Origin of the sequence: Streptococcus sp. CF8_St5-11, from assembly GCF_024295625.1 — a bacterium.
Lineage (GTDB): Bacteria > Bacillota > Bacilli > Lactobacillales > Streptococcaceae > Streptococcus.
Map to the genome: position 1 here is coordinate 1 of NZ_JANCOJ010000004.1, position 115,343 is coordinate 115,343.

A 115,343-nucleotide genomic window follows, 5' to 3' on the forward strand; every position below is an offset into this window, starting at 1 on the left:
TATGGCGGTGTAGCTCAGCTGGCTAGAGCGTCCGGTTCATACCCGGGAGGTCGGGGGTTCGATCCCCTTCGCCGCTATATTGTTGATCTTGTTGGACCTTTAGCTCAGCTGGTTAGAGCTCTCGGCTCATAACCGAGTGGTCGTAGGTTCAAGTCCTACAAGGTCCATTGTTATCTTGGAGGATTACCCAAGTCCGGCTGAAGGGAACGGTCTTGAAAACCGTCAGGCGTGTAAAAGCGTGCGTGGGTTCGAATCCCACATCCTCCTTAATATTAACGCGGGATGGAGCAGCTCGGTAGCTCGTCGGGCTCATAACCCGAAGGTCGTAGGTTCAAATCCTGCTCCCGCAATTTGGCTCGGTAGCTCAGTTGGTAGAGCAATGGATTGAAGCTCCATGTGTCGGCGGTTCGATTCCGTCTCGCGCCATTTCTTTTAATAATAAGCGGGTGTAGTTTAGTGGTAAAACTACAGCCTTCCAAGCTGTTGTCGCGAGTTCGATTCTCGTCACCCGCTTTGAACATAGGTTCTTTACCAAGTTTTTAACTTGGGCGCGTAGCTCAGGTGGTTAGAGCGCACGCCTGATAAGCGTGAGGTCGGTGGTTCGAGTCCACTCGTGCCCATTTTGGAGAATTACTCAAGAGGCTGAAGAGGACGGTTTGCTAAATCGTTAGGTCGGGTAACCGGCGCGGGGGTTCGAATCCCCCATTCTCCGTATAATTTCCAAGTTTGAGATGTCATCTCAAACTATTTTTTATATTTTTGAAGGTTTTGTCTATGTTCTTGAATCGATTCTTTAAAATTTTTAGTTTTGTGTTTGTTTTAACTGTTTCAGGAATTTTATTTCTTTTTCCATCTGTTAGAACTTCAATTGTTTTAAAATCTTCTGATATATTAGCTATTGTTGATGAGGCAGTATCGGTACCATTTGTTGTTGTGGAATCTAAGGCAAAGGATTTAAAGAATTTATCTGAATTAAATGAAGAAAACCGTTCGTTAAAATCACGTCTTTATCAAAAGGATATTGACCAGTCAAAACTTAACCGTTTGGAATCAGAAAATAGAGAATTAAAGGATTTGATGTCAATCAAGAATTCTGTATCGGGTTCTAAACAAGTCGTTAGTGAGATTATTGACCGTAATTATGGTTCGTGGGATCAGGAATTTGTTATTGATAAAGGTAGTTCAGATGGAATTTCTGATTCTATGTTTGTTCTTTCGTCTGGTGGCGTCATTGGTGTGGTAGAAAGTATAGAGAAAAATTCTAGCAAAGTGAAATTATTAGTCGAAGATACTATTTCTTCACAACACCTGACGTTTAAAATTGAGAGTCAAGGTCAATCTATTTTTGCTTTATTAAATGGTTATGACGAGAAGACAGGTGAGTTTCGGTTGTTGCAAATTGGAGATCCAGTTGAAATTAAAAAAGGATCTCTGGTTTCAACAAGTGGTTTAGGAAAATATAAGAGTAGTGACTTACCTCTTGGTACAGTGACTTCTACTCAAAAGGCATCTGATCAGTTAGGGCAAGAAATTCGTGTGAAACCAAAGGCTAATTTAGATGTCAATCGTTATGTACTATTGATTGGAGAGTAGTGTGAAAGTCATACGTAAGTACCATTTTTTCCCTTTAATCTTATTCTTATCTTTATTTGTTGACGGACAGATCTCTTTTCTTATTTCTCGTTTTTGTCCAAACTCCTTTGAACCTACTTCATTTTTATTTCTATATGGTTTTATGTTATTGAGTCTCTATTTCTCTGAGATAGCTAGTATTTGGTGGGGAGTCTTCTTTGGTTTTTGTTTTGATGTGTATTTTTTACACACTCTAGGAATTACCTTCATAGTATTTCCTATACTACAGATGATTTTTTATCGGTGTAATCAGATTATTTTGGTCAATCGATTGACTCGTTTTTTTACATTTTTATTAACGATTCTATTATTTCAGATTTTAACAAATCTTCTTTTGATTCTTTTTATCAGCATAAAATTTAACTGGATTACACTAATTATTTACCAAATTTTTCCAAGTTTAATTTTGAATGTGCTTCTATTAATAGTATTACAGCCTTTACTTGAAAAGATTTATTTATAAACTCGAAATAAAAATGTAACAATAGCGTAATATAAATTTTTAAAAAATTTGTTATACTAGTTAGTGTCTTATTAGAAAGGGAAAATTTATCTAATGAAGAAAAAATTATTTGCCACAATCTTATTGAGTACAGTTGCTTTATCACAAGGTGCTGTCGTAGCTGGTGTATCAGCTGATTCAACAGATGATAAGATTGCTGCTCAAGATAACAAAATCAATAGTATTAATCAACAACAACAAAGTGCACAAGCTCAGGTAGATCAAATTCAAGGTCAAGTATCTGAAATTAAAAAACAACAAGAAAATCTTCAAGCTGAAAATGACCGTTTGAATGAAGAATCTGAACGATTGTCAGCTGAGATCGATGAGTTGTCAAAAAATATTGTTGCTCGTCAAGAATCACTTGCAAATCAAGCACGTAGTGCTCAAACAACTGGGACTGCAACAAGCTATATTAATGCGATTGTTAGCTCTGGATCTTTGACAGAAGCTATCTCACGTATTTCTGCTATGAACGAAATTGCAGATGCTAACAACAAAATGTTGCAAGAGCAAAAACGTGATAAAGAAGAGATTGCACAAAAACAAAAAGAAAACAACGATGCTATCAATACTGTCATTGCAAACAAACAGCAATTAGAAGATGATGCGCAAGCTTTGTCAACAAAAGAAGCTGAGTTGAAAGTAGCACAATTGAACTTGGCTGCTGAAAAATCAACTGCTGAAAACGAAAAGAATGCTTTGTTGCAACAAAAAGCGGAAGCTGAAAAAGCAGCAGCAGCAGCGGCAGCAGCAGAAGCAGCTTACCGTGCAAAACAAAAAGAACAACAAGCAGCTGTTAAAGCTTCAGCTAATACAACTCTTCAAGCACAAGTTCAAGCGGCAGCTCAAACACCTGCTGCAACACCAGCGGCAGCACAAACTCAAGCAGCACCTCAACCTGCTGTTCAAACTCAAGCAGCGGCTGCACCAGTAGCAACTACTTCTCGTCCAACTTATAGTACATCTGCATCATCTTATCCAGTTGGTGAATGTACATGGGGTGCGAAGACATTGGCTCCATGGGCTGGTGATTACTGGGGTAATGGTGGACAATGGGCAGCAAGTGCAGCGGCAGCAGGATTCCGTACAGGATCTCAACCACAAGTTGGTGCCATTGCATGTTGGAATGATGGTGGATATGGACACGTAGCAGTTGTTACAGCCGTTCAATCTACAACAAGCATCCAAGTTTCTGAGTCTAACTATAATGGTATCCGTAGCATTGGTAACTACCGTGGTTGGTTTAACCCAACAACAGCACAAGGTACTGTTACTTATATCTATCCAAACTAAGAATTACACTGAAGCAGGACATTTGTTCTGCTTCTTTTTTGATAGAATTTAGGTAGTGATAGATTTTGTAATTTCCATAAATTAATATTTGAATATTTGCTTAAAAAGCGATAAAATGATTACAGGAGAAATTTGTGCTGACTGTACAATATGGTTTTAGATTTTACTGGAGGAAATCATGTCATTTTCTGATTTAATGCTCTTTGCTTTGTCGTCAAATCAAGAATTGGCTCAACGTGTGTCTCGTGAAATGGGACTACCGCTTGGAAAGTCAACGGTTCGTCAATTTTCTGATGGAGAAATTCAGGTTAATATTGAAGAATCAATCCGTGGGAAAGATGTTTATATTTTGCAATCCACTAGCTCGCCGGTTAACGATAATCTAATGGAAATTTTGATTATGGTAGATGCGTTGAAACGTGCTAGTGCGCAATCCATTAATGTGGTGATGCCATATTACGGCTATGCTCGTCAAGACCGGAAAGCTCGAGCTCGTGAACCAATCACTTCTAAGTTGGTAGCTAATATGCTTGAGGTTGCTGGAGTTGATCGCCTCTTGACAATTGATTTGCATGCCGCTCAGATTCAAGGTTTCTTTGATATTCCTGTTGACCACTTGATGGGTGCGCCTTTGATCGCCGACTTTTTTGAACGTCGCGGGATGATTGGAAAAGACTATGTTGTTGTCAGTCCAGACCATGGTGGTGTGACTCGTGCTCGGAAATTAGCTGAATTTTTGAAGACACCGATTGCGATTATTGATAAACGTCGAAGTGTCGATAAGATGAATACGAGTGAAGTGATGAATATCATTGGGAGTGTTGAAGGCAAGACTTGTATTTTGATTGATGATATGATTGATACAGCTGGTACAATCTGTCATGCGGCGGATGCCCTTGCAGAAGCAGGTGCTGTTGAAGTTTATGCAAGCTGTACTCACCCTGTTTTATCAGGACCAGCGATGGACAACATCCAAAAATCAGCCATTAAGAAGTTGGTGGTGTTGGATACGATTTATCTACCGGAAGATCGATTGATTGATAAGATTGAGCAAATTTCGATTGCGAAACTCCTTGCAGAGGCCATTGTTCGCATTCACGAAAATCGACCTCTGTCCCCTCTATTTGAAATCGGAAATGCCAAAAAATGTTAACAATAAGGAGGCTGGGTAACTGGCCTCTTTTATTTAGGAGGATATACAAATGGAAATCAGAAAATGGTTGGAAAATCTAAAAAAAGAAAAGAAACGGAAAAAACTGGTTCAAGCAGCTAAAGAACTAGAAGCAAAGGCTGATCCTAGTTTGCCCAAGAAACGATTGCCAAAAAATGGGGTGGTAAAATAGTTTGAAGAAAAAGAAGAAGTTTTATCATTTCTTTTTCTTTTTGTAGAATTATCTCAATATCGTAATTTTTGGTATCAAATAGACCATGATTTAAAATTAATTTCTTGATATTACAGTGTTTTGTTGAAAAAACACTTGACAAACCCAACATATATGTATAAAATGTTCACTGTAGAGCAATCTATATTAAATATGAAAAAGGAGATAAAACTATTATGAAAAAAGTTTTATTATCAAGTGCAGTCGTTCTCTCAGCTGTAGCAGCAACTTCAGTTGTTTTTGCTTCAACATTGGCAAATAGCAAAGATAATCCAAATAACCGTTTTGGATCATACTACGCTCAAACTTATCTTGGACTTGGAAACAAGGTAGAAGCTCCTTCAAAACCAACTCAAGTTACACCAGCTACACCAGAAAAACCGGCTACACCAGAAAAACCAGCTACACCAGCTACACCTAAAAAACCAGTTGCAGTGGTACAAGTTCAACAACCAAAAGGTGATAAAAAAGATGGTGTTCTTCAAGAAGTATCTACTCCAGCTGCACCTAAAAAACCAGTTGCAGTTACAGCTAAAAAAGACCTTCCTTCAGAAGAAAATGTAACTGGAACAACTAACTCTCGTTACGGTTCTGCTTCACAAACAGAAAAAACAGCTAAAGATGGTCAAAAATATGAAACATTCAAAGCTGTAGAAACATACGGAAACACTAACTATTCTTATAATGGTTCATATGACGATGGTAAACGTCTTGTGACTGTTGATCCAAATTCTCGTTATGGTTCTGCTTCACAAAAAGAAGAAACTGCTAAAGATGGTCAACAATACGAAACATTCAAGACTGTTGAAACATTTGTTAGCACAAACTACTCTTCAGTAGTAAACCAATAATAGATTGGATATAATTTTTAGAGGGCAACTGCCCTCTTTTTTATACATTCGATAACATAAACTAAGATATAAATTGAGCAATTCAATTTGCTATATGAAAAAAATAGTTATTTGAAATAGAAAAAAAATTGATAGTTTTTTTAAAAAAACTAAGAAAAGTCTTGACATAGGCAGAATATCCTAGTATACTAGTCATAGTTACGAAGTAACGAATAATTTTTGAAAAGAAAAAAAGGAGATAAAACAATGAAAAAAGTTTTATTATCATCAGTAGCAGCTCTTGCAGTATTTGCTGCAGCAGCTCCAGCATTTGCATCTGACAATTCATATAGCTCAAATGCATTGATTCAAAAACACTACGTTTCAGAACGCGATATCGCTGACGAAGCAAACACACAAGTAGCAGCACACGAAGCTGAAATCAACGCAGAAGCTGAAAACTATCCAACAGTTGTAGCAGCAAGACAAGCTCTTGAAGCATACGGATCAGGTCACCTTTACGGCGATTACGTTGCTAAACTTGAAGCAGCTCGCACTGAAGCACGTAATGTTGTACGCAACAAATATGTAGCTAACCTTCAAGATCAATACCGTGCAGCAGCTCAACGTGAAGGTAAATACTGGAACGACCCAACTGGCGTTCAAGACAACAAAACAAAAGACATGCGTGATCAAGAAGATAAAGCTCTTAACCATGGTGGTTCTGCTGATGCAGCTGATGCTAACGGTCAAGCTACAAACGAAGCTAAATCTAGCGAAAACAAAGGTGGAGACGCAGCTAAAGCTGGTAAAGCTGGTTCAAAACAAGCTGGTAAAGCTCTTCCAAAAACAAGCGCAGTTAAATAATTTGATTATTAATTAGCTCGTAAAATATCACTGGACCTTCGGGTTCAGTGTTATTTTTTAGAAAAAATCATCAAGAGGAGATCGATCAATGAAAAGAGCTGGGGAAAAAAGTTCAAATAAATTGGGTCTTGTAATTGCTGCTCTTGTTGCAGTTGTTGTTCTTGTTGCTGGATTTATTTTCTTTAATCCATTTGGAGGAACTAAGTCATCTAGCACGGCTAAAAAAACAACTGGAACAAGCTCAACCAAGCAAGAAACTAAATATGAACCAAGCCAAGAAGAAAAAGATTACTTGAAAAATCGTTTTGCTCAGTTAACAGCTGTTAACCCTGAGACAATTGCTTATGTCTATGCACCGGGTACTGAGTTGGATGAACCTGTTGTACAAACCACTGACAATGAAACTTATTTGAATAAGACGTTTGATGGTGGAAATGAACCATACATGGGGACAGTCTTCATGGATATGGACAACAAGAAAGACTTCAGTGATCGTTTGACTTGGTTGTTTGGTCATGCTCGTGGTAGTAAGGTCGGCGATCATCGCATGTTTAATGATGTCAACTACTATGACAAACAAGAGTATTTAGACCAACATCCGTATGTTGTGATTGAGACACCAGAGCGGAAATATTATTATGAAGTAATGGGATTGGTCATTGTCCCAGAGGACACCGCTTTCTACCGTACAAGCTTTACTGATGACAATGATTTTACGACACAATTGAAGAATATCTATGAGTCAGCTCGTACGAAGAATCCTAATATCAAGATCAAAGCATCTGATAAGTATTTAGTATTGTCCACTTGTCGTGAAGAGGATGAAACCATTCGTTCTAACCTCTACCTTCGTCAAATTCCTGATTCAGAAATGAAGGATTTTGTGGCAAAACATGCGGATCAATTGAAATATGTGGCAACACGTGGCCAACAATAATGACTTGAAAGACTTAGCATTGCTAAGTCTTTTTTGCATGGAAGGATTTTTGCAATGTCCATTGGTGGTAAGCAAAAGGTGGGGATCTGGCTTGTTCTTTTGCGATGGGGTCCTATTTATAGTATAATGAATATAAGTGTTTTTGGAGGTGTTCTATGGATTTAACGAAACGTTTTAATAAAAATCTGAATCGGATTGAAGTATCTTTGATTCGTCAGTTCGATCAATCAATTTCTTCCATTCCTGGTGTCTTGCGTTTGACGTTGGGGGAACCGGATTTTACGACTCCTGAACATGTAAAAGAAGCAGGAAAGGCTGCCATTGATGCGAATTTTAGCCATTACACTGGGATGAGTGGTTTGCTGGCTTTGCGTGAGGCTGCGAGTCAGTTTGTGGCTGATAAATATGGTATTCACTATCGTCCTGAAAATGAAATATTGGTGACGATCGGTGCAACAGAAGCCCTGTCTGCAACCTTGACAGCAATCTTGGAACCTGGAGATGTAGTACTTCTTCCAGCACCGGCCTACCCTGGTTATGAACCCATTGTGAATTTGGTTGGGGCTGAGATTATCGAAATTGATACGACAGCAGATCGTTTTGTTTTGACTCCTGAAAAGTTGGAAAAGGCGATTCTAGAGCAGGGTGAAAAATTGAAGGCTGTTATTCTCAATTATCCAGCTAATCCAACGGGTGTCACTTATTCGCGCGAACAGATGGCAGAATTAGCTGCTGTCTTAAAAAAATATGAAGTCTTTGTGATTTGTGATGAAGTCTATTCAGAGCTGACTTATACTGGAGAAGCGCATGTCTCTATGGCCTCCTTCATTCCTGAACAGACTATTGTCATTAATGGCTTATCTAAGTCTCATGCTATGACAGGCTGGCGGCTTGGCTTTATCTTTGCGCCTGCTGCATTGACGGCCCAACTCATCAAGAGCCATCAGTATTTGGTAACGGCTGCTGGAACTATGAACCAGTATGCTGCGATCGAAGCTTTGACGGAAGGTCGGGATGATGCGGAGCCAATGAAGAAGGAATATGTGAAGCGTCGGGATTATATTATCGAACAGATGTCCGCGCTTGGGTTTGAGATTATTAAGCCAGATGGAGCTTTCTATATTTTTGCTAAAATCCCAGCTGGTTATAATCAAGATTCCTTCGCTTTCTTACAGGATTTTGCGCGTGAAAAAGCAGTTGCTTTTATTCCTGGTGCTGCTTTTGGTCAATATGGTGAAGGCTATGTGCGTTTGTCGTATGCAGCCAGCATGGAGGTTATCAAGGAAGCAATGAAACGCTTGAAGGAGTATATGGAAGAACATGCTGGAGTCAATTGAGACCCGGGGAATTGTCCTGTATAATCGGGAGTTTCGTGAGGATGACAAGCTGGTCAAAATCTTCACAGAGAAGTCAGGGAAGCGGATGTTTTTTGTGAAACATGCGGGAAAATCACGGTTGAATCCCATGTTGCAACCTTTGGTAACGGCAGATATGTTGTTGAAAATCAATGATGATGGGTTGAGTTATATTGATGATTTTCAAGATGTGCAGGTTTATAAGAAAATCAATGCAGATCTTTTTGCCCTTTCTTATGCGACCTATGTTCTGGCGCTTGCAGATGCAAGTATTCAGGATAATCAGGTGGATCCAGCCCTGTTTGCTTTTTTAGAAAAGACCTTGTCTTTGATGGAAGAGGGACTGGATTATGAGGTTTTAACCAATATTTTTGAGATTCAGATTCTATCACGATTTGGAGTTATCTTGAATTTTCATGAATGTTGTTTCTGTCATCGGGTTGGACTTCCTTTTGATTACTCTTTTCGGTATAGTGGGGTCCTTTGTCCGGATCATTATGATCAGGATGAGAGACGAGCTCACTGGCATCCGAATGTTCTCTATTTATTGGATCAATTCCAAGCAGTACGATTCAGTGAGTTAGAGTCGATTTCTCTACAAGCGGAGATGAAAGCAGCTCTGCGTCAGACAATTGATCAGTTGTATGAGGAGTATGTAGGGATCCATTTAAAAGCTAAAAAGTTTATCGATTCCTTGAGTGATTGGGGAGCGATTATGAAAGATTCATCTGGAGGTGAAACATGAAAAAAATTGCAGTAGATGCAATGGGGGGGGATAATGCACCTCAAGCCTTGGTAGAAGGTGTGAATCAAGCCATTCGTGATTTTGATGATATTGAGATTGTCTTGTATGGCGATGAGGCAAAAATCAAAGACTATTTAACCGCAACAGAACGTGTATCGATTGTGCATACGGAAGAAAAAATCGATTCAGATGATGAGCCAACGCGGGCCATTCGTCGGAAAAAACAGGCTTCGATGGTCTTAGCTGCCAAGGATGTGAAGGCTGGTGAGGTCGATGCCATGCTATCTGCGGGAAATACAGGTGCGCTATTGGCGGCTGGTTTCTTTATTGTTGGGCGCATCAAGGGCGTGGAACGTCCAGGTTTGATGTCGACACTTCCGACGGTTGATGGTCGTGGCTATGATATGCTAGACTTAGGGGCCAATGCGGAAAATACACCAGAGCACTTGCATCAGTATGCTGTGATGGGATCCTACTATGCTGAAAATGTTCGTGGGATTCAAAAACCTCGCGTGGGTTTATTGAACAATGGGACAGAAGCTAGTAAGGGAGATCCTTTGCGCAAGGAAACCTACCAATTGTTATCTGAGGATGAGTCGATTCATTTTGTTGGAAACGTGGAAGCGCGTGACTTGATGGATGGCGTTGCTGATGTCGTTGTGGCGGATGGTTTCACGGGAAACGCTGTCTTGAAAACGATGGAAGGAACGGCTTTTGGGATCTTGAAGCAATTGAAACAAGCAATTGCCACAGGAAACTGGAAGGCGAAATTGGGAGCTTTTCTGCTCAAGGACCGTTTGAAATCATTGAAGCAAACCTTGGATTTCTCAGATGTTGGAGGAGCGGTCTTGTTTGGTCTTCAAGCACCTGTTGTTAAAACGCATGGTTCGAGCGATGCCAAAGCTGTCTATAGCACGATTCGTCAGATTCGGACCATGTTAGAGACAGATGTTGTTGGAAAATCAGTGAAGGAATTATCGAAGGAAGGGTAATGTATGAGTAAACAAAACGAAATTTTAGTTACAATTGAGGAATTTCTCAAAGATCGCAAGGGTCCAGACTTTCAAGTATCTTTGGAATCTGACTTACGTAAGGATTTACAAGCTGACTCTGTTGAATTGATGGAATTTATTATCAATCTTGAGGATGAATACCAAATTGAGATTCCGGACAAGGCTATTGATGAATTTAACACAGTAGGAGATGTCGTCGACTATATCGAAAAACGAACTGCTGGTCACTAATGAAAAAGGGATCGTTCAGAGATTATTCTGGATGATCTTTTTTTCTGTCCTTTTTATTCGGATTCTGCTTATATTGTACGGAATTTTATTGAAAATACACTTTGTATGTGATAGAATGAAGGTGATAAAATACGAAAGGCGAACAAAGTCATGACCAATCAACTGATTTATACTGGAAAAGCTAAGGATATCTATACTACTGAGGACGAAAATGTGATTAAGTCGGTCTATAAAGACCAAGCCACTATGCTTAATGGGGCTCGTAAGGAGACTATTAAGGGAAAAGGTGTGCTAAATAATCAGATTTCGTCTCTTATTTTTGAAAAATTGAATGCTGCGGGTGTAGCTACTCACTTTATCGAACGTATTTCTGATACAGAACAATTGAATAAGAAGGTTAAAATTATTCCTTTGGAGGTTGTTCTTCGTAATGTGACTGCGGGTTCTTTCTCTAAACGTTTTGGCGTTGAAGAAGGTTTGGACTTGAAAACTCCAATCGTTGAATTTTACTACAAGAACGATGAGTTGGACGATCCATTCATCAATGATGAGCATGTGAAGTTTTTGGATATTGCCAATGATGAACAAATTGCTTATATCAAGGAAGAAACACGTCGTATCAATGAATTGCTGAAAGATTGGTTTGCACAAATTGGTCTTCGTTTGATTGATTTCAAATTGGAATTTGGTTTTGATAAGGATGGCAAGATCATCTTGGCAGACGAATTCTCTCCAGATAACTGCCGCCTTTGGGATGCTGAAGGGCACCACATGGATAAGGATGTTTTCCGTAGAGATTTGGGCAGTTTAACGGATGTTTATAAGGTTGTGTTAGAGAAGTTGCAGGGATTGAAGTAAAGTTTTACTTGGTCGTCACTACAATCTTTAAGTAGAAATAGATAAAGGAAATAAAATGGATAAACGTATTTTCGTTGAGAAAAAAGCTGATTTTCGTGTAAAATCGGACTCTTTAGTAAAAGAATTACAGCATAATCTTCAGTTAAAAACGTTGAATGATCTTCGGATTGTTCAGGTTTACGATGTCTTTGGTTTGGCAAAGGACTTGTTTGCGCGTGCGGAAAAACATATCTTCTCTGAGCAGGTGACCGATACTGTTTTGGATGAAGCTGCGGTTCAGGCTGATCTTGAGAAATATGCTTTCTTTGCTATTGAAAGTTTGCCTGGTCAATTTGACCAACGTGCGGCATCTTCACAAGAAGCTTTGCTTTTGCTTGGTAGTTCAAATGATGTAACAGTGAACACAGCACAACTTTACTTGGTTAACAAGGATATTGATGCGAATGAGTTGGAAGCTGTCAAAAACTACCTCTTGAACCCAGTAGACTCTCGTTTCAAAGATATCACTGTTGGTATTGCGAAACAGGATTTCTCTGAGTCTGACAAGACCATTCCAAGCTTGGATTTCTTTGAAACTTATACGGCAGAAGATTTTGCACAGTATAAGGCTGAGCAAGGATTGGCAATGGAAGTGGACGACCTTCTCTTCATTCAAGATTACTTCAAATCCATTGGACGTGTACCAACTGAGACTGAGCTTAAGGTTTTGGATACTTATTGGTCTGACCACTGCCGTCACACAACTTTCGAAACTGAGTTGAAAAACATCGACTTCTCAGCTTCTAAATTTGAAAAACAATTGCAAGCGACTTATGATAAGTATATTGCCATGCGTGATGAGTTGGGACGTACGGAAAAACCTCAAACCTTGATGGATATGGCGACTATTTTTGGCCGTTATGAGCGTGCTAATGGTCGTTTGGATGACATGGAAGTGTCTGATGAAATCAATGCCTGCTCTGTTGAAATTGAAGTGGATGTCAATGGTGTCAAAGAACCATGGCTTCTCATGTTCAAGAACGAAACGCACAACCACCCAACGGAGATCGAACCATTTGGTGGAGCGGCTACTTGTATCGGTGGTGCCATTCGTGACCCATTGTCAGGTCGTTCATACGTTTACCAAGCCATGCGTATCTCAGGTGCTGGTGATATTACAACACCAATTGCTGAAACTCGCGCTGGTAAATTGCCACAACAAGTGATTTCTAAAACAGCGGCTCACGGTTATTCTTCATACGGTAACCAAATTGGTTTGGCGACAACTTATGTTCGTGAATACTTCCACCCAGGTTTTGTTGCTAAGCGTATGGAGCTAGGTGCAGTTGTCGGTGCGGCTCCTAAGGAAAATGTGGTTCGTGAAAAACCTGAAGCAGGTGATGTGATTATCTTGCTTGGTGGTAAGACTGGACGTGACGGTGTCGGTGGTGCGACAGGTTCTTCTAAAGTTCAAACGGTTGAATCTGTTGAAACAGCTGGTGCTGAGGTTCAAAAAGGGAATGCCATCGAAGAACGTAAGATTCAACGTCTTTTCCGTAATGGGGAAGTGACCCGTCTGATCAAGAAATCAAATGACTTTGGTGCCGGTGGTGTCTGTGTGGCGATCGGTGAATTGGCAGATGGTCTTGAAATTGATCTAGACAAAGTGCCATTGAAATACCAAGGTTTGAACGGTACAGAAATTGCTATCTCAGAATCTCAAGAACGGATGGCTGTAGTGGTTCGTCCAGAAGATGTAGATGCTTTCGTTGCTGAATGTAACAAAGAAAATATTGATGCTGTTGTCGTTGCGACAGTGACGGAGAAACCAAATCTTGTCATGCACTGGAATGGTGAAACCATCGTTGATTTGGAACGTCGTTTCCTTGATACAAACGGTGTACGTGTGGTTGTAGATGCTAAGGTGGTTGACAAGGATGTCAAGCTTCCAGAAGAACGTCAAACATCTGCTGAAACACTTGAAGCGGATACTCTTGAAGTCTTGGCTGATCTGAACCATACCAGTCAAAAAGGGTTACAAACCATCTTTGATAGCTCAGTGGGTCGTTCAACAGTTAATCACCCACTCGGTGGTCGCTACCAAATCACACCAACGGAAGCTTCTGTACAGAAATTGCCAGTCCAACATGGCGTGACAACAACTGCTTCTGTTATGGCGCAAGGATTCAACCCTTATGTAGCAGAATGGTCTCCATATCATGGTGCTGCCTATGCAGTCATCGAAGCAACAGCTCGTTTGGTTGCTACTGGTGCAAACTGGTCTAAGGCTCGCTTCTCTTATCAAGAATACTTCGAGCGTATGGATAAACAAGCAGAGCGTTTTGGTCAACCAGTAGCTGCTCTTCTTGGATCAATCGAAGCTCAGATTCAACTTGGTTTGCCATCTATCGGAGGGAAAGACTCGATGTCTGGTACCTTTGAAGAATTGACAGTACCACCAACCTTGGTTGCTTTTGGGGTGACGACTGCAGATAGCCGTAAGGTTCTTTCTCCAGAATTCAAAGCTGTTGGTGAAAATATTTACTACATCCCAGGTCAAGCTTTGGCACAAGAAATTGACTTCGATCTTATTAAATCTAACTTCACTCAATTTGAAGCCATCCAAGCTGACCACAGAGTGACAGCAGCATCAGCTGTTAAATATGGTGGTGTGGTTGAAGCTCTTGCACTTGCAACATTTGGGAACCATATCGGAGCTAACGTCGAATTAGCTGACCTTGACACTAGCTTGACAGCCCAATTGGGTGGATTCATCTTCACATCGCCTGAAGACATTGCAGGTGTTGCCAAGATCGGACAAACAGTGACTGACTTTACACTCACTGTCAACGGTGTAACGCTTGATGGACACAAACTTGACAGTGCCTTCCAAGGTAAATTGGAAGAGGTTTACCCAACGGAATTTGTACAAGCAACTGAGTTGGAAGAAGTACCTGCAGTGGCATCAGATGCTGTGATCAAAGCTAAAGAAACAGTTGAGACACCAGTGGTTTACATCCCGGTATTCCCAGGTACCAACTCAGAATATGACTCCGCTAAGGCCTTCGAAAAAGAAGGAGCAAAAGTCAACTTGGTACCATTTGTCACGCTGAATGAAGAAGCGATTGTCAAGTCTGTTGACACCATGGTTGACAACATCGAAAAAGCTAACATTATCTTCTTTGCAGGTGGCTTCTCAGCAGCGGATGAACCTGATGGATCAGCTAAATTCATCGTGAACATCTTGCTCAATGAAAAAGTGCGTGCAGCCATTGACAGCTTCATCGAACGTGGTGGTTTGATCATCGGTATCTGTAATGGATTCCAAGCTCTTGTTAAATCAGGTCTTCTTCCATATGGTAACTTTGAAGATGCGAGCAGCACGAGTCCAACTCTCTTCTACAATGATGCCAACCAACACGTGGCTAAGATGGTTGAAACACGGATTGCCAACACGAACTCACCATGGCTTGCCGGAGTAGAAGTTGGTGACATCCATGCCATCCCAGTATCACACGGTGAAGGTAAATTTGTCGTGACAGCTGAGGAATTCGCAGAGCTTCGTGACAATGGTCAAATCTTTACCCAATATGTTGACTTCGAAGGGAAACCAAGCATGGATTCTAAATATAATCCTAACGGATCTGTAAATGCTATCGAAGGTATCACAAGTAAGAACGGTCAAATTATTGGTAAGATGGGTCACTCAGAACGTTTCGAAGATGGTCTCTTCCAAAATATTCCAGGAAATAAAGACCAACATCTCTTTGCATCAGCGGTTAAATACTTTACTGGAAAATAAAAGGTATACAAAATGACATACGAAGTTAAATCTCTTAATGAAGAATGTGGTATTTTTGGGATCTGGGGACACCCAGATGCTGCAAAACTGACTTATTTCGGATTACACAGTCTTCAACACCGTGGTCAAGAAGGGGCGGGGATCCTTTCGAATGATGCGGGTCAACTAAAACGGTATCGTGATACGGGTCTTCTCTCAGAAGTATTTCGAAATCCTGCTAACTTGGATAAGTTAACAGGAACGGGAGCGATTGGCCATGTTCGCTATGCGACAGCTGGGGAAGCTTCGGTGGATAACATCCAGCCCTTCCTCTTTCGCTTTCATGATACCCAGTTTGGACTAGCCCACAACGGGAATTTGACCAATGCTAAGTCCCTCAAACGGGAGTTGGAAAATAACGGAGCGATCTTTAGCTCAACTTCTGATTCAGAAATCTTGGCCCACTTGATTCGTCGGAGCCACAACCCTTCTTTCATGGGTAAGGTGAAAGAAGCCTTGAATACGGTGAAAGGTGGATTTGCTTACCTTCTCATGCTGGAAGATAAGCTGATTGCCGCCTTGGATCCAAATGGTTTCCGTCCTCTTTCGATTGGGAAAATGGCCAACGGAGCTATCGTGGTTTCATCTGAAACCTGTGCCTTTGAAGTGGTTGGAGCAGAGTGGATTCGGGATGTAAATCCGGGTGAAGTCGTGATCATCGATGATAACGGCATCACTTACGATAACTATACAACGGACACCCAATTGGCTGTTTGCTCAATGGAGTATATCTACTTTGCCCGCCCAGACTCCAATATCCAAGGGGTCAATGTCCATACAGCCCGTAAACGTATGGGGGCTCAATTGGCACGTGAATTCAAACATGAAGCAGATATTGTGGTCGGTGTACCTAATTCATCACTTAGCGCAGCCATGGGATTTGCGGAAGAATCTGGCCTACCAAATGAAATGGGCTTGATTAAAAACCAATATACCCAACGGACCTTTATTCAACCAACACAAGAACTACGGGAGCAAGGGGTTCGGATGAAGCTCTCTGCCGTATCCGGTGTCGTGAAAGGCAAACGGGTTGTCATGATTGATGATTCTATCGTACGTGGGACAACATCACGTCGAATTGTGAAGTTATTGAAAGAAGCAGGAGCTACAGAGGTCCACGTAGCAATCGGTAGCCCAGCCCTTGCCTACCCATGTTTCTACGGGATCGATATTCAAACACGTAAGGAATTGATTGCTGCCAATCATACAGTAGAGGAAACACGCGATATCATTGGTGCAGATAGCTTGACGTATTTGTCAATCGATGGCTTGATTGATTCTATTGGAATCGATACAGATGCCCCCAATGGCGGTCTTTGTGTGGCTTACTTTGATGGAAAATATCCAACGCCTTTGTATGACTACGAAGAACGCTATGTGGAAAGTTTGAAAGAACATACTTCTTTCTATTAAGAGCAGTGCAAAAGAAAAGGAATGAAACAAATGACAAATAAAAATGCGTATGCACAGTCTGGTGTGGATGTTGAAGCGGGTTATGAAGTTGTTGAACGGATCAAAAAACACGTTGCTCGTACGGAACGTGCTGGTGTCATGGGAGCTCTTGGTGGTTTCGGTGGCATGTTTGATCTTTCAAAAACAGGTGTCAAAGAGCCTGTTTTGATCTCAGGTACAGATGGTGTTGGTACTAAGCTGATGCTTGCCATCAAGTACGACAAACACGATACGATCGGTCAAGACTGTGTGGCCATGTGTGTTAACGATATCATCGCTGCAGGTGCGGAGCCCCTTTACTTCCTTGACTATATCGCAACTGGTAAAAATGAACCTGCTAAATTAGAGCAAGTCGTTGCTGGTGTTGCAGAAGGTTGTGTGCAGGCTGGTGCAGCCCTTATCGGTGGAGAAACGGCTGAAATGCCTGGTATGTATGGTGAAGATGACTATGATTTGGCTGGGTTTGCTGTCGGTGTTGCAGAAAAATCTCAAATCATTGACGGTTCAAAAGTAGCTGAAGGGGATGTGATTCTTGGACTTGCTTCAAGCGGTATCCACTCAAATGGTTACTCACTTGTTCGTCGTGTCTTTGCGGATTACACAGGTGAAGAAGTTCTCCCAGAATTGGAAGGGAAGAAACTTAAAGACGTTCTTTTGGAGCCAACTCGTATCTACGTCAAAGCAGCATTGCCACTCATCAAAGAAGAATTGGTCAACGGAATTGCCCACATCACAGGTGGTGGTTTCATCGAAAATGTACCACGTATGTTCTCAGATGACTTAGCTGCTGAAATTGACGAAAGCAAAGTCCCAGTTCTTCCAATTTTCAAAGCCCTTGAAAAATATGGCCAAATCAAACATGAAGAAATGTTTGAAATCTTCAACATGGGAATTGGTCTCATGCTTGCAGTGAAGCCAGAAAATGTCGAACGTGTCAAAGAACTTCTTGACGAACCTGTTTATGAAATTGGTCGTATTGTGAAGAAAGATGGCGCAAGTGTGGTGATTAAATAATGGTGAGGTCACCATTTTGTGCGGAGAAATTGTAGAAAGGAGTGTTTAGTTAGCAAGCCTAACTGAACACGGGACTCATTTTCTAGGAAAAAAGAGAAATCATTTTGTGGGCAAGCACCCAGCAATGATTTCCTATTTTTCTACGAAACTGTTCGGCTAGCCGAAACGTCCCTTTGTATCGAATATGAAAATTGCTGTTTTTGCCTCTGGCAACGGCTCAAACTTTCAGGTGATTGCGGAACAATTTCCAGTAGAATTTGTCTTTTCAGATCACCGGGATGCCTATGTCTTAGAACGTGCCAAAAATCTTGGTGTGGTGAGTCATGCCTTTGAACTCAAGGAATTTGACAATAAAGCATCTTATGAAGAAGCTATCGTCAAACTTTTGGATGAGCACCAGATTGACCTAGTTTGTTTGGCGGGTTATATGAAAATCGTTGGTCCAACCTTGCTAGCAGCTTATGAAGGCCGTATCATCAATATTCATCCGGCTTATCTCCCTGAATTTCCAGGTGCTCATGGTATTGAGGATGCTTGGAATGCAGGTGTTGCTGAGAGCGGTGTGACTATCCATTGGGTGGATTCTGGTGTTGATACCGGTAAGGTTATTCAGCAAGTCCGTGTGCCACGCCTTGAAGGGGATACCCTTGATACTTTTGAAACTCGAATCCACGAAACAGAGTACAAACTCTATCCAGAAGTCTTGGAACGTTTGGGAGTAGCACGAAAATAAGGAAGCCATTGATCGGAAAAAACATTTTCGACTGTAGCTGATAAAGAACTTTTTTAAAAAAGGAAAAGAAAGAAAATGACTAAACGCGCACTAATTAGTGTTTCAGACAAAGCGGGCATTGTTGAATTTGCCCAAGAACTCAAAAAACTCGGTTGGGACATTATCTCAACAGGTGGTACTAAAGTTGCCCTTGATAATGCTGGAGTAGACACTATTGCCATTGACGATGTGACTGGTTTCCCAGAAATGATGGACGGTCGTGTGAAGACTCTCCACCCAAATATCCACGGTGGTCTCCTCGCTCGTCGTGACCTCGATAGCCACCTAGAGGCTGCTAAGGACAACAAGATTGAATTGATCGACCTTGTGGTGGTAAACCTTTACCCATTCAAGGAAACCATTCTTAAACCAGACGTGACTTACGCGGATGCGGTTGAAAATATCGATATTGGTGGGCCATCTATGCTTCGTTCAGCAGCTAAAAACCACGCTAGCGTAACAGTTGTGGTAGACCCTGCTGACTATGTTGTGGTTTTGGACGAATTGGCAGCCAACGGCGAAACAAGTTACGAAACTCGCCAACGTTTGGCAGCGAAAGTCTTCCGCCACACAGCAGCCTATGATGCTTTGATCGCAGAATACTTCACTGCTCAAGTGGGTGAAGAAAAACCTGAAAAACTCACATTGACTTATGATCTTAAGCAACCAATGCGTTACGGTGAAAACCCTCAACAAGACGCAGACTTCTATCAAAAAGCTTTGCCAACGGATTACTCCATCGCTTCAGCGAAACAGTTGAACGGGAAAGAATTGTCCTTCAACAATATCCGTGACGCTGATGCGGCTATCCGGATCATCCGTGATTTCAAAGACCGTCCAACTGTTGTGGCTCTTAAACACATGAACCCATGTGGGATCGGTCAAGCTGACGACATCGAGACTGCCTGGGACTACGCTTATGAGTCTGACCCAGTATCCATCTTTGGTGGTATTGTCGTTCTCAACCGTGAAGTAGACGCTGCGACAGCTAAGAAAATGCACGGTGTCTTCCTTGAAATCATCATTGCACCAAGCTACACAGACGAAGCGCTTGAAATCTTGACAACTAAGAAGAAAAACTTGCGGATCCTTGAGCTGCCATTTGACGCTCAAGATGCTAGTGAAGTGGAAGCAGAATACACTGGTGTTGTTGGTGGTCTCCTCGTTCAAAACCAAGACGTGGTGAAAGAAAGTCCAGCTGACTGGCAAGTGGTGACGAAACGCCAACCAACTGAGACAGAAGCGACAGCTCTTGAGTTTGCTTGGAAGGCGATCAAGTACGTCAAATCAAATGGGATCATCGTGACCAATGACCACATGACCCTTGGGGTTGGCCCAGGTCAAACCAATCGTGTGGCATCTGTCCGCATCGCTATTGACCAAGCCAAAGACCGTCTTGATGGTGCTGTTCTTGCTTCAGATGCCTTCTTCCCATTTGCAGATAATGTGGAAGAAATCGCTAAAGCAGGGATTAATGCGATCATCCAGCCAGGTGGATCAGTTCGTGACCAAGAGTCAATCGAAGCGGCTGATAAATACGGCTTGACCATGATCTTCACAGGAGTGAGACATTTTAGACATTAATCAAAAAAGGCACGCATCAATGGATGGTGCCTTTTTTGTTGGTTAAGAAGACCTTAATCTGGGTAGATGTAGGTGACGGTTCCCCAGATAGGGTTGGTCGGATCGAACCAACCGCGGAAGTTGTCGATATAGCGATGGCCGTTGTAGTTAGCCTCTTGGATCTGAATTTTTTGGTCATGTTCGACGTCCGTAACCAAGGCGACATGGCCATATCCTCCATTGTCCCAACAGGCGATAGCGCCGACCTCTGGAGTGTCTCCTGTCCGGAATCCAGCAGCGCGTGCACTAGTTGCCCACATGCCACCGTCTCCCCACCAGTTGTGGGCCCAAGGGGCTAATTCTTTGGCTCCCCAGGTGCACTCACCAATGGGATAGGTGTTTCCCGGATGTGTTGCGAGTGGAGTGAGCTTTAGCTTTGCCTTTTCTACTTGAAATGTAGTGGGGAATAGCCCCTTTAATTGTCCCTGGCTTTTCTGGTATACGTGGAGATGAAATAGACCACTTCCCTTGTGTTTTTGAGCCTGAAAGCGAAGTTGGAAATGTCCAGGTGCAATCTTCTTTGCGGGATACCAGACCAGATCATCCTGCCCATTTTCTTCAGACCAGATGGGGAAGACAATTTCGTCAACGTCTTCGAATAACTTCAGGTCTACCTCAAATTCTTGTGAGGAGATGGGTGTAATCGTGATTTTGGGCTGGGAAGAAGCCAGGTCTTTTTGCTGGACGCTGGTCGTGAGAGGGTAAAGACCGGTTAACTGTTCATTTGCCTCCACCCCATAGACATGGACATGATAAAGTCCGGCTTGATCAGAATGGTTGGTCAATGGCACTTGTAGGTCAAATCCCTTGTCACTGCGTTGCACAGGATACCAAATCAGGTCATCTTGACCATTTTGGTCAGACCAGACGGGAACTTGGATCTTTTGATATTTATCCGGGACGTTTCCAAGATGAATCATCAGCTGCCCTTTTTCGGCATAGATAGCATTGGTCGCTTGATCTGCATGAGCAATAGAGGCTTGCATCCCCCATGTCGCACAAGTCAGTACGACAAATTTTTTGATTGTTTGCATAATACTCCTTTTCGTCAATTAGTAGGTCTCACCTATACTATTCGGAAAAAAATGAGAAATAGGAGAAAATAGCAAAAAATGTTTGGATTCTACTGAAAATAGGAGACTTTTGCTGAAATCATTAGAATAAAACGAACGATTATGATATAATTTAATAAAATAATTCGCAAAAGAGGTTCGAGATGAAACTTTTGGTTGTTGGATCTGGCGGTCGTGAGCATGCGATTGCTAAGAAATTGTTGGAGTCTACAGACGTTGAGCAGGTTTTTGTGGCTCCTGGTAATGACGGGATGCGATTAGATGGTCTGGATTTGATCAATATCGGAATTTCCGAACATTCTAAGCTGATTGACTTCGCAAAAGTCAACGATATTGCTTGGACCTTTATCGGTCCAGATGATGCCCTTGCGGCGGGGATCGTGGATGACTTCAATGCAGCTGGTCTCAAGGCTTTTGGTCCGACCAAGGCTGCAGCTGAGCTGGAGTGGTCTAAGGATTTTGCTAAGGAAATCATGGTCAAATATGACGTTCCGACAGCAGCCTATGGAACCTTTTCAGATTTCGAGGAAGCCAAGGCCTACATCGAGGGAAAAGGTGCTCCAATCGTCGTCAAGGCAGACGGCTTGGCCCTTGGGAAAGGTGTCGTCGTTGCGGAGACAGTTGAGCAAGCAGTTGAAGCTGCTCACGAGATGCTTTTGGACAATAAATTCGGTGATTCAGGTGCGCGTGTGGTCATCGAGGAATTCCTTGACGGGGAAGAGTTCTCTCTCTTTGCCTTTGTTAATGGGGACAAGTTCTACATCATGCCAACGGCTCAGGACCACAAACGTGCCTACGATGGTGACAAGGGTCCTAACACTGGTGGGATGGGTGCCTATGCGCCAGTTCCTCACTTACCACAGAGCGTGGTTGACACAGCGGTTGACACCATTGTCAAGCCAGTTCTTGAAGGCATGATTAAAGAAGGTCGTCCGTACCTTGGTGTCCTTTACGCGGGACTTATCTTGACAGCTGACGGCCCTAAAGTCATCGAGTTCAACTCACGTTTTGGCGATCCTGAAACGCAAATCATCTTGCCTCGTTTGACATCTGACTTTGCGCAAAACATCACTGACATTTTGGATGGCAAAGAGCCAGCCATCACTTGGACGGACAAGGGTGTGACATTGGGCGTAGTTGTAGCCTCAAACGGTTACCCACTGGCTTATGAGAAGGGTGTCAAACTTCCAGCCAAGACAGAGGGCGACATCATCACTTACTATGCTGGTGCTAAATTCGCTGAAAATGGCCAAGACCTCCTCTCAAACGGCGGACGTGTCTACATGCTGGTTACCACAGCAGACACCGTCAAAGACGGCCAAAACATTATCTACAAGGAACTCGATAAACAAAACACAGAAGGCCTGTTCTATCGTACGGATATCGGTAGCAAGGCGATAAAAGATTAACAGATACTAACTTTGTCATGGCGAGCGAAAGCGAGCCGAACTAAGATAATGGTCGCCGTGGTGAAAAGACCAGAACAGCATCTGTTCTGGTCGGGGGAAACTTTGAGACCTTAGGCTCAAAGTTTAGGAATGAAACCGAAGGTTTGCTTCCGTCCCCACCACCTAAGACCATTATCAAAAAAAGAAAAAGGATTAAAAATGAAACCAGTAATTTCCATAATCATGGGCTCAAAATCCGACTGGGCAACCATGCAAAAAGCTGCTGAAGTCCTCGACAACTTCGGCGTCGCTTACGAAAAGAAAGTTGTTTCCGCCCATCGGACGCCTGACCTCATGTTCAAACACGCCGAAGAAGCACGTAGCCGTGGCATCAAGGTCATCATCGCGGGTGCGGGTGGCGCAGCTCACTTGCCAGGGATGGTCGCAGCTAAAACGACCCTTCCGGTTATCGGTGTACCCGTCAAGTCTCGTGCCCTTAGCGGTGTGGATTCACTTTATTCCATCGTTCAGATGCCAGGTGGGGTACCTGTCGCAACCATGGCGATCGGTGAAGCTGGAGCGACTAACGCGGCCCTCTTTGCCCTTCGTCTTCTTTCAGTAGAGGACCAGGTTATTGCGACAGCGTTAGCGGATTTCGCAGAAGAACAAGGAAAAATCGCAGAGGAGTCTACAAATGAGCTCAACTAAAACCATTGGGATCATCGGTGGTGGCCAGCTCGGTCAGATGATGGCGATCTCAGCTATCTACATGGGACACAAGGTTATCGCCTTGGATCCAGCAGCGGATTGCCCAGCCTCCCGTGTGGCGGAAATCGTCATGGCTCCTTACGACGACGTGGATGCTCTTCGTCAGTTGGCAGATCGCTGTGATGTTCTCACTTATGAATTTGAAAATGTCGATGCTGACGGTTTGGATGCTGTTATCAAAGATGGTCAGCTTCCTCAAGGGACCGACCTGCTTCGCATCTCCCAAAATCGCATTTTTGAGAAGGACTTTCTTTCCAACAAGGCCCAAGTCACTGTAGCACCATATAAGGTCGTGACCTCTAGCAAAGACTTGTCAGATATCGACCTCTCGAAAAACTATGTCCTCAAGACAGCGACTGGTGGTTACGATGGTCATGGACAAAAGGTTATTCGTTCAGAAGCAGACTTGGAAGAAGCCTATGCGCTAGCTGATTCAGCAGACTGTGTCTTGGAAGAATTTGTCAACTTCGACCTTGAAATCTCCATTATCGTGTCTGGAAATGGCAAGGACGTGACAGTCTTCCCCGTTCAGGAAAATATCCACCGCAACAACATTCTTTCAAAAACCATTGTGCCCGCTCGCATTTCAGAAAGTCTAGCTGAAAAAGCCAGAGCTATGGCAGTGCGAATTGCTGAACAACTCAACCTTTCTGGAACGCTATGTGTAGAAATGTTTGCAACCGCTGATGACATCATTGTCAACGAAATCGCGCCACGTCCCCACAATTCAGGGCACTACTCGATTGAAGCCTGCGACTTCTCCCAGTTTGATACTCATATCTTGGGCGTTCTCGGAGCACCACTCCCAGCAATCCACCTTCATGCGCCTGCTGTCATGCTTAATGTACTCGGCCAACACGTCGAAGCTGCTGAAACATATGTGACAGAAAATCCAAGCGCTCACCTCCACTTATATGGTAAACTAGAAGCAAAGCACAACCGCAAAATGGGGCATGTGACCTTGTTTAGTGATGAACCAGATAATGTGGTTGAATTTGGGAAAGGGATTGATTTTTAAGTGAAAATAGCGATTCTAGGACTTGGAGTCATCGGGACCACTTATGCCTACGCCTTTCAAAAAGCAGGCCATCAAGTGGAACACGTACTGAGAGATAGTAAGAAAAGCACTGCTCCGAAGGAGTTGTCGGTTGATCTACTAGATGGTCGCTATCATTCCAAAGGTGAAAACAAACACGACACCTATGAGGTTCGTGTGGCAGAAGCTGATTCAGAATATGATTTTATTCTTCTGAGTGTGCGTCATGGGCTTGTCAAAGAAGCTGTGGAGACCTTGCGAAAAAATAATATCAAAGGCACTCTTGTTTTCTTCTGTAATTTCTGGGATACTCGAAAAGAGGTCCAAGAGTGGGCAGGGGATTATGACTATATTCTGGCCTTTCCGACAGCGGGCGGTCACATGCAAGAGGGCCATTTGAATGGTGTCTTGTTCGACCATTTAATGCTAGAAGGTGAGCAAAAAGCACACATTTCTAACTATGCTGATCTGACGACTTTGCTGGCTTCTGCAGATTTGAAGTGGGAAGTGCCTCATGATATGGTTGAGTGGATTTGGATTCACATGGCGATTAATGCGGGTGTCACTTCGACAGCTGCGCGTTCGGGAAATTTGGAAAACCCAGAAGAATTGGCTTTAAACTTGATGAATAGTTCATCGGAATTGTCATTGGCCATCAAGGCCATTCGAGAAGCCTTGAAAGTCGTAGAAGCGCGTGGCGTGAATTTGAAGCTTTATAAGGCAGAACTCTTACCCTACAAAATTCCGGCTTGGATAGCCGGCAAAGCCATGAAAGTCATGTTTGCGAAAAATGAGCTGACTCGAAAAATTATGACTTTGCACAATGATAAACAGGACATCTTCTATTGTTGTCAAAGCGTTTATCATACTGGTCAAGAGTTAGGTGTCAAGATGCCTATTCTGGAAGCAAACATGAAGGGCATTTCGCTTTAGGAGGTTTTATGATTCAACTCATTGTCAATGCTTTTGTTGAGAAGGACAAGACAGGAGCAGTCGTCGAAGTCTTGTATGCTAGTAGCGATCACGAAAAAGTGAAAGCTAAGTATGAAGAGCTGACTGCTCAATATCCTGAAAACTATTTAGCTGTCTATGATGTCCCACTGGATACGGATTTGAATACATTCGATCACTATCCATCTGTGTGGATCGGGAAAGAAGAATTTGAGTAAAGCGCCAGTCGGTTGCTAACTGATGTGAAACATCAAAAAATAGAAATTAATAACAAGAAAGAAAAGGACTCCAGGTTCCGCCAATTTGAATTTGGATGTCCAATCTTTGATAAAATAATAGAACCAAAGTAACCAGAGCACTCGTATTCAAGCTGATTGTCGGGAATACATTTATCCCCAATATCGCATCTGATAGATGCTATGTTACTGAAAACTCAAGTAATATGTTTATTTCTATGATAAACTAGGATATGCTACAATAACAAGATGTGTTATGTGACTTTGTTTAGTGGTGAACCGGATAAGATTAAGGAATTATAGAGAGTTATACAAAGGTATAAGTTAATGGATAGAGCTAGACTTAGCAAAGATATTGAAGTGTTATTTGAACAATTTGCATCGACTAAATTGCCACCTGTTTTAAATAATTTTAAACATGCTAGAAAAGTTTTGTACAGAATGTACAAGAATAGGATTGATATATTTGAAGTACAAAATGATTTAGTAACAATAAATTTTAATAGAATAAAAAAACCGAACTATATATTTCATAAAGGGTCTGAGCCAATTAAATATTTTGCTTTTAAAAATGATATGAGCAAAAGAGGAATGGCTATTCCGAATCCAATTTTATATTTTTCTTTTGTTTACAATATAATAACAATTGATAGAATTTGGTTAGAAGATTTTTACTCTGATAATCAAAATAAGGTTATTTTATTTCATTCTAATTCGCCAATACTTGGGAGAGAACACATATTATCCTTTGAATATGATGAACAAGGATTTGGAAGAGATATAGAAAAGCTGGCAGGTTTTACAAATGAAATAGATCCAAATAAAAATAGGTCATATAAAATCAATGAAGAGAAGACAATTAGTCTGGAAGGAAGTAATCCTATTTTTTTAAAGACGGATATCGAAAATTATTTTGATAATATTTATACTCATTATTTAGATTTATCTCAAAAAAAACCGTATGTAGATTATTGTGATGCAGAACCTAGATTAAAAAATTTTTTTACATTTTTAGATTCTTATAATATGTCTCAAAACGAAAACCACACGAAGGGAATTTTACAAGGTCCAATATCTTCTACAATTAGTTCAGAATTTTTAGGGATAGCTATTGATAGTATGTTATCGGATAAGCATAAAGATTTTGTGAGATATGTTGATGACTTTACATTTTTTGGTAAAGATAGATCAAAAGTGGAAGAAATCTTAGAAGATTTTGATAAGATACTTAGGGTTTTTAGTTTGCGAAGAAAACAGGAAAAAACTAAGGTTGAGAAAGGTTTTCCTTCTAGTAGTGGTGCTAATATAAATGAATTGTTTTTAAATGTGAAATTTTTAAAAGGGAAAGCTGATTTAAAACGCAAAGATATAATAGAATTAAGAGAATATCTAAGTAAACTATCAAATGAAGGAAATATTCCTCAAATCAGGGCTTCATTAACGATGTGCAAAAAATATATAGATAAAGTTTATAAAAATTGTAAGATCAATCAAAAACAATCTATATTTATAATTCCTATGTTGTTAAAAGTAGCTTATACTGCTCCAGTTGTTACCACTCATGTTTATCGATTAATAGATACAATTTTATCAATGTCGGAAGACAAGGAGACAGAAGCAATAGTCGGTATTCTAATTGACAATATAGATTACGTTGATAAATATTTTTCGGAAACAGATTTGCAAATATGGCATTATTATATAATTTCTAAATATGCAAAAAGCTCAATCAGGAGTTGCGTTTTAAGAAGGGTTATAGCTAATGTTGAGCGACAAACTTCCACCATTGATTCTTTAGTACTATCATTCTTTATAAAAAATAATTTTTCAGAAAATAAAAAAGTGTATGATTTGATGAAAAAAATATATTCAGAAGAAAATGGTACAGACTTTAGTCGTAGATTTTGTATGACAGGAATAGGGTGCTCTCGATGGTGGATACTTTTTATAGAATTAATTAAATATTTTAGGAATCCATCCATATATCAAAAATTTATGAATGATCCAAATCGAAGACAAGAATTTTTAAATTATAGAAATGATATCACAGACTACATTGGGACAAGGTGTAATCCTAAGTATGGAGAACTTGGAATAGTTTTTAATTTAGTTAGTGATATTAGATGATTCGTTTATAAGGAGAAACAAAATGATCGAACGTTACTCTCGCCCAGAAATGGCGAACATTTGGACTGAAGAAAATAAATACCGTGCTTGGCTTGAGGTGGAAATCTTGGCTGATGAAGCATGGGCTGAATTGGGAGAAATCCCTAAGGAAGATGTGGCTTTGATTCGCGAAAAAGCGGACTTTGACATCGACCGTATTTTGGAAATCGAGCAGCAAACTCGTCACGATGTGGTGGCCTTCACACGTGCGGTTTCTGAAACGCTTGGTGAAGAGCGCAAGTGGGTTCATTATGGTTTGACTTCTACTGACGTGGTAGACACGGCCTATGGTTACCTATACAAACAAGCCAACGACATCATCCGCAAGGACCTTGAAAACTTCCTCAACATCATCGCTGACAAAGCCAAAGAACACAAGTTCACTATCATGATGGGTCGTACCCACGGTGTGCACGCTGAGCCGACAACATTTGGTTTGAAATTGGCGACTTGGTACAGCGAAATGAAGCGCAACATCGAGCGTTTCGAGCATGCGGCTGCTGGCGTGGAAGCTGGTAAGATTTCTGGTGCGGTTGGGAACTTTGCCAACATCCCACCATTCGTTGAAAAATACGTCTGCGATAAATTGGGTATCCGTGCTCAAGAAATCTCTACACAGGTCCTTCCTCGTGACCTTCATGCTGAGTACTTTGCAGTTCTTGCGAGCATCGCAACTTCTATCGAGCGGATGGCAACTGAAATCCGTGGTCTTCAAAAATCTGAACAACGTGAAGTGGAAGAATTCTTTGCCAAAGGTCAAAAAGGATCTTCAGCAATGCCTCACAAACGGAATCCTATCGGTTCTGAAAACATGACCGGTCTTGCGCGTGTGATCCGTGGTCACATGGTCACAGCTTATGAAAACGTAGCCCTTTGGCATGAACGTGATATCTCTCACTCATCAGCTGAGCGTATCATTGCACCAGACACAACCATCTTGATTGACTACATGCTCAACCGTTTCGGAAATATCGTTAAGAACTTGACGGTCTTCCCAGAAAACATGATCCGCAACATGAACTCTACATTTGGTTTGATCTTCAGCCAACGTGCGATGTTGACTTTGATTGAAAAAGGCATGACACGTGAGCAAGCTTACGACCTTGTTCAACCGAAGACTGCTCAATCATGGGATAACCAAGTAGACTTCAAACCACTTCTTGAAGCAGATCCAGAAGTGACTTCTCGTCTCACTCAAGAAGAAATCGACGAAATCTTCAACCCAACTTACTACACCAAACGGGTGGATGAAATCTTCGAACGCATCGGTTTGGGTGACTAATCGCAACGAAAAAGGGAATTTGAAAAATAGACGAAAGAGGCTGGGCAAAAACTGTCCAGCCTTTGATGTTTGATAAGACTAACTGCAAGACGCAGTGGTTGATTGGTATCTTTGTTCGCTTATGAAGCTCCAAAGATGACCTAATCAACTGTGCGGGGGTGGGGAAGACGAACTCTTTTTAACTAGTCGGAGTTCTTTCCCACTCCCTTTTTAAACTTTTTATAGCTAAACTATCACTAATTATATATATTTTTAAAGAGGTCTTTAGAAATCGTTTTCAACATGCTATACTGGAGCTATAAAAAAGACCGAGATGTCTCAGTCTTTTTGGTTCTTAGTGATCGCGGTCACAGGAGATGAACTTGATCTTGTAGTAGTCACCGCGTTTATAGGTTTCCGTGTATTCAAGGATTTGGCCAGTCGCTTCTAGCTTGGTCGTCTTCACTTGTTTGACCGTTGGGAAATTTTCGTCGATCTTCAATACTTTAGCAACCTTGCTTGGTGTAGGAAAGACGATTTCGTTGACTTCTTCGAAGTGCTCATCATTCATATGAATGTGATAGTCTTCTTTGAAGCGATCATAGATAGAGCTGTAGTATTCCAAATTTGGATAGTTTGGATTGATGTATTGTTCAGGAATATAGGTTTGGTGGAAGATATAGGTATCATCCCCTGTCTGGCGAGTCCGTTCGATCTTATAGTAGAACTGCGTTGGGTTGAGGCCTAGTTTGTCTAGGATGCTCAAGGTATTTCCACGTTTAATAGAGAGAACTTTGACTTTGGCCTTTTGGATTGGGAAGGTTTCAACATCTGAAAATTCTACCAGTTTGTGTTTTCGAGCACGAGAAACAAAGGTTCCCTTTCCTTGCTGACGGACAATGTAGCCATCGGCGGCGAGGTCGTTCAAAGCACGGACAACGGTGATAGAGCTGACATCATAAATTTTGATGAGTTCAGCTTCCGTATAAAATTTATCTCCATTTTCAAATTTTCCGGAGATAATTTGCTGCTTCAATTCATCTTTGATGTGTTGGTACTTTGGAATTGCCATAGTGCTACCTCTCTTTAGATTTCTCTTATTTAACCCTATTTTAACATATTTTTTATAAAAGTGTTGACATTTTTTAAATAATTTATTATATTAATAAATGAAAAGGGTTACATATAAGAAAGGGGGGCGTTTATGGGAGTTTTTGAGATTCGCGATGCTTTCTATTTAAAAGGTCAACCCTTCAAGATTTTGTCCGGAGCGATCCATTATTTCCGAATTGACCCAGCAGACTGGTATCATTCCTTGTATAATCTAAAGGCTTTGGGGTTTAACACGGTTGAGACCTATGTCCCTTGGAATGCGCATGAACCCCGCAAAGGGCAGTTTGACTTTAGTGGTCGATTGGATCTAGAGCGTTTCATTCAAACCGCCCAATCCCTTGGACTTTACATGATTGTAAGGCCGTCGCCCTTTATCTGTGCAGAGTGGGAATTTGGTGGATTACCAGCCTGGCTCTTAGAAGAAGACCTGCGAATCCGCTCATCAGACCCAGCCTTTATCGAAGCAGTGGATCGTTATTATGATCGCTTGCTTGGCTTGTTGACACCCTACCAAGTGGATCAGGGTGGTCCAATCCTCATGATGCAGGTGGAAAATGAGTACGGCTCTTATGGAGAGGATAAGGATTATCTTCGTGCCATTCGGGATTTGATGAAGGAAAAAGGCGTGACCTGTCCTCTCTTTACATCAGATGGACCATGGCGAGCAACGCTAAGAACAGGAACCTTGATCGAAGAAGACCTCTTTGTGACGGGAAACTTCGGTTCCAAAGCAGCCTATAACTTCGGTCAGATGAAAGAATTCTTTGACGAATACGGCAAGAAATGGCCCTTGATGTGTATGGAATTCTGGGATGGCTGGTTTACCCGCTGGAAGGAACCCGTGATTCAAAGGGACCCAGAGGAGTTGGCAGAAGCTGTCCATGAGGTCTTGGAGCTTGGTTCCATCAACCTCTATATGTTTCATGGCGGAACCAATTTTGGCTTCATGAATGGTTGCTCAGCTCGGGGAACGCTAGACTTGCCACAGGTAACTTCCTATGACTATGGGGCTTTGCTCAATGAACAGGGCAATCCGACGGAGAAGTATTATGTCATTCAAAAAATGATGGCGACCTATTATCCGGAATACCCACAGCAAGAACCACTCATCAAAGAGTGTTTGCCAGAACAAACCTTGCAATTGGCAGCCAAGACTAGTCTTTTTGGGAATCTGGACAATCTGGCTCAGGTTGAGACCAGCCTTTATCCTGAAAAGATGGAAGAGTTGGGGCAAACCACAGGTTATCTCCTATATGAGACAGACCTTGAGTTGGATGCGGAAGAAGAAAAACTGCGCATCATTGATGGCCGGGATCGGGTACAGATTTACCTAGATGATCAACATGTAGCAACGCAATACCAAACAGAGATCGGTGAAGATCTTTTTATCAAAGGAAAAAAGAAAGCGGTTACGAATTTAAAAATCTTGCTTGAGAATATGGGCCGTGTCAACTATGGGCACAAGCTCTTGGCTGATAGCCAGCACAAGGGCATTCGCACAGGTGTCTGTGTGGATTTGCATTTCCACCTTCATTGGAAGCAGTACCCACTGGATTTACAAGATCTCAGTCAGCTCGATTTTTCAAAGGAATGGCAGGCAGGTGCTCCAGCATTTTACCGATATGATTTTCAGCTGGACCACACCCTTGACACTTATCTGGATATGACAGGATTTGGGAAAGGGGTCGTCTTTGTCAATGGCCATAACCTTGGCCGCTTCTGGGAGGTCGGACCGACCACTTCACTTTATGTGCCTCATGGTTTCCTCAAAGAAGGAGCCAATAGCCTGATCGTCTTTGAGACAGAAGGGCGTTACCAAGAGACACTTCAACTTGTTCAACAACCTACATTCAAAGAAGTAAAGGGGGAAAACTTATGACTATTGTAGGATGCCGTATCGATGGACGTTTGATCCACGGGCAGGTAGCCAATCTTTGGACTACCAAACTAAATGTTTCACGTATCATGGTGATCGATGATGAAGTCGCTCAAAATGATATTGAAAAAAGTGGCTTGAAACTAGCGACACCACCTGGTGTTAAGCTCAGTATCTTGCCAGTCGCAAAGGCTGCGGAAAATATCTTGGCTGGAAAATATGATAGCCAACGACTCTTTATCGTAGCTCGCAAACCTGATCGTTTCCTTCGTTTGATCGAAGCAGGCGTTCAGCTTGAAACGCTGAATGTCGGCAATATGTCTCAATCTGATGAGACACGTGCGATTACCCGCTCGATCAATGTGGTGGACGCGGACGTGGAAGACTTCAACAAGATCCACGAAAAAGGTGTAAAGATTACGTCTCAGATGGTGCCAAACGACACTGCAGAAGACTTTATGAAGTTATTAAAGTAAAAGAAAATTTTTAGGAGGAAATTGTCATGATACAATGGTGGCAAATTTTACTACTTACTTTGTACTCAGCTTATCAAATCTGTGATGAGTTGACGATTGTTTCATCAGCAGGATCACCAGTCTTTGCTGGTTTCATTACAGGACTTGTCATGGGGGATTTAAAGACAGGTCTATTTATCGGAGCTTCTCTTCAATTGACAGTGCTCGGTGTAGGTACTTTCGGTGGAGCTTCTCGTATTGACGCAACATCTGGTGCCGTTCTTGCGACTGCCTTCTCAGTAGCAAAAGGGATTGATCCAGAGATTGCTATTGCTACAATCGCTGTGCCGGTAGCAACTTTGTTGACCTACTTTGATATTCTTGGTCGTATGACTACAACTTACTTCGCTCACCGTGTAGATGCTGCGATCGAACGTTACGACTATAAAGGAATTGAACGCAACTACCTTCTTGGTGCTGTTCCTTGGGCTCTTTCTCGTGCCCTTCCAGTCTTCTTCGCGCTTGCCTTTGGTGGTTCTTTCGTAGAAACTGTTGTTACAGGTCTTGCTAATGTACAATGGTTGGCAAACGGTCTGAAACTTGCAGGTCAAATGCTTCCAGGTCTTGGATTTGCGATCTTGCTTCGTTACCTTCCTGTTCGTCGTAACCTTCACTACTTAGCACTTGGCTTTGGCTTAACAGCAATGTTGACAGTGCTTTATAGCAATGTTCAAAGCCTTGGTGCTGCAGTGTCTAGCATTGTTGGTTCTGATGTGTTCGCTAAACTTCCAAAAGAACAAGCTATTACTTTTGTTAACAACTTCAAGAGTGTATCTATGATTGGTATTGCCATTATCGGTATCTTCCTTGCAGTACAACACTTCAAAAACAGTCAACGTACAGTCGTAGCTGCTCCAGCAAGCAATGTAGAAAGCGGGGAAATTGAAGATGACGAATTCTAATTACAAACTAACAAAAGAAGATTTTAAACAAATCAACAAACGTAGCCTCTTCACCTTCCAATTGGGTTGGAACTACGAACGGATGCAGGCTTCTGGTTACCTTTATATGCTTTTACCTCAGTTGCGTAAAATGTATGGTGATGGCACTCCAGAATTGAAAGAAATGATGAAATTGCATACGCAATTCTTCAATACTTCACCATTCTTCCACACCATTATCACTGGTTTTGACCTTGCTCTGGAAGAAAAAGATGGTGTCAAATCAAAAGATGCGGTGAACGGGATCAAGACAGGTCTCATGGGACCATTCGCTCCTCTTGGGGACTCAATCTTTGGATCATTGGTACCAGCTATTATGGGTTCAATCGCAGCAACTTTGGCTATTGCAGGAAACCCAGCCGGTATCTTCTTGTGGATCGCTGTGGCAGTTGCTTATGACATTTTCCGTTGGAAACAGTTGGAATTTGCCTATAAAGAAGGGGTTAACCTCATCAACAATATGCAAAGTACCTTGACAGCTTTGATCGACGCAGCTGCCGTTCTGGGTATCTTCATGGTTGGTGCCTTGATTGCCAGCATGATTGGTGTTGAAGTTTCTTGGACTCCACACATTGGGGACAAAGCGATTGAAATTCAAGATATGCTCAACCTTATCTTCCCACGTTTGGTACCAGCTATCATCACAGGTGTAATCTACTGGTTGCTTGGACGTAAGGGTATGAACTCTACAAAAGCTATCTTGCTCATCATCCTTGCAGCAATCGCATTCTCAGCATTTGGCCACTTCTTCTTTGGAATGGCATAATGGAGTAAGGTATGGCAAAAGAGTTAGTATTGGTCAGCCATGGTCGCTTTTGTGAAGAGCTCAAAGCGAGCACAGAGATGATTATGGGACCACAAGAATCCATCCATACGGTTGCACTCTTACCAGAAGAAGGACCAGAAGACTTTACTGCTAAATTAGAAGCAACAGTCCAAGGTCTAGAAGACTATATTGTATTTGCCGATCTCTTGGGAGGAACTCCTTGCAACACCGTGAGCCGCTTGATCCTTGAAGGACGTGCGATTGACTTATACGCAGGGATGAATCTTCCGATGGTTATCGAATTCATCAATAGTAGCCTGACTGGTAATGAAGGGGACTACCCTGAACGTGCAAAAGAAAGTATTGTCAAGGTCAATGACCTCTTGTCAAACCTTGATGATGATGAAGATGAGTAGGTTGGTATGGGAGTCTGGGAGCATCATCTCAGGCTCCTTTCCCATTTATCAACGTTAGATTGTAGAAAGGAACAACAGTTTCTATGTTAGACTATACAAAAGAAGACTTGCAGGAGCTAGGAGCAGAGATCACAACACGTGAGATTTACCAACAACCAAGTGTTTGGAAAAAAACGGCTCGCTTGTACCAAGAAAGAAAAGCGGAAATCAAAGCTTTCTTAGAAAAGATTGGGCAAGAGCATGACTATATCAAGGTCATCTTGACAGGGGCAGGAACCTCAGCATATGTGGGGGATACCTTGGTTCCTTACTTGCAGGAAGTGCACGATGAACGCCACTGGAATTTTCAATCCATTGCGACGACGGATATCGTAGCTCATCCTCAAACCTATTTGAAAAAAGAGGTTCCGACGGTTTTAGTATCTTTTGCCCGGAGTGGCAATTCGCCAGAAAGTGTCGCAACCGTGCAGTTGGCCCAAGGCTTGGTCGATGAACTTTATCAGATCACCATTACCTGTGCCGAAGAAGGAAAACTGGCCCAGCAAGCCCACGGAGATGAGCGCAATCTCTTGCTCTTACAGCCGAAAGAAACCAACGATGCTGGTTTTGCCATGACCTCTAGCTTTACCTCCATGCTCTTGACAGCTCTCTTGGTCTTTGATCCAAGCGAGGAAGAGATGAAAGAAAAACGAGTAGAAGAACTGATTCATCTGTCAGAGCAAATCTTGGAGAAGGACCGTGCGGTCAAGGAAGTGGTCGATCTAGACTTTGAGCGCGTGATCTATCTGGGGGCAGGACCTTTCTTTGGTCTAGCTCATGAAGCCCAGCTCAAGATTTTGGAATTAACAGCAGGCAAAATCGCAACTATGTATGAGAGTCCTGTCGGTTTCCGTCATGGTCCAAAATCCCTCATCAATGATAAGACCCTCGTCTTGGTCTTTGGATCCATTGATCCTTATACCCGTCAGTATGATCTGGACTTGGTTCGAGAAGTTGCAGGGGATCGGATTGCCCGTCAAGTTGTCCTCTTGACCGATCAAGCTACAGGGATCGAGCATGTACGGGAAGTGTTAGTGGAATCTTCTGCAGACTCACTAGATATCTACCGTGCCTTCCCATACATTATCTATGGTCAATTGATTTCTCTCTTGACCTCACTCAAGGTGCAAAATCGCCCAGATACGCCTTCACCGACTGGTACCGTCAATCGGGTTGTGCAAGGGGTGATCATTCATCCATTTCATAAAGAATAGCCACTAATTTTCTATAAAAAGTGGAGTGTTTCTTCTTGTGAAACTGATACAATGGAGAAAAACAGTGAGAGGAGAAGGTTTGTGAAACAGTATCAAGAAAGCGTGTTTGGGGAATGGCAGAATCAAGAGGTTCGGGCTTATTGCCTCGAAAATGACAAGGGTTACCAATTATCTGTCATGACCTATGGGGCGACGATCTTAGAATACGTGACGCCTGATAAAGAAGACCAGTTTACGAATATTATTCTAGGCTTTGATCGCTTTGAGGACTATGTAGGCAATAGCCCTAAATATGGGGCTAGTATTGGTCCAGTAGCAGGTCGGATTGCAGGGGCCAGTTTTGAACTCAATGGTCAAACCTATCACTTGGAAGCTAATAACGGTGCCAACTGCAACCACAGTGGACCAACGGGTTGGGACAGTGCCTTGTTTAGCGTGGAGTCGGTAACGGATCAGGAAATCACTCTCTATACAGAACGGGCGGATGGAACCGGTGGTTTCCCTGGAAATCTCAAGATCTGGGTAACCTATGGTTTGATGGAAGATGGTGAACTCGAGATTGCTTATCGGGTAGAAACGGATCAAGATACCTTGGTCAACCCGACCAACCACAGCTATTTCAACCTATCTGGGGACTTCACCCAACCGATCAATGACCATGTCTTTCAGATCAACCATCAAGGGCTTTACCCTATCCATCCAGACGGTGTTCCTCTTCAGACCGTGGATAGAGAAAGTCCGGTTGTTCAGCATCTCTACCAAGCTATGCTCTTGGAGGATCTTTTTAAGGACTCTGATCCGCAAATCCGCCTGGTAGAAGGATTAGATCATCCATTCGCTCTTCCAGAAGGGCATGAAAATGCTGGCTTCCTTTACCATCAGCCATCTGGACGTTTCTTGACCTTCAAGTCAGAAGCCCCAGCCTTGGTGGTGTATTCAGCCAATTTCGTAGACGAAACGGTTCATCTGCAAGGCCAACCAATGGTTCAGCACAATGGCTTGGCTCTAGAATTCCAAACAGTGCCAGATGCCATTCACAGTGACCAGGCTGAAAAGGTCATCTTGAGAGCAGGTCAAGTCTTTACCAGCAAGACTAGCTACCATGCCATCGCTAAGAAATAAGGAGGAAAGGGGTGACCCAAACAAGGATGTGAAATCCTTGCTTGGGACCTCCTCTTTTTCTCGAAAAAAATTTTTTAGAAAAACTATAAGAAAAGTTTAAGCTTCCTATCGTATACTAATACCATCATCAAAGACCTCCTAACTTTGAATGATAAAACTCCTAAAACTTTTTCATAATAATCTCCCTATAAGAGCCACCAAAGCCGGTGGCTTTTTCTATGTACCTTAGCGAACGTTAGTGAGCTTAGGTACATTGATGCAGTTTGAGCGGAGCGAAAACTACGTTCCATATTCTTTACGAGCATTAGCGAGTTTAGGTACATTGACGCAGTTCGAACGCTAGTGAGAACTACGATCTTTAAAAATTTAATGAGGTGAACTCAGAGAGTTCAACCGAACCAAAGGTACCGAAGTATTTTAATAGAGCGTAAGCTCTTTATTTTTTTGCACACAAAAAAGCCCCCTTGAGAAATTCTCAAGGGGTAGTGGAATGACTACTTGCTCGTTGCATCAGACACTTTTTTGAATTTTGCTGAAATAATCGTATTTAGATTATTCCGTCCATCGCGTTGCTCAATCGTCAACGTTAAAATATCTCCATCAATAGAGTATTTATACGTAGTTTCTTTAGCGACAGGTCCAATGGACATGGTTGCAAGTTGCACAATATTGATAGCTTCTGGGAAGATAATCGTTTGGTTTGCTGTATCTAATTTACCGTTCTTCAATACAGAATGAATTTTAGCATTACCTCTATCAAATTCATAAGTTGTATTGGGCAAGTCTTTAGCGCCATCCTGTAGATTGACTGATAATTTGGTAAATTGATTTTTAATATATTCGTCTTTCGTTTGAGTCACTTTAGACGCATCTTTTTGTTTTAAGTAATCGTAGAACCTTCCAAAACCATCTGCTAGAGATACAGTATAGTCGAATTCAACAGATGTATCTGTAATGTTCAACGTTGGTTTTAAATCTTTCCATGCCTCAGGATAGATAAGCTTGATAGCCGAATCATCATTGTCAAAATCTTTAAAGGCTAAGCTACGTTCAAGAGCTGGTCGGAAGTCGATGGCTTGCCATTTTCCTTCAATTGGAACGGGGTCTTTTTGAGTAGTGCTTCCTTTACGTTTGAAGTGTAGTTCATAGTGAACTGGAAGATTATCTTTCTTCGCTTTTCCGTCAATCGTGACATAAAGCATGTCGTCTTTTAATTTGTAGTGATATGTGTTTGGCGAAACGCGATTTTCACCGAATGAGAAGAAGAATGAGTTTGCTACTGAAAGTCCTTCATCAAAGGTCATTGTTTTGGCACCTTGATCAATAGAACCCGTTGCTTCGTAGCTAAACACGCCAGTATCTTTATTCATGCTGACTTTGTATTTCTTAAAGTCGCCTGCAAATCCTTCATGAGAGTCATACATGATTTTTTTGAATTCTTCTTCAGTCTTGCCTCTAGCGTCTGTTGTGACAGTGGAGAAAGCTTTAATAAAGTTATCAATGTTATAGTCGTATTTAATCGTTGCCGTATTGTTTTCAATCTTCATGTCCATTTTGAAGTCTTTAATAGATTCAAGCAAGTGTGCAAAGTGGATTCCATGGAGGGTATAGGCTCCGATGGATTCCGTTAAAGCATCGAGAGTATCGACTAATTCCCATTCGCCATCAATCGTTTCGACTTTTGCTGTTTCTGTTTTAGCGGCATTTTTAGAGCCACTTTGTTTTTGAGAACAAGAAGCTAGTAGGAAGACTGAGAGCAGAGCAACGAATGCTAAAAATAATTTTTTATAACGTCTAATCATCGCTAGACCTCCTTAAAATAGATAATTGTATTACGCTTATATTATACGTGCAACATAATTGTTTTGCAAGGGCTTTCAAACGAATCACAATTTTGTTTTGTAACTTGACCGATTATTCAACATAAGAAACGGGAAAATTGTATGTAGCAGAGTACCCAATAGATGAGATTCTCAAGGTTTCCTAAATTATTTTTTTGCACACAAAAGAGGCTGGGACAAAAGTCCTAGCCTCTCAATTATTTTGGATTGTCGAGCAAGACGCAGTGGTTGAGTGGGCTCTACTACGCTGATTTCATCAGCTTTTACAGCCCTACTCAACTGTGCGGAGGTGGGACGACGAAATCGAATTCTAACGAATTACCGATTTCTGTCCCACTCTCAGTGAGTTATTTAATTAGTTTTAGGATCTGAAACTTTCTTGAATTTCATTGGATAAACGAGATGTGCTCCTGTTTCTTCGATTGTTTTTTCAGCGTAAATTGTAAGGATGTCACCATTCAATTCGTAGTGATAAGTAATTGGTACGTCTGTAGAATTAATATAAAGAGGTAGAACTCCAAAGATGTTTGGGACTTCAGGGAATACGATCGTTTTTGCATTCTCGTTTAAAACCCCATCATTTAATGTTGCAGTTAACACTTTTGTATTGTTATCAAACGTTCCAGTTTGATGTTTAAAAGTTCCAAATTTCTTTTCTCTTACGCCTAGAAGAATGGCAGTAGCTTCTTCTTTTGTAGGGTATTTATCTTTATTCTGTTCAGCATAAAAATCAATATACTTATTCATATCGGCACTATAAGAATAAGTTACATCTGTTCCTGTAATTTTTAGAGTCGGAACGATATCTTGGAAGGCTTCAGTAACCTTTAATCGACTATTAGCATCACCATAATAAATTAAGAAAGTACGTTCCACTGTATCTCTAAAATCTACAGCTTTCCAGTCTCCTTCGAGTGAGACTGGGGCCGGTGCTACTGTGGTAGTTTCTGCAACTGTTGTAGTCTCAGCGGTTGTTTGTTGTTTCTGCTGCTGTTGTTTCTGTTGTTGTTGCCCACATCCTGATACAAATAGAAGAGCAAGAAGGGAAAACATCCATAGGGAACTTTTTTTCATATTGTTCATGATTGATCACTCCTTCTAATGATTGTCTCCTACGTAATTGAAACGAAGACGTATTACTCTAAAATGACTTTGTTCATCCTTACCTTCAGCATAAAGTGTTAGTTGGTTACCTTCAACGGTGTAAGTATAAGTAATTGGTACAAGTGAGTTATACGTGGTTCCCATAACAATTCTACTTAAAAATGTAGGTGTTTCAGGGAACGTAATAGTATGTTTCTGCGTATCGATTTCTCCAGTTAGAGAGTAATCATAGGCATAATTAGGTTCGTCAAGAGTAATCTTTGTATGTTTCAAATTTGGAATATAATTCTTAAATTCAGCAGTTTTATTTTTTAAATACGATTCATAATTCGCTTTGTTCTCTCCTGTTGCAAATGCTTGATCCTCATACAATTCTCTGTAATCAAAATGGTACTTCAATTCAACGGTTTTATCTTTAATAGTCATCGTCATCTTAACCTTATCGAAGTCATCAAGCATTAGAACAGCGGCAAGTTTTTTGATATTAGAAGCTAGGAATACTTTTTGAATGGTCATTTGTTGGTCAGTCCATTTCCAAGTTCCTTGTTGATCCTTTGTAAGATCTTGTGGTGCTTTTATTGTTTGAGGAGATTTATCTGTTTGAGAAGACTTAGTTGTTTTAGAAGACTGCGATGGAGAAGACTGACATCCCGCAATAAGGAGCACTGCAAAGAATGCCAAGAAACCGAAAAGGATCTTCTTTGTTTTAGTAAACATAAATTTACCTCCTAAACGTTGTTGCTTTAATTTTATCATTAAAGAAAATAATTATAAAGTGAAATGGTGAGCGATAGATGAAGAAGAAGGGACTGTATAATAAAAAGAAAGGTTGGCGATGAGGGCAACTGTTCAATTTTTTCTAACGAACGACGGTGTGAACTAGGATCTTTAAAAAACACATTCTATTTATGGTACCGAAGGTATCATTTTTTTGCTATAATAGACTGTATGAGTAGAATTTTAGACAATGAAATCATGGGCGATGAAGAGGCCGTTGAACGGACGCTGCGCCCGCAATATTTACATGAATATATTGGTCAAGATAAGGTCAAGGACCAGCTGAAAATTTTTATTGAGGCGGCTAAGCTTCGGGATGAAGCGCTGGATCATGTCCTTCTTTTTGGCCCTCCGGGGCTTGGGAAAACCACCATGGCCTTTGTCATTGCCAATGAACTGGGTGTCAATCTCAAGCAGACTTCCGGTCCTGTCATTGAAAAGGCCGGTGACTTGGTAGCTATCCTTAATGACTTAGAGCCGGGGGATGTCCTCTTTATCGATGAGATCCACCGGCTGCCTATGTCAGTCGAAGAAGTGCTATACAGCGCCATGGAAGATTTTTACATCGATATCATGATTGGCGCTGGGGAGAGCAGCCGGAGTGTCCATCTGGACCTTCCTCCTTTCACTTTGATTGGGGCAACGACGCGAGCTGGTATGCTGTCCAATCCCTTGCGCGCTCGCTTTGGGATTACGGGGCACATGGAATACTATGAGCAAGATGATTTGACAGAGATTGTCGAGCGGACCGCCGAGATCTTTGAGATGGAAATTACCCACGAAGCTGCCGAAGAGCTTTCTCTTCGTAGTCGGGGGACTCCTCGGATTGCCAACCGTTTGCTGAAGCGGGTGCGCGATTTTGCCCAGATTATGGGCGATGGCTTGATTGACGATACCATTACCGACAAGGCCCTCTCTATGCTAGATGTGGACCATGAAGGGCTAGACTATGTCGATCAAAAGATCTTGCGCACCATGATTGAAATGTACGGCGGTGGCCCGGTCGGCCTTGGGACTCTATCGGTCAATATTGCCGAAGAGCGAGAGACCGTAGAAGATATGTATGAGCCTTACTTGATTCAAAAAGGCTTTATCATGCGGACCCGGACAGGGCGTGTGGCGACCCGCAAGGCCTATGAACATCTGGGTTATCCCTACAATGGAGACTAGAAGAAGATGCTGACGGAAGAAGCAATCGTAGAACAGATCCAAGCGGATCCGGAGATGATGACTGTCTTGGCTATTATTCGAGATCTAGACTTGGCAGATGCCTGGTTAGCGGCGGGCGCGGTGCGCAATTTCGTCTGGAACCAGCTTTCTGGCAGACCAGGGTTTGATGCGACGACAGATCTGGATCTGGTCTTTTATGACCCTACGATCAGCTATGAGGAGACTCAGCAGATCGAGCAGGACTTAAAGAAGACCTATCCCCAGTACGCTTGGGAAGTGAAGAATCAAGTCTACATGCACCAGCATAGTCCGGGGACGGATCCTTATCGCAGTACTTGTGACGCGGTTTCTAAATACCCCGAGCAGTGTACGGCACTTGCAGTTCGCTTAAGGAAAGATGGTCAGCTAGAGCTCTTTCTCCCTTATGGGACAAAGGATATCGAAGACTTCATCGTTCAGCCGACTCCGCATTTTTTAGCCAGTCCCGAGCGTTTGGCGGTTTATACAGAGCGGATGAAAAAGAAGGATTGGCAGAGTAAATGGCCTCCATTAGAGGTTCGTTTTCCAAAATAGAGAAACAGATCAGATTTGAAAAAGGAATCTGATTTTTCTTTAAAATGATGGAGCCACTTTGTCATCTTTCTGTCACATTTTTGTTATAATGGTAATAGTATGCTGGTTTTCCATAGTGGAAAGCCAAGAGCTCAGCTAGGTTGGGCAGTCCGAACAAGGAGTTAGGTGGAATCATGAAAAAAATCGTCTTTGTCTGCTTAGGAAATATTTGTCGGAGCCCCATGGCGGAGTTTGTCATGAAGGACTTGACGGATCAGTATGAGATTGAAAGTCGGGCCACCTCGAGCTGGGAACATGGCAATCCCATCCATCAGGGAACCCAGAAAATCTTTCAACAACACCAAGTCCCGTATGATCCAGCCAAGACATCCTTACAGATCAAGGAAGAGGATTTTTACAACTTTGATTTGATCCTAGGGATGGACGAAAACAATGTAGCAGATCTGAAGCGAATGGCTCCTGCAGGAACAGAACACAAGATTCATCTTTTTGCTTCTGAAAGTGTGCCAGATCCGTGGTATACCGGTGATTTTGAGGAGACCTATTCCAGAGTCCTGAGTGGCTGTAAGGCTTGGTTAGATCAGCTAGCAACTTCTTAAGAGTTTGATATGTGAGAGAATGAATATGAAAGAATTTTATGAGACTTATAAGGTCTATCTGACGCGAAAAAATTTAGAAATAGCAGCATTAGTCGTGATTGTTCTATCTGCTTTGCTGGTTTTCCTTTCAGCCATTCCAGGTCAGGGCGTCTTGACCTTGGATAAGGGGGCGATCCGTTACGACGGAAGTTTGGTCCGTGGCAAGATGAATGGCAAGGGAACCGTCACCTTTAAAAATGGGGATACCTATACAGGTAACCTCGTCAACGGCTCTTTTAGCGGCTATGGTAAGTTTAAGTCCAAGGATGGTTGGACCTATGAAGGGCAGTTTGTTAACGGCCAGCCGGAGGGCAAAGGCACCTTAACCACAGAAGCCAACGTCGTATACAAAGGAACATTCAAGCAGGGGATTTATCAAAATGCGCATTAAATGGTTTTCACTAGTCCGTGTTACAGGACTCTTATTGGTATTGCTTTACCATTTCTTCCAAAAAGCCTTTCCTGGAGGCTTCATTGGGGTAGATATTTTCTTCACCTTCTCAGGATTTTTGATTACAGCGCTCTTGATCGATGAATTTGCGCGCAAGCAAGGAATCGACTACCTGGCATTCTTGAAACGGCGCTTTTACCGGATCGTACCACCCCTTGTCTTTATGGTCTTGGTCGTGATGCCCTTTACCTTTATGGTCCAACGGGACTACGTGGCTGGTATTGGGACTCAGATTGCGGCGGTCTTCGGTTTTGTGACCAATTTCTTTGAGATGGCAACGGGTGGTAGTTACGAAAGTAACTTCATTCCACATCTCTTCCTTCATACCTGGAGTTTGGCCCTAGAAGTGCATTACTATGTGCTCTGGGCACTTTTGGCATGGTTCTTGGCTAAGCGGGCTAAGACTGTTGGGAAATACCGAGGTATGCTCTTCCTGGCATCCAGCGGGCTCTTTCTCTTCACCTTCTTGTCCATGTTCATCCGTGCCTTTCTGACAGCCAATTTCTCTACCATCTATTTTTCTAGCTTCACTCACATCTTCCCCTTCTTTGCAGGATCATGCCTAGCAACGGTGACAGGGATTGCCAATGTCAGCCCGAACTTTACAAAGCTGGTGCAGTCTTGGAGCATGAAAAAGACCTTATCGGTCTTGGGTGGAAGCTTTGCCTTCTTGTTTGTGCTCAGTCTTTTCTTGCCATTTGATAGCTTGTGGACCTATCTGTTTGGCTTTTTAGCAGCGACAATCGCAGCTTGTGCCATGATTCTGTCGGCCCGCATTCTCCATGAGAAGACGCCAGATAAAAAAGAACCAGCCATCCTCAATTTCTTGGCAGATACCAGTTATGGTGTCTATCTTTTCCACTGGCCTTTCTTTATCATCTTCTCTCAACATTTGGGAAATATGATGGCAGCCCTTGTGACGACGATCGTTTCCTTGATTCTAACGGCTCTGTCTTTCTATATTTTGGAGCCAACCATTGCAGGCAAAGAGCCTCGTGTCTTTGGTATGAAGATGGATCTCAGTTTTTTGACCAAACCGATCTTTTACCTCATGATTCCTCTGGCTCTCTTGATGGTTGGAATCTCCGCCTTTGCACCTACCGTTGGAGCTTTTGATGAGAGTTTGGTAGTGAGTGGGCTCAATCAAGCAGACAGCAAAATGCAGGTCACACGGACGCAGGTGGACAATGCGACTGCAACAGACTATAACGTCTCAAATGGTGTGACCATGATCGGTGATTCGGTTAACTTGCGAGCACAGGACTACCTGACTAAAGCCATCCCGGGCATCCAGATCGATGCAGTGGTAAGCCGTCAGTTGGAAAATGGAATGAAGATCTTTGAGACCGATATCTCCAATAAAGTTCTCCTAAAAAATGTGGTCATTGCCCTAGGAACCAATACTGTAAGCAACTATAAAGAATTGCTGGATCAGTATGTTGAGAAACTTCCAAAAGGCCGTCGCTTGATCCTTGTGACACCATATGATGGTCGCTATGCCAACGATCAGTCCAGTGAATCGGTTCAAACCCGTCTTTATGAGTTGGAACTGGCTAAGAAATACGACTTTATCACCATTGCGGACTGGTACCAAGTAGCAATTGAAAATCCAAACATTTGGGTGGGAACAGACTCTGTTCACTTCAATATGGAAACCAATGGTGGGGAACTCTATGCTCAAACCGTCAAAGAAGCCCTTGATAAGGCCGAAAAGGGTCCGGTCAAGAAGTAACAATGCTTCTCTGAAACTGAAACAAAACAAATCCTAACAAAATAAAACAAAAAGCAACTTTTTACTTGTAAAAAGCTGCTTTTTTTAGTAAGATTGAGAAAACGCTTACAAAAATCAATTGAAAATATCACTTTGTGAAGAAAAAAATTTTTTAATTATTTTTTCACAATTTTGCTAGATAATTGCTTTCACAGCAATAGGATTGATAAAACTTTCACAAACTTCAAAAAAATCTTTGTGAAAGTTGCTTGGAAGTGTTTACAAAAATCTCAAAATAGAGTACAATTATATTGTGAAATAATTAACAAATCGAAATTTCTTACACTATTCTTGAAAATTTCCGAAAACATGAAAAAGTTCTAGAAAAGGATAAGGGTTTCAAACATTGGAGGAAAGCATCAAATGGCTGATAAAAAAACTCTCTCACCTGAAGAAAAGAAACTCGCTGCTGAAAAACACGTAGACGAGTTGGTGCAAAAAGCGCTGGTGGCGCTTGAAGAAATGCGCAAATTGAACCAGGAGCAAGTGGACTACATTGTAGCGAAAGCATCTGTAGCTGCTCTTGACGCACACGGTGAGCTCGCTCTTCATGCTTATGAAGAAACTGGTCGTGGGGTCTTTGAAGATAAGGCGACGAAGAACTTGTTCGCTTGTGAACACGTAGTAAATAACATGCGTCACACCAAGACAGTTGGTGTCATTTCAGAAGATGACGTCACTGGTTTAACGCTGATTGCAGAGCCAGTCGGAGTTGTCTGCGGGATCACTCCTACAACCAACCCTACTTCAACAGCAATCTTTAAAGCATTGATTTCCTTGAAGACACGGAACCCTATCGTCTTTGCCTTCCACCCATCTGCTCAAGAATCATCTGCTCATGCGGCACAAATCGTACGCGATGCGGCAATTGCAGCTGGAGCACCTGAGAACTGTGTGCAATGGATTACCCAACCTTCTATGGAAGCAACCAGTGCCCTTATGAACCATGAAGGAGTTGCTACGATCCTTGCGACCGGTGGTAACGCCATGGTGAAAGCTGCTTATTCTTGTGGAAAACCAGCTCTTGGGGTTGGTGCCGGAAACGTGCCTGCTTACGTTGAAAAATCAGCCAACATCCGCCAAGCAGCACACGATATCGTCATGTCTAAATCATTTGACAACGGTATGGTCTGTGCGTCTGAACAAGCGGTCATCATCGATAAAGAAATCTACGATGAGTTTGTTGAAGAATTCAAATCTTACCACACTTACTTTGTTAACAAAAAAGAAAAAGCCCTTCTTGAAGAGTTCTGCTTCGGTGTGAAAGCGAACAGCAAAAACTGTGCGGGTGCGAAATTGAATGCGGACATCGTTGGGAAACCAGCAGCATGGATCGCAGAACAAGCTGGCTTCTCAGTTCCAGAAGGAACCAATATCCTTGCGGCAGAATGTAAAGAAGTTGGTGAAAAAGAGCCTTTGACTCGTGAAAAATTGTCACCAGTCATTGCAGTCTTGAAATCTGAAAGCCGTGAAGACGGAATTAACAAAGCTCGCCAAATGGTTGAATTCAACGGTCTTGGTCACTCAGCTGCCATCCATACAGCTGACGAAGAATTGACCAAAGAATTTGGTAAAGCAGTTAAAGCCATTCGTGTTATCTGCAACTCTCCTTCGACTTTCGGTGGTATCGGGGATGTATACAATGCCTTCTTGCCATCATTAACACTTGGATGTGGTTCTTACGGACGCAACTCTGTTGGGGACAACGTTAGTGCCATCAACCTCTTGAATATTAAAAAAGTCGGACGCCGGAGAAATAACATGCAATGGATGAAACTTCCTTCAAAAACATACTTTGAACGTGATTCAATTGAATACTTACAAAAATGTCGTGACGTTGAACGTGTCATGATCGTTACAGACCACGCTATGGTAGAGCTTGGTTTCCTTGATCGTATCATCGAACAGCTTGACCTTCGTCGCAACAAGGTGGTTTACCAAATCTTTGCAGACGTAGAACCAGATCCAGATATCACAACTGTTGAACGTGGTACAGAGATCATGCGTGCCTTCAAACCAGATACGATCATTGCTCTCGGTGGTGGGTCACCAATGGATGCGGCCAAAGTTATGTGGCTCTTCTACGAACAACCAGAAGTGGACTTCCGTGACTTGGTTCAAAAATTCATGGATATCCGTAAACGTGCCTTCAAGTTCCCATTGCTTGGTAAGAAGACTAAATTCATCGCCATCCCAACAACATCTGGTACAGGATCTGAAGTAACTCCATTTGCCGTTATTTCTGATAAAGCAAACAACCGTAAATACCCAATCGCAGACTACTCATTGACTCCAACAGTAGCCATCGTAGACCCTGCCTTGGTATTGACAGTTCCAGGATCTGTTGCAGCAGACACTGGTATGGACGTCTTGACGCACGCGACAGAAGCTTACGTATCACAAATGGCTAGCGACTTCACAGATGGTCTTGCTCTTCAAGCTATTAAACTTGTCTTTGAAAACTTGGAAAGCTCAGTCAAGAATGCGGACTTCCATTCACGCGAAAAGATGCACAATGCGTCAACCATCGCAGGTATGGCCTTCGCCAATGCCTTCCTCGGTATTTCTCACTCAATGGCCCACAAGATCGGTGCGCAATTCCACACCATCCACGGACGGACCAATGCCATCTTGCTTCCATACGTTATCCGCTACAACGGTACACGCCCAGCTAAGACAGCTACATGGCCTAAGTACAACTACTACCGTGCAGATGAAAAATACCAAGATATCGCTCGTATGCTAGGACTTCCATGCTCTACTCCAGAAGAAGCCGTTGAAGCTTACGCAAAAGCTGTATACGAACTCGGTGAACGCTGTGGTATCGAAATGAACTTCAAAGCACAAGGCATCGATGAAAAAGAATGGAAGAAACATTCTCGTGAATTGGCCTTCCTTGCTTATGAAGATCAATGTTCACCAGCTAACCCACGTCTTCCAATGGTAGACCATATGCAAGAAATCATCGAAGATGCTTACTATGGTTACAAGGAACGTCCAGGACGTCGTAAATAAGACGCCAAGGAACAACTGATGTTTATCAGCTACCCCCACTCGAAAGAGCGGGGGATTTTTGCTATTTGGGTCCAAAACTCGTTTTTTCATAAAAAATTAGACTTTTTTTCAGAAATTGTGTTATTTTTATAGCATTCCGAGCTATTTTATGTTACCCTATAGTGTGTGAATCTGCCTGTAGCTGAAGGGTTATGATCCTTTTTCAGTTATAGGAAACGAAAAAACAAATCCAAGAAAGGAGGCCATCTCAAATGGAGTTAGAAGGTGACGTGCAAGGAAGACAAGATCAGGCACAGAAAATTATTGAAATGCCCCAACGAGATCGGGAAACTTCCACTTCAGAAAATCAGCCATCATCTGCTTCGGTGGTCTCCATGTATGGGCAGGAAAATCCAAGCATTTCTAGCCTACATCAGCAACTGGCAGGCGCATCTGGAACCCAGACCATTCAATTGCGGGAGGAATTGGTGCTGGCGGTAGCGCAGAATGCTTCAGCGCAAGCAACTGTCTTTGAGGCAGAAGTCAAGGATAAGCTGGAAGAGGCTAAGGAGACGGTTTCTCATAAGGTCGCTGAGGTGTCTCAAATGGCCCACAGCATGGCCCAATTTTTAACAGATGCAGAAGTGGAGCAACTATTAGGAGAGTTCTCCATGGATACTTGTTGGGACCAAGCAGTAGAGGCGGAAAACCTTGCCCAAGCAAAGGCCTACTCTACTCGCTTGTCAGATTTGGCAGGTCAGTTGGAGGCTGCATCAGCTCAATTGGTGGACTTGGACAAGGGACAAGCGACGGCCTTTGATTTTTCATAAGTAGGAGAAAAAGATGTTAGAGATCCTGGGAGAGGACAGAGAACGAATTGAGGAGCTCCATCGAGAGATTAAAAAGGAGCAAGAGCGGATTGCGATCAGAAGTTTGATTGCAACGCAGAAAGCCTTGATGATGTTGGAAGGGATGAGTTTGCAGGTAACCTTGGGCGGTCAATCCGAAAAGATGCGCTCTTTTGCTACAACGACCCTCGTTAGTGATTTGAAAGATGGATTTACAGGAGGAGCAGCGGACGCGGTAGAAACAGCACTGAAAGCAGTGAAGAAGCCTATTTTATTGAGTCCGATTAAAGGAGGTATGTGATGTACCATTCAGGAAATAGTGAATTAGAACAACTAGAAGATCGACATTACCGCTTCAATCAAAAGCTTAGTGAGTTGGAGTGGGATTATGCGGATATGCGTATGGATGTCCGCCAACATACAGAAAATTTAGTGGACTGGCTAAGTGCCCTTCATTTTCAAGCGCCAAGTGCGGAGGCTCAAAGTGGCCTGGAGCGTTTATTTGCCTTGCAAGAAGAGTTTGAGGCAGAACTCAAGCGCTATGAAGAGCGTTTAGAAGAAGAACGCGAGCGCGAGCAGCAAGAGTACTACAAGCAGCGTCAACAATTAGAACAAGGTGATTGAAACATTCCTCTGGTATAGATAAGGGGAATGTTTTTGTTTGCTCAAAAAACTTTTAAAAATGTGCCTATAAAATCTTGCAAGCGCTTACTTAGTATGTTATAATATTCACAAAGAAACGAAAATAAAATGGTTTTATCAAACCAACAAAAAAGGAGTCGCTTATGAAAGCTGCAACCTATGTATCTGCAGGCAATCTGCAACTGCTGGATCAACCAAAACCAGTGATCAAAAATCCAACGGATGCCATTGTGCGTGTCTTGAAGACAACCATCTGTGGGACAGACCTTCACATCCTAGGAGGAGATGTGCCAGCTTGTAAAGAAGGCACGATTTTAGGCCACGAAGGAATCGGGATCGTCGAAGAAGTCGGCGATGCAGTGAATAACTTCAAGGTAGGCGACAAGGTCATCATCTCTTGTGTCACAGCTTGTAATACCTGCTACTACTGTAAACGTAGTTTGCCTTCTCACTGTGAAGATGGTGGTTGGATTTTAGGTCACTTGATCAACGGAACCCAAGCAGAGTATGTCCACATTCCACATGCGGATGGAAGTCTTTATCATGCGCCTGAAACTGTGGATGACGAAGCCTTGGTCATGCTCTCAGATATTCTCCCAACCTCTTATGAAATTGGGGTGCTTCCATCTCATGTAAAACCAGGTGATAATGTCTGTATCGTTGGAGCTGGTCCGATTGGTCTTGCAGCACTTTTGACCGTTCAATTCTTCTCACCAGCTACGATTATCATGGTGGACTTGTCTGAATCTCGTCTTGAAGCAGCTAAGAAATTTGGGGCAACTCACACCATCTGCTCCAGCGATATCGCTGAAATCAAGGCCTTTATCAATGAAGTGACCGAAGGTCGTGGGGTCGATATCTCTATGGAATGTGTGGGTTATCCTGCTACTTTTGATGTCTGCCAAAACGTCATCTCTGTCGGTGGTCATATTGCCAATGTCGGTGTCCACGGAAAACCGGTTAGCTTCAATTTGGATGATTTGTGGATCAAGAACATTACTCTTAACACCGGTCTTGTCAATGCCAATACCACTGAAATGTTGCTCAATGTCTTGAAATCAGGCAAGATCGATGCAACCAAGCTCATCACCCACCACTTCAAACTCTCAGAAGTTGAAAAAGCCTATGATGTCTTTAAACATGCGGGTGAAAACCATGCTCTCAAGGTGATTATCGAAAATGATATCAGTGAATGAAGTGGCAACTAATGTTTGTTCATAGTTTTTTTAGACGGACCAGAGATATTCTGGTCCTATTTTCAACCCCAAAAAGCCAATGATTCCTTGCAAAATAAATTTGTTGTCTTATAATAGAAGTACAGAAAACGATTACATAAAGAGAAAGGTGTGATCTTATGAAACGGCTTCGTTATCATCGTGAATTCTGGATGGACTTTCATTTCTGGATCTTGGTCTTGCTTTTAGCGGCTGTAGCTTTGACGATGCGGGATCCTCTTTCGGTAGTTAGCCTCGCTTATCTTGCTTTTGTTGGGATTTTGATCCTTCTTCAGGTCTTTCAACCGCCTGTATCGACACGTCAGTACCCAGAAGGTAGCTACCATTTCAATTGGACCTTCTATCGCGATACCCGACTGTATATCAATCTCTTTTTACTAGCAGGTCTCTTGGCAGGCCCAATGGCTTCATCGGATATGGTCTATTGGATCTTGCTTGGAGCCGTCGTCGGCTCTATCGGTTTTGTATTTGTCGTAAAGGAAAAAGCGACTCAAAAGATGGCCTAGGGAATCATCATGTCCTAGATCTCTGAAACTAGTTTCAGAGATCTTTTTGTTTTGCCCTAAAATGTGAAACTATAATCCAATTGCACGATTAACATTGTAAGCGCTTCAAAAATAGATTATAATCATTTTACAAGTACTCGAGTTGCCTTATTATCAAAGGAGAAGGAGTTATGTCAAAGATTACAAAAGATGAACTGATTGAACAAATCAAAGATGGCATCATTGTTTCTTGTCAAGCCCTCCCTCATGAACCGCTCTATACAGAAGCAGGAGGAGTCATTCCTCTCTTGGTCAAAGCGGCTGAGCAGGGTGGAGCTGTCGGAATCCGAGCCAATAGTGTCCGGGATATCAAGGAAATCAAGGAAGTGACCAAGTTGCCGATCATTGGGATTATTAAACGCGATTACCCACCTGAAGAACCCTTTATCACGGCTACTATGAAAGAAGTCGATGAGTTGGCAGCTTTGGATATCGCGGTCATTGCGCTTGATTGTACTAAACGTCCGCGTCATGATGGGTTTTTGATTAGTGACTTTATCCATCAAGTCAAAGAGAAATATCCAGACCAACTCTTGATGGCTGATATCTCTACTCTGGAAGAAGGATTGACAGCTGTCGAAGCGGGAGTGGACTTTGTCGGAACGACCCTTTCGGGCTATACGGACTACAGTCCAAAGGTTGATGGTCCAGATTTTGAACTGATCCATCGCCTCTGCCAAGCAGGAGTGGATGTCATCGCAGAAGGTAAGATCCACTATCCGGATCAGGCCAAGAAAATCCATGATCTCGGGGTTCGCGGCATCGTTGTAGGTGGTGCCATTACCCGACCAAAAGAGATTACAGAGCGCTTCGTCGCAGCCTTAAAATGAGTAAACAAAACAGTAGATTGAAGGAGGAGGAGACCGAATAGAGAGTAGTCGAATCTGAAACATGAACAAGAATAGGCGTCCTCATTGAGGATAACCCCCTGTAAGAGTAATCTTACCGTAAATTGTGAGGAGAAATCACATGAAAATGAAAAAAGTATTGTGCTCGTTGGTAGCTGGTGCAGCTCTTCTAGCACTCGCAGCTTGTGGCTCTGGCGGAGGATCAAAATCAGAATCTTCTGGTGGAAATTCTGGTAAAACAGAAATCACTTGGTGGGCCTTCCCAGTCTTTACTCAAGAAAAAGCAGAAGATGGTGTCGGAACCTACGAAAAATCAATTATTGCAGCTTTTGAAAAAGCAAATCCAGATATCCACGTGAATTTGGAAACCATTGACTTCAAGTCAGGTCCTGAAAAGATCACAACGGCTATTGAAGCAGGAACTGCTCCAGATGTGCTCTTTGATGCACCTGGACGGATCATTCAGTATGGTAAAAATGGAAAATTGGCTGATTTGAACGATCTCTTTACCGAAGATTTTGTCAAAGATGTCAATAATGAAAATATCATTCAAGCCAGCAAGGCAGGCGACACAGCTTACATGTATCCAATTAGTTCAGCACCATTCTACATGGCGATGAATAAGAAGATGCTCAAAGATGCAGGCGTCTTGGATCTTGTCAAAGAAGGCTGGACAACAGACGACTTTGAAAAAGTATTGAAAGCTTTGAAAGACAAAGGTTATACACCAGGATCACTCTTCAGTAATGGTCAAGGTGGAGACCAAGGAACTCGTGCCTTCATTGCTAACCTTTATGGCGGTTCTGTTACTGATGAAAAAGTAACCAAGTATACAACAGATGATCCAAAATTTGTCAAAGGTTTGGAAAAAGCTTCTAAATGGATCGATGACGGCTTGATGATGAATGGTTCTCAATTCGATGGTGGAGCAGACATCCAAAACTTTGCGAATGGTCAAACTTCTTACACCATCTTGTGGGCGCCTTCACAAAACGGTATCCAAGCTAAATTGTTGGATGCAAGTAAGGTAGAAGTAGTAGAAGTGCCATTCCCATCTGACTCAGGCAAGCCAAAATTGGAATACCTTGTCAATGGATTTGCTGTCTTCAATAATAAAGATGAAAAGAAAATTGCTGCTGCTAAGAAATTTGTACAGTTCATCGCAGACGACAAAGAATGGGGTCCAAAAGATGTTGTGCGTACAGGAGCTTTCCCAGTTCGTAGTTCATTTGGTAAGTTGTACGATGACAAACGGATGGAAACCATCAGCACTTGGACAAAATACTACTCACCATACTACAACACAATCGACGGTTTTGCAGAAATGCGGACCCTATGGTTCCCAATGTTGCAATCTGTTTCAAACGGGGATGAAAAAGCAGAACCAGCTTTGAAGACCTTTACTGAAAAAGCAAACGAAACCATTACGAAAAAATAATCAGTCTATGAAGCAAATCTAAGTCTTTCATAGAAATGAGAATATGCAGGCCCCTTCGAATCCGTATCTCTCTATTTGGAATGGAACGAAGGGGTCTTCATTCTTTCTGGATCTTCTTTTCTTAAGTCGGAAGATATGTTTAGAAAAGAAAATAGAAAAAGAACACTAGGAGGTGCCTTACTGTGAAGGTAAACAAAATCCGAATGAGGGAGACGCTCGTTTCCTACGCATTCCTAGCACCCATTTTAATCTTCTTTACGGTCTTTGTCCTAGCCCCCATGATCATGGGCTTTGTGACAAGTTTCTTCAACTATTCTATGACATCCTTTAAGTTTGTCGGTTTAGAAAATTATTCCCGCATGTTTGCGGATAAGGTCTTTGTGAAGTCCTTGATCAATACTGTCATCATCGTTATCGGATCCGTTCCGATCGTAGTATTGTTCTCCTTGTTTGTGGCTTCTCAGACCTACCATCAAAATGCGATTGCGCGTTCCTTCTATCGTTTCGTCTTCTTCCTTCCAGTTGTTACAGGGAGTGTAGCGGTAACGGTTGTATGGAAATGGATCTATGATCCGCTATCAGGGATTTTGAACTTTGTATTGAAATCTGGACATGTCATCAACCAAAACATTTCTTGGTTGGGGGACAAGCACTGGGCTTTGATGGCCATCATTATCATCTTGTTGACCACCTCTGTTGGTCAACCAATCATCCTCTACATCGCTGCTATGGGAAATATTGATAATTCCCTCGTAGAAGCCGCGCGTGTGGATGGTGCGACAGAATTTCAAGTTTTCTGGAAGATCAAATGGCCAAGCTTGTTGCCAACAACTTTGTACATTGCCATCATTACGACCATTAACTCTTTCCAATGTTTCGCCTTGATCCAATTGTTGACATCCGGTGGTCCTAACTACTCAACGAGTACCCTTATGTACTACCTCTATGAAAAAGCCTTTAAACTCTCTGAATACGGTTATGCCAACACCATGGGTGTCTTCCTTGCGGTGATGATTGCCATTATCAGTTTTGCGCAATTCAAGATCCTCGGAAACGACGTAGAATACTAAAGAAAGGAGCCTCAGATGAAACCAACACAAAAGAAACCCATCACTGCCTTTACAGTGATTTCAACGATCATTTTGCTCCTTTTGACTGTCTTGTTCATTTTCCCATTTTATTGGATTTTGACAGGGGCCTTTAAGTCTCAGCCAGATACCATTATGATCCCACCTCAATGGTGGCCAAAGACACCAACCATGGAAAACTTCCAACAGTTGATGGTACAAAACCCAGCCCTACAATGGTTGTGGAATAGTGTCTTCATCTCCCTTGCAACCATGCTTTTGGTGTGTATGACCTCTTCCTTGGCAGGATATGTCTTGGCTAAGAAACGCTTCTATGGGCAACGAATTCTCTTTGCCGTCTTCATTGCAGCCATGGCCCTTCCAAAACAAGTTGTCTTAGTTCCATTGGTACGGATTATTAACTTTATGGGGATTCATGATACCCTTGCAGCGGTTATTCTACCATTGGTTGGATGGCCATTCGGGGTCTTCTTGATGAAGCAATTTAGTGAAAACATCCCAACAGAACTCTTAGAATCTGCTAAGATCGATGGTTGTGGAGAGTTGCGGACTTTCTGGAGCGTTGCCTTCCCAATTGTCAAGCCGGGATTTGCAGCCCTTGCCATCTTTACCTTTATCAACACCTGGAACGACTACTTTATGCAATTGGTAATGCTGACCTCTCGTCAAAACTTGACTATTTCACTAGGGGTAGCAACCATGCAGGCTGAAATGGCCACCAACTATGGCTTGATCATGGCTGGGGCAGCCCTAGCTGCAGTGCCAATCGTTACGGTCTTCCTCGTGTTCCAAAAATCCTTTACACAAGGGATTACCATGGGAGCGGTCAAAGGATAAGTCCTCTGCTTGGACAAACGATAGTTGTGTACAGATCGGTTTTCTAGGCTGAGAAGTATCGAAAGGATGAGAATATGATATTTGATGATTTAAAAAACATCACCTTTTACAAAGGAATCCACCCCAATCTAGATCAGGCCATTGACTTTCTCTATGAGCATCGGAAGGATTCTTTTGAATTGGGGAGATACGATATTGATGGGGATAAGGTCTTTCTCGTCGTTCAAGAAAATACCCTCAACAAAGCAGAAAATGATCGCTTTGAACACCACAAAAGATATGCCGATTTGCATTTATTGGTAGAAGGGCATGAGTTTTCGAGTTATGGATTTCGTGTGACAGGTGAGGCTATCGCATTTGATGAAGTATCGGACATCGGTTTTGTCCATTGCCAGGAGTCTTATCCGCTTCATCTAGGCTATCATAATTTTGCGATTTTCTTTCCAGGGGAGCCTCACCAACCCAATGGCTATGCAGGGCAAGAAGATATCGTGAAAAAATATCTATTTAAAATTGCGATCGATTGATCACGTTAGAAAGGAGTGCCTATGTCATCTAAGGGGGCAGGATTGATCAAAACCGTTTTTAACACGGACAATGTAGTGATGCGTATCAGTGAGAAGATCCTCGACTTGGTAACTGTTAATCTTTTATTTGTGCTAAGTTGTTTACCAGTTCTCACGATTGGAATTGCGAAAATTAGTTTGTATCAGACCTTATTTGCCATTAAGCACCAGCGTCGTGTTCCGGTGATTCGTAGTTATGCGAAGGCTTTTCGGGACAATTGGAAAATAGGCTTGCAACTAGGAAGTTTAGAACTGATTGTTGCAGGTATTTGTCTCTTTGATTTATTCTTATTTTGGGGGCAAACTTCCCTAGCTTTCCAAGCTTTGAAAACCATTTGTTTAGGCCTCTTTCTCTTTCTTGTGTTGATCTTATTGGCTGCTTATCCTATTGCGGCCCGCTACCAATTGGATTGGAAAGAGTGTTTGCAAAAAGCCATGATTGTGACAGGCTTACATTTTCCTTGGTTCTTCGTCATGGGAAGTGCTCTCTTACTTCTATGTATGGCTCTTGCAAGCTCGGTTTTAGCTTTCCTATTGGGACTCATGATCTTTTTCTTGTTCGGCTTTTCAAGCTTGGTTTTTGCACAAGTTGGATTAATGGAAAAGATTTTTGCCCAGTACCAAGAATAAAATGAATTTATTAGTGACAAAAGGAGAAAAAATGTCAGATTTAAAAAAATATGAAGGAGTCATCCCCGCTTTTTACGCCTGCTATGATGACCAAGGAGAAATTAGCCCGGAGCGGGTACGTGCGCTGGTAGAATATTTTATCGCGAAAGGTGTGCAGGGCTTGTATGTCAACGGATCCTCTGGCGAATGTATTTACCAGAGCGTGGCCGATCGCAAGCTGATTCTAGAAGAAGTGATGGCGGTAGCTAAAGGGAAATTGACCATCATTGCTCACGTAGCCTGCAACAACACCAAGGATAGCGTGGAATTGGCACGACATGCAGAAGAACTAGGAGTGGATGCCATTGCGGCCATTCCGCCGATCTATTTCCGCTTACCAGAATACAGTGTGGCCCACTACTGGAATGAAATCAGTGCAGCCGCACCCAATACAGACTTTGTCATCTACAATATCCCGCAATTGGCTGGGGTTGCTTTGACACCGAGCCTTTACAAGGAAATGTTGAAAAACCCACGGGTGATTGGGGTCAAGAATTCTTCGATGCCTGTTCAGGACATTCAAACCTTTGCTTCTTTAGGAGGCGACGACCACATCGTCTTTAATGGTCCGGATGAACAATTCTTAGGTGGCCGTCTCATGGGAGCGCATGCTGGGATCGGTGGCACCTATGGTGCGATGCCAGAGCTCTTCTTGAAGCTCAATCAGCTGATTGCTGAGAAAGACTTAGAGACTGCGCGTGCCTTGCAGTTTGCCATCAATGACATTATCGGAGTCTTGACGTCTGCTCATGGAAATATGTATGCGGTCATCAAAGCGGTTTTGCGCATCAATGAAGGTTTGGACTTGGGATCTGTTCGCTCCCCTTTGACGCCAGTAGTAGAAGCGGATCAAGAAGTGATTCAACGTGCTGCTCAACTCATTCAGGACACAAAAGACAGATTCCTTTGATCAAAGGAGGTCTAGATGAATCCATATGTTGTAATTGATATCGGAGGGACCAGTATCAAGTATGGTCTAGCCGATGCAAAAGGGCAACTCCTAGAGACCCATGAAATGCCAACGGAGGCCCAAAAAGGAGGACCTCATATACTTAAAACAACAAAGGAAATAGTAGCCCGTTATTTGAAGAAGCATGCCTTGGCAGGGGTTGCGATTTCTTCGGCCGGGATGGTGGATCCTGATAAGGGAGAAATCTTTTATGCTGGGCCACAAATTCCCAACTATGCTGGAACTCAGTTCAAAAAGGAAATCGAAGAGACTTTTCAGATCCCTTGCGAGATTGAAAATGATGTTAACTGTGCCGGTCTTGCAGAAGTCACAACAGGTCATGCAAAAGGCTCGAACAATGCTGTTTGCTTGACGATTGGAACAGGGATCGGTGGTTGTCTCTTGCTTGGTGGTCAGGTTTTTCATGGCTTTAGCAATTCAGCCTGTGAGGTTGGCTATCTTCATTTGCCAGACGGTGCCTTTCAGGATCTGGCTTCAACGACGGCTTTAGTCGAGTATGTGGCAGAACATCATGGTGATCCTGTGGAACAGTGGAATGGTCGCCGAATCTTCAAGCAGGCAACTGAAGGAGATAAAATCTGTATGGCTGGAATTGATCGGATGGTGACCTATCTTGGAAAAGGACTGGCCAATATCGTTTATGTGGTCAATCCGGAAGTCATCGTTCTTGGAGGGGGAATTATGGCTCAGGAAGCGATCCTGAAACCTAAAATCTATCAAGCTCTGTGTGCGGAACTGGTTCCTAGCCTAGCAGATAAGATCCGTTTAGAATTTGCTCACCATCAAAATGCTGCGGGTATGCTGGGGGCCTACTACCACTTTAGACAAAAACATGAAACATAAAACAAGTCGCACTGACGACTTGTTTTTGCTTCATCACAAAAAGCATGAAAGACGAAGAAAACCTGATCTTTCATGCTTTTTAAATAGGGAGACTATATTATGATTTTCGAGAACGTTGACTAGAGAGCTTTTTGTTTTCCCAGTAGCTATTAAAGACAATTTCCTTTTGTTCTCGGCTTTTATTAAGGAAATGGGCATAGATTAAATCGACCACGATGAGGAGTGGTAAAATCGCAGAGATACGATCGATATAGGTACTACTAGGAAGGGGTGCGGCTGGTAACACTTCTGTGAATCCTTGATGGATAGCAGCGGGGTTAGCGGTCACAAGAACCGTTTTAGCCCCTTTTTCTTTCGCATTCAGAAGACTGTCTGTAATGGAGTTTGTGCCTCCTGACAATGAGAAGCCGATGACTAAACAAGAGGAATCGAGAATACTGGTCGTCCAAGCAAAGCCGTCTTGATCAGTCAGGGCTTCACAAACAACGCCTAGTCGCATAAAGCGCAATTTCATTTCTCGAGCGACTAAACCGGAACTACCAATCCCGAAGAAATAGACTCGGTCCGCTTGATTGATCAGTTCAGCTACCCGATCCAATTGGGAATCTTTTACCAGACTTTCAGTGACGTTGCTGATATGGTGGTAGCGTTGCAAGACGCTGAGAGTGAGTTCGTCATGTTCTTGCACTTGTTTTTGATTCTTTGTTTCCTCATTAAAATGATAGACAAACTCCCGATAGCCGGAAAAGCCACATTTTTGAGAGAAACGTGTTAAAGCTGCCTTTGAGACGTGGAGTAACTCCGTTACACGAGAAGAGGACAGGGAGTGCTGTCGTGCTTCTGACGATAAAAAATATTGGGCAATGTCGCGTTCCATATCCGTTAACTCAGCTTCATGCCTGGCGATAATGGCGCGTAAATCTTGATCTTGTTTCACAGCAATCCTCCTTTCTCACGAGATGAAATAACAGGATGCTCCTATAATATATTACACATTATAACATGGGTAACCGCTTTATTCAAGTAAAAGAAATCAAGAAATATTGAAACTAGGAACAGGATATGGGAAAAGAAGAGAACGCTACCAATCCTGGCAGTAGTGGCTTGTTGGTTGTCCGCAATTTTCTGAAAATTTCCGGTTGGGTCTGAACAAACGATATGAATTGTGGTATAATTTAAGATAATTGTACTGTTGTTGGAAGAACAATGGTTGAATAAGGAGGTGTGACGATGTCGAATGCAACACTCGAGATGATGCAAGAGATCGAGCAAGCTGCTCAGGGCGTGATCGTAGGTTATGAAGCTCAAGTTGAACAAATCCGAACGGATTCGCGCGATCGCCTTGCAACAGTGGCACAGCATTACGATGAGGAAACCAAGCAATTGGTCACAGAGGCAGAAAAAAACGCCCAGGAAAGACTCGTCCGTTTAACGAAAGATCTGGAAGAAACGGTTGTGCGCAATGATGCCAGGGTACAAGAGGCGATGACCGATAAACGAGTTGGGCTAGTTGAAGCCATTGTAGAAAAGGTGGTAGCAAGCTATGGCCGTTAGTCAGATGCAAAAACTGTCCCTCATCTTGCCCAAAGATGACTTGGACAGTCTCCTACTAGCGCTACAGTCTGAGGCAAAAATTCAGATTTATGACCTCAGTGAACAGGAAGAATGGCAGGCTGCCTTTGAGGCAAATACCTTGTCTCAACCCGTAACAGAGGACAATCGTCAAGCCTTGGTAGAGCTGCAAAAACGTCAAGAACAAGTTGAAAAAATGATTCAGACTCTGGAGCCCTACATGCCAGAGAAGAAGGCTCTGCAAGCTCTAAAGGAAGAACCCTTAAGCTTGTCTTTTGATGACTTGCAGGCCCACGGGATGATTCGAGATGAGGCTCTTCTATTGACCAAGTTGAAACGCCAATTGCGCGTGTTAGACAAGGCTCGCCAGAAGATTGCGGATGCAAAGGGAGAGATAGAGCGCTTAGAAAAATGGCGACCGTTAGAGGTGACGCCAGCTGCCCTCGCTACTTTTCACTATGTGCATGGCTTGATCGGGACCATTCCCAATAGTGATACAGACGCTGTTCGTTCTTCCTTAAAAGCTCATCCAGAGCTGGAGTTAGAAGAAGTCTTTACGTCTGAAACCGAACACGGTTATGTCATCTTGTATCGCTCGGGAGATCGTGTAGCTGTTCAGGAGCTTCTGGAAGACCATGGGTTCAAAGAATTGGACTATGAAGAAGAGCAGGTCCCGGCCGCCTACTTGGATCGCCTAGAAGGGGAAATCAAAGAGCAAGAAGCTGTAGTTGCAGCAACCCTAGCCGAGTTGCAAAACTCCCAGAAGGAGTTGGACCAGCTTAAGTATCAGATGGATTACTTGCTGAGTTCGGGAGCTCGTGAGGAAGCCAAGTCGCTTCTTGCCAGCACGCAAAGCTTGGTAGCCCTAGAGGGTTGGATTGAAACCTCCCAAGTGGCCTCATTGCGAGACTTCTTGCAAGAAGGTTTTGGTTCTCGGGTCTTACTAGAGACGCGCGATGTGACGGAAAAAGATTGGGATGACGTTCCGATCCAGTTGCGAAATAATGCCTTGGTAGAGCCTTTTGAATTAGTCACAGAGATGTACGCCCTGCCTAAGTATTACGAGAAAGATCCGACACCGATCGTTTCTCTCTTCTACTTTGTTTTCTTTGGCATGATGGTCGCAGATATCGGTTATGGACTGTTGCTAACGGTAGCGACAGGCTTTGCCCTTAAAGCCTTCAAGCTCAAGCCTAGTACAGCCAAGAACCTTCGTTTCTTCAGTCTTCTCGGAATTTCAGTTGCCCTTTGGGGTGTGGTCTATGGCTCTTTCTTTGGATTTGAGATGCCTTTTGCCCTGATCAGTACGACCAGTAACGCCATGACCATCCTGATCCTCTCAGTGGTCTTTGGTTTTGTCACTGTCTTAGTGGGCCTCTTCCTAGGGGGAATGAAAAATGTTCGCCTCAAAGACTACACGGAAGCCTATAATGCGGGCTTTGCTTGGGTCTTGATCCTACTTGGTTTAATGCTTCTAGCTGTAGGCAATATCTTGCCAGGAATGAGCATTTTAGTCCCGATTGGCAAGTGGTTAGCTATTTTGAATGCCATTGGGATCTTGATTGTTTCCATTGTCAGTGCCAAGAAGCTGTCCGGCCTAGCCTCTGGTCTCTTTAACCTCTACAATGTTAGTGGCTATGTCGGAGACTTGGTCAGCTTCACCCGTTTGATGGCCTTGGGCTTGTCTGGAGCGAGTATCGGTTCGGCCTTCAACCTTATTGTCAATCTCTTTCCATCGCTTGGACGGTTTACGGTAGGGCTTGTGCTCTTTATCGTCCTACATGCCATTAATATGTTCCTGTCCTTCTTGTCAGGATATGTGCATGGAGCCCGTTTGATCTTTGTGGAGTTCTTCGGTAAGTTCTACGAAGGAGGAGGCAAGCCATTTCGTCCTCTCAAACCTTCTGAACGCTACATTAAAACAAAAAAATAAGTATTATCTTTAATAAATAGGAGTATATTCATGGAATCTTTAGCATCATATTTTTCAGCCCATGGGGGCGCCTTCTTTGCAGCATTTGGTGTGGCGATCGCCGTTGCACTTAGTGGGATGGGATCTGCCCTTGGGGTTGGTAAAACGGGTCAAGCAGCAGCAGCGCTCTTGAAAGAACAACCTGAAAAATTTGCCCAAGCCTTGATTTTGCAATTGTTGCCAGGTACACAAGGTTTGTACGGTTTCGTTATCGGGATCTTGATCTGGTTGCAAATTAAGCCAGATATGCCACTTGAAACAGGAGTCGCTTACTTCTTTACAGCTCTTCCAGTTGCGATCGTTGGTTATTTCTCAGCCAAACACCAAGGAAATGTTGCGACAGCAGGGATGCAAATCTTGGCCAAACGCCCTGAAGACATGATGAAAGGGGTTATCCTTGCGGCCATGGTTGAAACCTACGCCATCTTGGCCTTCGTTGTGTCCTTCCTATTGACCCTACGCGTCGGCTAAGAGCTAGCTTTGATGGATTCGCCTTACGAGGCGAAAAACACAAGACGCATGCAATAGGAGAAAAAACGATATGGATGAACAAACCCAATTAAAGGATTCGATCTTGGCCCAAGCCCACGAAAAAGGGCGTAAACTCTTAGAAGAGGCCAAGGAAACCATCCTAAAAGAGGAGACTGCACAAGAAGAGCGTTTGATTCAAGATAAACTCAATCAACGCTCCGAGCAGCTCAAGCGGGTTCAACGTCAATTGCAACGTGAAACCCAACAAATCGAAAATAAAAAACGCCAATCAACCCTTGTCACCAAGCAACGAGTCTTAAAGGATCTCTTTGCAGATGCTTATGAAGCGATGGTGGCTTGGCCCCTTGAAAAGGAAATGCAGTTTGTAGATGCGGTCTTAGATCGCTATCAGGGACAAGTTTTGACCCTGACCTTCGGGGCGGTGAGTGCTGCTAAATTTGATTCAGCAGCTCTTGAGAGATTGAAGCAGACGCATCAGAATGTGACAGTTGCAGATGCAACAATCCCAGCTCAAGCAGGCTTTGTCTTGTCAGTTGGGAAGATTGATGACAACTATCTCTACCGTGATTTGGTGGATTCCATTTGGGAGCAGGAAAGCTACCAGATGGCAGCCAGCATTTTCACAGATGAAGAGAACTAGGAGGTTGCAATGAGCGAACGGACCTATTCTCAAGTCAATACAGGAATCAGCGTACGTGAGGCTAGTTTTATCAGTCCTAGTCAGTTCGAGCAGTTGCTCGCAAGTCCCTCAAGCGAGAGTCGAGAAGGTTTGTTGCAGGGGACGCCTTATGCTCTAGATAGCCAGGAGATCAAGGATTTATCAGCCCTTGAAGCCCGTCTGATGGCAGCCTTGTTGGCAGAATACCAATGGGCTTTTGAGGTAAGCCCTCAGTCAGACTTGGTTAGCCTGTTTACCTTGAAATACACCTATCATAATCTCAAGGTTTATCTAAAACACAAGGCGACAGAGCGCAAGTTGGGGCACTTATTGATCCCTATCGGTCCTTATTCTCTCGATGTGCTCGAGCATTTGGTGGCGACCTTTTCTGCAGAGCATTGCCCAGCCTTTATGGCGGAAGAAGTGGCTGCAACCTGGCAAGAATTCCAAGACTATCAGGACTTGCGGGTTCTCGAAATCGGGATGGACTTAGCTTATTTTAAACACCTGAGATACTTAGGGGACAGTCTAGATCATCCGATTCTGAAGCAGTTGGTGGACGTGACCATTGACTTTTACAATGCGATTACGGTCAAGCGGGCCTTGGATCAGCAAAAACCGCATAGCTTTATGCACCAATTACTTTCAGATGAAGGGAGCCTCAGTGCCCATCAGGTGATCGACCTGCTAGAATCCGGTCAGTGGTTGACCTGGTTTTATCAAGTCAATCCGCTGGAGTACGATCTCGCCTTAGAGACTTATGAAGAAAAGATGCGCACCGGTCAACTAAAGACCGTAGAGTTGGAGTATCTAGAAAGTTTGGTGAAATTCAGTCTTCTAGACGCTGGCCGTTTTGAAGTTGATGGACCACTCCCTCTTGTTCGTTATCTTTACGGGAAAGAGTTAGAGGTGACCAACCTTCGTTTGGTCCTCTCTGGTTTGGACAATGGTTTTCCGCTAGCAGACATCAAAGAAAGGATGAGACCGATTTATGGACAAACAGACCTATAAGATCGCAGTTGTGGGCAATCGGGACGCCATCCTTCCTTTTCGCCTGATTGGCTTTCAAACCTATCCGGTCACAGAGCCACAAGAAGCGATCAATACCCTGCGAAAACTCAGTCGGGAAAACTTCGGGATTATCTACCTGACAGAGGATATTGCTCAGGCTATTCCAGATACAGTGGCTTTTTACGACCAGCAGCTGACTCCGGCTCTGATCCTTATCCCGACCCATAGAGGAACTACGGGACTGGGCCAACAGCGGATTCGTGATAATGTCGAAAAAGCAGTAGGACAGGATATTTTATGAGAACAAATGAATTTGGCCAAGCGATTGGCGATGCACTGCCGGATTTTACACCGGGGCGTTTGCCAGCTATTGAGCGGATCGAAGGTCGCTATACCGTGATCGAGCGCCTCTCAAAAGAAAAACATGGAGCAGATCTTTATCAGGTCTACGGGCCGGACTCTCCAGCAGCGATGTGGACCTTTCTGTTCAAAGGCCCTGCCCGCAATGAGGAGGAGTGGGACCACTTATTAGATGATCTCATGACAGCCCAAGGTCGCTTTTACTATGCGATTGTAGACAAAGATTCAGGCAAGGCTTTGGGGACTTTCTCTCTTATGCGGATCGATCAAGCCAACCGGGTGATCGAAGTTGGAGCAGTGACCTATTCACCAGCGCTCCAAAAGACACGCATGGCTACGGAAGCTCAGTATCTGTTAGCGCGCTACGTGTTTGAAGATTTAGGCTACCGCCGCTATGAGTGGAAATGTGATGCCTTAAACCAAGCATCTCGCAAAGCAGCTGAGCGCTTAGGGTTCACCTATGAAGGCTGTTTCCGTCAGGCTGTTGTTTATAAAGGTCGGACCCGTGATACAGACTGGTTGTCCATCATTGATCAAGAATGGCCAGCTATCAAACAGCGCTTCGAAGCCTGGTTGGATCCAAGCAATTTCGATGCCAATGGCCAACAAAAGCAAGCTCTAAGAGAGATAGCGCAAAAGTAAAACAAAGAAACAAAGGATTCCCAGGAGGAATACATGACTCAAGGAAAAATTATCAAAGTTTCCGGTCCCTTGGTGGTTGCATCAGGGATGCAGGAGGCCAATATCCAAGACATTTGCCGGGTCGGCGATCTTGGTTTGATTGGCGAAATTATTGAGATGCGGCGTGACGAAGCCTCTATCCAAGTATATGAAGAAACGTCTGGAGTCGGTCCAGGAGAACCAGTGGTCACAACCGGAGCTCCCCTTTCTGTTGAATTGGGACCAGGTTTGATCTCTCAGATGTTTGACGGGATCCAACGCCCCTTGGAACGCTTCCAAGAAGTGACTGCCAGTGACTTTTTGGTTCGTGGGGTGCAAGTTCCAAATCTAGATCGGGACACCAAATGGGCCTTCGAACCAAGTGTGACTGAAGGGACAGAAGTGGTCGCTGGAGACATCGTCGGTACCGTTCAAGAGACCAATATGGTGGAACACCGCATCATGGTACCCTTTGGTGTCAGTGGACGTGTGACCAAGATCGCAGCAGGTTCTTACACAGTAGAAGAGCCGGTTTATGAGATCGAGCAGGCTGATGGTAGCCTCTTTACTGGGACCCTGATGCAAAAATGGCCGGTTCGTCGAGGCCGTCCCTTTGCACAAAAACTCATTCCAGTAGAGCCTTTGGTTACCGGTCAACGGGTCATCGATACCTTCTTCCCTGTGACTAAGGGTGGAGCTGCAGCTGTTCCTGGTCCTTTCGGAGCTGGAAAGACAGTTGTGCAACACCAGGTGGCTAAGTTTGCCAATGTAGACATCGTAATTTACGTTGGTTGTGGAGAACGTGGAAATGAAATGACGGACGTTCTGAATGAATTTCCAGAATTGATCGATCCAACGACTGGTCAATCCATTATGCAACGGACTGTTCTGATCGCGAACACTTCGAACATGCCAGTAGCGGCGCGTGAAGCTTCCATCTACACAGGGATTACTATTGCCGAATACTTCCGTGATATGGGCTACTCCGTTGCCATCATGGCGGACTCTACTTCTCGTTGGGCAGAAGCTCTCCGTGAAATGTCTGGTCGTCTAGAAGAAATGCCAGGGGATGAAGGTTACCCAGCCTATCTCGGTAGCCGGATCGCCGAATATTACGAGCGGGCAGGTCGGGTCAAGACACTTGGAACCACTGCGCGCGAAGGTTCGATTACCGCTATCGGTGCCGTTTCCCCTCCAGGTGGAGACATTTCAGAGCCCGTAACGCAAAATACCTTGCGAATTGTTAAGGTCTTCTGGGGCTTAGATGCTCAATTGGCCCAACGCCGCCACTTCCCAGCCATCAACTGGTTGAGTTCTTATTCGCTTTACCAAGATGAAGTTGGTCGCTATATCGATTTACATGAACAAATCAGCTGGTCTGAAAAAGTGACCCGCGCTATGAATTTGCTTCAAAAGGAAAGTGAATTGCAAGAAATCGTGCGCTTGGTTGGTCTAGATTCCTTGTCTGAAAAAGACCGCTTGACCATGAATGCGGCCAAGATGATCCGTGAAGACTACCTGCAACAAAATGCCTTTGATGAGGTCGATACCTATACCTCTTTCAGCAAGCAGGTGGCCTTGTTGACCAACATTTTGACCTTTGATCAAGAAAGTCAAAAAGCTCTAGAATTAGGGGCTTACTTCACAGAAATCATGGAAGGAACCGTGGCTCTTCGAGACCGCATTGCCCGTAGCAAGTTCATCCATGAGGATCAATTGGCAACCATCCAAGCCTTGAAAGAAGAAATCGTAGAAACCCTACACCAAATCGTCGCAAAAGGAGGAGTAGACAATGAGCGTGATTAAAGAATACCGTACTGTCAGCGAAGTTGTTGGCCCCTTGATGATTGTCGATCAGGTCGAAGGGGTTCACTACAATGAACTCGTAGAAATCAAGCTTCATGATGGAACGACCCGTCAGGGACAAGTCCTCGAAGTCCAAGAAGACAAGGCCATGGTCCAGCTCTTTGAAGGATCTAGCGGGATCAACTTAGAAAAAGCCAAAGTCCGCTTTACCGGACGTCCCCTAGAACTTCCTGTGTCTGAAGACATGGTCGGACGCATCTTTAACGGGATGGGAAAACCCATCGATGGCGGTCCGGAGATTATCCCAGAGAAATACTTGGACATTGATGGACAAGCCATCAACCCTGTTTCGCGGGACTATCCAGATGAATTTATCCAGACAGGGATCTCAGCCATTGACCATTTGAATACCTTGGTTCGGGGCCAAAAACTCCCAGTGTTCTCAGGTTCTGGTCTTCCTCACAAGGAGTTGGCGGCTCAGATTGCTCGTCAAGCGACGGTTCTTAATTCTGAAGAAAACTTCGCCGTGGTCTTTGCGGCTATGGGAATCACCTTTGAAGAAGCCGAGTTCTTTATGAACGACCTTCGGGAAACCGGTGCGATTGACCGCTCTGTCCTCTTTATCAACCTAGCCAATGACCCAGCTATCGAGCGGATTGCCACTCCTCGGATCGCCTTGACCGCCGCCGAATATTTGGCTTATGAAAAAGATATGCACGTCTTGGTTATCATGACGGATATGACCAACTACTGTGAAGCCCTTCGGGAAGTCTCCGCTGCCCGCCGGGAAGTTCCAGGTCGTCGGGGCTATCCAGGTTACCTTTATACCAACCTCTCAACCCTCTACGAACGTGCAGGACGCTTGGTTGGAAAGAAAGGATCTGTGACCCAAATTCCGATCCTCTCCATGCCGGAAGATGATATCACCCACCCCATCCCTGACTTGACAGGCTACATCACCGAAGGTCAGATTATTCTGTCCCGCGATCTCTACAATAGTGGTTACCGCCCACCGATCAATGTTCTTCCATCCCTTTCTCGTTTGAAGGACAAGGGTTCTGGTGAGGGGAAGACTCGAGAAGACCATGCGGCGACCATGAACCAGCTCTTTGCGGCTTACGCCCAAGGAAAGCAAGCCAAAGAACTGGCTGTAGTGCTTGGGGAGTCTGCCTTGTCAGATACCGACAAGCTCTATGTTAAATTTACGGACCGCTTTGAGCAAGAATACATCAATCAAGGTTTCACCACCAATCGGACGATTGAGGAAAGTTTGGATCTCGGTTGGGAACTCTTATCCATCCTTCCAAGAACAGAGCTTAAACGGATCAAGGATGAGATGATTGACAAGTATCTGCCAAACAAAGAGGATTAGCCTATGGCACGATTAAATGTAAAACCAACTCGGATGGAGCTTAATATTCTCAAAGAGCGCCTCAAGACAGCAACCCGAGGGCACAAGTTGCTCAAGGATAAGCGGGATGAACTTATGCGTCGCTTTATTGAAGCTGTGCGTGAGAATAATCGTCTGCGCCAAAAGGTGGAGGCAGCGCTTGTGGGCAATATGCAAGATTTCGTGATGGCTAAGTCCTTAGAGAGTGACCTCATGGTAGAAGAAATCTTTGCCGTTCCTACGCGAGAAGTGATGCTTCATATTGAGGAAGAAAATGTCATGAGTGTGCGCGTGCCCAAGCTCCATGCCCGTATCGATAATCCATACGGAGATGATGAAGGGGACGTGGTTTATAGCTACTTAGCCTCCAACAGTCAAATGGATAGCACCATCCAAGAAATGGGGGATCTACTCCCAGATTTGCTCAAGTTAGCGGAAATCGAAAAAAGCTGCCAACTCATGGCAGATGAAATCGAGAAAACCCGCCGTCGAGTGAACGGACTCGAGTATGCGACCATCCCAGACCTCAAAGAGACTATCTATTATATCGAAATGAAACTCGAAGAAGCCGAGCGCGCCAACCTCGTCAGAATCATGAAGGTAAAATAAGATACATCAAGATACAAAGCCGTTCAGCAACTCAAAGGAAAATAGGGAGCAGGACAGAAGCACTGTTGTATAGAATGCTTCGTTGTCCTGCCCCCACAAGGCTGATTAGGATTTTTCCGAGCTCTTAAAGCGAGAGAAAAATCCAATCAGCTACTGTGCCTTTGAAGTTAGTACTATTACAGTTTGCGTTTTTCACACAGCATTTAGGGTGTGTTCAGTTATAAGATACTAAGGCTGTAAAAAACAAAGTGAAAATAGGAAATTCTTGCAGTGAGCGATGCTCACAAGAGAATTTATCTTTTTCACACAGCTTTTCAGCCGGCCTCAATTACTTAAAAAAGACAAGAACCTCATCGAGGAACCGCTCCTTGATGAGGCTTTTTTACGCCCTCGCCCTCTTCTTCCACCACCCTCTTTTTATGTTACTAGTTTGTAACAATGTGACAAGAAAGACGAAATGTTACAAGAAAAATACAGTTTTGTTAAATAGCCAAAAAGGCCTTTTATTATTTTTAAATTGTGATAAGATAGTATGGTAGTTAATTTGTCCAAGAAAATCTTGAGCAAAAAAACAAAGAAAAAAGAGGATAAAAGATGAAATTAAAAGTTAATACGAAAGCCTTGATCGCTTCAACAGTAGCTCTTGCAGTGATTCCCTTTACAAAAGCCACTGCAGAAACACTTGAAGATTGGGTAGCTCGCTCAGTAGATGAAATCAAACATGATATCCAACAAAGCGGTGAAAACCAACAAACTTATACCATCAAATATGGTGATACATTGAGTTCGATCGCAGAGGCGCTTGGAATCGATGTACATGTGTTGGCAAACTTGAACAACATCAGCAACATGGATTTGATCTACCCAGGTACTGTTTTGAAAACAACAGTAAATGATCAAAAAGAAGTAACTTCAGTTGAAATCCAAACTCCTCAAGCAGGTTCGACAGATGCAACCGTTGCAAGTGCTGACTTGACAACAAACCAAGTGACAGTTGATGACCAAACAGTCGCTGTCAACGATTTGTCTAAACCAGTAAACGAAGATAACAAAGCGGTTCCAGTTGCTCCAGCAGCGGAAGCTCCAGTAGTTGAAGTACCAGCAGCTGAAACACCAGCACAACCAGCTGTTCCAGAAACACCAAACTACGGTGCTCCAGCTGTAAATGTTGAAGTTCAAAATCCAGAAACAGCCCCAGCTGCTGCTCCTGAAGCTCCAGCAACTCCTGAAGCTCCAGCTGCTCCTCAATCTGCTCCAGTAGCAGAAGAAGCTCCAGCACAACCAGCAGCAGTAGAAACTGCTGCAGCACCTGAAGTGCAACCAGTAGCATCAACTCCAACAACTGGTAATGCTATTCCAACTGATCCAAATCTTCAACCGCAAGCGGAAGCTTTCCGTCAAGAAATTGCAGCGAAATTCGGTATCACAAACATTGGTGGTTACCGTGAAGGGGATCCAGACGATCATGGTCAAGGACTTGCAGTGGACGTAATGGTCCCAACCAGTTCACAACTCGGGGATCAAGTTGCCCAATATGCGATTGACAACATGGACCGTGCAGGTATTTCATATGTTATCTGGAAACAACAATTCTACATGCCAGTAGACAACATTTACGGACCAGCTAACACTTGGAACCAAATGCCAGACCGCGGTGGAGATACAGCAAACCACTATGATCACGTGCATATTTCATTTAACGGATAATAAAACTTCGAACTAGGACTAGCTCCTAGTTCTTTTTTGTGTACAAAAAAGCCGGAAGACGAATCTTCCAGCCGGACGATGCTTATAAAATATGATCGACTTTTTCCACCTGATAAAGGGCAATCGCCATGATAATGGTTAAGACCAGTAGCATAAGAATGGCAGGTGTCCAAGAGTGGAAGAGAGATTTACTGTAGCCGAAGAGGATGGGACCAAAGGCTGCAAAGACGTAGCCACCTGTTTGGGCAAGACCGGAAAGTTGAGCTGTTTTTTCAGGTGTGCTGGATTTCATAGAGAAAGCGACCATGAGGTAAGGGAAAAGCGAACTAACGGAACTTCCAATCAGGGCATTTAATACCAACCAGTAGAAGAAGTTGCTGGTCGGGATTAAGAGCATGGCTACCCCCAGAATCCCTGCTCCGACAACAATCGTAAGCATCAAGCGTCGATTGCGATCGGATAACCGTGTGGTCAAACTTGGGATCGTCAGGGAGAATGGGAGACTGATCAGGGTGAACACGGAGGCCAGTAGTCCAGATTCAACCTTTGAAAGGCCAGCTTGAACAGCCATGGTCGGAAGCCAAGTCATACTTGTGTAAAAAAGCAGTGACTGCAAGCCCCCAAAAATCATGATAGCCCAGACATATTTATTGGTATACCACTTGCTACTAGATTCTGTAGTAGCCGTCTTTTTTAGATGGTGGTTGTAGTGAAGGTTAGGAATCCAGATGACCAAAGCAAGAGCACACAAGGCTGTCAAGATGTTGACCAAACCTTGCCAAGAAGTGGCTTTGGTGATCGGAACAGCGACAGAAGAGGCGATCGCTGTGGACATCCCCATAGAAGTGATGTACAAAGTGGTCAGAATGCCTAGTTGGCGGGGTCTGTTCGCTTGAATCAGGCTTGGAAGCAGCACATTGAGAAAGGCGATGCCAGCTCCAATCAAGATGGTTCCCAGATAGAGGAAGGGGAGGTTGATAATCCGAATGGCAGATCCGATCGTAATCGCGATCAAAACTAGGAAAAAGAGGCGCTCAATCCCCAACCTTTTAGCAAATTGAATCGCAAAAGGTGAGAAAATGGCAAAGGTGAGAAGTGGTAAGCTAGTCAATAGTCCCAGAGAGCTCACATCTACCCCCAAACCAGCAGCGATGTCAGACAAGACCGTCGGAAGCGTAGTAAATGGTGTTCGTAAAACAATCCCAAGCATAATGATGCCCGGGATGAATAGCGTAGAATGTGTTTTTTTCATAAATCCTCCTCAGACAAAAATTCTCTTCATTATAACATAGATCGAGCATAAATTGGAGTATTAGTACAAATGAAGGAGAAGGATCGTAGTTCTCACTGTCGTTCGAACTGCGTCAACGTACCTAAGTTCGCTAACGTTGCTAAAGGAATAAGGACCGTAGTTCTCACTATCGTTCGAACTGCGTCAATGTACCTAAGTTCGTCTGCGTCTCTATTGGACTTGACTCACTAAGGTACATAGAAAAAAGCCACCGGTTTTGGTGGCTCTTATAGGGAGATTATTATGAAAAAGTTTAGGATTTTCTATCAAACAAAGTTAGGAGGTCTTCATTTGATGGTTTTATTATAAGGCGGTTTGCTTAAAGAAAACTTAAGAAAAGGCGCTGACCGAAAGAATCGGTCTAAAGTCTGAGACGTCTTTATTCACTGAAGAAATCAATACCGGTTTTGTTGAGTTCATTGACCCGTAACATGAATTTTGTCTTGATTTGAACAAGCGGGCTTCCGAAATTTTCGAGGGCAATCAAGCCTTCCAAGGCTTTTAGGACCTGTTTGGCACGGTAAACCCCTTCCTTGTCATTTAAGCCAAGGAGGGCATAGACCTGCATAAATTCTAACTGCATGGAAATACTGGTATTTAAAATCGGTTTGCGCTTGCGAAGCTGGTTAATCGATTGAAGAAAATTTAGAGCTTCTAAGTAGAGTTCTTTTTTTATAAGATAGTTGGCTAGATTTAACAGCAAAGAGGCCAATGCATTGGCAGAGTAGGCAGAATAACTGCTTTCAAAAAGTTCCAAGGATTCCTTTCGAATCTTAGCGACGACTTCATAGGGCAAGACAGATAAAAGGGCAATGGTGAAGTCTTGCTCAATTTCATTTTGATAGGCAAACGGCACTTCTTGAGCGATTCGTTGAATCGACACAGGTGCGTCTTCCAGGTGGATTTCTTTTCCCATCGCGTTATTGACATTGATTTCAAGCGAGCGCAAATAGAGTTGCCAGAGCTCTTTGTTCTCCTCGGCAACAGGCGATTTTTCGTGTTTTAAGCGCTCAATGATAGACAGAAAATCCATATTTTCTTGATTGATATGTTTCATCAAAATGGGGCTGAAATTTTGAATGGTTAAGCCAGGATAATGGGACAAAAAGGTGTCCCAATCCACCCCCATAGACAGCAAGAGGCGAGAGAAGGTCTCGATGGTTACCCCTTTTTGAGAACGCTCAAATTGGCTGAGGAACTGAGGAGAGACAATATCTGAAGCGACTTCTTTTAGAGAAAGACCGCGTGCTTCACGAATCTTACGAAATGTTGGACCAAATGGCGAAGATGAGGACATAGGGGGGGCTTCCTTTCAATTATCATACTATTAGTATACCTCAAAAAGGGATGTAATTAAACTCAGAGTTTAATTTTTGACAAAAAAACTAGAAATTCTTCGATTTTTAAGAAAAATGAAACTATAGTTTACATGGCCCTTTTTTAGGGAGGGATTTTTGATAAAATAAGGTCAATTCTAGAAGATACGCTTATAACAAAAGGAGATTTACAATGACGACACAAGAAATTTTACAGCTATTAGATGAAAAGCGCGTGCTAACAGCCCCTGCAGCAGTTGCTTGGGATGAAGTTCAGCGCCAACAAAACCGATTAAATAAAGCAGCGAAGAGACTCAATGGGCCAATCACGGTCACACTGGCCCTCAATCTTCTTTTTGCCTTTACGATTTTTCTCTTAGAACAAAGTCACCTGATGCACGGTTTTCTACTGATGCTCGGATTGATGGGTGGGTTGATTGCGATCAAATATTTTGTATTTGTAGCCCCAGCCAAGCAGGCTCTTGCCAATGCCCGGGCTCTTTATAACCAGGAAATCAGCCAACCAGCCTACCAACAAGGGATGCAAGGTTTCCCACAAAAATTTTATAATTACCACGACCTCTTCCGACTATATAACTTAATTGCAGAAGGCCGTGCCTCTACCTTGCCAGAAGCCTATAATCTGCTTGAAATGCAACAATTCCAAGAAACGCAAGTGAATCTGCAAGAGGAAGCCAATGCCCTACAAGCTGATATCGCACGTAGCTCAAGGGTCAGCGCCGTTGCTAATGTAGTCACTGCTTACAATACTTATCGCATCCACAAAGATATGTAATGTCAAAAAGATAAAAGATGAAAAACCTCCCAAGAGTCATGATCAAAAATCAGAGCTCTCGTGGAGGTTATTTTATTGTTTTGTAAAAAGTAGTTTCAAACTGCATCCATGTACCTAAGTTCGTCTAAGCCCCTATTGGACTTGACTCACTAAAATAGTAAGGACCGTAGTTTTCGCTTCGCTCAAACTGCATCAATATCTCTAAATTCAGTTGAACTCTCTGAGTTCACCTCATTAAGCATTATAAGGACCGTAGTTCTCACTAGAGTTCGAACTGCATCAACGTACCTAAGCTCACTAACGTTTGCTAAGGGAATAAGGACCGTAGTTTTCGCTTCGCTCAAACTGCATCAATATCTCTAAATTCGGTTGAACTCTCTGAGTTCACCTCATTAAGAGATATAGAAAAGCCACCGGTTTTGGTGACTCTTATAGGGAGATTATTATGAAAAAGTTTAGGATTTTCTATCAAACAAAGTTAGGAGGTCTTCATTTGATGGTTTTATTATAAGGCTCATTTCTTAAAGAAAACTTAAGAAAAGACACGGTCTATAAGAATCGGTCTTAGGTCTGATAATTTTTTTACAACAGACTCTATTTAGATTTTTTTCTAAATAGAGTTGACAAAATGATATGGAAGGTTTACAATCTATTTAGAAAGATATCTAAATAGATTAGAGGAGATAGAGAATGAATTTTGCGCAAACATTTAAAGCTTTATCAAATCCGATAAGAAGAAGTATCTTAGAACTGCTAAAGGCGGGGAAATTATCTGCTGGAGATATCGCTAGCCACTTTGATGTGGCAGGGGCGACCATTTCCCATCATTTAAGCCTCCTCAAGCAGGCAGATTTAATTCGAGAGGAAAAAGAAAAGAATTTTATCTACTATGAACTCAATACTTCTGTCTTGGAGGATTTAATGGTCTGGCTCGTTGATTTGAAAGGAGACTCTACTGATGAAAACGAATAAAAAACTATTGCTATTAACTTCTATGGTGATCCTTTTCCCCATGCTTTGGGGGCTGATGATTTGGTCGCAATTACCTAACCAAATCCCGATTCACTTCAATTTTGCTGGCCAGCCCAATAACTTCCAATCGAAACCCCTGGTTGTGTTTGGTCTTCCTATTTTCGATCTCATGGTGCATCTGTTTATGATCTTTATGATCGGTCGCGATTCTAAGAATAGCGCTATGAATGAAAAAATGATCAGAGCGATTTACTGGTTGACCCCAATCGTTTCCTTAAGTATCTCCTATCTCATCTATAGCAAGGCGCTTGGATCTACTACCAATCCATCTGTTTTTGTTTCGGTGTTGCTGGGTCTTATCTTTGTGATCATGGGCAATTACATGCCTAAGTTGAAAGTGAATCACACGGTTGGAATCCGTCTGCCTTGGACTTTACAGAGTGAAGATAACTGGCACAAAACCCATCGCTTGGCAGGGAAGTTGTGGGTCCTCGGAGGTTTGATCCTTCTACTTGAAGCTGGTCTTCAGTTCGCCGTCCCTTATGTACTGGGGATCGTCATCCTCACCATTGTTCTCATTCCGATCCTGTATTCTTATCAATTAAGTCGGAAAAATCGTTAGCATGAAAAAAACCAGAGAAGAACTAGTTGGGAACTGTTTCTTTTCCGGTTGTTTTTGCTTGTTTTCATAAAAATAGATTAGGTTACATCTAAACATACGCTCTTAATAAATATGAAGCAGTTGACATTTTTCTTGATAAAATTAACCAAATTCGAGAAGAAAAAAGTAGTGAAAAAGGTAGTGATTCGATTGATTTATATTGCAATGTACTCAAATGAACAAAAAGAAAAAAGCCTTTGAAATCAACGTTTCAAAGGCTTTTAGCTTAATTATTTCACTTCTATATAGATATCAACCGATATCAACTTTCTATTTTGAAATACCAAAATACTTGATATTATATGTTTTTGAAACTAGTTTCAAAGTGCTAATATTGACATGCAACAATTAAGTGGTAGAATAGAAATAGAACATGAATTGTTAACTAGAAAGGAATAATCTCGGAAACAATATTGTTAACATTTTCATGTAAAACAGGAAAAATGATGTGCAATGAACTTAGTTTTATTGTATTTCAATAGTTGCTTAAAGTAAAGATGGAGTCCATTATATGTCCTGTTGTTATTTCCTCCACAAAAATGTAAGCGCATACACAACAGGGCATGTTTTCGGTTGTATCACTCAGACTTTACAGGATATATTAGAGAGGTGTAATTTATGAAACGCTTTAAGAATGTAATTGTTCGTATTCCTGGAAGAGGAATTAGTGAAGGTATTACTTCTAATCCAGAACTTGGAAAACCTGTTTATGAAAGTGCATTAGTTCAACATGAACATTATGTTGAAGCTTTAACTAAATGTGGAGTCAAAATTAATGTGTTACCACCAAATGACGATTTTCCAGATTCATGTTTTATGGAAGATACTGCACTCTGTACGGATAAATGTGCTATAATTTCCAGACCAGGTGCGGATACTCGTCGAAATGAGACTCAACTAGAAGACTTCCGTAAACTGCTGTCTAGTTTTTATTCAAATGTTCATGAAATTAAAGCTCCAGGAATGGTTGAACCTGGCGATATTATGATGGTTGGCGATACCTTCTATGTTGGGAAATCAGCCCGTACAAATGATGAAGGTTTTGCACAGATGAAGGAAATATTAGAGGGATATGGTAAAACGGTCATTCAAGTCCCGTTGGAAGAAGTATTGCATCTTAAGACAGGAGTAAATTATTTAGAGGATAATAATTTATTGGTTGCTGGTGAATTTGTTGATAATCCTTTATTTGAATCATTTAATAAGATAGTTGTTGATTCTGATGAAGCATATGCCGCAAACTGTATATGGGTTAATGGAACTGTTATTGTTCCGGCCGGATATCCTAAGGTTCAATCTGCTGTTGAACATTTAGGATATGATGTTCTTGTTGTCGATACCTCTGAATATCGTAAAATTGATGGTGGTTTGAGCTGTCTTTCATTACGTTTTTAATAAAACAATATATATGATGGGATAAAGATTTTCTTTTTCCCATCATATTTAAAAAAATAATTTAAATTTTTATGGGGAGGATAGTTATATGACTGAGAAAAATACTGTCCAACAAAATGTTAGTCTACTCGGCTTGGTTGCTTTAACAGTTACTACGGTAATAGGTGCAGGGGTTTTTAATTTACCACGTGATTTAGCAAAATCTGTAGCTCCAGGTCCTGCTTTAATTGCACTAGTATTTGCAAGTATTGCCTTTGCTGTTTTCGTTTACTGTTTGAAATATCTACAAGATCACTATCCAGATTTAGACGCAGGAATTTTTAGTTTTCCAGAACAAGGATTTGGAAAGTTTATTGGATTTTTATCTTGTGTAGGATATTGGCTATCTATTGTTGTAGGTAATATTTCATTAGGAGTACTTTCGGTAAGTTCTCTTGGATATTTTATTCCAATGTTTCGTGGGGGAAATAATATCCCTTCTTTAATTCTGTTATCAGTTATTTTATGGGTCTTCTACTATATATGTGCGTCAGGAGCGAGAAACGCTTCATTAGTTAATACTGTTATTTGGTTTGCAAAAATGATTCCAATTATAGTATTTATTATAGCTTTATTGATGGCATTTAAGGTAGATGTATTTAACTCTGGACTGTGGGAAAACGCTTTTGCTTCAAATGATTTACCTTCATCTATAAATGGTCAAATTGGAACAGCTATGAGTTCAACTATTTGGGTGTATGTTGGTATTGAAGGGGCATTAATCTATTCTGCACGTGCGAAATCGAAATCAGATGCATCAAAAGCAATTGTGATTTCTTATATTGTAATTGCAGTGACGTATCTCTTGCTGACCTTCTTAACCTTTGGAGTACTTTCACAAGTACAAGTTTCAAAAATGGAAGTACCTGCATTAGGTGGCATATTAGAGGCAGTCGTAGGCAAATGGGGAGCAATTCTAATGAACCTAGGTATTGCACTTTCAGCAATGGGATGTTGGTTCGGATGTTGTTTATTTGCTGGTGAAATTTTAGATGTTGCAGCGAAGCATGAAATTGTTCCTAAATTCTTTGGTGTTGAAAATACTGTTGGGCAACCAACAAATTCATTACTGGTATCCACAATTATTCAACAAGCATTTTTCATTACCATCATAATCAATGAATCAATTTATAATGTTATGGCTTTATTTGCTTCAAGTACAATGTTGGTTCCATATTTCACAGTTAGTTTGACTATGATTAAAAAATCAATCAAGTTTGATAACGGTTTTAAATTGAATGCTTTGCTTGGTTGTATTTCAACTATTGCAATGGGATATTTGATGTATTCAACAGGCTGGAAGTATATTATTATTACAGCACTTCTTTTCGCCCCTTGTATGATTGTTTACTATTTGGCTCGTAAAGAAAATAATAAGAAATTCCTCACTAATATCGAAAAAATTATTGCCCTAGTAATAGTAGCCTTGGCAATTATCAGTCTAGTCCTGATTTTTAACGGTACAATTGATTTATCTACCATGTAAAAAATAAATAATAATAGATTTGAGGTGAACAACGTGGGTTATCCAAAGTTTGTTATTGATAAGAAAAAGTTAAAACTTAATGCCAAAAATGTATTAGACATGTGTAATGATATTGGAATTGAGGTTGTTGGTGTAATAAAAGGAATTAACGGACTTGAAGAAATTATTAAGACATTAATAGATGCAGGTTTTAAAACGTTGGCTTCTTCGCGACTATCTCAATTGAAAAGAGTAAAAGAGATTAATCCAAATATTCTTACTTACGACTTACGTATACCAATGCTTAGTGAAGTTGATGAATTAGTTTCTTGTGCAGATATTAGCTTGAATTCTTCGTTAGAGATTTTAAAAGAATTAAACCGGGCTGCTTCAGAGCAAAATAAAATTCATAATGTGATTATTATGACTGAATGTGGTGATTTGCGTGAGGGAATTTTTGACGAAGAGGAATTGCTGAATACAACACGTACTGTTGAACAAGAATTAAAAAATTTACATTTATTAGGCGTTGGAACAAATCTAGGGTGTTATGGCTCAATTATGCCTACCCCAGAAAAAATGATGGAACTGATTTCAAAGGCTGAAAAAGTTAGTAAAGCAATTGGACGTAGGATTGAGGTTGTTTCTGGGGGTGCTTCAACTAGTTTACCTTTAGTTGCAAAGGGATCTATGCCAGAGGGTATCACGCAGCTAAGAGTTGGGGATGCGTTGTATATTAGTGATTTGGATGATTGCTTTGATTATAAGGTATTTCCTGATGAAGATGAAGCATTTACGCTACAGGCGGAAATTGTTGAATTGAAAAACAAACCAAGTCATCCAATTGGTACAATTGCAGTTGATGCATTTGGAAACAAGAAGGAATATGAAGACAAAGGTATTCGTCGCAGAGCTCTGATAGCGGTTGGAAGGCAAGATTTAGGAGATTGTTTACATCTTCGGCCATTAGACTCAAACATTGAAGTAATTGGTGGTAGTAGCGACCATACGATATTAGATATTACTGAAAGCGAACATTGTTACGAATTAGGAGATATTATTAGTTTCCATGTAATGTATGAAAATCTATTGATGTTAAGCCAATCTGAGTATGTTGAAAAAGAATATATTTAGAAGAATATGATTGCTGGAGGAAGTAATATGATAAAATATGAGAATATTATTGCTAGAAAACCATGTAAAGCAATGCTTGAAGGAATTAGTACAGGAATGTTCAGTGACGATAAGCCTATATATGAAAAAGCAATTAGTCAGCACCAAGAATATGTTGATGCAATTGAAAGTTTAGGAGTAAAAGCACTGGTTCTTGAAGCTTTAGAGGAATACCCAGATTCATGTTTTGTTGAAGATCCAGCAGTAGTAATGAAAGAATGTGCAATTATTACTAATTCCCCAAGAGAATCGAGGAACGGTGAAAAATTTGAAATTGAACCTGCTATAAAGAAATTCTACGCTGACGAACAAATCTTTCACATTGAATCCCCAGGAACGATGGAAGGTGGAGATGTAATGCTTGTAGGAAAACATTTCTATGTAGGTTTATCTGATCGTACCAATAAAGAAGGTGCTAAACAATTTGGTGAAATAGTTTCTCAATTCGGTTACACTTCTTCCACAATACCAGTGACAGAAGGTTTGCATTTGAAAGATTTTGTGATTTATCTAGAAAATAACAATATGTTGGTTAGTGCAAAAATGAATGAAGTTCCCGAGTTCAGAGAATTTAATAGATTTGTAGTTCCTAAAGAGGAATTATATGCAATTAATAGTTTGTATATAAATGGCACAGTGTTAGTTCCTGCTGGATACCCAAAAACATTAGAACATATAAAAAATCTAGGTTACCCTGTAAAAGTCGTTAATACAGACGAATTTAAGAAAATCGATGGTAGTTTAACCTGTTTATCTTTGCGTTTCTAATTTGTTTAGTTACCCTCAAGAATAAAAAGATTATTTTAAAATACTATTGAGAGTAATTTTCCATTACTTACAGCAAAAGAAACACTCTAATTCACATTCTGATATGAGACCTCTTAAGTAGACATGGTAAATACCCAAAATCTATTTAAGAGGTCTTATTATGGATTCCATATTTCCTATGGTAGTTTTACTCACTACAGAAATTATAGAGCCCAAAAATGCAGGCTTGTTAAGTCTGCATTTTAGATTCTGAAAATTTTGGAAAAGTAAGATAAAGGATAAACATTAGTTTTTGAACAGGTTTAATGTTTAATACATAGTCATGAAATCTCCAAGATTTTTGATTTGTTGTTTAATAATATGGTATTGTTCGGTTGAACTTTTGGGGAGAACATATCTTGTAGAGCGTCCCTTACCTTCTATCTCAATATACTTTTTATTTTGTAGAGATTTCAGGTTTTCTCTAAATTTATATTCGGTCATTAAAGAATTTTCGAGGACATCATTTTTAGTAATGCTACCATTTTTTATGATATATTCAAGTATTATCTTTTCATTATCTGATATGTCTGAATAAGAAGATAATAAATCTACTTTCCAGATTGTAACAACAGTACTATCAAAGGTAGTGCTTACTTCAGGAATTTTTAGTTTATATTTTTCGGAAATATCAAAAATTTTCGGTCCGCCTGACCCAGCTTTTTCTGACATCCCAATTCTACGGAATAATGAAGAGATTGTACTGTTTCGCGTTTTGGAAGTTCCGCCATGTATAAATTCAGGAATAGAAATTTTCATCTTACCTGGATTTTTAAATTCATAGAAGTCTTGATAAGCCGTAATAACTATAGGAGAATCAAAATCATAGTAAGCATGCATTAAGCAATTTACTAAAGCTTCACGTATAGATTCAGATAGGTCTTTCTTGAATGGTAAACGATGAGCAGATTCGTTATTAAACTCAAATCTATCATTTGTTGTAGTAGTTAATTTCTTATATGCTAAATTGAAAAAGTCGAACATGTTTAAATCAGGGTACATCATATCACCTGTTGAAATTCTATCGTTCCACCTAGTTGAAAGAGAGGTATCTTTTTCAAAATAGTCTAGTTGAAATTTTGGATAACGAGAAATGATAGAGTTATACTTTCCAAAGAATATCAGTCCTCCTGCGGTTAATTTATATGTATTATTTGTTCTATCTTTTTTAAATACACCAATTTCGATTAGAAAATCTCTCAAAGAAATGCTATTATATTTTGTGTTTCCAGTAAGTTCAATTAATAACTTTTTGTAATGTTCTATTGTATCTAAATTTAGGTCGTTTTCATCAAAATTATTAAGTAACTCACTATCAATATCATCATGAGAACTCGTCATCAGATACTTGAGCTCTTCTTTGTCAAGTCGAACATCACCTTCACCTAATCTTTTATATGATTCACGATAATCATTTTTTAGATGAACAGGTTTTTGGTCAGGGTTGGCTTCTCTTACAGTGACTACTATGAGTTGTTTATCTTTGTTTGGAATGTCAATGTATTCAATGTCATTATCAGTAAGTAGATTACAACTAACTTTTTGTTTGTTTGCAACCAAAGCAAATAAATTGTTTCGTATTTTTTGAGGATTATTGACTCCTTGGTAGGGGTCGATATTTTTTTCATCTATTCCGAGAATTATTTTTCCGCCATTGGTATTTGCAAATGCTGAGTAGGTTTCCCAGAAAGATTTTGGTAGACTATTTTCAGCTTTTTTGTATTCTAAATCAACCCCTTCAAAAATTAAGTTCATTTTTTCCCTTTCCTAAAATACAATATTTCTTAAAGTTTTTTACGATTATCACGCGAAAAAATAAATTTGATAGATAACTACTAATCCTTGATTTCATAGTCTTTCTAAGATGTCATCTTAAACCGTCGTGCGAAAATCACGCGAAAATCACGCGAATATTTTCCATCAAAATTCGATTTAAAAGCTTGTAGGACTTTTAATTGTGAAAGATAAAACAGGCAGATTTAATTGGAACTTTTTGATGGAATTTTTAAAGCACTATTGCGTGAATATATAATTCACTCTATTATAACACAATGATAAGAATAAATAGATGTCGGAGTATACATAGGAAAAAGAGAAACCTTATCGTGAAGTTTCTCTTGCTTTTAATTGTCCGAATCTTTATTTTTATTTCAAAAAAAGTAGTGAAAAAGGTAGTGATTCGGTTGGTTTTTAGTGCAATAGTTCGCATTTGGCAAAAAGAAAAAAGTCGTTGAAATTGATTTTCAACGACTTTTTAAACTCAATTATTTAACTTCTGTAAACACGACGTGTTTGCGAAGTTTTGGTGAGTATTTCTTCAATTGAAGACGGTCTGGAGTGTTACGTTTGTTTTTAGAAGTAAGGTACAAGCGTTCACCAGATTCTTTGTGTTCAAGTGTAATATTTACGCGCATGGTATCTCCCTTCTATTATTCAGCTGATGCAGCTTTAGCGATCTTACGTCCTTTGTAGTATCCTTTAAGTGATACACGGTGTGAACGTGAGTAATCTCCAGTTGCTTCGTCAAAGTTTACAGATGGAGCTGTTACTTTGTAGTGCGTACGACGTTTGTTTTTCTTCGCTTTTGATGTGCGACGTGCAGGTACTGCCATTTCGTTTTTCTCCTTTTAAGATATAAATTCAATTAGGTTTGATTTTCATCAACTTTAACAGTATAACAAAACTTTTTTGTAAAGTAAAGTTACTTGACAAAAAATTGTTAAAAAAATCTCCCGCCCCATCAAATGGAACAGGAGTTCTCCTTAAAGGTCTATTTCAAATGGCTCATCAATCGTTTCCGAAACGTATTTGCCATCCTTTTTTCGTTGTTTGACACATTCTGTCAGCAGGTACTCGATCTGCCCATTGACCGATCGAAAGTCATCTTCTGCCCATGATGCGATAGCAGCATATAACTTGGCTGACAATCTAAGTGGAATCTGTTTTTTCTTTTGGTCAGTCATTCTTAATAGAGACTTCCCGTATTAACAATTGGTTGTGCATCATGATTGCCACAGAGAACGACAAGAAGGTTCGAAACCATGGCAGCCTTCCGTTCTTCGTCTAGCTCTACAATCTCTCCTTCGCTCAGGCGTTCAAGGGCCATTTCAACCATCCCAACTGCTCCGTCGACAATCATCTTCCGCGCATCGATAATGGCAGAAGCTTGTTGGCGTTGAAGCATGACAGCTGCGATTTCTGGAGCATAGACCAAGTAGGTAATACGAGCTTCTAGAATTTCGAGTCCAGCATCTTTTACACGTGCTTGAATCTCTTCTCGAATACGACTGGCCACAATTTCACTGGAGCCTCTTAGGCTACCCTCATCTGCCTGGCCGTCTCCTGTCGTATCGACATTAGGAGCTACATCATAAGGATAGATACGGACAATATTACGAAGAGCACTATCACACTGCAATGAGAGATATTCTTTGTAGTTATCCACATTGAAGACTGCTTTAGCCGTATCCACTACACGCCAAGTGACTGCAATACCGATTTCTACAGGATTTCCCAAACAGTCATTAATCTTCTGACGAGAGTTGTTCAAGGTCATCACTTTTAAGGAAATATTTTTTTTACCTGTCTCGATAGAAATATTGTTACCTTCTGCTGTTTTACGGACAGACATGGGTGACTTGGTGGTGACATCACCACTTTGGCCCAAGCGGGTGTTATTGGCAGGATTGACAGCGACACAGAAGGGGTTGACAAAGTAAATACCCGCTTCTCGAATGGTTCCAATATAGTTCCCAAACAAGGTCAAAACCAAGGCCTCTTGCGGTTTAATGATTTTGATCCCCGCATAGCACACCAGACTAGCAATAAAGAGAAAAATACAGGTAATAACTGCAATCGCAAGTGGAAAACCTTCTGGTAGACTAGCAATCGCACTAATAAATGCTAAAACTAAGACGAGATCCCCAACTAGCAAGCCTATAAGGGTAGCTAAGCCGTTTTTCTTTTGGGTTAAAATTTTTTCTTCCATGGGACGAACCCTTCTTTCTTTGTGATATCTAAATGATATCACTTTGCTAACAAAAGTCAAGATATAACTGTAAATTATTTTAGCAAGAAAGCGAGCAAGCTGAATTGTCTGAAAATTCAAGAATTTTCTTCTGTCGTTGGGCCTTCTTTTATGCTATAATGGTAAAAAATGAAACGAGAGGAATGACATGACAGAATTAGACAAACGCCATCGTAGTAGTGTCTACGATAGCATGGTAAAATCTCCCAACCGTGCCATGCTTCGCGCGACGGGAATGACCGATGAAAGTTTTGAGAAACCGATTGTTGGAGTGATTTCGACATGGGCGGAAAATACCCCTTGTAACATCCACCTTCACGATTTTGGAAAATTGGCTAAAGAAGGTGTGAAAGATGCAGGTGCTTGGCCAGTCCAATTTGGGACCATTACGGTTGCGGACGGGATTGCTATGGGGACTCCTGGTATGCGCTTCTCCCTAACATCTCGCGATATCATTGCGGATTCTATCGAAGCAGCGATGGGTGGTCACAACGTTGATGCTTTTGTAGCCATCGGGGGCTGTGATAAGAACATGCCTGGTTCGATGATTGCCATTGCCAATATGGATATCCCAGCGATCTTTGCCTACGGTGGGACTATTGCCCCAGGGAATCTTGATGGAAAAGATATCGACCTGGTTTCGGTTTTCGAAGGAATTGGGAAATGGAATCACGGCGATATGACGGCTGAAGAGGTGAAGCAACTGGAATGCAACGCCTGCCCTGGCCCTGGTGGCTGTGGTGGGATGTATACGGCCAATACCATGGCGACAGCGATCGAGGTCCTTGGGTTGAGCTTACCAGGTTCCTCTTCTCACCCTGCTGAATCAGCGGATAAGAAGGCCGATATCGAAGAAGCGGGTCGTGCAGTTGTGAAAATGCTTGAAATGGGACTCAAGCCATCTGACATCTTGACCCGTGAAGCCTTTGAAGATGCGATTACAGTGACCATGGCGCTTGGTGGTTCTACTAATGCGACCCTTCACTTGCTTGCGATCGCTCACGCAGCTAATGTGGACTTGACGCTGGAAGACTTCAACGATTTCCAAGAGCGTGTGCCTCACTTGGCAGACCTGAAACCTTCAGGGAAATACGTCTTCCAAGACCTTTACAATGTCGGTGGTGTGCCAGCCGTCATGAAATACCTTCTTAAGAATGGTTTCCTTCACGGAGATCGCATCACATGTACTGGTAAAACGGTGGCTGAGAACTTAGAAGCCTTCGCTGATTTGACACCAGGTCAAAAAGTTATCATGCCACTTGAAAATCCAAAACGTGCGGATGGTCCATTGATCATCTTGAAAGGGAACTTGGCTCCAGAAGGGGCGGTTGCCAAAGTATCAGGTGTGAAAGTTCGTAACATCACGGGCCCTGCTAAGGTCTTTGACTCAGAAGAGGCTGCCATTGAAGCCGTTCTTTCGGATGAAATTGTGGATGGCGACGTTGTCGTTGTCCGTTTCGTAGGTCCTAAGGGTGGTCCTGGTATGCCGGAAATGCTGTCCTTGTCATCTATGATCGTTGGGAAAGGCCAAGGAGACAAGGTGGCCCTCTTGACAGACGGACGATTCTCTGGTGGTACTTATGGTCTCGTTGTTGGACACATCGCGCCTGAAGCTCAGGTCGGCGGTCCAATCGCCTACCTCCGCACAGGAGATCTGGTAACGGTTGACCAAGATACCAAAGAAATCACCATGCACGTTTCAGACGAAGAATTGGCGAAACGCAAGGCAGAAACAACCTTGCCACCACTGTATAGCCGTGGGGTTCTGGGTAAATATGCTCACATCGTTTCTTCAGCCTCACGTGGTGCTGTAACCGACTTCTGGAATATGGAACAGTCTGGTAAACAGTAATTGGATGGACGACTTTGTCCAAAGAGAGAGTGGGACAGAAATCGGTAATTCGTTAGAATTCGATTTCGTCGTTCCACCTCCGCACAGTTGAGTAGGGCTGTAAAAGCTGATGGGATCAGCGTAGTAGAGCCCACTCAACCACTGCGTCTTGCTCGACAATTCAAAAATAATTGAGAGGCTAGGACTTTTGTCCCAGCCTCTTTTTTGTCTCAGAGTGGCTATTTTCAACCCTGTCGCTGAAGCGTATGAATATTACTTTTGGGGGGATTTGAGTGTATCATCTGTCATTTTTCTTGTAAATCCGTCTATAATTTGCTATAATTGTGACTAATCGAATCAATCCTTTAATACTGTCCAGAGAGGCAGGCAAGGAGCTATGGAAATGAAAGGCCTGGGAAGACCAGCCTATATTTTGTGTATCTCCTTGTTGTGGGGGATTTTTTTGTATATTGAAAAGTGGTTTGATAAAAAAGAAATCGTCGATGATGGAAGCAGGGAGTGTATCCTTAAGATTTGGTCATCGAAGGTAGACGTTTTTGTTCAGCCATAGCTTGTCGCATCTTAATTTTAGGAGGTTTTTACGATCGTGAATGACGTTAAATATGATGTGAATGATATGCCAAAACCTGGTTTATTGGTTGGTTTATCTTTCCAGCATTTGTTTGCCATGTTTGGGGCGACAGTGCTGGTGCCGATTTTGGTTGGGATTGATCCTGCCATTGCTTTGTTCTCATCTGGTTTGGGGACCTTGGCTCACTTGACCGTGACCAAGTATAAGATTCCTGCTTACATGGGGTCTAGTTTTGCTTATATTGCTGCTATGCAGATGTTGATGAAGACTGATGGAATCGCAGCAGTTGCCCAAGGTGCTATGGCGGGTGGCTTGGTCTACTTGTTTGTAGCTCTGATTGTTAAGCATGCGGGGAAAGACTGGATTAATAAGGTCCTTCCACCAATCGTGGTTGGCCCCATTATCATGGTAATTGGTTTGAGTCTTGCGGCGAATGCAGTCACTGATGCGACAACCTTAAATAAAAGCTATAGCGGTTATGCTCTATTGATTTCGATGGTGACCCTCTTTGCGGTTATCCTCTTTAACATGTATGGCAAGAAGATTGTCGGTGTCGTCCCAATTTTACTTGGATTAATTGTGGGCTATATTTTCTCAGTGGCTCTTGGTTTGCTGACAGGACATAGTTTTGTCAATTTCTCAGAGGTAAGTGCGGCGCATTGGCTTCAAGTTCCAAACTTTGACATTCCATTTGTGGATTATAGCTTTAAACTCTATCCAAGTGCGATTTTGACCATGGCTCCGATTGCCTTTGTGACCATGACGGAACATTTTGGTCATCTCATGGTTTTAAATAGTTTGACGGAGCGTGATTATTTCAAGGATCCAGGGCTAGACCATACGCTTACTGGTGATGGCTTGGCACAGATTATTGCTGGATTCTTTGGAGCTCCTCCAGTAACTTCTTATGGGGAAAACATTGGGGTGATGGCCCTTAGTAAGGTCTACTCAGTTTACGTTATTTCAGGCGCAGCAGTGATTGCGGTTGTCATGAGCTTTATTGGGAAGCTATCAGCACTCTTGCACTCTATTCCAACTCCTGTATTGGGAGGTTTGTCTATTGCCCTCTTTGGGGTTATCGCTGCTAGTGGTTTGAAAATTTTAGTTGAACATAAGATTGATTTTGATAATAAAAAGAATCTCTTGATTGCAAGTGTGATCTTGGTATCAGGGATCGGTGGTTTGATGATTGACCTCGGTGGTCTTCAAATCACTGGTGTCGCAACGTCAACCATTCTTGGGATTGTGTTGTATCAAATCCTTCCAGAACCAAAAGCTGATGAGGCTTAGTCCATTCTGGTGTTGAAAAAGTTTTAATGGATTCAATCATCATAAAAAACGAGGAACAGACTCTGATGGCAGAGCTGGTGTTCCTCGTTTTTTTATTGTGGATTGGATTTCCAAAGAGGCATTCCTTCATTAGTTGACTGCATTTTTAAAAAGGCAATGCTTATTATCGTGGCGGAAGGCCAAGGGCGATGCGCCCGTATCGGCTGATTCGTGTAATTTTCCAAGCGGGTGACCAAGTCACTTCAACCTTGACATCTTCGATCCCCTCAATTTCTTTTAGGCGAGCGACGATTTCGATCGGAAGGCTCTCAGCACAGCTACAAGCCGTATCGGTGAAGGTCATGACCACCTTGCAAGTACCGGCTTCATCTAGATGGATCTCGTAGATCAGTCCTAGGTTATAGATATCTAACTCAACATCGGTATCAAATACAAGCTCCAATTTTTCGATTAACGACTTCTCTAGTGCGAGGGCGCGGTCATTGATTTTGATATCCTCTCTCATCGCAAGATCCTTTCAGTGTAGTATGGCTTCCATTTTCTCATAATTCGGCTGATAAGGCAAGAAGAGAACGATGATTTAAACGTGTGGGACAAAGGAAATGCGGTCCAGCCTCCATTTCTCTTCGAATTTGTGGTAAAATAGAGGCAAAAGTAAGACAAAGGATGAAGGCTATGAAATTACAAAAACCAAAAGGGACCCAGGATATCCTTCCTGGCGATTCAGCGAAATGGCAATATGTAGAAGGCTTTGCACGCAAGGTCTTTGCGCGATACAATTATGATGAAATCCGCACACCGATCTTCGAACATTATGAAGTCATCAGCCGTTCAGTAGGGGATACGACGGATATCGTTACCAAAGAAATGTATGACTTCTATGACAAGGGAGATCGTCATATCACGCTTCGTCCAGAAGGAACAGCTCCTGTTGTCCGCTCCTATGTAGAAAATAAACTCTTTGCGCCTGAGGTACAAAAACCAAGTAAGTTCTATTACATAGGCCCAATGTTCCGCTATGAACGTCCTCAAGCAGGACGTTTGCGTCAATTCCACCAAATTGGGGTAGAATGCTTTGGATCGAGCAATCCTGCAACGGATGTCGAAACCATTGCCATGGCAGCGCAATTCCTGAAAGAATTAGGGATTGACAATGTAACCTTGCACTTGAACACCTTGGGAAGCCCTGCCAGTCGTCAGGCTTATCGTCAAGCCTTGATTGATTATCTCTTGCCAATGAAGGATCAATTGTCAAAGGACAGCCAACGTCGTTTAGAAGAAAATCCGCTTCGTGTCTTGGATTCAAAAGAAAAAGAAGACAAGGCGGCGGTTGAACAGGCTCCTTCCATCCTAGACTATCTAGACGAAGAAAGCCAAGCTCATTTTGATGCGGTTCGTCGGATGTTAGAAGACTTGGGGGTGGCCTACGTCATCGATACCAATATGGTGCGTGGCTTGGATTACTACAACCACACGATTTTTGAGTTCATTACAGAAATTGAAGGCAATGAATTGACAGTCTGTGCGGGTGGTCGCTATGATGGTTTGGTGGAATACTTCGGTGGTCCTGCGACAGCTGGTTTTGGATTTGGTATCGGTGTGGAACGGATCCTTCTCGTTCTTGAAAAGAAAGGCATTGAATTACCGATCGAAACAGGATTAGATGCTTATATTGCCGTTCTAGGAGATGAGGCCAATGAAGCAGCGCTTAGCTTGGTTCAAGCCCTTCGAATCCAAGGTTTCAAGGCAGAACGTGACTATCTTGGGCGTAAGCTCAAGGCACAATTTAAGTCAGCAGATGTCTTTGCGGCCAAAGCCTTGATTACCTTAGGAAGTAGTGAAGTTGAGAGCGGTCAAGTTACTGTGAAAAATAACCAAACTCGTCAAGAAGTAACGGTAGCTCTTGAAAGCTTGAAGAAAGACTTCCCTTCTGTTTTAGCAGAGTTGGGATTGGCTTGATCAAGTCTTGCAGACACCTGAAAAACAGATTCGCATGGGAGTAGGGGCAAAATCGTTGCGCCTGCTCTCTTTTATCTAGCTTCTGTTTGCCGACCTTTGCCAAGATTTGGCGAAAAGCCGTTAAATTTTCTGACATTTATGATATAATGAGAAGATAACAAGTAAAGGAATGAATCAGTCATGACATTAGTTTACCAATCAACACGAGATGAAAAAAATACTGTAACAGCTAGTCAAGCCATCCTTCAAGGATTGGCGACAGATGGCGGTTTGTTTACTCCGGTCTCTTATCCTCAAGTGGAGCTGGATTTTGATACCCTCAAAGACGCGTCTTACCAAGAAGTGGCTAAGCTTGTTTTGTCAGCTTTTTTGGATGACTTTACAGCAGAAGAGTTGGACTACTGTATTACCAACGCCTATGATAGCAAGTTTGATACACCAGTCATTGCGCCTCTTGTCAAACTCGATGGCCAATACAACTTGGAACTTTTCCACGGTTCAACCATTGCCTTTAAAGATATGGCTTTGTCGATCTTGCCTTACTTTATGACGACAGCTGCCAAGAAGCACGGTCTGGAAAACAAGATTGTCATCTTAACCGCGACTTCTGGAGATACTGGGAAAGCTGCCATGGCAGGATTTGCGGATGTTCCAGGTACTGAAATTATCGTCTTTTATCCAAAAGACGGTGTCAGCAAGGTACAAGAGTTGCAAATGACCACTCAGACTGGGGACAATACTCATGTGATCGCTATCGATGGAAACTTTGACGATGCCCAAACGAATGTCAAACATATGTTCAACGATGTTGAACTACGTGAAAAATTGGCAGCCAACAAGTTACAATTTTCATCAGCTAACTCTATGAATATCGGCCGTTTGGTACCTCAAATTGTTTATTACGTATATGCCTACGCGCAATTGGTGAAGACAGGTCAAATCACAGCTGGAGAAAAAGTCAACTTCACTGTTCCAACAGGGAACTTTGGAAATATCTTGGCAGCTTTCTATGCCAAACAAATCGGTCTTCCAGTTGGAAAATTGATCTGTGCGTCAAATGAAAACAATGTCTTGACAGACTTCTTCAAAACACATGTCTATGATAAGAAACGTGAGTTCAAGGTGACCACCAGTCCATCGATGGATATCTTGGTCTCTTCAAACTTGGAACGCTTGATCTTCCACTTGGTAGGCAATGATGCTACAAAGACCAAAGAGTTGATGGAAAGCCTCGTTGCAACAGGTCAATACCAATTGTCCAACTTTGATGAAGAAATCTTAGATTTGTTTGCGGCTGCATACGCAGATGAAGCAGAAACTGCTGCAGAGATCAAGCGGGTCTATGAAGCGTCTGATTACATCGAAGACCCTCATACAGCTGTAGCATCAGCCGTTTATCAAAAATACCTTAGCCAAACAGGGGATGCTGCTAAAACAGTCATTGCCTCTACAGCCAGTCCTTATAAATTCCCAGTTGTAGCAGTAGAAGCGGTGACAGGCGAGACAGGTCTAGGTGATTTCGAAGCCTTGGCTAAATTACACACACTCTCAGGTGTTCCTGTGCCACCGGCTGTAGACGGCCTTGAAACTGCACCGGTTCGCCATCGTACAAGCGTGGCAGCCAAAGACATGCAAGCAGCCGTAGAAGACTACTTGGGACTTTAATTCTCTGTATTAGAAAGATCAAAAGAGCCGTTTGGCTCTTTTATATACGCATGAATTCATACAAAAAAATCTTAAATATCGCTCTTCCTGCCATGGGTGAAAATTTCTTACAAATGCTGATGGGCATGGTGGACTCTTATTTAGTGGCTCACCTGGGCTTGATTGCCATTTCAGGTGTTTCCGTCGCAGGGAATATCATCACGATCTATCAAGCCATCTTTTTGGCACTGGGTGCGGCAGTTGCCAGTGTCATGTCCAAAAGCTTGGGTGAAAAAAATAAAGAAACCATTGCCTACCATGCGACAGAGTCACTGAAGGTGACCTTGTTGTTGAGTGCTCTCCTAGGAGGGGCTTCGCTGTTATTTGGACGCCAGATGATTTCGCTGTTGGGGACTGAAGCTGCAGTAGCCGAAAGCGGGGGGATTTACCTTTCCTTGGTTGGCGGGACCATAGTTCTCTTAGGATTGATGACGACCTTGGGCTCCTTGGTTCGGGTGGCCAACAATCCACGTCTTCCTATGTATGTGAGCCTGTTGACCAATCTATTAAACGCTCTGTTCTCCTCTGTAGCCATTTTCCTTTTTGGTTGGGGCATTGTTGGTGCAGCTTTGGGGACAGTGCTGGCCCGTCTGGTGGGCGTCATCCTCTTGTGGCAAAAGGTCCAGCTACCCTTTGCCCCCCTTGGTTGGGGATTGGATCGTAAGCTCTTGAACTTAGCGCTTCCAGCTGCCGGGGAGCGGCTGATGATGCGAGCTGGAGATGTGGTGATCATTGCGATCGTGGTTGCTTTTGGGACCGAGGCAGTCGCAGGAAATGCCATCGGAGAGACCTTGACCCAGTTTAACTATATGCCTGTATTTGGAGTGGCCACAGCGACGGTCATGCTCGTGGCACGGAGCCTAGGTGAAGGTGATCTTGAGCAGATTGCTCGCCTTCGAAAGCAGTCTTACTGGCTGTCCTTTGTCTTAATGTTACCTATTGCCTTGGGAATCTTTTTTGGGGGCACCCTTCTGACCCATCTCTACACCCAAGATACAAAAGCAGTAGAAGCTAGTTTATCGGTTGTCCTCTTTTCTTTGTTGGGAACGCCGTTTACGGCAGGGACAGTCATCTATACAGCTGTTTGGCAAGGCTTGGGAAATGGGAAGCTTCCATTTTATGCGACGACGATTGGCATGTGGGTCATTCGAATTGGAGCCGGTTATCTGCTTGGAGTAACCCTTGGCTTTGGCCTTCCAGGGGTCTGGACGGGGACGCTGCTCGACAATGGCTTCCGTTGGCTATTTTTGAGTCAGCTATATAGACGAAAAGTAGGAGAGAAGAAAAAATGACAAAACGAGCCTTTATTTGGGATTTGGATGGGACCTTGCTAGATTCCTATGATGCTATTCTGGCAGGTCTTGAGGAGACCTATGCAACTTATCAGCTTCCCTTTGACCGAGCCAGCATTAAAGATTTCATCTTGAAGCATTCGGTTCAAGATCTTTTAGTAGCCGTGGCGGAGGAGTATCATCTGGATGTAACTGACTTGAATCGTCGCCGAGCAGAAAGTCTAGCAGAGAAAAATGCCCAGGTCCTTCTGATGGATGGGGCGCGTGATGTCCTGTCCTGGGCGAAGGATGCTGGAATTGAGCAGTTTGTCTATACCCATAAGGGAGAGAATGCCTTGGTCATCCTGCGGGACTTGGGCTTGGAATCTTTTTTTACAGAGATTTTGACCAGTCAAAGTGGTTTTGCCCGCAAGCCTGACCCAGAAGCTGCCAGGTATCTGATGGAGAAGTACGGGGTGGAGCCAGAAAATACCTACTATATTGGGGATCGGAGCCTGGATATTGACTTTGCAAGAAATAGCCAGATTCAGAGTATCAATTTTTTGACGTCTGACTATCAAGGCAATCATCAGATGAACACCTTACTAGATATTCCAGGTATTTTAAACGCTGAAAAGAATCTGTAAAGAATTTGTTTTCATTTTGAAATAAAGTCGTAAGCTTTCTTTAAGAAATGTCCGCTATAATAGAAGCATAAACAAAGACCTCCTAACTTTGTTTAGAAAAATCCTAAAACTTTTCTTTTTCATAATAATCTCCCTAAGAGTCGCCAAATCAGGCGGCTTTTTTTGTGCGCAAGAATAGTGCAAGCTCTTTTTCTTGCAAGAGGATATAAAATGTTTTATAATTGATTAGTCAATTATTGATTTATCAAAAATAATACGGAGAAGGAATATGGCAGAAATGAATGATTTGCTCTACCAACTACGCTTGGCGGATCAATCAACTACGCAACTCTTTGAAAAGCGCCTAGGGATTAGCTTAACACGTTATCAAATTTTGCAGGATTTATTAGAACAAGCGCCTTGCAATCAGATCGCGGTTCAGGAACGCTTGCAGATTGATCCAGCGGCTTTAACCCGGCATTTCAAAATATTAGAAAAGGAAGGATTTGTCCATCGGAGTCGAAATCCAAAGAATCAGCGGGAAATCTTAATTCATTTGACGGATACGGCCTATAATCGTTTGGTCAAACATCCTCCTCGCCATCATGTGGCGGTGAAAGAACAGATGAGTCGGATTTTGACCACTCAAGAACAAGAGCAATTTTCTTACCTGCTGGACAAATTAGTATCTGGCATTGAACAAATAACAGTTGAATAAAAAGGAGAATCTACGATGTCATTACTGACGATTATTTTAGCGAGTCTTGCTGCACTGGAGCATTTATATATTTTTTATTTGGAGAGCATCAGAACCACATCTGATACCACAAGTCGGGTTTTCAACATGGATAAAGAAGAACTCGCTCGCCCATCTGTGACCTCTTTATTTAAGAATCAAGGGATATACAATGCCTTGATTGGTGTGTTCCTCTTGTATGGATTGTTTGTCTCTAAAAATAGTGAAGTTGTTACGATTTTTGTGCTCTTTATTATTGGAGCTGCGGCCTACGGTGCGATGACAGCCAATAAAAAGATTATCTTGACCCAAGGTGGTCCTGCAATTTTAGCTTTATTGAGTATCCTATTGTTGGGATAAAAAGGACGGGCCGCTAGGGCTCTTTGAGCTGATTTTATTAAATAAGTGTAGAAAAAAGTATAAAAAAAGACTAAAAATTTTATTGACTTTCTAAGAAAAAGGGTTATAATGGTAGCAACAGAAAAGTAATGAGTCAGCTATTTTCAGGGAGCTTGTGGGAATTGTGAACAAGCAATAGCGACTGATGAAAATTGGACTGTTATGATTAATGAATTCTAACCCATGTGAATTCGGTTGGCACCCCTTACCGTGCAACTCCTTGATAGAGGAGATAGAGATGTAGGGAAAGACCAGCTATTTTTCCCTATAAAAGAGGTGGTACCGCGGACACTACGCCCTCACACAGTTTTTGTGTGAGGGCTTTTCTATGTGCCTTAGCAAGCGAAGCGAGCTTAGGCACATTGATCCCAAAGCGAGAATTGAGCGATGGGATACCCTTGATCGCCTTAGCAAGAAAAACATGGGTCGGCTGAATTCATTAGAATAAAAGAGTTCTAAAAGAGAGGTTTCTGATATGAAAAAAGTTTTATCTGCTGATGTGTTGAGTCCAATTTTGGCTTATATGCGTTTGGATGCGCCCCAAAAAATGATCTTGGAGTCGATCCCTCGTGAAAAAGAGAATGCGCGTTTTTCAATTGTAGCCTATCGGCCGGTCAGTGAAGTCAAGTTTGAAAATGGTGTCCTCTATTACAATGATCAAATTATCGAAGAGGATCCTTTGGACTTTTTGAATCGCATCACGGTCAAAACGAAAACTTCTGAAGAGCTTCCTTTTAACGGTGGGGCGATTGGATTTGTCGGCTATGACTTGATTGGTCTCTATGAGAACATTGGTTCCATTCCTGAAGATACGATCGGCACACCAGATCTTCACTTTTTCTTATATGAAAGCTATGTGATTTTTGACCACAAAAAGGAAAAGGTCTATGTGGTGGAAGAGAACCTCTATAGTGGGCGAAGTGAAGCAGAGCAAGCGTCGAGCTTGGAGCAAGTATTAGCACAATTGGCAAGACCTGCAAAGGAAGAGTTTCAGGACAAGGACCTGCATGCGCTTCATTTCCACAATCATTTGGAGCAAAAAGAGTTTGAGGAAATGGTGGCCTTAGCCCGGGACTATATTCGAAAAGGAGATATGTTCCAATGCGTGCTCAGTCAACGTTTTTCAGCTGATTTTTCAGGAAAACCGCTAGATTATTACCGCAATTTGCGCGTGACCAATCCTTCGAATTATCTCTACTTTTATGATTTTGGGGAGTACCAAATTATCGGTGCCAGTCCAGAAAGTCTGGTGTCGGTCAAGGATCGAGTGGTGACAACCAATCCCATTGCGGGCACACGTCCCAGAGGGATCGATGAAGAGGCTGATCGGCAATTGGCAGCTGATTTGGCAGGGGATCCAAAAGAAGTTGCAGAACACCGGATGTTGGTGGATCTAGGGCGAAACGATATTGGTCGTATTGCTCAAAATGGTTCAGTTGAAGTGACCAAATATATGGAAGTGGAATTCTTCCGTTATGTCATGCACCTGACGAGTGTAGTCAAGGGTCAATTGCTTCCTGGACTAGCCTCCATTGAGGCTCTGAAGGCGACTCTTCCAGCTGGGACCGTTTCGGGTGCTCCCAAGATTCGAGCCATGAAGCGAATCTATGAGGCAGAAAAAGAGAAACGCGGGGTCTATGCGGGGGCTATTGGCTATCTCTCTGTGACGGGGGATCTCGATTTTGCTATTGCGATTCGAACCATGATCCTTAAAAATAAGAAGGCTTATGTGCAGGCCGGAGCAGGAATCGTTTATGATTCGATCGCTGAAAATGAATACCAAGAAACCGTCAATAAGGCAAAATCGATGACAAGGATTGGAGAAGAAGGATGATTTTATTAGTCGATAATTACGATTCATTTACTTACAATTTAGCACAGTATATCGGAAAATTTGATGAGGTCCAAGTGCTTCGAAATGATGATCCGGATCTGTACCAAGTTGCCCAAGAAGCAGATGCCTTGGTCTTTTCTCCAGGTCCAGGTTGGCCAAAGGATGCGGGCAAGATGGAGGACATGATCCGAGATTTCGCAGGGGTCAAACCAATCTTGGGGATTTGCTTGGGACATCAAGCGATTGCGGAAGTTTTTGGAGGGCGCTTGGGATTGGCGCCACAGGTCATGCATGGCAAACAAAGCCAGATCCAGCTAGAAGCTCCCTCTCCTCTATACGCGGGTGTCGCAAAAGAAGTCCCAGTCATGCGCTATCATTCGCTGACGATTGAAGCCATGCCAGAGGATTTTGTCATTACCTCTCGGACGACGGATGATCAAGCGATTATGGGAATTCAACACCGCAGCTTACCGATTTATGGTTTTCAATACCATCCAGAAAGTATCGGGACGCCAGATGGTATCAATACCATCGAAAATTTTGTCAAATTAGTCAAGGAGCGGAAGATGAAACAAGTGCTTGCAAAAGTGGCGGAAGGAATGGATCTAACCAGCGCAGAATTAGAAGCAGCCATGGAGGAAGTTGTCGCTGGTCGTGCTTCAGAAGCACAGGTGACGGCCCTTCTTCTAGGTCTCAAAATGAAGGGGGAAACGGTTGAAGAGCGGACGGCTATTGCAAAAGTGATGCAGGCCTATGCGATCGCTATTCCTACAGGAGTTCAAGGAGCAATGGACAATTGTGGAACGGGGGGCGATCGTTCTTATAGTTTCAATATTTCAACAACAGCTGCCTTTGTTCTCGCTGGTGGTGGTGTCAAGATGGCGAAACACGGGAATCGCTCGATCTCTTCTAATTCCGGTTCTGCTGATGTCCTAGAAGCTCTAGGGATTAACCTTGATTTGGGTCCAGAAGATTTAGGACGAGTGTTTGAAAAAGCGGGCATTGTCTTTCTATTTGCCAAAAATCTGCATCCTGGCATGCGCTATATTATGCCAGCTCGCTTGGCGCTAGGAGTTCCAACGGTGATGAATTTGACCGGTCCTCTCATTAATCCGATTCCTCTAGAAACACAGCTATTGGGAACCAGTCGTCTGGATATGCTGGAAAGTACGGCAGAGATTCTAAAGAATTTGGGTCGGAAACGCGCAGTGGTGGTGAGTGGCCCACAAGGTTTGGACGAGGCAGGCCTTGATGGAGAAACCCAGCTCGCTATTTTGGAAAATGGACAGGTTACCTTATCCAGCTTTCAACCAGAAGATATGGGAATGGAGCGCATCGAAATTGATCAAGTACGTGGTGGAGACGCTAAACGCAATGCAGAAATTTTGCTCAGTGTCTTGAAGAATGAAGCGAGTCCCTTCTTAGAGGTGACTGTCTTGAATGCTGGCCTTGGTTTTTATGCCAACGGCAAAGTAGATTCTATCAAGGAGGGGATTGCCTTGGCACGTGAAGTGATTGCCAGTGGGGCCGCCCTTGAGAAATTGAGATTATTACAGGAGTATCAAAAATGAGTCAAGAATTCTTGCCAAAGATTCTAAAGGAAAAGGCGCGTGAAGTGGCTGTGATGAAAGAAGAGGAGCTCCAACCTTTGCGCGAGACCTACCGCCTGTATGATTACCTAAAGAGTCATCCAGAAAAGCTTCAGGTCATTGCGGAAGTGAAAAAGGCCAGCCCGAGTCTGGGAGATATTCATGTTGATGTGGATATCGTCGCGCAGGCTAAGACTTACGAAGAAAATGGGGCCGTGATGATTTCTGTCTTGACCGATGAAGTGTTTTTCAAGGGCAGTATCGAGTATCTCCGGGAAATATCTAGTCAGGTGCGTATCCCCACCCTCAACAAAGATTTCGTTGTGGATGAAAAGCAAATAATTCGGGCGCGAAACGCAGGGGCGACCGTGATCTTGTTGATAGTTGCAGCCTTACCAGAGGCTCGTCTGAAGGAGCTCTATGAGTTTGCGACCCATCTTGGCCTGGAGGTCTTGGTGGAGACCCATAATCTGACAGAACTAGAGATCGCTCACCGGATTGGGGCTCAGACCATAGGGGTCAATAATCGCAACTTGGTGACCTTTGAGACAGATCTTCATACTAGCCTGGAATTGGCGACAAGCTTTGAACAAGAACCGGTTTACATCTCGGAGTCTGCTATTTTCACAGCAGCAGATGCGCGTATGCTGGCTCCTTATTTTAATGGCATTCTCGTTGGGACAGCCCTCATGAAGGCAGACAATGTGGCTGAAAAAGTAAAGGAGTTGCAGATTGACAAAGGTTAAAATTTGCGGATTGTCCACTCCAGAAGCCGTGCAGACGGCTGTTGAAGCCGGTGCGGACTACATTGGTTTTGTCTTTGCACCAAGCAAACGGCAAGTCACGTTGGAACAAGCTCGGCAGTTGGCTACAGGGATTCCAAAGGGGGTTCAAAAAGTCGGTGTTTTTGTATCACCACAAAGAGAAGAAGTGGAGCAAGCTTGCCAAGTTGTGGGCTTGGACCTGATACAAGTGCATGGGCCGATGGATGAAACCATCTTGCAAGAGTTTCCCCAACAAACGATTCGCGCTGTTCAAGTGGGGAAAGATACAGCTCTTTCTGAGACCAGTGGCGATTATCTGCTCTTTGATGCTCCTGTAGCAGGAAGTGGGCAGACTTTTGACTGGCAAAAGCTCGAAACCCAAAATTTCACAAAGCCCTTCTTTATTGCAGGAGGCTTGACGGAAGACAATGTAGCAGATGCCATTCGCTTCTTTAATCCTTATGCGGTGGATGTATCCAGTGGGGTCGAGACAAATGGAAAAAAAGATCAAGAAAAAATAAAACGATTTATAGAAAGGGTCAAGCATGGCATATAAACAACCAGATAAAAACGGATTTTACGGGCGGTTCGGGGGACGATTTGTCCCTGAAACCTTGATGACAGCAGTTTTAGAATTAGAAGAAGCCTACAGAGAAAGTCAAAAAGATCCTTCTTTTCAAGCAGAATTGGATCAGCTTCTGAAACAATATGTCGGTCGGGAAACACCGCTCTATTACGCTAAAAATCTTACCAAGTACGTCGGTGGAGCCAAGATCTTTCTTAAAAGAGAAGACCTCAACCACACAGGGGCTCATAAAATTAATAATGCCCTAGGACAAGTTTTATTGGCACATCGGATGGGCAAAAAGAAGATCATCGCAGAAACAGGGGCCGGACAGCACGGTGTTGCAACGGCAACGGCAGCTGCTTTATTTGATATGGAATGTACCATCTACATGGGGGAAGAAGATGTCAAACGCCAAGCCCTCAATGTCTTTCGGATGGAGTTATTGGGCGCCAAGGTTCAATCAGTAACAGATGGGTCACGTGTTCTCAAGGATGCGGTCAATGCTGCCCTTAGAGCCTGGGTAGCAAATGTGGAGGATACCCACTATATCATGGGTTCTGCTCTAGGACCTCACCCATTCCCAGAAATTGTCCGTAATTTTCAAAGTGTCATTGGCCGAGAAGCCAAACGCCAATTTGCAGAGCAAAATGACGGTGCGCTGCCAGATGCCGTCCTAGCCTGTGTAGGAGGCGGATCGAACGCTATTGGGCTCTTTTATCCTTTTGTTGAGGATACCTCTGTTGCCATGTATGGGGCAGAGGCTGCTGGGCTTGGAGTGGATACAGACCAGCATGCAGCAACCTTGACCAAGGGACGTCCGGGAGTCCTTCACGGTGCCTTGATGGATGTTTTACAGGATGCCCATGGACAGATTTTAGAAGCCTTCTCGATTTCAGCAGGTCTCGATTATCCAGGAATTGGGCCAGAGCATTCTTATTTCCATGACATCAAGCGGGCAACCTATGTGCCTGTGACAGACCAGGAAGCGCTAGAAGCCTTTCAATTGCTTTCAAAAGTGGAAGGAATCATTCCGGCCCTGGAATCTAGCCACGCTATCGCCTATGCGGTGAAGTTGGCCAAGGAGATGGGGCCTGAAAAATCTATGATCGTTTGCTTGTCAGGTCGTGGGGATAAAGATGTGGTACAAGTCAAAGACCGCCTAGAACAAGAGAGAGGAGAGTAAGATGGGAAAGACCTTAACAGAGCGTTTACAAAAGCTGAAAGACCAGCAGCAAGGGATCTTTGTTCCTTATATCATGGCAGGAGATCATGAAAAAGGCTTGGCAGGTTTGCAGGAAACCATCCAATTTTTGGAGGAGCTTGGTGTCTCAGCTATTGAGGTTGGCATTCCTTTTTCAGATCCGGTGGCAGATGGTCCTGTGATTGAAGAGGCGGGACTACGAAGTTTAGCCCATGGGACGACGACAGAGGAACTGGTGCAAACGATCCAGCACTTAGAGACAAGTGTTCCTTTGGTCATCATGACCTATTTCAACCCCTTGTTCCAATATGGGCTCGAAAACTTCTTTAGAGATGTAGAAGGAACAGCGGTTAAGGGAGTGATTATTCCCGATCTTCCTCATGAGCATGCGGATCTGGTAGAGCCTCTATTAGCGGATAAAGACATCGCCTTGGTGCCACTAGTGAGCCTAACCACAGGAATCGAGCGCCAAAAGAAATTGATCCAAGATGCAGAAGGATTTATCTATGCCGTTGCTGTCAATGGAGTGACGGGGAAAGCTGGTAGCTATCGAGATGACTTGGATCACCACTTGGCCCAATTACACGAAATAGCGTCCATTCCTGTTTTAACAGGTTTTGGAGTTTCCAGCATGGAGGATGTTCACCGTTTCAACAAGGTCTCGGATGGAGTGATTGTGGGGTCCAAAATCGTTAAGGCTCTCCACCAAGGAGAGACAGACGCCATTGCTCGTTTTATTTCTCAAGCAGTGAAGGGCTAGACGCTTCATTTCATTCATCATCAGCTTGATTCTCCTAGATCAAGCTCTTTGTCTACTATTTTAAACATTCCCCTCGTTGGTCTTTACAAACGAGGCTTTCTCGTTACAATAGAGGTAGTAACAAGAAAAGAGGAGAAGAGAATGATAAGCCTTGAAGAGATTGATCAAGTTGTCCAGTCAGGTCCTTTTGAACCCACCTGGGACTCTCTTAGCCATCAAGTCTGTCCAGATTGGTATCGAGATGCCAAATTTGGAATGTTTATCCACTGGGGTGTCTACAGTGTACCTGCTTTCGGTTCGGAATGGTATTCGCGAAATATGTATATCCAAGGGAATCCTTGTTATGACTATCATCGAGAGCATTTTGGAGACCAGGCCGGCTTTGGCTACAAGGATCTCATTCCTCTTTTTACAGCCGATCGCTTTGATCCGGCATCTTGGCTAGATCTCTTTCAAAAAGCGGGAGCCCAGTATCTTTTTCCAGTTGCGGAGCACCACGATGGTTTTCAGATGTATGCCTCTACTCTCTCGCCTTATAATAGTTTAGAAATGGGGCCGAGACGAGATGTCTTAGGAGAGCTGAGGGAGGAAGCAGAAAAACGTGGCCTGCACTTCTGTACGTCCTCTCACCGGGCAGAACACCAGTTTTTCTTTTCACATGGCAAGAAATTCACTAGTGACATTCCGAAAGAAGTCCCAAGAGACAGCCTTTATTGGCCGGCGGAGCCAGAACCCAAGGATCATTTTGATCTGACTTCCAAGCCTTATCCAAGCAAAGAATTCTTGGAAGATTGGCTTTTGCGAACCTGTGAACTGGTGCGGGACTACCAACCAGAGCTCCTATATTTTGACTGGTGGATCCAGCATGAGAGTTTCCGTCCCTACTTGATGCGCTTTTTGGCTTATTATTACAATCTAGTAGCACAAGAGGATCGCAAGGTGGCTGTTTGTTACAAACAGGATGCCCTCCCTTTCGGTTCAGGAATCGTTGAGATGGAGCGGGGAGGATACGGAGAGACGCAAGCCTTTCCGTGGCAAATGGATACCGCGATCGCCCGTAATTCTTGGTGCTATACCCAGGATCTAGCCTACAAGACCAGTAAGGAATTGCTACAAAATTTAGTCGATGTTGTGGCCAAAAATGGCAATCTTCTGCTCAATATTGGACCCAAGGCAGACGGCACGATCCCTGAGCAAGACCAAGACATCCTCACAGAGATCGGGGACTGGCTGGCGGTAAATGGAGAAGCCATTTATCAGAGTCGGCCTTGGCGGGTGTCATCGGACGGACCGACCGAGGCCCAGGAAGGTTCCTTCTCAGATGGAGAAGCGCCACTCTATACCAGCCAAGATTTTCGCTATACCATGCGTGATGGTTTTCTTTATGCCATCCAGCTGGAACCAAGTGGAAGGACGGAAGAGTTGACCTTGTCGTCTCTCGCCTATGATCTCAAGCAACCGAGAATTCTTCATGCGCGCATTCAAAAGCTAGAGCTCCTTGGAGAAAGCCAGCCCCTTTCTTGGAGCCAAGATGAGACAGGGCTCCATCTTCAGTTACCAGCTTGTAGGAAAAAACAACCGCGTGTTTTGCGCCTCAGCTTTTAGTTTTCTTGAAGCTTTCTATAAGGAATCGTTTAGGTTTCTCTTGTATACTGTACTCATCCAATAAGAAATGAGGTACAGAAAATGAAAATCTCAGTTAATTATCCAAAACGCTTTAAGAAATTGCCACAACAAGGTTCTTGTTACGGCGAATAAACACTTCTCTTCATTTTTCATAAGAAACTCCTAAAGAAGGCTCTACCCGAAAGGGTAGAGTTTTTATGTACCAGAGACCTTGTGATTCGTGGTATAATAAGCCTATGGAAAAAAAGAATAAATTACTACTCATCGACGGGTCTTCCGTCGCTTTTCGTGCCTTTTTCGCACTCTATCATCAAATTGATCGCTTCAAAAATGCCAATGGTCTGCATACCAATGCGGTCTATGGCTTTAATCTCATGTTGAGCCATCTCTTGGAGCGCATCCAACCAACCCATGTTCTCGTTGCTTTTGATGCAGGAAAGACGACCTTTCGGACGGAGATGTATGCCGACTACAAAGGGGGCCGTGCAAAAACTCCAGATGAGTTCCGTGAGCAGTTCCCTTTCATTCGTGAGCAATTAGACCATCTGGGAATCCGCCATTATGAGCTAGCCCAGTATGAAGCGGATGATATTATTGGAACGCTTGATAAGATGGCAGAAGCTACCTCAGTACCCTTTGAAGTCACCATTGTCTCTGGGGACAAGGATTTGATCCAGCTGACGGATGACAATACGGTGGTTGAAATCTCCAAAAAAGGGGTGGCAGAGTTTGAAGAATTCACTCCAGCCTATCTGAAAGAAAAGATGGGACTGACACCAGAGCAATTTATCGACCTCAAGGCCTTGATGGGAGATAAGTCGGATAATATCCCAGGTGTCACCAAAATCGGAGAAAAGACCGGGATCAAACTACTCCTAGAGTACGGGTCTCTCGATGGTATTTATGAGCATATCGACGAGATGAAGGCTTCTAAGATGAAGGAAAACCTCATCAACGACAAGGAGCAGGCCTATCTGTCTAAGACTCTCGCAACCATCGATACCAATGCGCCTATTGAAATTGGCCTGGACGATATCACTTATTCGGGTCCTCATCTAGAAAATCTCGCCAAGTTTTATGAGGAGATGGGCTTCAAGCAACTCCGTCAGGCCTTGGATCTCAGTGGAGAAGAGGCGGCTCCTGTAGCCATTGACTATACAGAAGTCGAGCAAGTCACTCCAGATATGCTTACGGAAGATAGTTTCTTCCATTTCGAGATTTTTGGGGACAACTACCATACGGAACCCATCATTGGTTTCGCATGGGGGACCAAAGGTCAGCTCTACGCAAGTACAGATACTGCTCTTTTACAAACACCGATTTTCAAAGAATTTCTCGAAAAAACACCCCTCAAGGTCTATGACTTTAAGCGGGCCAAGGTCTTGCTCAGCCACTTGGACATTACCTTGCAAAAGCCGGCTTTTGATAGTCGATTGGCCAAGTATCTCTTGTCGACCGTAGAGGACAATGAAATTTCAACCATTGCGAGTCTCTATAGTCAGATTGCGCTACCGCTGGACGAAGTCGTTTATGGCAAGGGAGCCAAAAAAGCTATCCCAGTAAAGACCGCCCTATTAGAGCATTTGGCCCGGAAAGTCGCTGTTCTACTGGATACCGAAGAGCCCATGGTAGAGCAGTTGCAGGCCCATGACCAACTAGATTTGCTCTATGATATGGAGCAACCGCTAGCAGCTGTTTTGGCCAAGATGGAAATCGCGGGGATCAAGGTAGAGCGTCAGACCCTAGAAGACATGCAGGTGGAAAACGAAGTGGTCTTGGAGCGCTTGACTCAAGAAATCTACGAGCTTGCAGGAGAAGAGTTTAATATCAATTCTCCAAAACAATTGGGGGTCATTCTCTTTGAAAAATTGGGACTCCCTCTTGAATATACTAAGAAGACAAAAACCGGCTATTCAACAGCCGTTGATGTCTTGGAACGCCTGGCTCCAATTGCACCGATTGTGTCTAAGATTCTTGAATACCGCCAAATTGCTAAGATCCAGTCGACCTATGTCATCGGTCTTCAAGATTGGATTTTGGAAGATGGGAAGATCCATACCCGCTATGTACAGGATTTGACGCAGACAGGCCGTTTGTCCAGTGTGGATCCCAACCTGCAAAACATTCCTGTCCGTTTGGAACAAGGTCGTCTTATTCGTAAGGCCTTTGTCCCAGAAGAGGAAAACAGTGTCTTGCTGAGTTCGGACTATTCACAAATCGAACTGCGCGTCTTGGCCCATATTTCGGGAGATGAGCATTTGATTGACGCCTTTAAACATGGGGCAGATATCCATACATCGACTGCTATGCGAGTTTTCAATATTGCAAAACCTGAAGATGTGACGCCGAACGACCGTCGCAATGCAAAAGCAGTAAACTTCGGTGTGGTTTATGGAATTTCCGACTTTGGACTGTCTAACAACCTAGGGATCAGTCGAAAAGAAGCCAAGGCTTATATTGAGACCTACTTCGAACGCTACCCTGGCATCAAGGACTATATGGAGAGAGTGGTACGGGAAGCGCGTGATAAAGGCTATGTGGAGACCCTCTTCAAGCGTCGTCGGGAGATTCCAGATATCAATTCTCGCAACTTCAATGTTCGAGGCTTTGCGGAGCGGACAGCTATTAACTCACCGATCCAAGGATCTGCAGCAGACATCTTGAAAATTGCCATGATCCACTTGGACCAAGCGCTAGAAAGAGGAGCATACAAGACCAAGATGCTTCTTCAAGTGCACGATGAAATCGTTCTGCAAGTGCCAAGTGATGAACTGGCAGCGATCAAAGAACTCGTCAAAGAGACCATGGAATCCGCTATCGAACTTGCAGTACCACTGGAAGCCGATGAAAACGAAGGCAAGACATGGTATGAAGCCAAATAAAATTGAGTTTGTTCAAAACAGAAAGCGGTAGGAGACTTTTCAGTTTCCTACCTCTTTTAATGACAAACACTTGCAATGCCTTCCGTATTGTTATACTATTTAAAGAAAGGAAACGCATACAAAAGGAGATTCTTATGGCTTATTCATTTCGCAATCCTAGTGATGGCATTATCAAACATTACCTAGAAACGAGCAAGATCATCGCTGTAGTTGGATTATCTGATCGTGAAGACACAACCAGTCATCGTGTCAGTAAGGAGATGCAAGAGCGGGGCTATCGGATTATTCCTGTTAATCCTCGTGCAGCCGGTGGCCAGATTCTTGGAGAAACGGTGTATGCTAGCTTGCAGGAGATTCCTTTCCCAGTAGATATCGTCGATGTATACCGACGCAGTGAGTTTTTACCAGATGTGGCACGTGATTTTATTGAGACGGATGCGAAAATTTTCTGGGCACAATTGGAGCTGGAAAATCAAGAAGCAGAAGAAATCCTTCGTGGAGCTGGACGAGAAGATATCGTCATGAACCGCTGTATCAAACGGGAACACACCCGACTGATCTTAGGAGACTCCCTATACGGTTTATAAATGATAAACAATTGACATAGAAGAAAACCCCAGCAAGCTGGGGTTTTCTTCTTACTCTTATTCAGTTTCATGGCTTGGATGGCCTGTAAAATGGCGAGGCCCTTGTTTAATCTGCTTGATTTGATCATAAAAGGCAATTTGGCAGTTGATAAAGTAAGGCATGGTATAAAAGCCGATGACATCGCGCGTGAAGTAATTCAAGAAGTACCAACCAATCAAGGTTAGATCGAGCACCAAGCGATTGCTGCGGAACCCTTTCATGGTTTCACGACTTTGGCGAAGGACTCCAAAGGCTCCCTTGTAGTCGCCGTCTCGTAATTGCTCGTAGAGGATCAATTCGACCAGGCTAAGACTGTAGTATTGTGGCAGGTAAAAGAGGAGGCCGATCAGGCCAAGTACGACGCCAGCAGTCATCAGAGGCATTTGTTGCATGAGAGATTGGAATTCAGGACTGGAAGCACTCAAAGTGCTAGGGTTACTCACCTTATCGTAGATCGCCAAAAATCGAATGCTAGCGTAGGTGCTGATGAGACTCCCCACATAGAGGATGAGTCCCCATAAAAAGAGGACGGCTTGCTTCAAGATCAAGGTGGCAAATACAGAGGTAAAGCGATCTTGTTTAAAGATATCTAACACGCGTGTTCGGTGTCCGATCTTGGGATTAATCGTATCTAAATAGCTAAAAGTCGCACCAACCACTAAAATGGAGATGACAAAGGAGACGACAGAAGGAAAGAGCTGTCGTTGGATCATGTAGATACTTGCTTGCTGCAAGGTCATATCCGGTAGTAGATTGACCAGATCTTGCCCACTTAAGAGAAAGTTAGCAAGAATGGTCAACAGGACCGGAAGAGCAAAAAGGATAGCTAAGCCCGGTTGCTGGACTTGCATGGTACGTGCCCGAAGGCGAATCAGTTTAAGGTTCATAGATGACACTCTCTTCATAGTAGTACTTTTTATTATAACATAAGACCGTGACAGAGCCGGTAAAATTTGGTACAATCGTACAGGTGCTCACAGGAAAACTGTGACAGGAATAAGAAGGCTGGGACTGTTTTTCCCAGTACGGAGGTAACCATGACAGATTCACCGATTCAATATCGATTAATCAAAAAAGAAAAACATACAGGTGCTCGTCTGGGAGAAATTATCACCCCTCACGGGACCTTCCCGACCCCAATGTTTATGCCTGTAGGGACTCAGGCAACCGTTAAGACCCAATCGCCAGAAGAACTCAAGGAAATGGGTTCTGGAATTATCTTGGCCAACACCTACCATCTCTGGCTTCGTCCCGGGGACGACTTGGTTGCAAAAGCAGGAGGATTGCACCAGTTCATGAACTGGGACCAGCCGATTTTGACAGATAGTGGAGGCTTCCAGGTCTATTCATTAGCGGATACCCGCAACATCACTGAAGAAGGGGTAACCTTTAAAAACCACCTCAACGGCTCGAAGATGTTCCTCTCTCCGGAAAAGGCCATCTCCATCCAAAACAATCTAGGGAGCGACATCATGATGTCCTTTGATGAATGCCCTCAGTTCTATCAGCCCTATGATTATGTGAAAAAATCAATCGAACGGACAAGTCGTTGGGCAGAACGTGGCCTGAAGGCTCACCGTCGTCCTCATGATCAAGGTCTTTTCGGGATTGTTCAAGGTGCTGGATTTGAAGACTTGCGCCGTCAGTCTGCTCAAGATTTGGTCAGCATGGACTTTCCAGGCTATTCCATCGGTGGCTTAGCTGTTGGGGAAAGCCATGAAGAGATGAATGCCGTGCTGGATTTCACAACTCCGCTCTTACCAGAGAACAAGCCTCGCTATCTCATGGGAGTGGGGGCTCCAGACAGTCTGATTGATGGTGTTATTCGTGGAGTGGACATGTTTGACTGTGTCTTGCCGACGCGGATTGCGCGAAATGGTACCTGTATGACTAGCCAAGGTCGCCTGGTAGTGAAAAATGCGCAATTTGCAGAAGATTTTACACCGCTAGATCCCGAATGTGATTGCTACACTTGTAAAAATTACACCCGGGCTTATCTACGCCACCTCCTCAAGGCAGATGAGACCTTCGGAATTCGCTTGACCAGCTACCACAACCTATACTTCTTGATCAACCTCATGAAACAGGTCCGTCAAGCCATCGTGGATGACAATCTCTTAGAATTCCGTGAGCATTTCGTCGAAAAATATGGCTATAACAAGTCAGGGCGGAATTTCTAGAAATAGATAAATAGGAAGAAAAAAAGACTACAGCCATCTGAGAATAATAGGAATAACTGCTAGACGCAGTGGTTGATTGGTATCTTTGTTCGCTTGTTAAGCTCCAAAGATAACCTAATCAACTGTGCGGGGGCGAGACGACGAACAAATTGGATATAAATTTGTTCTGTCTCGCTCCCTTTTTTCTATATAATAGCAACTATATTAGCACGCTTTTTCTTTCGAAAACACTTTCATCAAAAAAACGAAAAAAATCTTCTCAAATCCCTTGCATTGGGCCTTTGTTTGTGTTAAACTACTATGGTGCTGTGAAAAACAGCTATTAGCTTTGATGCAAGAGGTTGCGACACGCTCGGTTGCATTGCCACGCAACGCTCGTCGGTTTTCTTGTGGAGCTAGCCTATTATCTTAAATAGACGAAAAGGAGAAAAAGATGGCAAACAAAAAAATCCGCATCCGTTTGAAAGCGTACGAACACCGTACACTCGACACAGCGGCTGCAAAAATCGTAGAATCAGCTACTCGTACAGGTGCACAAGTTGCGGGTCCAATCCCACTTCCAACTGAGCGTAGCCTCTACACAATCATTCGTGCGACTCACAAATACAAAGATTCTCGCGAACAATTCGAAATGCGTACACACAAACGCTTGATCGACATCATCAACCCAACTCAAAAAACAGTTGACGCTTTGATGAAATTGGATCTTCCAAGTGGTGTAAACGTAGAAATCAAACTTTAATCTAAAGCTTGATCAAGAGCATAAAAAACGCTCGTTAAAAACTTTTTGAATAAAAAACTATAGAAAAGGAACTATTTTCTCATGACAAAAGGAATCTTAGGGAAAAAAGTGGGAATGACTCAAATCTTCACTGAAGCTGGCGAATTGATCCCTGTAACAGTTATCGAAGCAACTCCAAACGTTGTTCTTCAAGTTAAAACTGTTGAAACAGATGGTTACAACGCTATCCAAGTTGGTTTCGATGACAAACGCGAAGTATTGAGCAACAAACCTGCTAAAGGACATGTAGCAAAAGCTAACACGGCTCCTAAGCGCTTCATTCGTGAATTCAAAAACGTTGAAGGCTTGGAAGTTGGTGCTGAAATCACAGTTGACACTTTCGAAGCTGGAGACATTGTTGATGTAACTGGTACTTCTAAAGGTAAAGGTTTCCAAGGTGTTATCAAACGCCACGGACAATCACGTGGACCTATGGCTCACGGTTCTCGTTATCACCGTCGTCCAGGTTCTATGGGACCTGTTGCACCTAACCGCGTATTCAAAGGTAAAAACCTTGCAGGACGCATGGGTGGCGATCGTGTAACTATTCAAAACCTTGAAGTTGTACAAGTTGTTCCAGAAAAGAACGTTATCCTTATCAAAGGTAACGTACCAGGTGCTAAGAAATCTCTTATCACTATCAAGTCAGCAGTTAAAGCTGGTAAATAATAAGGAAAGGGGAATACAGTCAAAATGGCAAATGTAACATTATTCGACCAAACTGGTAAACAAGCGGGCGAAGTTGTTCTTAACGATGCGATCTTTGGTATCGAACCAAACCAAGCAGTTGTATTTGATGTGATCATCAGCCAACGTGCTAGCCTTCGTCAAGGAACTCACGCTGTTAAAAACCGTTCAGCCGTTTCAGGTGGCGGACGCAAACCATGGCGTCAAAAAGGAACTGGACGTGCTCGTCAAGGTTCTATCCGCTCTCCACAATGGCGTGGTGGTGGAATCGTCTTCGGACCAACTCCACGTAGCTATGCGTACAAACTTCCTCAAAAAGTTCGTCGCCTTGCACTTAAATCTGTTTACTCAGAAAAAGTTGCTGAAAACAAATTTGTAGCCGTTGATTCTCTTGAATTTACAGCTCCAAAAACTGCTGAATTTGCAAAAGTTCTTGCAGCTTTGAGCATCGATTCTAAAGTCCTTGTTATTCTTGAAGAAGGAAACGAATTCGCAGCTCTTTCAGCTCGTAACCTTCCAAACGTGAAAGTTGCGACTGCTACAACTGCAAGTGTTCTTGACATCGCAAATAGTGACAAACTTCTTGTTACTCAAGCAGCTATCTCTAAAATCGAGGAGGTTCTTGCATAATGAATTTGTATGATGTTATCAAAAAACCTGTTATCACTGAAAAGTCAATGGCTCAACTTGAAGCAGGCAAATATGTATTCGAAGTTGACACTCGCGCTCACAAACTTTTGATCAAACAAGCTGTTGAAGCTGCGTTTGAAGGTGTAAAAGTTGCGAATGTGAACACTGTAAACGTAAAACCTAAAGCAAAACGCGTTGGACGTTACACTGGTTTTACATCAAAAACTAAAAAAGCTATCATCACGCTTGCAGCTGATTCTAAAGCAATCGAGTTGTTTGCTACTGAAGCTGAATAATCTAAGGAGGAAATATCGTGGGAATTCGTGTTTATAAACCAACAACAAACGGTCGCCGTAATATGACTTCTTTGGATTTCGCTGAAATCACAACAAACACACCTGAGAAAACTTTGCTTGTTTCTCTTAAAAACAAAGCAGGTCGTAACAACAACGGTCGTATTACTGTTCGTCACCAAGGTGGTGGACACAAACGTCATTACCGTTTGATCGATTTCAAACGTAACAAAGATGGAGTTGAAGCAGTCGTTAAAACGATCGAATACGATCCAAACCGCTCAGCTAACATCGCGCTTGTACACTACACTGACGGTGTGAAAGCTTACATCATCGCCCCTAAAGGTCTTGAAGTAGGTCAACGCATCGTATCAGGACCAGAAGCAGATATCAAAGTCGGAAACGCTCTTCCACTTGCTAACATCCCAGTTGGTACTTTGATCCACAACATCGAATTGAAACCTGGTAAAGGTGGAGAATTGGTACGTGCTGCTGGAGCTTCAGCTCAAGTATTGGGTTCTGAAGGTAAATATGTACTTGTTCGTCTTCAATCAGGCGAAGTTCGTATGATTCTTGGAACTTGCCGTGCTACAGTTGGTGTTGTCGGAAACGAACAACACGGACTTGTTAACCTTGGTAAAGCGGGACGTAACCGCTGGAAAGGTGTTCGCCCTACAGTTCGTGGTTCTGTAATGAACCCGAATGATCACCCACACGGTGGTGGTGAAGGTAAAGCACCAGTAGGACGTAAAGCGCCATCTACTCCTTGGGGTAAACCTGCGCTTGGTCTTAAAACTCGTAACAAGAAAGCGAAATCTGACAAACTTATCGTTCGTCGTCGCAACCAAAAATAATCATAAGCAACTAGCTTACACTTTCCGCCAGCTCGGTAGCGCTGCTTAGCAGCGCAAGCCGCTGTGGTACTAAATTTTAAAGGAGAAAATTACAAAATGGGACGTAGTCTTAAAAAAGGACCTTTCGTCGATGAGCATTTGATGAAAAAAGTTGAAGCTCAAGCAAACGACGAAAAGAAAAAAGTAATTAAAACTTGGTCACGTCGTTCAACGATCTTCCCAAGTTTCATCGGATACACTATCGCAGTTTATGATGGACGTAAACATGTACCTGTTTACATCCAAGAAGACATGGTAGGTCACAAGCTTGGTGAATTTGCACCAACTCGTACTTACAAAGGTCACGCGGCAGACGACAAGAAGACACGTAGAAAATAAGGAGAACATAAATGGCAGAAATTACTTCAGCTAAAGCAATGGCTCGTACAGTGCGTGTTTCACCTCGTAAATCACGTCTTGTTCTTGACAACATCCGTGGTAAAAGCGTAGCCGATGCCATCGCTATTTTGACATTTACACCAAACAAAGCTGCAGGGATCATCCTTAAAGTGTTGAACTCAGCAGTAGCAAACGCTGAAAACAACTTTGGTTTGGAAAAAGCTAACTTGGTAGTATCTGAAGCATTCGCAAACGAAGGACCAACAATGAAACGTTTCCGTCCACGTGCGAAAGGTTCAGCTTCACCAATCAACAAACGTACAGCTCACATCACAGTAGCTGTTGCAGAAAAATAAGGAGGTAAACTCGTGGGTCAAAAAGTACATCCAATTGGTATGCGTGTTGGTATCATCCGTGATTGGGATGCCAAATGGTATGCTGAAAAAGAATACGCGGATTACCTTCATGAAGATCTTGCAATCCGTAAATTCATTCAAAAAGAATTGGCTGACGCAGCCGTTTCAACTATTGAAATCGAACGCGCAGTAAACAAAGTTAACGTTTCTCTTCACACTGCTAAACCAGGTATGGTTATCGGTAAAGGTGGAGCAAACGTTGATGCACTTCGTGCAGCTCTTAACAAATTGACTGGTAAACAAGTACACATCAACATCATTGAGATCAAACGTCCTGACTTGGATGCTCACCTTGTTGGTGAAGGAATCGCTCGTCAATTGGAACAACGTGTTGCTTTCCGTCGTGCACAAAAACAAGCAATCCAACGTGCTATGCGTGCTGGAGCTAAAGGAATCAAAACTCAAGTATCAGGTCGTTTGAACGGTGCAGATATTGCCCGTGCAGAAGGATACTCTGAAGGAACTGTTCCACTCCACACACTTCGCGCTGATATCGATTACGCTTGGGAAGAAGCAGACACTACTTACGGTAAACTTGGTGTTAAAGTATGGATCTACCGTGGTGAAGTTCTTCCGGCTCGTAAAGACGCTAAAGGAGGTAAATAACCAATGTTAGTACCTAAACGTGTAAAACACCGTCGCGAATTCCGTGGTAAAATGCGCGGTGAAGCAAAAGGTGGAAAAGAAGTAGCATTCGGTGAATACGGTCTCCAAGCTACAACTAGCCACTGGATCACAAACCGTCAAATCGAAGCTGCTCGTATCGCCATGACTCGTTACATGAAACGTGGTGGTAAAGTTTGGATTAAGATTTTCCCACACAAATCATACACCGCTAAAGCTATCGGGGTACGTATGGGATCTGGTAAAGGGGCTCCTGAAGGTTGGGTAGCACCAGTTAAACGTGGTAAAGTAATGTTCGAAATCGCTGGTGTATCTGAAGAGATCGCACGCGAAGCACTTCGTCTTGCTAGCCACAAATTGCCAGTTAAAACTAAATTTGTGAAACGTGAAGCAGAATAAGGAGAGGTCATGAAACTTACAGAAGTAAAAGAATTTGTTAAAGAACTTCGTGGTCTTTCTCAAGAAGAACTCGCGAAGCGTGAAAATGAATTGAAGAAAGAATTGTTTGAACTTCGTTTCCAAGCAGCTGCTGGTCAATTGGAACAAACTGGACGTTTGAAAGAAGTGAAAAAACAAATCGCTCGTATCAAAACTGTTCAATCAGAAGCTAAATAATAGACTAGGGAAGGAGAATTTCAATGGAACGCAATAATCGTAAAGTTCTTGTTGGACGCGTTGTGTCTGACAAAATGGACAAAACAATCACAGTTGTAGTTGAAACTAAACGTAACCACCCAGTCTATGGTAAACGTATCAACTATTCTAAAAAATACAAAGCTCATGATGAAAACAATGTTGCTAAAGAAGGCGATATCGTTCGTATCATGGAAACTCGTCCGCTTTCAGCTACAAAACGCTTCCGTCTTGTAGAAGTCGTTGAAAAAGCGGTCATCATCTAATCATACCTGAAAGGAGAAAACGTAAATGATTCAAACAGAAACTCGTTTGAAAGTCGCTGACAACAGTGGCGCACGCGAAATCTTGACAATCAAAGTTCTTGGTGG

General features: G+C 42.9%; 114 protein-coding genes, 8 tRNA genes and 1 pseudogene (1 of these 123 running past the window's edge). 108 read left to right on the forward strand and 15 right to left on the reverse strand.

Annotation, left to right across the window (positions count from 1 at the left end; genetic code table 11):
• Positions 1-3 precede the first annotated feature (3 nt).
• The 26 genes from NMM13_RS08085 (at position 4) to purH (ending at position 20,290) form a co-directional block, all read left to right on the forward strand.
• Positions 4-77 (forward strand) — tRNA-Met (locus NMM13_RS08085).
• Positions 78-93: 16 nt separating this feature from the next.
• Positions 94-167: transfer RNA gene (locus NMM13_RS08090), tRNA-Ile, on the forward strand.
• Between the two features lie 10 nt (positions 168-177).
• A tRNA-Ser gene (locus NMM13_RS08095) sits at positions 178-267 on the forward strand.
• A 9-nt stretch (positions 268-276) separates the two neighbouring features.
• A tRNA-Met gene (locus NMM13_RS08100) sits at positions 277-350 on the forward strand.
• A 3-nt stretch (positions 351-353) separates the two neighbouring features.
• Positions 354-426, forward strand: a tRNA-Phe gene (locus tag NMM13_RS08105).
• Positions 427-442: 16 nt separating this feature from the next.
• Positions 443-513 (forward strand) — tRNA-Gly (locus NMM13_RS08110).
• Positions 514-546: 33 nt separating this feature from the next.
• A tRNA-Ile gene (locus NMM13_RS08115) sits at positions 547-620 on the forward strand.
• A gap of 4 nt (positions 621-624) precedes the next feature.
• Positions 625-712 (forward strand) — tRNA-Ser (locus NMM13_RS08120).
• Positions 713-774: 62 nt separating this feature from the next.
• A complete protein-coding gene (gene mreC / locus NMM13_RS08125) occupies positions 775-1,593 on the forward strand; it encodes a rod shape-determining protein MreC (RefSeq protein ID WP_223141492.1) in 819 nt (272 codons plus the stop codon).
• 1 nt (position 1,594) lies between these two features.
• Complete coding sequence (gene mreD, locus NMM13_RS08130; RefSeq protein WP_254728421.1) at positions 1,595-2,095, forward strand: rod shape-determining protein MreD; 501 nt, start codon at positions 1,595-1,597, stop codon at positions 2,093-2,095.
• 93 nt (positions 2,096-2,188) lie between these two features.
• Positions 2,189-3,430, forward strand: a complete 1,242-nt coding sequence (gene pcsB, locus NMM13_RS08135; protein WP_049473285.1) for a peptidoglycan hydrolase PcsB — start codon at positions 2,189-2,191, stop codon at positions 3,428-3,430.
• Between the two features lie 178 nt (positions 3,431-3,608).
• On the forward strand, positions 3,609-4,583 hold the full coding sequence (locus NMM13_RS08140) for a ribose-phosphate diphosphokinase (protein ID WP_049490632.1): 975 nt from the start codon (positions 3,609-3,611) through the stop codon (positions 4,581-4,583).
• Between the two features lie 49 nt (positions 4,584-4,632).
• Positions 4,633-4,773, forward strand: a complete 141-nt coding sequence (locus NMM13_RS08145; RefSeq protein ID WP_173018797.1) for a hypothetical protein — start codon at positions 4,633-4,635, stop codon at positions 4,771-4,773.
• Between the two features lie 215 nt (positions 4,774-4,988).
• Positions 4,989-5,663, forward strand: coding sequence for a hypothetical protein (locus NMM13_RS08150; protein WP_254728422.1), 675 nt, complete (start codon positions 4,989-4,991; stop codon positions 5,661-5,663).
• A gap of 246 nt (positions 5,664-5,909) precedes the next feature.
• Complete coding sequence (gene abpA / locus NMM13_RS08155) at positions 5,910-6,509, forward strand: amylase-binding adhesin AbpA (protein ID WP_049490637.1); 600 nt, start codon at positions 5,910-5,912, stop codon at positions 6,507-6,509.
• A gap of 88 nt (positions 6,510-6,597) precedes the next feature.
• Positions 6,598-7,446 carry a class B sortase, LPKTxAVK-specific gene (gene srtB, locus NMM13_RS08160; protein ID WP_118228669.1) on the forward strand — a complete coding sequence of 283 codons (849 nt, stop codon included), beginning with the start codon at positions 6,598-6,600 and terminating at the stop codon, positions 7,444-7,446.
• 155 nt (positions 7,447-7,601) lie between these two features.
• Complete coding sequence (locus tag NMM13_RS08165) at positions 7,602-8,783, forward strand: pyridoxal phosphate-dependent aminotransferase (RefSeq protein ID WP_247923715.1); 1,182 nt, start codon at positions 7,602-7,604, stop codon at positions 8,781-8,783.
• A complete protein-coding gene (gene recO / locus NMM13_RS08170) occupies positions 8,767-9,546 on the forward strand; it encodes a DNA repair protein RecO (protein WP_254728423.1) in 780 nt (259 codons plus the stop codon). The genes NMM13_RS08165 and recO overlap by 17 nt, the downstream gene beginning before the upstream one ends.
• Positions 9,543-10,538, forward strand: coding sequence for a phosphate acyltransferase PlsX (gene plsX, locus NMM13_RS08175; RefSeq protein ID WP_003009280.1), 996 nt, complete (start codon positions 9,543-9,545; stop codon positions 10,536-10,538). Before recO ends, plsX begins: the two co-directional genes overlap by 4 nt.
• 3 nt (positions 10,539-10,541) lie before the next feature.
• Complete coding sequence (locus NMM13_RS08180; protein WP_021154192.1) at positions 10,542-10,790, forward strand: acyl carrier protein; 249 nt, start codon at positions 10,542-10,544, stop codon at positions 10,788-10,790.
• Between the two features lie 150 nt (positions 10,791-10,940).
• Positions 10,941-11,648, forward strand: a complete 708-nt coding sequence (gene purC / locus NMM13_RS08185) for a phosphoribosylaminoimidazolesuccinocarboxamide synthase (protein WP_254728424.1) — start codon at positions 10,941-10,943, stop codon at positions 11,646-11,648.
• A 55-nt stretch (positions 11,649-11,703) separates the two neighbouring features.
• Positions 11,704-15,429 carry a phosphoribosylformylglycinamidine synthase gene (locus NMM13_RS08190; RefSeq protein ID WP_254728425.1) on the forward strand — a complete coding sequence of 1,242 codons (3,726 nt, stop codon included), beginning with the start codon at positions 11,704-11,706 and terminating at the stop codon, positions 15,427-15,429.
• A gap of 12 nt (positions 15,430-15,441) precedes the next feature.
• Positions 15,442-16,881 carry an amidophosphoribosyltransferase gene (gene purF / locus NMM13_RS08195; RefSeq protein WP_003009289.1) on the forward strand — a complete coding sequence of 480 codons (1,440 nt, stop codon included), beginning with the start codon at positions 15,442-15,444 and terminating at the stop codon, positions 16,879-16,881.
• Between the two features lie 30 nt (positions 16,882-16,911).
• Complete coding sequence (gene purM / locus NMM13_RS08200) at positions 16,912-17,934, forward strand: phosphoribosylformylglycinamidine cyclo-ligase (RefSeq protein WP_031574112.1); 1,023 nt, start codon at positions 16,912-16,914, stop codon at positions 17,932-17,934.
• Positions 17,935-18,118: 184 nt separating this feature from the next.
• On the forward strand, positions 18,119-18,667 hold the full coding sequence (gene purN, locus NMM13_RS08205) for a phosphoribosylglycinamide formyltransferase (protein WP_134974859.1): 549 nt from the start codon (positions 18,119-18,121) through the stop codon (positions 18,665-18,667).
• Between the two features lie 75 nt (positions 18,668-18,742).
• The gene (gene purH, locus NMM13_RS08210) at positions 18,743-20,290 is read left to right on the forward strand and encodes a bifunctional phosphoribosylaminoimidazolecarboxamide formyltransferase/IMP cyclohydrolase (RefSeq protein ID WP_254728426.1); all 1,548 of its coding nucleotides are present in this window, start codon (positions 18,743-18,745) and stop codon (positions 20,288-20,290) included.
• A 53-nt stretch (positions 20,291-20,343) separates the two neighbouring features.
• On the opposite strand, the gene NMM13_RS08215 is transcribed toward purH, so the two are convergent.
• Positions 20,344-21,363, reverse strand: coding sequence for a GBS Bsp-like repeat-containing protein (locus tag NMM13_RS08215; protein WP_155168309.1), 1,020 nt, complete (start codon positions 21,361-21,363; stop codon positions 20,344-20,346).
• Positions 21,364-21,545: 182 nt separating this feature from the next.
• Between NMM13_RS08215 and purD the strand changes: the two genes are divergently transcribed.
• From purD to purB, 7 genes are all read left to right on the forward strand, one after another.
• Positions 21,546-22,811, forward strand: coding sequence for a phosphoribosylamine--glycine ligase (gene purD / locus NMM13_RS08220; protein ID WP_254728427.1), 1,266 nt, complete (start codon positions 21,546-21,548; stop codon positions 22,809-22,811).
• A gap of 198 nt (positions 22,812-23,009) precedes the next feature.
• On the forward strand, positions 23,010-23,498 hold the full coding sequence (gene purE / locus NMM13_RS08225; RefSeq protein WP_254728428.1) for a 5-(carboxyamino)imidazole ribonucleotide mutase: 489 nt from the start codon (positions 23,010-23,012) through the stop codon (positions 23,496-23,498).
• On the forward strand, positions 23,485-24,576 hold the full coding sequence (gene purK / locus NMM13_RS08230) for a 5-(carboxyamino)imidazole ribonucleotide synthase (protein WP_254728429.1): 1,092 nt from the start codon (positions 23,485-23,487) through the stop codon (positions 24,574-24,576). The genes purE and purK overlap by 14 nt, the downstream gene beginning before the upstream one ends.
• On the forward strand, positions 24,577-25,527 hold the full coding sequence (locus NMM13_RS08235; protein ID WP_254728430.1) for a 2-dehydropantoate 2-reductase N-terminal domain-containing protein: 951 nt from the start codon (positions 24,577-24,579) through the stop codon (positions 25,525-25,527). It begins immediately after the preceding gene.
• A gap of 8 nt (positions 25,528-25,535) precedes the next feature.
• Complete coding sequence (locus NMM13_RS08240) at positions 25,536-25,763, forward strand: phosphoribosylaminoimidazole carboxylase (protein ID WP_254728431.1); 228 nt, start codon at positions 25,536-25,538, stop codon at positions 25,761-25,763.
• Positions 25,764-26,108: 345 nt separating this feature from the next.
• Positions 26,109-27,908, forward strand: a complete 1,800-nt coding sequence (locus NMM13_RS08245; protein WP_254728432.1) for an RNA-directed DNA polymerase — start codon at positions 26,109-26,111, stop codon at positions 27,906-27,908.
• Between the two features lie 22 nt (positions 27,909-27,930).
• Positions 27,931-29,229, forward strand: coding sequence for an adenylosuccinate lyase (gene purB / locus NMM13_RS08250; RefSeq protein ID WP_003013885.1), 1,299 nt, complete (start codon positions 27,931-27,933; stop codon positions 29,227-29,229).
• A gap of 334 nt (positions 29,230-29,563) precedes the next feature.
• Here purB and NMM13_RS08255 read toward each other — a convergent pair whose 3' ends face one another.
• Entirely contained in the window at positions 29,564-30,280 is a 717-nt protein-coding gene (locus NMM13_RS08255; RefSeq protein WP_031572835.1) for a GntR family transcriptional regulator, read from the reverse strand.
• Positions 30,281-30,412: 132 nt separating this feature from the next.
• Between NMM13_RS08255 and NMM13_RS08260 the strand changes: the two genes are divergently transcribed.
• The 7 genes from NMM13_RS08260 (at position 30,413) to NMM13_RS08290 (ending at position 37,210) form a co-directional block, all read left to right on the forward strand.
• Positions 30,413-32,200, forward strand: coding sequence for a beta-galactosidase family protein (locus NMM13_RS08260; protein WP_254728433.1), 1,788 nt, complete (start codon positions 30,413-30,415; stop codon positions 32,198-32,200).
• Positions 32,197-32,673 (forward strand): PTS system mannose/fructose/N-acetylgalactosamine-transporter subunit IIB, encoded by a 477-nt coding sequence (locus NMM13_RS08265; protein WP_003009322.1) that lies wholly within the window; start codon positions 32,197-32,199, stop codon positions 32,671-32,673. The genes NMM13_RS08260 and NMM13_RS08265 overlap by 4 nt, the downstream gene beginning before the upstream one ends.
• Before the next feature lie 26 nt (positions 32,674-32,699).
• Positions 32,700-33,614 (forward strand): PTS mannose/fructose/sorbose/N-acetylgalactosamine transporter subunit IIC, encoded by a 915-nt coding sequence (locus NMM13_RS08270; protein WP_049483971.1) that lies wholly within the window; start codon positions 32,700-32,702, stop codon positions 33,612-33,614.
• The gene (locus tag NMM13_RS08275; protein ID WP_023920055.1) at positions 33,601-34,419 is read left to right on the forward strand and encodes a PTS system mannose/fructose/sorbose family transporter subunit IID; all 819 of its coding nucleotides are present in this window, start codon (positions 33,601-33,603) and stop codon (positions 34,417-34,419) included. The genes NMM13_RS08270 and NMM13_RS08275 overlap by 14 nt, the downstream gene beginning before the upstream one ends.
• Positions 34,420-34,430: 11 nt before the next feature.
• Complete coding sequence (locus NMM13_RS08280; RefSeq protein ID WP_003009328.1) at positions 34,431-34,835, forward strand: PTS sugar transporter subunit IIA; 405 nt, start codon at positions 34,431-34,433, stop codon at positions 34,833-34,835.
• Between the two features lie 83 nt (positions 34,836-34,918).
• The gene (locus NMM13_RS08285; protein ID WP_254728434.1) at positions 34,919-36,088 is read left to right on the forward strand and encodes an SIS domain-containing protein; all 1,170 of its coding nucleotides are present in this window, start codon (positions 34,919-34,921) and stop codon (positions 36,086-36,088) included.
• Between the two features lie 81 nt (positions 36,089-36,169).
• On the forward strand, positions 36,170-37,210 hold the full coding sequence (locus tag NMM13_RS08290) for an aldose epimerase family protein (RefSeq protein WP_254728435.1): 1,041 nt from the start codon (positions 36,170-36,172) through the stop codon (positions 37,208-37,210).
• A 494-nt stretch (positions 37,211-37,704) separates the two neighbouring features.
• Here NMM13_RS08290 and NMM13_RS08295 read toward each other — a convergent pair whose 3' ends face one another.
• From NMM13_RS08295 to NMM13_RS08305, 3 genes are all read right to left on the reverse strand, one after another.
• Positions 37,705-39,012, reverse strand: a complete 1,308-nt coding sequence (locus NMM13_RS08295; protein ID WP_254728436.1) for a hypothetical protein — start codon at positions 39,010-39,012, stop codon at positions 37,705-37,707.
• 390 nt (positions 39,013-39,402) lie between these two features.
• The gene (locus NMM13_RS08300) at positions 39,403-40,134 is read right to left on the reverse strand and encodes a hypothetical protein (RefSeq protein ID WP_254728437.1); all 732 of its coding nucleotides are present in this window, start codon (positions 40,132-40,134) and stop codon (positions 39,403-39,405) included.
• A 15-nt stretch (positions 40,135-40,149) separates the two neighbouring features.
• Positions 40,150-40,872, reverse strand: a complete 723-nt coding sequence (locus tag NMM13_RS08305) for a hypothetical protein (RefSeq protein ID WP_254728438.1) — start codon at positions 40,870-40,872, stop codon at positions 40,150-40,152.
• Positions 40,873-41,103: 231 nt separating this feature from the next.
• On the opposite strand from NMM13_RS08305, the gene ruvB reads away from it, so the two are divergent.
• The 19 genes from ruvB to NMM13_RS08400 all read left to right on the forward strand — a co-directional run bounded on the left by ruvB (position 41,104) and on the right by NMM13_RS08400 (position 59,058).
• Positions 41,104-42,102, forward strand: a complete 999-nt coding sequence (gene ruvB, locus NMM13_RS08310) for a Holliday junction branch migration DNA helicase RuvB (protein WP_021154208.1) — start codon at positions 41,104-41,106, stop codon at positions 42,100-42,102.
• A 6-nt stretch (positions 42,103-42,108) separates the two neighbouring features.
• The gene (locus tag NMM13_RS08315; protein WP_254728439.1) at positions 42,109-42,675 is read left to right on the forward strand and encodes a nucleotidyltransferase family protein; all 567 of its coding nucleotides are present in this window, start codon (positions 42,109-42,111) and stop codon (positions 42,673-42,675) included.
• 173 nt (positions 42,676-42,848) lie between these two features.
• Positions 42,849-43,274 (forward strand): low molecular weight protein-tyrosine-phosphatase, encoded by a 426-nt coding sequence (locus tag NMM13_RS08320; RefSeq protein WP_118096327.1) that lies wholly within the window; start codon positions 42,849-42,851, stop codon positions 43,272-43,274.
• A 25-nt stretch (positions 43,275-43,299) separates the two neighbouring features.
• Positions 43,300-43,704 (forward strand): hypothetical protein, encoded by a 405-nt coding sequence (locus NMM13_RS08325; protein WP_031572807.1) that lies wholly within the window; start codon positions 43,300-43,302, stop codon positions 43,702-43,704.
• Positions 43,694-45,496 (forward strand): acyltransferase family protein, encoded by a 1,803-nt coding sequence (locus NMM13_RS08330; RefSeq protein ID WP_254728440.1) that lies wholly within the window; start codon positions 43,694-43,696, stop codon positions 45,494-45,496. Before NMM13_RS08325 ends, NMM13_RS08330 begins: the two co-directional genes overlap by 11 nt.
• Before the next feature lie 402 nt (positions 45,497-45,898).
• A complete protein-coding gene (gene adhE, locus NMM13_RS08335) occupies positions 45,899-48,550 on the forward strand; it encodes a bifunctional acetaldehyde-CoA/alcohol dehydrogenase (RefSeq protein WP_021154214.1) in 2,652 nt (883 codons plus the stop codon).
• A gap of 251 nt (positions 48,551-48,801) precedes the next feature.
• Positions 48,802-49,359: a hypothetical protein gene (locus NMM13_RS08340; protein WP_254728441.1), complete on the forward strand. Its 558-nt coding sequence runs from the start codon at positions 48,802-48,804 to the stop codon at positions 49,357-49,359.
• Between the two features lie 13 nt (positions 49,360-49,372).
• On the forward strand, positions 49,373-49,678 hold the full coding sequence (locus NMM13_RS08345; RefSeq protein WP_049472664.1) for a hypothetical protein: 306 nt from the start codon (positions 49,373-49,375) through the stop codon (positions 49,676-49,678).
• The gene (locus tag NMM13_RS08350; protein WP_003009394.1) at positions 49,678-50,001 is read left to right on the forward strand and encodes a hypothetical protein; all 324 of its coding nucleotides are present in this window, start codon (positions 49,678-49,680) and stop codon (positions 49,999-50,001) included. Before NMM13_RS08345 ends, NMM13_RS08350 begins: the two co-directional genes overlap by 1 nt.
• Before the next feature lie 161 nt (positions 50,002-50,162).
• On the forward strand, positions 50,163-51,215 hold the full coding sequence (locus NMM13_RS08355) for a zinc-dependent alcohol dehydrogenase family protein (RefSeq protein ID WP_003015314.1): 1,053 nt from the start codon (positions 50,163-50,165) through the stop codon (positions 51,213-51,215).
• A 158-nt stretch (positions 51,216-51,373) separates the two neighbouring features.
• Positions 51,374-51,760, forward strand: coding sequence for an ABC transporter permease (locus NMM13_RS08360; protein ID WP_118398170.1), 387 nt, complete (start codon positions 51,374-51,376; stop codon positions 51,758-51,760).
• Between the two features lie 170 nt (positions 51,761-51,930).
• Positions 51,931-52,629 carry an N-acetylmannosamine-6-phosphate 2-epimerase gene (locus NMM13_RS08365; protein ID WP_118398167.1) on the forward strand — a complete coding sequence of 233 codons (699 nt, stop codon included), beginning with the start codon at positions 51,931-51,933 and terminating at the stop codon, positions 52,627-52,629.
• Positions 52,630-52,768: 139 nt separating this feature from the next.
• Complete coding sequence (locus NMM13_RS08370) at positions 52,769-54,085, forward strand: extracellular solute-binding protein (protein ID WP_118398165.1); 1,317 nt, start codon at positions 52,769-52,771, stop codon at positions 54,083-54,085.
• A gap of 182 nt (positions 54,086-54,267) precedes the next feature.
• Entirely contained in the window at positions 54,268-55,155 is an 888-nt protein-coding gene (locus tag NMM13_RS08375) for a carbohydrate ABC transporter permease (RefSeq protein ID WP_003009412.1), read from the forward strand.
• A 15-nt stretch (positions 55,156-55,170) separates the two neighbouring features.
• Positions 55,171-56,010 carry a carbohydrate ABC transporter permease gene (locus NMM13_RS08380; RefSeq protein WP_118398162.1) on the forward strand — a complete coding sequence of 280 codons (840 nt, stop codon included), beginning with the start codon at positions 55,171-55,173 and terminating at the stop codon, positions 56,008-56,010.
• Positions 56,011-56,084: 74 nt separating this feature from the next.
• Positions 56,085-56,537, forward strand: a complete 453-nt coding sequence (locus NMM13_RS08385) for a YhcH/YjgK/YiaL family protein (RefSeq protein ID WP_254728442.1) — start codon at positions 56,085-56,087, stop codon at positions 56,535-56,537.
• 21 nt (positions 56,538-56,558) lie between these two features.
• A complete protein-coding gene (locus NMM13_RS08390) occupies positions 56,559-57,206 on the forward strand; it encodes a YesL family protein (RefSeq protein WP_155125386.1) in 648 nt (215 codons plus the stop codon).
• Between the two features lie 31 nt (positions 57,207-57,237).
• Positions 57,238-58,155, forward strand: a complete 918-nt coding sequence (locus NMM13_RS08395) for a dihydrodipicolinate synthase family protein (protein ID WP_254728443.1) — start codon at positions 57,238-57,240, stop codon at positions 58,153-58,155.
• A 15-nt stretch (positions 58,156-58,170) separates the two neighbouring features.
• The gene (locus NMM13_RS08400; RefSeq protein WP_254728444.1) at positions 58,171-59,058 is read left to right on the forward strand and encodes an ROK family protein; all 888 of its coding nucleotides are present in this window, start codon (positions 58,171-58,173) and stop codon (positions 59,056-59,058) included.
• Positions 59,059-59,155: 97 nt separating this feature from the next.
• Here NMM13_RS08400 and NMM13_RS08405 read toward each other — a convergent pair whose 3' ends face one another.
• Complete coding sequence (locus tag NMM13_RS08405; RefSeq protein WP_254728445.1) at positions 59,156-59,995, reverse strand: MurR/RpiR family transcriptional regulator; 840 nt, start codon at positions 59,993-59,995, stop codon at positions 59,156-59,158.
• A 293-nt stretch (positions 59,996-60,288) separates the two neighbouring features.
• On the opposite strand from NMM13_RS08405, the gene NMM13_RS08410 reads away from it, so the two are divergent.
• The 11 genes from NMM13_RS08410 to NMM13_RS08460 all read left to right on the forward strand — a co-directional run bounded on the left by NMM13_RS08410 (position 60,289) and on the right by NMM13_RS08460 (position 71,295).
• Positions 60,289-60,612: a hypothetical protein gene (locus tag NMM13_RS08410; RefSeq protein ID WP_254728446.1), complete on the forward strand. Its 324-nt coding sequence runs from the start codon at positions 60,289-60,291 to the stop codon at positions 60,610-60,612.
• Complete coding sequence (locus NMM13_RS08415) at positions 60,602-62,563, forward strand: V-type ATP synthase subunit I (RefSeq protein WP_254728447.1); 1,962 nt, start codon at positions 60,602-60,604, stop codon at positions 62,561-62,563. Before NMM13_RS08410 ends, NMM13_RS08415 begins: the two co-directional genes overlap by 11 nt.
• Positions 62,564-62,593: 30 nt before the next feature.
• Positions 62,594-63,073 carry a V-type ATP synthase subunit K gene (locus NMM13_RS08420; RefSeq protein WP_003009435.1) on the forward strand — a complete coding sequence of 160 codons (480 nt, stop codon included), beginning with the start codon at positions 62,594-62,596 and terminating at the stop codon, positions 63,071-63,073.
• 70 nt (positions 63,074-63,143) lie between these two features.
• The gene (locus NMM13_RS08425; RefSeq protein WP_254728448.1) at positions 63,144-63,734 is read left to right on the forward strand and encodes a hypothetical protein; all 591 of its coding nucleotides are present in this window, start codon (positions 63,144-63,146) and stop codon (positions 63,732-63,734) included.
• Between the two features lie 9 nt (positions 63,735-63,743).
• On the forward strand, positions 63,744-64,763 hold the full coding sequence (locus tag NMM13_RS08430; protein ID WP_195327303.1) for a V-type ATPase subunit: 1,020 nt from the start codon (positions 63,744-63,746) through the stop codon (positions 64,761-64,763).
• The gene (locus NMM13_RS08435; protein WP_003009443.1) at positions 64,744-65,064 is read left to right on the forward strand and encodes a V-type ATP synthase subunit F; all 321 of its coding nucleotides are present in this window, start codon (positions 64,744-64,746) and stop codon (positions 65,062-65,064) included. The genes NMM13_RS08430 and NMM13_RS08435 overlap by 20 nt, the downstream gene beginning before the upstream one ends.
• Entirely contained in the window at positions 65,061-65,765 is a 705-nt protein-coding gene (locus NMM13_RS08440) for a GNAT family N-acetyltransferase (protein WP_023920101.1), read from the forward strand. The genes NMM13_RS08435 and NMM13_RS08440 overlap by 4 nt, the downstream gene beginning before the upstream one ends.
• Positions 65,766-65,798: 33 nt before the next feature.
• On the forward strand, positions 65,799-67,589 hold the full coding sequence (locus NMM13_RS08445; protein ID WP_041826169.1) for a V-type ATP synthase subunit A: 1,791 nt from the start codon (positions 65,799-65,801) through the stop codon (positions 67,587-67,589).
• Positions 67,576-68,961, forward strand: coding sequence for a V-type ATP synthase subunit B (locus NMM13_RS08450; RefSeq protein WP_003002370.1), 1,386 nt, complete (start codon positions 67,576-67,578; stop codon positions 68,959-68,961). The genes NMM13_RS08445 and NMM13_RS08450 overlap by 14 nt, the downstream gene beginning before the upstream one ends.
• Positions 68,962-68,964: 3 nt before the next feature.
• On the forward strand, positions 68,965-69,588 hold the full coding sequence (locus NMM13_RS08455; RefSeq protein ID WP_003002380.1) for a V-type ATP synthase subunit D: 624 nt from the start codon (positions 68,965-68,967) through the stop codon (positions 69,586-69,588).
• Positions 69,589-70,182: 594 nt separating this feature from the next.
• Positions 70,183-71,295, forward strand: coding sequence for a LysM domain-containing protein (locus tag NMM13_RS08460; RefSeq protein WP_254728449.1), 1,113 nt, complete (start codon positions 70,183-70,185; stop codon positions 71,293-71,295).
• 82 nt (positions 71,296-71,377) lie between these two features.
• On the opposite strand, the gene NMM13_RS08465 is transcribed toward NMM13_RS08460, so the two are convergent.
• Both NMM13_RS08465 and NMM13_RS08470 read right to left on the reverse strand, forming a co-directional pair.
• Positions 71,378-72,547: an MFS transporter gene (locus NMM13_RS08465; protein WP_254728450.1), complete on the reverse strand. Its 1,170-nt coding sequence runs from the start codon at positions 72,545-72,547 to the stop codon at positions 71,378-71,380.
• 418 nt (positions 72,548-72,965) lie between these two features.
• Positions 72,966-73,883, reverse strand: a complete 918-nt coding sequence (locus NMM13_RS08470) for a helix-turn-helix domain-containing protein (protein WP_254728451.1) — start codon at positions 73,881-73,883, stop codon at positions 72,966-72,968.
• A 212-nt stretch (positions 73,884-74,095) separates the two neighbouring features.
• On the opposite strand from NMM13_RS08470, the gene NMM13_RS08475 reads away from it, so the two are divergent.
• The 7 genes from NMM13_RS08475 (at position 74,096) to NMM13_RS08505 (ending at position 81,171) form a co-directional block, all read left to right on the forward strand.
• Complete coding sequence (locus NMM13_RS08475) at positions 74,096-74,698, forward strand: hypothetical protein (protein WP_254728452.1); 603 nt, start codon at positions 74,096-74,098, stop codon at positions 74,696-74,698.
• 690 nt (positions 74,699-75,388) lie between these two features.
• Positions 75,389-75,670 carry an autorepressor SdpR family transcription factor gene (locus NMM13_RS08480; RefSeq protein ID WP_031572731.1) on the forward strand — a complete coding sequence of 94 codons (282 nt, stop codon included), beginning with the start codon at positions 75,389-75,391 and terminating at the stop codon, positions 75,668-75,670.
• Positions 75,657-76,292: an SdpI family protein gene (locus tag NMM13_RS08485; RefSeq protein ID WP_254728453.1), complete on the forward strand. Its 636-nt coding sequence runs from the start codon at positions 75,657-75,659 to the stop codon at positions 76,290-76,292. Before NMM13_RS08480 ends, NMM13_RS08485 begins: the two co-directional genes overlap by 14 nt.
• A 657-nt stretch (positions 76,293-76,949) precedes the next feature.
• Positions 76,950-77,726, forward strand: a complete 777-nt coding sequence (locus NMM13_RS08490) for a dimethylarginine dimethylaminohydrolase family protein (RefSeq protein ID WP_150905024.1) — start codon at positions 76,950-76,952, stop codon at positions 77,724-77,726.
• 88 nt (positions 77,727-77,814) lie between these two features.
• Complete coding sequence (locus NMM13_RS08495; RefSeq protein WP_254728454.1) at positions 77,815-79,251, forward strand: amino acid permease; 1,437 nt, start codon at positions 77,815-77,817, stop codon at positions 79,249-79,251.
• 33 nt (positions 79,252-79,284) lie between these two features.
• Positions 79,285-80,364 (forward strand): alanine racemase, encoded by a 1,080-nt coding sequence (locus NMM13_RS08500; protein ID WP_254728455.1) that lies wholly within the window; start codon positions 79,285-79,287, stop codon positions 80,362-80,364.
• A gap of 27 nt (positions 80,365-80,391) precedes the next feature.
• Entirely contained in the window at positions 80,392-81,171 is a 780-nt protein-coding gene (locus NMM13_RS08505) for a dimethylarginine dimethylaminohydrolase family protein (RefSeq protein WP_150905030.1), read from the forward strand.
• 309 nt (positions 81,172-81,480) lie between these two features.
• Here the strand turns inward: NMM13_RS08505 and NMM13_RS08510 are convergent, their stop codons facing one another.
• From NMM13_RS08510 to NMM13_RS08530, 5 genes are all read right to left on the reverse strand, one after another.
• The gene (locus NMM13_RS08510; RefSeq protein WP_150905032.1) at positions 81,481-82,965 is read right to left on the reverse strand and encodes an RNA-binding domain-containing protein; all 1,485 of its coding nucleotides are present in this window, start codon (positions 82,963-82,965) and stop codon (positions 81,481-81,483) included.
• A 509-nt stretch (positions 82,966-83,474) separates the two neighbouring features.
• On the reverse strand, positions 83,475-83,624 hold the full coding sequence (gene rpmG / locus NMM13_RS08515; protein WP_001265622.1) for a 50S ribosomal protein L33: 150 nt from the start codon (positions 83,622-83,624) through the stop codon (positions 83,475-83,477).
• 15 nt (positions 83,625-83,639) lie between these two features.
• Positions 83,640-83,822 carry a 50S ribosomal protein L32 gene (rpmF, locus tag NMM13_RS08520; RefSeq protein WP_003009516.1) on the reverse strand — a complete coding sequence of 61 codons (183 nt, stop codon included), beginning with the start codon at positions 83,820-83,822 and terminating at the stop codon, positions 83,640-83,642.
• 150 nt (positions 83,823-83,972) lie between these two features.
• A complete protein-coding gene (locus NMM13_RS08525; RefSeq protein WP_254728456.1) occupies positions 83,973-84,173 on the reverse strand; it encodes a PTS ascorbate transporter subunit IIC in 201 nt (66 codons plus the stop codon).
• Positions 84,174-84,175: 2 nt separating this feature from the next.
• Complete coding sequence (locus NMM13_RS08530; RefSeq protein WP_254728457.1) at positions 84,176-85,198, reverse strand: SPFH domain-containing protein; 1,023 nt, start codon at positions 85,196-85,198, stop codon at positions 84,176-84,178.
• Positions 85,199-85,385: 187 nt separating this feature from the next.
• Here NMM13_RS08530 and ilvD point away from each other — a divergent pair, with 187 nt between their 5' ends.
• Positions 85,386-87,089: a dihydroxy-acid dehydratase gene (gene ilvD, locus NMM13_RS08535; protein ID WP_254728458.1), complete on the forward strand. Its 1,704-nt coding sequence runs from the start codon at positions 85,386-85,388 to the stop codon at positions 87,087-87,089.
• Positions 87,090-87,675: 586 nt separating this feature from the next.
• Positions 87,676-88,950 carry a solute carrier family 23 protein gene (locus tag NMM13_RS08540; RefSeq protein WP_254728459.1) on the forward strand — a complete coding sequence of 425 codons (1,275 nt, stop codon included), beginning with the start codon at positions 87,676-87,678 and terminating at the stop codon, positions 88,948-88,950.
• A 163-nt stretch (positions 88,951-89,113) separates the two neighbouring features.
• Here NMM13_RS08540 and NMM13_RS08545 read toward each other — a convergent pair whose 3' ends face one another.
• Positions 89,114-89,455 (reverse strand): metal-sulfur cluster assembly factor, encoded by a 342-nt coding sequence (locus NMM13_RS08545; RefSeq protein WP_254728460.1) that lies wholly within the window; start codon positions 89,453-89,455, stop codon positions 89,114-89,116.
• A 170-nt stretch (positions 89,456-89,625) separates the two neighbouring features.
• On the opposite strand from NMM13_RS08545, the gene hisS reads away from it, so the two are divergent.
• The 16 genes and pseudogenes from hisS (at position 89,626) to NMM13_RS08625 (ending at position 107,456) form a co-directional block, all read left to right on the forward strand.
• Entirely contained in the window at positions 89,626-90,909 is a 1,284-nt protein-coding gene (hisS, locus tag NMM13_RS08550) for a histidine--tRNA ligase (protein ID WP_070594351.1), read from the forward strand.
• A gap of 180 nt (positions 90,910-91,089) precedes the next feature.
• Positions 91,090-92,574 carry a threonine synthase gene (gene thrC, locus NMM13_RS08555; RefSeq protein ID WP_254728461.1) on the forward strand — a complete coding sequence of 495 codons (1,485 nt, stop codon included), beginning with the start codon at positions 91,090-91,092 and terminating at the stop codon, positions 92,572-92,574.
• Positions 92,575-92,624: 50 nt separating this feature from the next.
• Positions 92,625-93,905: an MATE family efflux transporter gene (locus NMM13_RS08560; RefSeq protein WP_254728462.1), complete on the forward strand. Its 1,281-nt coding sequence runs from the start codon at positions 92,625-92,627 to the stop codon at positions 93,903-93,905.
• The gene (locus NMM13_RS08565; RefSeq protein WP_254728463.1) at positions 93,902-94,531 is read left to right on the forward strand and encodes an HAD-IA family hydrolase; all 630 of its coding nucleotides are present in this window, start codon (positions 93,902-93,904) and stop codon (positions 94,529-94,531) included. The genes NMM13_RS08560 and NMM13_RS08565 overlap by 4 nt, the downstream gene beginning before the upstream one ends.
• A gap of 268 nt (positions 94,532-94,799) precedes the next feature.
• Positions 94,800-95,228 carry a MarR family winged helix-turn-helix transcriptional regulator gene (locus NMM13_RS08570; RefSeq protein WP_254728464.1) on the forward strand — a complete coding sequence of 143 codons (429 nt, stop codon included), beginning with the start codon at positions 94,800-94,802 and terminating at the stop codon, positions 95,226-95,228.
• Positions 95,229-95,243: 15 nt separating this feature from the next.
• A complete protein-coding gene (locus NMM13_RS08575) occupies positions 95,244-95,606 on the forward strand; it encodes a DUF1304 domain-containing protein (RefSeq protein WP_003009544.1) in 363 nt (120 codons plus the stop codon).
• A 514-nt stretch (positions 95,607-96,120) separates the two neighbouring features.
• Positions 96,121-97,479, forward strand: coding sequence for an anthranilate synthase component I (trpE, locus tag NMM13_RS08580; protein WP_254728465.1), 1,359 nt, complete (start codon positions 96,121-96,123; stop codon positions 97,477-97,479).
• A pseudogene (locus NMM13_RS08585) lies at positions 97,476-98,036 on the forward strand (aminodeoxychorismate/anthranilate synthase component II); the annotation flags it as partial. The gene trpE and the pseudogene NMM13_RS08585, both read left to right, overlap by 4 nt.
• 9 nt (positions 98,037-98,045) lie before the next feature.
• A complete protein-coding gene (trpD, locus tag NMM13_RS08590; RefSeq protein ID WP_254728475.1) occupies positions 98,046-99,050 on the forward strand; it encodes an anthranilate phosphoribosyltransferase in 1,005 nt (334 codons plus the stop codon).
• Positions 99,047-99,814, forward strand: coding sequence for an indole-3-glycerol phosphate synthase TrpC (trpC, locus tag NMM13_RS08595; RefSeq protein WP_254728466.1), 768 nt, complete (start codon positions 99,047-99,049; stop codon positions 99,812-99,814). Before trpD ends, trpC begins: the two co-directional genes overlap by 4 nt.
• Positions 99,801-100,388 carry a phosphoribosylanthranilate isomerase gene (locus tag NMM13_RS08600; RefSeq protein ID WP_254728467.1) on the forward strand — a complete coding sequence of 196 codons (588 nt, stop codon included), beginning with the start codon at positions 99,801-99,803 and terminating at the stop codon, positions 100,386-100,388. Before trpC ends, NMM13_RS08600 begins: the two co-directional genes overlap by 14 nt.
• Positions 100,378-101,583, forward strand: coding sequence for a tryptophan synthase subunit beta (trpB, locus tag NMM13_RS08605; protein WP_254734717.1), 1,206 nt, complete (start codon positions 100,378-100,380; stop codon positions 101,581-101,583). Before NMM13_RS08600 ends, trpB begins: the two co-directional genes overlap by 11 nt.
• A 1-nt stretch (position 101,584) precedes the next feature.
• On the forward strand, positions 101,585-102,361 hold the full coding sequence (gene trpA, locus NMM13_RS08610) for a tryptophan synthase subunit alpha (protein ID WP_049498103.1): 777 nt from the start codon (positions 101,585-101,587) through the stop codon (positions 102,359-102,361).
• A 141-nt stretch (positions 102,362-102,502) separates the two neighbouring features.
• The gene (locus NMM13_RS08615) at positions 102,503-103,966 is read left to right on the forward strand and encodes an alpha-L-fucosidase (RefSeq protein WP_254728469.1); all 1,464 of its coding nucleotides are present in this window, start codon (positions 102,503-102,505) and stop codon (positions 103,964-103,966) included.
• Positions 103,967-104,223: 257 nt separating this feature from the next.
• Positions 104,224-106,869 carry a DNA polymerase I gene (gene polA / locus NMM13_RS08620; protein WP_254728470.1) on the forward strand — a complete coding sequence of 882 codons (2,646 nt, stop codon included), beginning with the start codon at positions 104,224-104,226 and terminating at the stop codon, positions 106,867-106,869.
• A 134-nt stretch (positions 106,870-107,003) separates the two neighbouring features.
• The gene (locus NMM13_RS08625) at positions 107,004-107,456 is read left to right on the forward strand and encodes a CoA-binding protein (protein WP_021154247.1); all 453 of its coding nucleotides are present in this window, start codon (positions 107,004-107,006) and stop codon (positions 107,454-107,456) included.
• A gap of 57 nt (positions 107,457-107,513) precedes the next feature.
• Here NMM13_RS08625 and NMM13_RS08630 read toward each other — a convergent pair whose 3' ends face one another.
• Entirely contained in the window at positions 107,514-108,383 is an 870-nt protein-coding gene (locus tag NMM13_RS08630; protein ID WP_254728471.1) for a DUF975 family protein, read from the reverse strand.
• 150 nt (positions 108,384-108,533) lie between these two features.
• Here NMM13_RS08630 and tgt point away from each other — a divergent pair, with 150 nt between their 5' ends.
• The 13 genes from tgt to rplN form a co-directional block, all read left to right on the forward strand.
• On the forward strand, positions 108,534-109,676 hold the full coding sequence (gene tgt / locus NMM13_RS08635) for a tRNA guanosine(34) transglycosylase Tgt (protein ID WP_223325791.1): 1,143 nt from the start codon (positions 108,534-108,536) through the stop codon (positions 109,674-109,676).
• Positions 109,677-110,109: 433 nt separating this feature from the next.
• A complete protein-coding gene (gene rpsJ / locus NMM13_RS08640; RefSeq protein ID WP_003009585.1) occupies positions 110,110-110,418 on the forward strand; it encodes a 30S ribosomal protein S10 in 309 nt (102 codons plus the stop codon).
• Positions 110,419-110,499: 81 nt separating this feature from the next.
• Positions 110,500-111,126 (forward strand): 50S ribosomal protein L3, encoded by a 627-nt coding sequence (gene rplC / locus NMM13_RS08645; RefSeq protein ID WP_003010846.1) that lies wholly within the window; start codon positions 110,500-110,502, stop codon positions 111,124-111,126.
• A 24-nt stretch (positions 111,127-111,150) separates the two neighbouring features.
• The gene (rplD, locus tag NMM13_RS08650; protein WP_003009591.1) at positions 111,151-111,774 is read left to right on the forward strand and encodes a 50S ribosomal protein L4; all 624 of its coding nucleotides are present in this window, start codon (positions 111,151-111,153) and stop codon (positions 111,772-111,774) included.
• The gene (locus tag NMM13_RS08655; RefSeq protein WP_003009593.1) at positions 111,774-112,070 is read left to right on the forward strand and encodes a 50S ribosomal protein L23; all 297 of its coding nucleotides are present in this window, start codon (positions 111,774-111,776) and stop codon (positions 112,068-112,070) included. Before rplD ends, NMM13_RS08655 begins: the two co-directional genes overlap by 1 nt.
• A 17-nt stretch (positions 112,071-112,087) precedes the next feature.
• Positions 112,088-112,921, forward strand: coding sequence for a 50S ribosomal protein L2 (rplB, locus tag NMM13_RS08660; RefSeq protein ID WP_000512900.1), 834 nt, complete (start codon positions 112,088-112,090; stop codon positions 112,919-112,921).
• Positions 112,922-113,017: 96 nt separating this feature from the next.
• On the forward strand, positions 113,018-113,299 hold the full coding sequence (gene rpsS, locus NMM13_RS08665) for a 30S ribosomal protein S19 (RefSeq protein ID WP_000533766.1): 282 nt from the start codon (positions 113,018-113,020) through the stop codon (positions 113,297-113,299).
• Positions 113,300-113,310: 11 nt separating this feature from the next.
• Positions 113,311-113,655: a 50S ribosomal protein L22 gene (rplV, locus tag NMM13_RS08670; RefSeq protein ID WP_000818139.1), complete on the forward strand. Its 345-nt coding sequence runs from the start codon at positions 113,311-113,313 to the stop codon at positions 113,653-113,655.
• Positions 113,656-113,667: 12 nt separating this feature from the next.
• Positions 113,668-114,321, forward strand: a complete 654-nt coding sequence (gene rpsC, locus NMM13_RS08675) for a 30S ribosomal protein S3 (RefSeq protein ID WP_003002336.1) — start codon at positions 113,668-113,670, stop codon at positions 114,319-114,321.
• A 3-nt stretch (positions 114,322-114,324) separates the two neighbouring features.
• Positions 114,325-114,738 (forward strand): 50S ribosomal protein L16, encoded by a 414-nt coding sequence (gene rplP, locus NMM13_RS08680; protein WP_000960947.1) that lies wholly within the window; start codon positions 114,325-114,327, stop codon positions 114,736-114,738.
• A 9-nt stretch (positions 114,739-114,747) separates the two neighbouring features.
• Positions 114,748-114,954, forward strand: a complete 207-nt coding sequence (rpmC, locus tag NMM13_RS08685; RefSeq protein ID WP_003002350.1) for a 50S ribosomal protein L29 — start codon at positions 114,748-114,750, stop codon at positions 114,952-114,954.
• Between the two features lie 23 nt (positions 114,955-114,977).
• Positions 114,978-115,238: a 30S ribosomal protein S17 gene (rpsQ, locus tag NMM13_RS08690; protein WP_003009600.1), complete on the forward strand. Its 261-nt coding sequence runs from the start codon at positions 114,978-114,980 to the stop codon at positions 115,236-115,238.
• Positions 115,239-115,263: 25 nt separating this feature from the next.
• A protein-coding gene (rplN, locus tag NMM13_RS08695; RefSeq protein WP_003002384.1) for a 50S ribosomal protein L14 crosses the window boundary here: on the forward strand, positions 115,264-115,343 show its 5' end (the start). It continues 289 nt past the right edge of the window; the window shows 80 of its 369 coding nt (coding positions 1-80); the start codon lies at positions 115,264-115,266; its stop codon lies beyond the right edge, outside the window.

Excerpts from the sequence above, each read along its gene's own strand:
- mreC (WP_223141492.1), top strand. The coding sequence starts at position 775 with ATGTTCTTGAATCGATTCTTTAAAATTTTTAGTTTTGTGTTTGTTTTA.
- pcsB (WP_049473285.1), top strand. The coding sequence starts at position 2,189 with ATGAAGAAAAAATTATTTGCCACAATCTTATTGAGTACAGTTGCTTTA.
- NMM13_RS08140 (WP_049490632.1), top strand. The coding sequence starts at position 3,609 with ATGTCATTTTCTGATTTAATGCTCTTTGCTTTGTCGTCAAATCAAGAA.
- NMM13_RS08145 (WP_173018797.1), top strand. The coding sequence starts at position 4,633 with ATGGAAATCAGAAAATGGTTGGAAAATCTAAAAAAAGAAAAGAAACGG.
- NMM13_RS08150 (WP_254728422.1), top strand. The coding sequence starts at position 4,989 with ATGAAAAAAGTTTTATTATCAAGTGCAGTCGTTCTCTCAGCTGTAGCA.
- abpA (WP_049490637.1), top strand. The coding sequence starts at position 5,910 with ATGAAAAAAGTTTTATTATCATCAGTAGCAGCTCTTGCAGTATTTGCT.
- srtB (WP_118228669.1), top strand. The coding sequence starts at position 6,598 with ATGAAAAGAGCTGGGGAAAAAAGTTCAAATAAATTGGGTCTTGTAATT.
- NMM13_RS08165 (WP_247923715.1), top strand. The coding sequence starts at position 7,602 with ATGGATTTAACGAAACGTTTTAATAAAAATCTGAATCGGATTGAAGTA.
- recO (WP_254728423.1), top strand. The coding sequence starts at position 8,767 with ATGCTGGAGTCAATTGAGACCCGGGGAATTGTCCTGTATAATCGGGAG.
- plsX (WP_003009280.1), top strand. The coding sequence starts at position 9,543 with ATGAAAAAAATTGCAGTAGATGCAATGGGGGGGGATAATGCACCTCAA.
- NMM13_RS08180 (WP_021154192.1), top strand. The coding sequence starts at position 10,542 with ATGAGTAAACAAAACGAAATTTTAGTTACAATTGAGGAATTTCTCAAA.
- purC (WP_254728424.1), top strand. The coding sequence starts at position 10,941 with ATGACCAATCAACTGATTTATACTGGAAAAGCTAAGGATATCTATACT.
- NMM13_RS08190 (WP_254728425.1), top strand. The coding sequence starts at position 11,704 with ATGGATAAACGTATTTTCGTTGAGAAAAAAGCTGATTTTCGTGTAAAA.
- purF (WP_003009289.1), top strand. The coding sequence starts at position 15,442 with ATGACATACGAAGTTAAATCTCTTAATGAAGAATGTGGTATTTTTGGG.
- purM (WP_031574112.1), top strand. The coding sequence starts at position 16,912 with ATGACAAATAAAAATGCGTATGCACAGTCTGGTGTGGATGTTGAAGCG.
- purN (WP_134974859.1), top strand. The coding sequence starts at position 18,119 with ATGAAAATTGCTGTTTTTGCCTCTGGCAACGGCTCAAACTTTCAGGTG.
- purH (WP_254728426.1), top strand. The coding sequence starts at position 18,743 with ATGACTAAACGCGCACTAATTAGTGTTTCAGACAAAGCGGGCATTGTT.
- NMM13_RS08215 (WP_155168309.1), bottom strand. The coding sequence starts at position 21,363 with ATGCAAACAATCAAAAAATTTGTCGTACTGACTTGTGCGACATGGGGG.
- purD (WP_254728427.1), top strand. The coding sequence starts at position 21,546 with ATGAAACTTTTGGTTGTTGGATCTGGCGGTCGTGAGCATGCGATTGCT.
- purE (WP_254728428.1), top strand. The coding sequence starts at position 23,010 with ATGAAACCAGTAATTTCCATAATCATGGGCTCAAAATCCGACTGGGCA.
- purK (WP_254728429.1), top strand. The coding sequence starts at position 23,485 with ATGAGCTCAACTAAAACCATTGGGATCATCGGTGGTGGCCAGCTCGGT.
- NMM13_RS08240 (WP_254728431.1), top strand. The coding sequence starts at position 25,536 with ATGATTCAACTCATTGTCAATGCTTTTGTTGAGAAGGACAAGACAGGA.
- NMM13_RS08245 (WP_254728432.1), top strand. The coding sequence starts at position 26,109 with ATGGATAGAGCTAGACTTAGCAAAGATATTGAAGTGTTATTTGAACAA.
- purB (WP_003013885.1), top strand. The coding sequence starts at position 27,931 with ATGATCGAACGTTACTCTCGCCCAGAAATGGCGAACATTTGGACTGAA.
- NMM13_RS08255 (WP_031572835.1), bottom strand. The coding sequence starts at position 30,280 with ATGGCAATTCCAAAGTACCAACACATCAAAGATGAATTGAAGCAGCAA.
- NMM13_RS08260 (WP_254728433.1), top strand. The coding sequence starts at position 30,413 with ATGGGAGTTTTTGAGATTCGCGATGCTTTCTATTTAAAAGGTCAACCC.
- NMM13_RS08265 (WP_003009322.1), top strand. The coding sequence starts at position 32,197 with ATGACTATTGTAGGATGCCGTATCGATGGACGTTTGATCCACGGGCAG.
- NMM13_RS08270 (WP_049483971.1), top strand. The coding sequence starts at position 32,700 with ATGATACAATGGTGGCAAATTTTACTACTTACTTTGTACTCAGCTTAT.
- NMM13_RS08275 (WP_023920055.1), top strand. The coding sequence starts at position 33,601 with ATGACGAATTCTAATTACAAACTAACAAAAGAAGATTTTAAACAAATC.
- NMM13_RS08280 (WP_003009328.1), top strand. The coding sequence starts at position 34,431 with ATGGCAAAAGAGTTAGTATTGGTCAGCCATGGTCGCTTTTGTGAAGAG.
- NMM13_RS08285 (WP_254728434.1), top strand. The coding sequence starts at position 34,919 with ATGTTAGACTATACAAAAGAAGACTTGCAGGAGCTAGGAGCAGAGATC.
- NMM13_RS08295 (WP_254728436.1), bottom strand. The coding sequence starts at position 39,012 with ATGATTAGACGTTATAAAAAATTATTTTTAGCATTCGTTGCTCTGCTC.
- NMM13_RS08300 (WP_254728437.1), bottom strand. The coding sequence starts at position 40,134 with ATGAACAATATGAAAAAAAGTTCCCTATGGATGTTTTCCCTTCTTGCT.
- NMM13_RS08305 (WP_254728438.1), bottom strand. The coding sequence starts at position 40,872 with ATGTTTACTAAAACAAAGAAGATCCTTTTCGGTTTCTTGGCATTCTTT.
- ruvB (WP_021154208.1), top strand. The coding sequence starts at position 41,104 with ATGAGTAGAATTTTAGACAATGAAATCATGGGCGATGAAGAGGCCGTT.
- NMM13_RS08315 (WP_254728439.1), top strand. The coding sequence starts at position 42,109 with ATGCTGACGGAAGAAGCAATCGTAGAACAGATCCAAGCGGATCCGGAG.
- NMM13_RS08320 (WP_118096327.1), top strand. The coding sequence starts at position 42,849 with ATGAAAAAAATCGTCTTTGTCTGCTTAGGAAATATTTGTCGGAGCCCC.
- NMM13_RS08325 (WP_031572807.1), top strand. The coding sequence starts at position 43,300 with ATGAAAGAATTTTATGAGACTTATAAGGTCTATCTGACGCGAAAAAAT.
- NMM13_RS08330 (WP_254728440.1), top strand. The coding sequence starts at position 43,694 with ATGCGCATTAAATGGTTTTCACTAGTCCGTGTTACAGGACTCTTATTG.
- adhE (WP_021154214.1), top strand. The coding sequence starts at position 45,899 with ATGGCTGATAAAAAAACTCTCTCACCTGAAGAAAAGAAACTCGCTGCT.
- NMM13_RS08340 (WP_254728441.1), top strand. The coding sequence starts at position 48,802 with ATGGAGTTAGAAGGTGACGTGCAAGGAAGACAAGATCAGGCACAGAAA.
- NMM13_RS08345 (WP_049472664.1), top strand. The coding sequence starts at position 49,373 with ATGTTAGAGATCCTGGGAGAGGACAGAGAACGAATTGAGGAGCTCCAT.
- NMM13_RS08350 (WP_003009394.1), top strand. The coding sequence starts at position 49,678 with ATGTACCATTCAGGAAATAGTGAATTAGAACAACTAGAAGATCGACAT.
- NMM13_RS08355 (WP_003015314.1), top strand. The coding sequence starts at position 50,163 with ATGAAAGCTGCAACCTATGTATCTGCAGGCAATCTGCAACTGCTGGAT.
- NMM13_RS08360 (WP_118398170.1), top strand. The coding sequence starts at position 51,374 with ATGAAACGGCTTCGTTATCATCGTGAATTCTGGATGGACTTTCATTTC.
- NMM13_RS08365 (WP_118398167.1), top strand. The coding sequence starts at position 51,931 with ATGTCAAAGATTACAAAAGATGAACTGATTGAACAAATCAAAGATGGC.
- NMM13_RS08370 (WP_118398165.1), top strand. The coding sequence starts at position 52,769 with ATGAAAATGAAAAAAGTATTGTGCTCGTTGGTAGCTGGTGCAGCTCTT.
- NMM13_RS08380 (WP_118398162.1), top strand. The coding sequence starts at position 55,171 with ATGAAACCAACACAAAAGAAACCCATCACTGCCTTTACAGTGATTTCA.
- NMM13_RS08385 (WP_254728442.1), top strand. The coding sequence starts at position 56,085 with ATGATATTTGATGATTTAAAAAACATCACCTTTTACAAAGGAATCCAC.
- NMM13_RS08390 (WP_155125386.1), top strand. The coding sequence starts at position 56,559 with ATGTCATCTAAGGGGGCAGGATTGATCAAAACCGTTTTTAACACGGAC.
- NMM13_RS08395 (WP_254728443.1), top strand. The coding sequence starts at position 57,238 with ATGTCAGATTTAAAAAAATATGAAGGAGTCATCCCCGCTTTTTACGCC.
- NMM13_RS08400 (WP_254728444.1), top strand. The coding sequence starts at position 58,171 with ATGAATCCATATGTTGTAATTGATATCGGAGGGACCAGTATCAAGTAT.
- NMM13_RS08410 (WP_254728446.1), top strand. The coding sequence starts at position 60,289 with ATGTCGAATGCAACACTCGAGATGATGCAAGAGATCGAGCAAGCTGCT.
- NMM13_RS08415 (WP_254728447.1), top strand. The coding sequence starts at position 60,602 with ATGGCCGTTAGTCAGATGCAAAAACTGTCCCTCATCTTGCCCAAAGAT.
- NMM13_RS08420 (WP_003009435.1), top strand. The coding sequence starts at position 62,594 with ATGGAATCTTTAGCATCATATTTTTCAGCCCATGGGGGCGCCTTCTTT.
- NMM13_RS08425 (WP_254728448.1), top strand. The coding sequence starts at position 63,144 with ATGGATGAACAAACCCAATTAAAGGATTCGATCTTGGCCCAAGCCCAC.
- NMM13_RS08430 (WP_195327303.1), top strand. The coding sequence starts at position 63,744 with ATGAGCGAACGGACCTATTCTCAAGTCAATACAGGAATCAGCGTACGT.
- NMM13_RS08435 (WP_003009443.1), top strand. The coding sequence starts at position 64,744 with ATGGACAAACAGACCTATAAGATCGCAGTTGTGGGCAATCGGGACGCC.
- NMM13_RS08440 (WP_023920101.1), top strand. The coding sequence starts at position 65,061 with ATGAGAACAAATGAATTTGGCCAAGCGATTGGCGATGCACTGCCGGAT.
- NMM13_RS08445 (WP_041826169.1), top strand. The coding sequence starts at position 65,799 with ATGACTCAAGGAAAAATTATCAAAGTTTCCGGTCCCTTGGTGGTTGCA.
- NMM13_RS08450 (WP_003002370.1), top strand. The coding sequence starts at position 67,576 with ATGAGCGTGATTAAAGAATACCGTACTGTCAGCGAAGTTGTTGGCCCC.
- NMM13_RS08455 (WP_003002380.1), top strand. The coding sequence starts at position 68,965 with ATGGCACGATTAAATGTAAAACCAACTCGGATGGAGCTTAATATTCTC.
- NMM13_RS08460 (WP_254728449.1), top strand. The coding sequence starts at position 70,183 with ATGAAATTAAAAGTTAATACGAAAGCCTTGATCGCTTCAACAGTAGCT.
- NMM13_RS08465 (WP_254728450.1), bottom strand. The coding sequence starts at position 72,547 with ATGAAAAAAACACATTCTACGCTATTCATCCCGGGCATCATTATGCTT.
- NMM13_RS08470 (WP_254728451.1), bottom strand. The coding sequence starts at position 73,883 with ATGTCCTCATCTTCGCCATTTGGTCCAACATTTCGTAAGATTCGTGAA.
- NMM13_RS08475 (WP_254728452.1), top strand. The coding sequence starts at position 74,096 with ATGACGACACAAGAAATTTTACAGCTATTAGATGAAAAGCGCGTGCTA.
- NMM13_RS08480 (WP_031572731.1), top strand. The coding sequence starts at position 75,389 with ATGAATTTTGCGCAAACATTTAAAGCTTTATCAAATCCGATAAGAAGA.
- NMM13_RS08485 (WP_254728453.1), top strand. The coding sequence starts at position 75,657 with ATGAAAACGAATAAAAAACTATTGCTATTAACTTCTATGGTGATCCTT.
- NMM13_RS08490 (WP_150905024.1), top strand. The coding sequence starts at position 76,950 with ATGAAACGCTTTAAGAATGTAATTGTTCGTATTCCTGGAAGAGGAATT.
- NMM13_RS08495 (WP_254728454.1), top strand. The coding sequence starts at position 77,815 with ATGACTGAGAAAAATACTGTCCAACAAAATGTTAGTCTACTCGGCTTG.
- NMM13_RS08505 (WP_150905030.1), top strand. The coding sequence starts at position 80,392 with ATGATAAAATATGAGAATATTATTGCTAGAAAACCATGTAAAGCAATG.
- NMM13_RS08510 (WP_150905032.1), bottom strand. The coding sequence starts at position 82,965 with ATGAACTTAATTTTTGAAGGGGTTGATTTAGAATACAAAAAAGCTGAA.
- rpmG (WP_001265622.1), bottom strand. The coding sequence starts at position 83,624 with ATGCGCGTAAATATTACACTTGAACACAAAGAATCTGGTGAACGCTTG.
- rpmF (WP_003009516.1), bottom strand. The coding sequence starts at position 83,822 with ATGGCAGTACCTGCACGTCGCACATCAAAAGCGAAGAAAAACAAACGT.
- NMM13_RS08525 (WP_254728456.1), bottom strand. The coding sequence starts at position 84,173 with ATGACTGACCAAAAGAAAAAACAGATTCCACTTAGATTGTCAGCCAAG.
- NMM13_RS08530 (WP_254728457.1), bottom strand. The coding sequence starts at position 85,198 with ATGGAAGAAAAAATTTTAACCCAAAAGAAAAACGGCTTAGCTACCCTT.
- ilvD (WP_254728458.1), top strand. The coding sequence starts at position 85,386 with ATGACAGAATTAGACAAACGCCATCGTAGTAGTGTCTACGATAGCATG.
- NMM13_RS08545 (WP_254728460.1), bottom strand. The coding sequence starts at position 89,455 with ATGAGAGAGGATATCAAAATCAATGACCGCGCCCTCGCACTAGAGAAG.
- hisS (WP_070594351.1), top strand. The coding sequence starts at position 89,626 with ATGAAATTACAAAAACCAAAAGGGACCCAGGATATCCTTCCTGGCGAT.
- thrC (WP_254728461.1), top strand. The coding sequence starts at position 91,090 with ATGACATTAGTTTACCAATCAACACGAGATGAAAAAAATACTGTAACA.
- NMM13_RS08560 (WP_254728462.1), top strand. The coding sequence starts at position 92,625 with ATGAATTCATACAAAAAAATCTTAAATATCGCTCTTCCTGCCATGGGT.
- NMM13_RS08565 (WP_254728463.1), top strand. The coding sequence starts at position 93,902 with ATGACAAAACGAGCCTTTATTTGGGATTTGGATGGGACCTTGCTAGAT.
- NMM13_RS08570 (WP_254728464.1), top strand. The coding sequence starts at position 94,800 with ATGGCAGAAATGAATGATTTGCTCTACCAACTACGCTTGGCGGATCAA.
- NMM13_RS08575 (WP_003009544.1), top strand. The coding sequence starts at position 95,244 with ATGTCATTACTGACGATTATTTTAGCGAGTCTTGCTGCACTGGAGCAT.
- trpE (WP_254728465.1), top strand. The coding sequence starts at position 96,121 with ATGAAAAAAGTTTTATCTGCTGATGTGTTGAGTCCAATTTTGGCTTAT.
- trpD (WP_254728475.1), top strand. The coding sequence starts at position 98,046 with ATGAAACAAGTGCTTGCAAAAGTGGCGGAAGGAATGGATCTAACCAGC.
- trpC (WP_254728466.1), top strand. The coding sequence starts at position 99,047 with ATGAGTCAAGAATTCTTGCCAAAGATTCTAAAGGAAAAGGCGCGTGAA.
- trpB (WP_254734717.1), top strand. The coding sequence starts at position 100,378 with ATGGCATATAAACAACCAGATAAAAACGGATTTTACGGGCGGTTCGGG.
- trpA (WP_049498103.1), top strand. The coding sequence starts at position 101,585 with ATGGGAAAGACCTTAACAGAGCGTTTACAAAAGCTGAAAGACCAGCAG.
- NMM13_RS08615 (WP_254728469.1), top strand. The coding sequence starts at position 102,503 with ATGATAAGCCTTGAAGAGATTGATCAAGTTGTCCAGTCAGGTCCTTTT.
- polA (WP_254728470.1), top strand. The coding sequence starts at position 104,224 with ATGGAAAAAAAGAATAAATTACTACTCATCGACGGGTCTTCCGTCGCT.
- NMM13_RS08625 (WP_021154247.1), top strand. The coding sequence starts at position 107,004 with ATGGCTTATTCATTTCGCAATCCTAGTGATGGCATTATCAAACATTAC.
- NMM13_RS08630 (WP_254728471.1), bottom strand. The coding sequence starts at position 108,383 with ATGAACCTTAAACTGATTCGCCTTCGGGCACGTACCATGCAAGTCCAG.
- tgt (WP_223325791.1), top strand. The coding sequence starts at position 108,534 with ATGACAGATTCACCGATTCAATATCGATTAATCAAAAAAGAAAAACAT.
- rpsJ (WP_003009585.1), top strand. The coding sequence starts at position 110,110 with ATGGCAAACAAAAAAATCCGCATCCGTTTGAAAGCGTACGAACACCGT.
- rplC (WP_003010846.1), top strand. The coding sequence starts at position 110,500 with ATGACAAAAGGAATCTTAGGGAAAAAAGTGGGAATGACTCAAATCTTC.
- rplD (WP_003009591.1), top strand. The coding sequence starts at position 111,151 with ATGGCAAATGTAACATTATTCGACCAAACTGGTAAACAAGCGGGCGAA.
- NMM13_RS08655 (WP_003009593.1), top strand. The coding sequence starts at position 111,774 with ATGAATTTGTATGATGTTATCAAAAAACCTGTTATCACTGAAAAGTCA.
- rpsS (WP_000533766.1), top strand. The coding sequence starts at position 113,018 with ATGGGACGTAGTCTTAAAAAAGGACCTTTCGTCGATGAGCATTTGATG.
- rplV (WP_000818139.1), top strand. The coding sequence starts at position 113,311 with ATGGCAGAAATTACTTCAGCTAAAGCAATGGCTCGTACAGTGCGTGTT.
- rplP (WP_000960947.1), top strand. The coding sequence starts at position 114,325 with ATGTTAGTACCTAAACGTGTAAAACACCGTCGCGAATTCCGTGGTAAA.
- rpmC (WP_003002350.1), top strand. The coding sequence starts at position 114,748 with ATGAAACTTACAGAAGTAAAAGAATTTGTTAAAGAACTTCGTGGTCTT.
- rpsQ (WP_003009600.1), top strand. The coding sequence starts at position 114,978 with ATGGAACGCAATAATCGTAAAGTTCTTGTTGGACGCGTTGTGTCTGAC.